Here is a 115,343-nt window from a genome sequence, read left to right as displayed (position 1 = left end):
CGAGCGGTAGAGTTCGCCTCCTCACGAGGTTGCTTACTCCCTTTCGTATAAACGATCAACCGGTTTTTATCCAAGAACTCATCCGCTAACTCTATGGCGATATTCAAATATCCCCCACCATTTCCCTGCAAATCCAGAATCAAGTTCTTCATGCCCTGTTTCCGGAGCTTCTCCAACGCCTCCCTGAATTCATCGGCGGAAGAAGCGGCGAAACGGTTCAACTTAATATAACCGGTATTCTTATCCGCCATATAAGCGGCATCCAGACTATACACGGGAATCTTACCGCGAACGATCTTGAAATCCATCAATTCCGGCGACTTGCCTCGCTTTACTTTCACACGCACCTCGGTACCTTTCGGTCCGCGTAGTTTCTTCATGATATCGGTAGTCTTCATCTTCACGCCGGCGATCAAGGTATCGTCTACTTGGATAATACGGTCGCCCGCCATCAACCCCACCTTCTCAGAGGGACCTCCGGGGATTACCTGAATCACGTAAAGCGTATCCGTCAACATATTGAACTGTATGCCGATACCATCGAAATTGCCTTGTAAAGGCTCGGTCATCTCTTTCGTCTCCTCCGGGTCCATATAATTGGAATGAGGGTCTAGCTTATCCAACATACCGACTATAGCGTCTTCCACCAACTTCGTCTCGCTAGTAGAGTCGACATATAGATTAGAGATGGCGAATAAAGCCAATTGGAGCTTCCGGGCATCCATATTCGCTTTTTGCGCTGTCGCTCCGGTAAACACACCTAGAACGATCAGCAGGGATAAGACGATTCTTTTCATCAGATATATTCGTTTCATAATTTTCAATACAATCTCGTCTCTTTAGGGACGAATTGGGAAATGTCTTTGCCGTAGCGTAACAACTCACGGACAATACTTGAGCTAATATGCGTATGCTCCGGTTCCGTAAACAAGATAAAAGTCTCGATACCCGTCAACTTACGATTCACGTCCGCGATCGTCTTCTCATATTCGAAATCATTGACCGTACGGATTCCTCTTAAGATAAAGCCGGCTCCGACCTCTTTAGCGAAATCCACCGTCAATTGATTATATGACATGACTTTCACCCTTGGATTATCCTTGTATAGATTCCAGATCGCTTCCATCCGCTTCTCCAAGGAGAAATAGGTAAGCTTCTTATCGTTGATACCGATCGAGATCACGATCTCATCCACCAGTTCCAACCCACGCCTTACCAAGGATTGATGCCCGATCGTAAAAGGATCGAAGGTACCGGGAAAAAGCGCAATACGTTTATTTTCAATTGATGACATCTTCTTCAACCACTAAGTTATCGATAATAAAGTTCTGTCGCTCCATGGTATTCTTCCCCATATAGAACTCGAGCATATCTTTCACGAGGTCCTCTTTCTTCATTGTCACCGGATCAAGGCGTATATCCTTGCCGATAAAATGCTTGAACTCATCGGGAGAGATCTCTCCCAGACCTTTGAATCGGGTGATCTCCGGATTCTTCCCGGCAGCGGCTATGGCAGCCAAGCGTTCCTCCTCCGAATAACAATACCACGTCTTCTGCCGGTTACGTACCCGGAATAACGGGGTTTGCAAGATATAAACATGATTACGCTTAATCAAATCGGGGAAGAATTGCAAGAAGAAGGTAATCAACAATAAACGGATATGCATCCCGTCCACATCGGCATCTGTCGCGATAATCACCTTATTATACCGCAAACCTTCCAAGCCATCCTCAATATTCAAGGCCGCTTGAAGCAAGTTAAACTCCTCGTTCTCGTAAACGATCTTCTTTGTCAAGCCATAACTATTCAAAGGCTTACCCCTCAAACTAAATACAGCTTGGTAATTCGGGTTACGGCTCTTCGTGATAGAACCGCTAGCCGAGTCACCCTCCGTGATAAAGATACTGCTTTCCTCTAGCAAATCCCCTTTCGAGTCGGTCAGGTGAATCCGGCAATCCCTTAGTTTCTTATTATGTAAATTCGCTTTCTTCGCACGCTCGCGGGCCAGCTTCGTAACACCGGCGATCGCCTTGCGCTCTTTCTCGGACTCCAAGATCTTCTTCAGCAAAAGCTCCGAAGTCTCCATATTCTTATGCAAATAGTTATCCAGGTCATTCTTGATGAAATCACCGATAAACTTCGCTACCGTAGGGCCGTCCGGTCCTATATCCTTCGAGCCGAGCTTGGTCTTTGTCTGGCTCTCGAATACAGGCTCCTCCACTTTTATGCTGATAGCGGCCACGATACCCGCACGAATATCCGAATACTCGAAATTCTTATTGTAATATTCCTTGATGACACGACCTATAGACTCCTTGAAAGCGGAAAGGTGCGTACCGCCTTGGGTGGTATGCTGGCCGTTCACGAACGAATAATATTCCTCTCCATATTGGTTGCTATGCGTGATAACCACCTCTATATCCTCCCCTTTCAGGTGGATGATCGGGTAAAGAGGCTCGGTGGTCATATTCTCGTTCAACAAATCCACCAGACCATTGCGGGAATAGAAACGTTTGCCGTTGTAAATAATAGAAAGTCCCGAGTTCAAGAAGACATAGTTCTTTAATAGCCCCTCGATAAACTCGTCCTTATAATGATAATCCTTAAAGATCTCCCGATCCGGGACAAAAAACACCTGCGTACCGTTCGCCTCCCCGGTCGGTTGGATATCCGATTCCTCCGTGACGATCGCCTTACTATATTCCACCCGCTTACACTCTCCGTCACGGTAGCTGGTTATCAAGAAATAACTACTCAAGGCATTCACCGCCTTGATACCCACACCATTCAAACCCACGGATTTCTTAAACGCCTTGCTATCGTATTTAGCGCCGGTATTCATCTTGCTAGACACATCCACGACTTTACCCAGAGGGACACCACGGCCATAATCCCGTACGGCTACCGTACCTTCCTCGATAGTCACCTCGATACTTTTGCCGTACCCCATCATGTACTCGTCGATAGAGTTATCCAGCACCTCCTTCAACAACACATAGATACCATCATCGGCATAGCTACCGTCCCCCAGTTTTCCGATATACATACCGGGACGCCGGCGGATATGCTCCATCCAGTCCAGTGTCTTGATGTCATCATCGTTATATTCCGTAGGTTGTTGTATCGTTGAATTCAGCTCATCCATATCTCTTATAACTTTTTAATATACGCTCTTCTTGATTTATGATGCTCTCGCTTGAAATAATCCCATTGCGCTTGTACGGCGCTATTCGTTTCCAGCTCCGGGTTACTCTCGGCGTAAACGGCACCGATACGCTTATAGACCGGAATCAAGTCATTAAATAATAAAGCGTTCACGCCTTTACTTTGATATTCCGGCAAGACTCCTGTCAAATACAGGTCGATTACTTTCGGTTTGCTCTTCAACGCTTTCAGCAAATGAATCCACCCGAAGGGTAACATATGCCCACGAGCCTTTTGTAAGGCTCTCGATAGGTTGGGCAGGGAGATGCCAAAGCCAACCACCGCATTATCCTCTTCCCTTACGATCAGCGTTACCAAATCATAACGCAGCATAGGGATATACATATTGATATAATAATCGATCTGCTTCTCGGTCAATTGCGCGAAACCATACAAGGGAGCGAAAGCCGCATTCAATGTATGGAATACCGGACGGGCGTAAGGCATAATCTCCTTAGCGTTCTTGAACTTCAGCACCTTCAATCCGTATTTCTTCTTCACGATCTCGCCGATACGCAAGTGCTTCTCAGGAACGCCATCCGGTATATAGATCTTAAATTCATGCCAATCTTGATCCTTTCCGTATCCGATACGCTCCACTTGCTTGGGGTAATAGGGATAATTATAAATTGTAGCCATCGTACCGATCTGATCGAAACCCTCGATCAACATACCCTCGTGATCCATATCGGTAAAGCCCATCGGACCGTGGATCTCCTCCATGCCTTGTTCGCGGGCCCATTTCTCGACAGCGCCAAAAAGGGCATCAACCACCTCGTCATCATCAATAAAATCTACGAAACCAAAGCGGGCACGTTTCTGTCCCCAAGCCTCGTTACTCGGGTGATTCACCATACCGGCGATACGGCCTACCACCTTCCCGTCCTTATAAGCAAGGAAGTAAATAGCGTCGCACACCTCGAACGCCGGATTTTTCTTCTTATCCAGCGTCATCATCTCTTCCTCTATTAAACCCGGTACGTGATAGGGATTACCCTTGTATAATTCGATATTGAACTTGACAAACTTCTTAAGCTCCTTCTTACTGGTAACTTCTCTTATCTCTACGCTCATCGGTAATTTTATTTAAGCGGCAAAGTTACATAAATAATCTTTTATCATGGCATTATAAAACAAATTTATACCTTTGTAAACTCAGATTCATAGCATACCATGAAAAAAATAGTTATTAAATTAATATTGGCATTTATCATGTTTGAAGGAACCTCTTGTATAAACGATCCTATTATAATCAGCCCCGATCTGGCGTTTCGGGCGGAAGCTACTACAGGGGAGGGATCGATTTGGCATCCCGATCGCAATACACTTTTCTGGGTAGATATTGAAGGAAAGACGTTATATGAGTATATACCGGACTTGCAAAACTGCCGTTCATGGCAGTTCGACCGCATGGTCTCTACCGTCGTACCGGAAACGGACAGTACGGTAGTCGTCGCTTTACAAAACGAGATCATACGTGTAAACCTAACGGATGGGAACACGGCATCTATCGCCCCAATCCCGGACAATAACGGGAAGATTCGTTGCAACGATGGGAAATGCGACCCGTCCGGACGCTTATGGATCGGCACCATGGGATTTGGCGCGCCTAAAGGGGCTGCCAGCCTTTATTGTGTATGGGCAGACGGAACCGTCGAAACAAAGTTGACAAAAGTCACGATCTCCAATGGGATCGTATGGTCCGCCAACAAGAAATACATGTATTACAACGACACACCTACCCGTAAGATCATACGTTTCCGGTATGACGATAGCTCCGGTGACATATTGTACGATGGCGTAGCCGTAAATATACCCGAGGGCACCGGCTCCCCGGATGGAATGACGATAGATTGCAACGACAACCTTTGGGTGGCTCAATGGGGAGGTGGCGGTGTTTATTGTTACAATCCCTATACCGGCGACCTGTTGACAAAAATTGTCGTACCGGCCCCCCACGTAGCGTCATGCGCTTTTGGAGGGGATAAGCTCGACACGCTTTATATAACGACTGCCCGTGCCGGATTGAGTGAGGAACAGCTTGAGGAATATCCACTAAGCGGTAGCGTATTCTGTTGCAAGCCCGGAGCGAAAGGGGTGCCGGCGAATTGTTTCCATTAAGAATCCGCGAGCTTAATAAATCTAATTAACACAATTGTCAACCAAATATCAATTTAAATTGTTTCCTTTGTAGACATGGCGTGCAAAAGACGAGGCGTGCCCCGTCTCCACAAAAACAAATGCAAATAATTATACAGAATGGCAAAGAATAGACCAGCAAAAAAAGATAACAATAAGGAGAAAAAAGGAAAAAAGGAAAAGGGTGTTGGTAAACGTATGAAAAAAGAAGCGATGATCCAAGCCATCATTTCCGTATTCCAATCCTCTCCCAAGGAACCTTTCAACTATAAACAAATCAGCAAGATCATCGGAGTCGAGAACCAAGTGCAGAAATTGCAGGTGGTAGACATCCTGTATGACTTGTCCGCCGAGGATATCATCACCGAGATCGACCGTGGCCGTTACCGTCTCAACGGATTGGGAACCCTAGCCGTAGGAACTTTCGCACGCCGCAGCAATGGAAAGAATTCTTTCATCCCTGAAGACGGAGGTACGCCGGTATTTATCGCTGAACGTAATTCCGGGCATGCCATGGATGGAGACAAAGTGAAAGTACAGCTTTTCGCCAAACGTAAAGGTGCCGAGCCGGAAGGTGAGGTCGTGGAAATCCTTGAGAGCAAGGAGCGTACTTTCGTAGGTAAACTTCAAGTAGCTAAAGGCTTTGCCTTCTTGATTACGGAAAACAAGACGTTGGCTAACGATATTTTCATCCCTAAGGATAAACTGAAAGGGGGCAAGAACGGCGACAAAGCGATCGTACGTATCGTGGAATGGCCGGATGAAGCCAAGAATCCACTGGGTGAGGTCATCGATATATTAGGTATTGCCGGACAGAATACCGCCGAGATGCACGCGATCCTTGCCGAATTCGGATTGCCTTACAAATATCCTTCCTCGGTAGAAAAAGCGGCGGATAAGATCCCGGAAGCGATCTCTCCGGAGGAAATTGAGAACCGGGAGGATTTCCGGGGGATAACAACCTTCACGATCGACCCGAAGGACGCGAAAGACTTCGACGACGCCCTTTCCGCACGCCGTTTGGATAACGGGAACTGGGAGGTTGGCGTACATATCGCCGACGTAACACATTATGTGAAAACGGATGGTGTCATCGATAAAGAGGCGCAAAGCCGTGCGACTTCCGTTTATCTGGTAGACCGTACGATACCGATGCTTCCTGAGCGACTTTGTAACCAAATATGCTCTTTACGTCCCGACGAGGAAAAATTATGCTTCTCCGCTGTCTTCGAACTAAATAGCGATGCCGTGGTACAAAACTCCCGGATCTGCCGCACGATCATCAAGAGCGACCGCCGCTTTACCTATGAGGAAGCACAAGAGGTGATCGAAACCGGCGAGGGAGATTATAAAGAGGAGATTCTAGCCTTGAACGACCTTGCCAAGAAATTGCGGGAACGTCGTTTCAAGAGTGGCGCTATCAACTTCGACCGCTATGAGGTTAAATTCGAGATCGACGAACAAGGGAAACCAGTCCGTGTTTATTTCAAGGTCTCAAAAGACGCTAATAAGTTAATCGAGGAGTTCATGCTATTGGCAAACCGTACCGTAGCAGAGTTCGTGGGCCGTCCTCCTAAAGGAAAGACTAAGAAGACATTTGTTTATCGTATCCATGAGCTTCCGGACCCAGATAAAATGGAGAATTTCGCCTCTTTTATCCGTCGCTTCGGCTATAAGTTGAAAACAGACGGCACGAAGACGGATGTCTCCAAAGGAATCAACTCCTTATTGGACAATGTACAAGGAAAGCCGGAAGAGAACTTGATCGAGACAGTGGCGATCCGTGCCATGCAAAAGGCCCGTTACTCCACGGAGAATATCGGCCACTATGGCTTGGCTTTCGAATACTATACACATTTCACCTCTCCTATCCGCCGTTATCCGGATATGATGGTACACCGATTGCTGGAACGTTATCTAGCTGGTGGCCGTAGCGTTATACAAAAGAAGTATGAGGATTTATGCGATCATTGTTCCAACATGGAGCAAGTCGCCGCCAACGCAGAGCGTGCATCCATCAAATATAAGCAAGTAGAATTCATGCAGGATAAGCTCGGCATGGTATTCGACGGCGTTATCTCCGGTGTCACCGAATGGGGACTTTACGTAGAACTGAACGAGAATAAATGCGAGGGACTCGTACCTATCCGTGATCTGGATGACGATTACTATGAGTTTGATGAGAAGAATTATTGTTTATTGGGCCGTCGCAAGAAACGTCAATATCGTTTGGGAGACCCTATCACTATCAAAGTAGCGCAAGCGAATCTGGAACGTAAGCAACTCGATTTCCAATTAGCGGAATAAGGCCTTTTTCAAAGTAAGTATAACTTCATCAGACAACGAAGTTATACTTACTTAGGCATTTTGATTATACTTACTAGGACAAGTAAGTATAATTTACTTTTTATCACCAATACATAAGTCCCAGCGCCCCACAAGCGATCAGCCCGATTCCCAACAACGCATAGAAGATACGTGCGCCGCCACGACCGAACCAGTTCACGAAAGTCATCGCCCCGCTGGTTTTAAAGTACCAATCAAAATTACAGATCGCCGCTACGATTGAGAACAATCCCAAAGCGATAAACAAGGATAAGATAAAGTATTCGGAAGGATCCATAGACTTACTTAACCTCTACAGTACGTGAACCGTCCGGATTCTCCGAGATCGTGACATTTACCACATCTCCGGGTAACAACTCATCTATTTTCTCCGGCCATTCAATAAAACATAAAGCTCCGCTATAGAAATAGTCTTCCGTTCCAATATCTTCGGCCTCACTCAATTTATTGATCCGGTAAAAATCAAAATGATAAATCAATTCTCCCGTCGTATCGCTACGGTACTCATTGATAATAGCGAATGTGGGACTGTTGATCACGTCCTCCACACCCAATTCCTCACAGATCGCCTTGATAAAGGTAGTCTTACCGGCCCCCATCGGACCATAGAAGGCAAAGACCGTACGATCATCCATCCCGGCGATAAACTCCTTGGCCGCCTCATGGATCTTATCCAAACTTTCTATTTTTATAGTGCTCATCTTATCTAACTTAACAATTTTCCAATAATGTTTTCACTTCACTTTTTAAGGCCGGCAGATGATTAACGACTATCGCCCAAACCAATGTGTCATCCAAGCTGTCATAAGCATGTATAATCCGATTACGAAAACCAACTATTTGCCGTGTATTGTTTAGCGATATACGTTCCGGTTGTTTGTCATATTGATTTAGAGCCTCACCTATAATGGACAATTGCCTTTCCACCGCACTTTGCGTCTTTAGATCCACTGTATACTCCATATAAGATCTAGTATTTGCGGTAAACGATTCGATCAAGCTTATCGCCCTCATCATGTCAGACAAATACTTCTTTTCTTTTATTGTCATACAATAGAATTTTTGTTTTATCTATATTCTCTAAAAGAAATGGATTTTTTAAACTTTTCTGAGTCAGTAGATCTACTTTTCTTTGAAAGAAATCTTCTAACTTATCCCATAAAGAAAGTAATTTTTCTCCTTTTTCTAAAGGATCCATATCTTCCATTTCTACCAACAAGTCAATATCACTCCTCTGTGGATTGAATTGGTCTGTTACCGAAGATCCAAACGCATACAACGATTTTATCCCATGATTCTTACATATATCAGAGAACAAGGAAAGATTCTTACGTATTTCATTATGGATAAACATATTTCTTTTTTCGCAAAATTAAACAAAACCTACCATCTACGAACAAAAAAACGATATTTATTTCGGTTCCATCGTAATAAACGGCACCAACATCTCCTCCATCGAGATTCCTCCGTGCTGGAATGTATTTTTGTAATAAGAGACGTAATAGTTATAATTATTCGGATAAGCGAAGAAATTCTCTCCACAGGAAAAAATATATTTACTGCTTAGGTTCGGCGAAGGAAGTCCTACTTTTTCCGGATCCCGGATCTCGAATACCTCTTTTGGATTGTAGTTCAAGTTCTTGCCTACCTTATAGCGTAGATTGGTATTCGTGTTCTTATCGCCTATCACCTTGATCGGATTCGTTACCCGGATCGTTCCATGATCGGTCGTAACGATTACCTTAGCTCCCCGCTCAGCGATTCGTTTGAACAACTCAAGCGTAGAAGAGTGCTGGAACCATGATTTAGTCAAGCTGCGATAGGCCGCCTCGCTTTGCGCCAACTCACGGATCATCTTACTCTCCGTACGAGCATGCGAAAGCATATCCACGAAGTTTAGCACAATCACATTCAATTGATTACGAGTAAGAGAAGGGATCGTACCCAACAATTTCTCGCCATATTGAGAATCGTGTACTTTATTATATGAGAAGGTATATTTTTTACGGAACCGATCGATCTGGGTTTGAATCAGTGGAGCCTCATTCAAATTCTTACCTTCCTCGCTCTCCTCATCCACCCACAAATCCGGAAACATCTGCTCTATTTGCGAGGGCATCAAGCCCGAGAATATGGAGTTGCGGGCATATTGCGTGGCGGTTGGCAGTATGCTATAATACAAGCTCTCGTCAAACGTAAAATACTCAGTAAGCAATTCTTTTACCACCCGCCATTGATCCAGCCGGAAATTATCGATCAATATAAAGAAAACCTTCTCGTCATTATCCAACATTGGGAAGACTTTCTTCTTGAACAGGTCGGGGCTCATCAACGGGCGATCGACCGGATTCTGTATCCAGTCCACATAATTCTTCTTCACGAATTTGGCAAAAGCGTTATTGGCCTCTTCCTTCTGCATACGGAGCATATCTGTCATTGCCACTTGGCTGCTTTCCAGTTCCAATTCCCAGTACACTAGTTTCTTATAGACCTCCATCCAGTCGTCTGTGGTCAAGGAATCATTGATTTGCATACCTATACGACCGAATTCCTGCTGATAACCCACCGTGGTCGTCTCGGAGATAATCACGTTCTTATGGACATTCTTCTTGATAGAGAGAAGCAATTGGTTGGGATTTACCGGTTTGATCAAATAATCCGCGATCTTATTTCCGATCGCCTGATTCATGATACTTTCCTCCTCACTTTTAGTCACCATCACGACCGGCACATTCGGAGCGATCTCCTTGATATGCGACAGCGTCTCCAATCCTGTCAAGCCGGGCATATTCTCATCGAGAAAAATAATGTCAAACGATTGTTCCTTACAGCAGTCAATAGCGTCTTGCCCGCTCACCACCGGAACGACCTCATACCCTTTGTCCTGCAAGAACAAGATATGCGGTTTCAACAAATCAATCTCGTCATCAGCCCAAAGTACTCTATCTTTCTTCGCTGCCATAAGCTTACCTAGTTTATTTACAAATATATGGATAATCCTCCATATAACAACGAAAGAAACGGGATGTTTCGTATTTGATCTCGTAATTTTCCCAAATCCAGATAAGCGAATAGCCAATGAGGAGATCTCCTTCATCAACTCACGAACAGTACTCTCTCTTACTGACTAAGGTTCAAAAATATCCAATTTATCTACAACATCTACAACTATCCTTGTAATCATCTATCTTTAGACGGTTTAGCCTATGGTGGTAGATAAAAAACATCTACAATTATCAGGCCCTATCTACCATCATTTACTACTTTTCTATCTCTAAACAGAACGATCTCTCCACACTTGCCGCAATCATCATACGGTCTCTTCCTTATACAGACAAAACATTAACATATAAGCTTATACAGTTTTTATCCATGAAAAACTAAAGTTTTATACCGCTAAAACCTTTGTTTTCCGCTTAGGAAACTTTTGTTTCTATATAGGGAAACTAAGGTTTCTTCGGCACGAAACTTTTGTCTTCTGTAGGAATGAAGAAAATAGTTCCCTAGGAACTATGTTCATGACTATTTAGTGCCAAATGCCTTTTATGTTAAAACTCCAAAAGATAAGGCAAATATATTGATTTCTTTTAGCAAAACACAATCTTTTCTATTCTAAATCAATATTGTCTTATATTTTATTGACATAACTATATGATTTCAGGGCATAAAAGTCCCACCGGTTAGTCTATTTACGCTCTGTAGATACAATATGTGAATTAGGAAGAAGCGTAGTTTGTAAATACCGAATATAGTTCCTAGGGAACTTTGAAGAACTTAGTTTTACTCCAGAAGTCATGTAATCTTATTTTTATTACTCAGCTTATAATGGCAAAAGACAATTTTAACATTATTTACGAACGAAACTATCAACGATCGTTCATGTTCGCTAAATCATACGTACATGATGATATGATAGCAGAAGATATCGTATCCGATTCTCTTGTGAAGTATTGGAGACTAATCTCCACCCAAAAAGGAGAAGCAACAGAAGCTCTTTTACTTTCGATCTTGAGAAATAAAGCTCTCGACTACTTACGCCATAAAGCTGTACATGATGCTGCGATCGAAAATCTAGAAGAAATAAAAAAGCGAGAACTAAGCATCCGCATATCCACTTTAGAGGCTTGCGATCCAGAAGAAATTTTCCGGGAAGAGATACGCACAATCCTTCAGCGCACCCTACAATCATTGCCCGAACAAACTCGCAGGATATTCGAGATGAGTCGTTTCGAAAACAAAACAGTGAAAGAAATCGCTATAGAAACCAACCTCACCGTAAAAGGAGTAGAATACCACATTACCAAGACTTTAAAAGTATTACGTATCAATCTAAAAGATTATCTTCCCTTATTCTATTTTCTTTTTTCTTGACTTTTCTCGTTTTTCCACTAGGGATCTATCTTGCAGCATCGTTTATTATTTATAAAGCGAAATTAATAGATACCATGAAGGAATTACTACAACGATACATAAAAGGAGAGGTTTCAGAGAAAGAAAGACTGAAAATAGCATCATGGTTAGACGAAAGCCCTGAAAACATGCGTGAATTTCTGGTTTTACGCAAATTATATGACATTTCACTTTGGCAAGCCAATACAGATAAGACAAATTCCGTAAAGAAAGTACATTATTCCATACGGAAGATAATGGCCGAGATCTTAAAAATCGCAGCCATCTTTCTAATCGGCTTTTGGGGAAGCAAACAACTGCAGATACAACAATCGAACAAGAAACAAATGCAAACCATTCATGTCCCTGCCGGACAACGGGCAGAGGTCACCTTAGCCGATGGTACGCATGTATGGCTAAACTCTCGCTCAACCCTAAAATTTCCTGAACAATTCAGCGCAAACACCCGAAACGTGGAATTAGACGGCGAAGGTTACTTCTCTGTCCAGCACAATGAAAATAGTCCATTTACCGTACATACCCAAAATCATGATGTTCAAGTATTAGGTACAGAGTTCAATGTAAAAGCTTACCATAACACATCCTTGTTCGAAACCGCCCTTTTAAAGGGTAGTGTAAAAATCAGTTCCCCTAATTTAAGAAATGGATTACAACTCAAGCCTAATGAAATCGTTAGTATAGAGAATAGGATGCTCAAGAAATCTACAATTAATAATAGCGACTATTTTAAATGGAAAGAAGGCCTGTTCTGTTTTGAGAATGAATCAATCCAAGATCTAATAAAGAAACTAGAACTTTATTATGATACTACGATTGAGATCCAACGTCCCTCATTGTTGAAACATCACTATTCCGGCAAATTTCGTATTCAAGATGGAATAGAGCATGTATTAAAAGTACTTCAGTTAAAACATAAATTCACATACATCAAAGATGACGATAAGAATCTAATAATCATAAAGTAAGAACAGAATGTTAACCTTATAAATCATGTATGCCTATGAGATAAAAAATATCAAAAAAGAAACGGTATATAAAAACCGGGAAATGCGGCAACACTCCCCGGAAAGAATCAATACCACATGCACTTAAATCATCAGTATCAAATTCAAGAGTTACAAATGTATGAAAAATCAAACAAAAAGAGTTATGAAGTTAACTTTTATAACACTATTTCTATCAACCACAGGAATGTTTGCATCTGTTAATTCGCAAAATACACGGGTCAATATCCATGTGAACAATGCAAACACTCAAATTGTCTTAAACGAAATCGAAAAACAAACAGACTATCTCTTTGTGTACGACACCAAAGAAATAGATCTAAATCGTAAGGTTTCCGTAGAGGCGCAAAATAAAACCGTAGCAGATGTGTTATCATCTGTCTTTACCCAAACAGACATCTCATATGCGATGGAGGGTAATAACATCATGTTAATGCGAAAAAACACTTCTGTTACACAACAGAGTAACCGGAGAATCACCGGTGTTGTGAAAGACGCAATTGGTGAACCTATCATTGGAGCAAATATCGTGGAGAAGGGAACCACAAACGGTATAATCACCGACATTAACGGAAATTTCAGCCTTATGGTCTCCGAGAACGCCATCTTGCAAATTTCCTATATCGGATATCAGACGCAAGAAATCCCGACCAAAGGGCAGACGAACATCCAAATTACCATGAAGGATGACGCACAAGCATTGGATGATGTCGTTGTTATCGGTTATGGTACGCAACGCAAGAAAGACGTAGCCGGATCTATCTCTTCCATATCTACGAAGGATTTATCTATTCAATCATCCGGGAATATACAGAACCTTCTTCAAGGTAGGTTATCCGGTGTGTCCGTAACAACTTCCGGCGTAGCTGGCGATGCTCCTGCTATCCGTATTCGAGGTGTCGGAACACTGAATAATAACAGCCCGTTGTATGTCATTGATGGTTTTCCTACAAAAAGCGAGATCGCATCCCAAATAAATCCTTCAAGTATAGAGTCTGTACAAGTATTGAAGGATGCTTCCTCCGCCTCTATCTATGGTTCCCAAGCAGCTAACGGGGTTATCTTAATCACGACAAAGCAAGGTAAAGAAGGAAAACCTACCGTTGACGTAAAAGTAAACGTAGGTGTACAACTTCCTACCAACTTGCCGGAAATGCTAAACTCCCAACAATATGGAGAAGTCTTGTGGAATGCGATGAGAAACGCCGGGTTAACACCACAGCATGACCAATATGGCAACGGAGCTACACCCGTCATTCCTGATTATATTCTACCGGCAGGAGCCATGGAAGGCCAGGTAGATCTCAGCACTTATAATACCGCGGAAAATCAATTTATGCGCGCTAATAAGATCGGAACTAATTGGGCTGATGAAGTTTATCGCCCCGCACCGACTACAAACATTGATATCAGCGCACAAGGAGGTGGCAATGGGTCTAAATATTTCTTGAGCGCAAACTATTATAAACAAGAAGCTCTTGTAAAATGGGCGGGCTATGATCGCTTCTCTTTACGAGCCAATTCTCAATTTAAGATTTTGAGCTTCGCCACATTAGGATCAAACCTAAGCGCAACTTACTCTAAATACAAAGGAAGCAAATCAGACCATGAGGCCGTACGTATGGCTCCGCTTATTCCGGTTTACGACGTAGAAGGTAATTGGGCCGGAACAAAAGCTAATGGTTTAGGTGATTCCAAGAATCCGGTAGCCCAACTTTATAATCAAAGAGAGAATTACAATGACAACCTCAACTTGTTAGGTAATTTGTATTTGGATATCAATTTCTTGAAATACTTCCAATTCAAGACAAATGTCGGCGTAAACGTTGAGGATAGCGGCTCCAAAGAGTTCAATCCAAAAACTTATTGGAACAAAGGAGACGCAAATACGCTAGTGAATTCTTTAAAGGAAGCAAGAGGCCGTAAATCAGAATTGGTTTGGAACAATACTTTGACCTTCACGAAAAAATTTCGTGAAACACATAATCTGAATGTTTTGCTAGGTACAGAAGCCATTAATTCTAAAATAGAGAATCTCTCTGCTTATAGAAGTAATTTTATTATCGAGGATCCCGATTATAGATACCTTGACGCTGGCGAATCCAACAAGGACAATACAGGCAACGCAAATGAATACGCTTTGTTCTCTCTGTTCGCACGTGTCAATTATCAATATAAAGACAAATATTATTTAGGGGCTATTATTCGTCGAGATGGGTCCTCACGTTTTGGTGCGAATCATAGATATGGCTACTTCCCAGGGGTAAACGCCGCATGGAGACTTACGGAAGAAAACTTCATGAAAGGGCAAGATATTCTTAGTGATTTGAAAATCAGAGCCAGTTACGGTTTGACAGGAAATCAGGATATCGATAACTACGCATTTGCGTCCATGTATTATACGAATATCTCAACTAGCAGCTATCCTATAGCGGGAGATCCAAACTCTGTCACTCAAGGTATCAGTAAGGAGAGCATTGGTAATCCGGATCTTAAATGGGAGACGACTACACAAACAAACATTGGTATCGACGCAGGTCTTTTTAATAATAAACTGAATTTGTCATTCGATTTCTACCATAAATATACTACCGACATCTTGCAAAGAATTACTTATCCTTCTACCGGAGGAGTGGCAAGTGCCCCATTTATGAATATCGGTGAAATGCAAAATAACGGATATGAATTGAATATCAATTTCCAGAATACGACAGACTATGGTTTCCGGTACGAATTAGGGCTCATTTTGTCCGGATATCGTAATGAGGTAAAGAAATTAGCTTCAAATCAATTCATATCGAACACATATACAAGAACAGAAGTAGGTCATCCGATTTCCTCTTTCTATGGCTATGTGATCGATGGTATTTTCCAAACACAAGGCGAGGTCGACTCGCATGTAGAACAGTCAGACAAAGCAATCGGCCGTTGGAAATATAGAGATGTGAATAATGACGGAAAAATAGACAGCCAAGATAGGGCCTATATCGGTAATCCTCACCCTGATTTCGAGTACTCTTTGAGTTCACGCTTCTATTACAAGAACTTCGATTTGTCTCTTTATATCCAAGGCAGTCAAGGAAATGATATTTGTTTCGCATCGAAAGGCGGTAGGGATGGCCTTGATTTCTGGGGAGATTATTTCAATAAAAGTACTCGTATATTGAATACTTGGACTCCAGAGAACAGAAATGCGGAACTGCCGGAGATCAATATCTTGAATCCAAATGATGAGGCAGGTAAGGTTTCTTCATACTTAATTGAAGATGGTTCTTATATTCGTTTGAAACAATTAGAATTAGGATATACCCTGCCGAAACAAACGCTTTCGAAAATTGGACTCCAGCAATGTCGTGTTTATTTGAATGCGGAAAACTTATTGACATTGACAAAGTATAACAACATTGATCCCGAGGTTAAGAACGGCGATGACAAGAATATGGGTGTCGATTATATGAATAATATGCCACTAGCACGCGTATTCTCCATTGGTTTCAATTTATCATTCTAATACTTAAAATTAAACAAACATGAAAAATCTATTTCATATAGCGAAAAAAACGTTCACATGGGTAACCGTCACGATGGCTGTTAGCCTGTTTAATGGTTGTTCTGATTTTTTGGATAAACAACCATTAGGCAAATTGAATGAGTCTGTATTAACAGATGAAAGTACCGTGAATAAACTCCTTATTGCCTGCTATAGTCCATTAAACGGATTTATCAACGGAGTTTGGGGAATAACAAGTGGGCCGGATAATGTCTTCTATGGAGATATGTGCGCTGGAAATATCCATAAAGGAAGTACTACCGGCGATCAAGGCGAACTGCTACAGATGGAGCGTTATGTCGCTACTGCTGAAAATGGTCGTATCCGGGATAAATGGATACTGGTATATGGAGCTATTGAGCGTTGCAACGACGTACTTCGTATGCTGAATGATAATAAAATTGATGGCTTATCAGAAGAAAGTGAAATGGAAATTAGAGCAGAAGCCCGTTTCCTAAGAGGATATTATCATTTTGAAGCGAAAAAAATCTGGAACATGGTCCCTTATATTGATGAATACGTAGAAGATCCGCAAAGAAGGGTTCCCAATGACAAAGATATTTGGCCTAATATTGAAGAAGACTTCTCTTTTGCTACCGGAATTTTACCGGATAATCAGAGTGAGCCTGGAAGACCTACGAAAAACGCCGCTAAAGCGTTCTTGGCCAAGGCTTATTTATTCCAGCAAAAATACAGCGAGGCAAAAGTTTTATTAGACGAAGTCATCACTAGCGGAAAATATAAGTTACTTGACAATTATTTTGATAACTTCAATGCGGAGCAAAACAATAACGCAGAAGTGGTATGGTCTAACCAGGTAGCGGTAAATGTAGCGGGAGCTGGTTACGATCGTAGCCAACGTGGTTTCGACTTATCTTATCCCAATGCTCCAGATCAACCAAACTTAAGTGGAGCCGGATTCCAACAACCTACTTTCGACTTAGTGAATGCCTATCAAGTAGACGAAAATGGCCTACCCATGATTGACACTTACGCTAACCATGAATTCAAAAACGACCAAGATATCGAATCAAGCGAGGCATGGGAACCAGATATGGAAACCCCTGTAGATCCGAGATTAGACTGGGTCGTTGGTCGTAGAGGCATTCCATATCATGATTGGGGATTGCACCCGGGAAAAGCTTGGATCAGGGATCAAGTCAGCGCAGGTCCTTATAACCAAAAGAAATGGATTATATTAGAAAGCCAACTTGCTACATACGCTTATGACAATACAGCAAAATTTAACGCAATGAATTTCAATATTATTCGATACGCTCAAGTATTATTGTGGGCTGCGGAATGTGAGGTAGAGGTTGGTAACCCTGAGAAAGCAAAAGAATATGTCAATATGATTCGTCAAAGGGCAAAAGACGGATCTTACGTGAGATTAGGAGATGAAGCGCCTTTTGGCAATGGTCCAGTTGCCGCCAATTACAAAGTGAATATCTATAAAGATTCATGGGCAGGACTTAGTAAAGACGTATTACGAAAACGTGTACGATTTGAAGAACGCTTGGAACTTGCGTTAGAAGGTCATTTCTTCTTCGATTTGGTACGTTGGGATATCGCTGAGGATTTTTTAAATAAATATGTCGAAAGAGAAAAAAGACATATCCAATATTTAAATGGAGCCGTTTTTGATAAGAACCATCGCTATTACGCTATTCCTCTAACTGAAATAGATAGAAGCTATGTCGATGGTAAACCAACATTGACACAGAATCCGGGATATTAATTATAGTAAGTGTGAGGGGGTATCATAATATCCCCTCCACTTTTATCTACAAAAGATTTGAATATGACACAATATCTAAAGTCACTTTATCTATGCATTTGTTTACTGGGGGGATTTATATCTTGTCAAACAAATGAAAGTATCACTCAAGATGAGGAGATACAAACAATCATGGAAGGAATCTCGAATCAAGCGGGTCAAGAAAAAAATCCTTATCTGACAGCAGGAGATAAAACCTACATAATAGGTACGCAAGATGGAAACTTCCCTGATCTTGGTGGACATACTCCCGGAGAGATGGGAGGAGTTTGGAATCATTTGATCAAGCTATTAGATGGCTTTTGGGTAAAAATGACAGATAATAAAGGTAATTCTTGTTGGTTGGAAAACGCAATACAATATACGAATTATCCTTTTGGAAGTAAATTTGAGTACGCTCCTTTATTTAATAATAGTATCCGTGTCAATCGTTTCCAATTTTGTCCACAAGGAAAAAATGGTGTTGTTATTACCTATACCATCGAAAATGTATCGGATTCAGAGCAAACAGTCCTTTTTGATTTTGTCGCAAAAACAGATTTGTTGCCTGTATGGTCATCCGGGACAATCGGGTTAAAAGACGCAAATGATGTCGTGAACTGGGATGCCCAAGATGCCATTTTTAAAGCGAAAGATTTAGGTAATAACTGGAACGTGATTTGGGGAGCGGATCAACATACGAGTATTTATCAACTAGATACTCCTACTTATATAAATACGCAAGGAACGGGTAAAAGTGCCTCTTCTACTTATACGATTACACTTCCTAAGAATCAGGAGAAAAAACTTTCTTTTGTCATCGCAGGATCAAAAGACAGTGAGGAGGATGCCCTAAAAAGTTACAAAGACATCTTAGCGAACCATTCCGAAATGTTGGAAGATAAAAAAATGTATTACACCCAACTATTAGAGAGAGGACGGATTAACATTCCAGATAAAAAGTTACAAGAGGTTTATAACTGGTGCAAAATCAATACGGAATGGCTTGCGGCAGATATGGAAGGTGTAGGACGCTTTCTGGGAGCGGGCGCAATTGAATATCCATGGTTATTCGGTTGTGATAATTCTTATTCATTACAAGGCCTTGTCGCTACAGGTGACCAAAAATTAGCAAAAGAGACATTGAGAGTTATCAAAGAGATGTCAGAGAAAGCCAATGGGAATGGCCGTATTTTGCATGAAATGGCATTCAACGCATTCGTCAGCCACAAAGGAAATACTCAAGAGACTGCTCATTTTGTCATCGCTGTATGGAATGTTTATAAATGGACTGGTGATAACAAATTCCTTGCAGATATGTATCCTTATATGCAAAAAGGTCTGAACTTCCTTTTGAAAGATATGGATACAAACAAGAATATGTTCCCCGAAGGGTATGGAATCATGGAAGTTAGAGGATTAAATGCGGAATTGATTGATGTCTCTGTTTATACCCAGCAAGCACTGGAAGTTATGTCGCAGATTGCCTTAATAATGGGAGAAGATGCATTTGCCAGTGAGTGCGCCTCGCAAGCAATCGATTTGAAAGAAAGGATAAACGACCTATTTTGGGATAAGGATTTAGAAATTTATTGTGATTTTTATGGAACGAGAGAGCAAGCCTTAGAAACGACTAAAGGTGCTATCGAACAGGTTCGTAATACAGAATACAGGTGGGATGTTGCCGAGGTTTCCTTACAGGAATATGAGGATAGCAAGAAAAAGCATATCGCAATGTATGAGGATATGTATAAACAATTTGAAGCGTATCCAACTGGTATTATGAAAGGATGGTTAACTAACAAGAATTGGGTAATAAGCACTCCAATAGAAACTCATATTGCCTCAGAAGACAGAGCTATTCGGCAATTGGATAAAGTACGAAAAGAGCATTGCGGCGAATATGGTCCTTATTTATCCGCAGTCGAAAGAGATCGCATGATGACTATCGCAACAGGCGTACAAGCGATGGCCGAATGCGCTTACGGACGTGTAGATGAGGCTTTATGGTATATCAATCGCATCGTCGATACATTTGGCCGTACACTTCCGGGATCAATTAATGAGATGATGCCTGATTATGGCTGCCCTGTTCAAGCATGGACCATCTATGGTATAGCAACACCTTTGATTCGTTATATATATGGCATACAACCAGAAGCCTATAAAAAGACCTTGACCCTAAGTCCTAATTTACCATCAGATTGGGACTTTATTGAAATGAAAGATCTTCCTGTTGGAAATAATAAGATTAATTATAAAGTAAAACAACTGGAAGATGGATTGGAAATCACGTTAGATACAACTGAAAAGGATTGGAGTTACCTATTAAGACCGGTAAAACAACCTATCAAGCGATTTATCGTGAATGGTAAGGAACAACGGATTTAGAGAGAGACGGGGCATGCCCCGTCTCCACATATAGACACCGCCTCATAATGATCTAAAATTAAAACAGATAACCCCAACTATTTTGAGTAAATAGAACTTAGTCTGAATTCCGTATTCAAGACCTCTTTCCACTCTAACCTTTTACTATCAATGCGATAAATGGACAACAATCAATTTCTTTCATCCCATATTATACTTGAGATAACCGGAAAGCGGGGAAAATGAAAGTATGATTACTTTAACTATTTTTCTATCAAAAATTCCTACTTTTACCGCTAAATCTGTATTGAAGATGAAAGGAGACGATTTTAATATCATTTATGAACGGAATTACCGACGGTCATTCCTGTTCACCAAATCATATGTACATGATGACATGGTGGCTGAGGATATCGTAGCTGAATCGCTTGTAAAATATTGGCGACTGGTCTCTGCTGGAGAAAACGAGATAACAGAAGCCTTATTGCTCACGATTTTGAAAAATAAAGCCCTTAACTATTTACGCCATAAAGCCATACATGATGCCGCTATTGAAAATTTAGAGGAAATAAAAAATAGAGAACTAAGCATTAGAATTTCCACACTCGAGGCTTGCGATCCGAAAGAGATCTTCTCTGATGAGGTCAATAGGATCATCCACAAAACTTTAAAAAACTTACCAGAACAAACTCATCGAATATTCGAGATGAGCCGCTTCGAGAATAAAACCGTAAAAGAAATAGCGGATGAGACAAACCTCACCATAAAAGGTGTAGAATACCACATAACCAAGGCTTTAAAAGCTTTGCGTATCAACTTGAAAGACTATCTACCCTTATTTTATTTTCTTTTTTCTTAATTTTTTTCATTTTTCCACTAGGGATTTAGCGCACAGCGTTGTTTTTATAATAGAAAATAAATTAACAGACATTCATGGAGCAATTACTACAACGGTACATAAGAGGTAAGGTTTCCGAAGAAGAGAGACTGAAAGTAGTGTCATGGCTGGACGAAAGTCCTGATAACATGCGTGAATTTCTGGCTTTACGTAAATTATATGATATTTCACTTTGGCATACGGATACAGAGCAAAAAACACTTCATAAAAAATTCATTCCAACAATTCGACGTATCGCAATCGAAACACTAAAAATAGCAGCGATCTTTTTAATTGGAATCTTTGTTACTAAACAATTCGTAGAACAAAAGGTAGAGGATATACAAATACAAACCATCCATGTACCCACAGGTCAGCGAGCTGAGTTAACTTTAGCGGACGGGACACATGTTTGGCTCAACTCTCGCTCGACATTGAAATTTCCTAATAAATTCGGCACAAATAAACGGAACGTAGAACTTAACGGAGAAGGGTATTTTTCTGTACATCATGACAAAAAACGTCCTTTTACCGTACAAACCGAAAAATACGCAATTCATGTATTGGGTACCGAATTTAATGTTAAGGCATATCACAACAGTCCTTTATTTGAGACAGCATTATTAAATGGCAGCGTAGAAATATCTTCCTTAACTATGCCGAAAAGATTACGCCTAAAGCCGAACGAGATGGCGATCGCAAGTCAGGAAGGATTAAATACATCCCATATTCCTGACTACAACTACTTTAAATGGAAAGAGGGATTATTCTGTTTCGAAGACGAGTCGATCCAAAGTTTAATAGAAAAGTTACAGCTTTATTATGATATTAAAATTGATGTTCAACGACCATCCTTACTTCAATACCGTTATTCCGGCAAATTCCGTATCAAAGACGGAATTGACCATGTATTGAAAGTATTACAATTAAAACATAAATTCACTTATACAAAAAATGAAGAGACGAATCTAATCGTGATAAAATAAATATTTAGTCGTTAACCTTTTAAATACAGAATATAGAGAATGAAAACATAACAAACAATTAACAGCACAAATTACACAAAAAGGGAGATGCTGCAACATCCCCCTTCCGTAAGTCAGTACCAGACTTGCGAAAATAAATTCATTTAGTACTAACAAATAAGACATTACAAATGTATGAAAAAAATTTGTAACGGGCATTTTATGTCCCCTTTTAACACAGAAGACAAAACATTTCGAATAATGAGATTAACATTCATTGCATTATTTGTATTCAGTTTCAGCTTACTCGCATCCGTACATTCACAAACGATGCGCATCAATATCAATGCTAATAATGAATCTACGCATTCAATTTTAGAACAGATAGAACAGCAAACTGATTATTTATTCATTTATAATACAAATGAAATCGACTTAAACCGTAAAGCATCCGTACACGCTCAAGACCAAACGGTAATGGATGTTTTGTCACAAATTTTCAGAAACACGAATATTGGATATGCGATTGAAGGCAGTAATATCATGTTGATGAAGAAAGATGAAAAAGCAGAACAACAACAGGATAACAATAAGGTCTCAGGAACAATTACAGATAAATCCGGAGAACCTATTATCGGTGCTAACGTCGTTATAAAAGGAACAACTAACGGAACTATTACAGATATAGATGGTAATTATACGTTAGATGTTCCTGTTTCTGCCATCTTGCAGATTTCCTATATCGGATATTTGACACAAGATGTTCCTGTAAATGGGAAACAACAAATCAATATCCGTTTAGTAGAAGATACGCAACAATTAGACGAGGTGGTAGTGGTTGGCTACGGTACACAGAAAAAAGGGGAATTAACTTCATCTATTTCCAGCATAAAAAGTGAAACATTCATTCAAGGTTCAGTGCAAGACGCAGCCCAGTTGCTTCAAGGAAAGGTTGCGGGACTTGGCATTGTCATGCCAAATGGTGATCCGACGTCTTCATCCCAAATTGTATTGCGTGGTATCGGCTCACTAAAAGGAGACCGGGTGCCATTAGTTATTGTCGATGGAGTTCCGGGTGATATGAGCACTGTTGCACCAGAAGATATCGAAAGCATAGATGTTATAAAAGACGGCTCAGCCGCCGCCATTTATGGAACCAGAGGAAATAATGGTGTTATTTTCATCACCACAAAAAAAGTGAAAGGAGAGATACCTGTAACTATTGATATTCAAGCTTATGTCACTACCCAGCAAATCAAAAAAAGATTAGATATGATGGATGCCAATCAATACCGTCAATTAGTAAAACAAGGGAAACCCGGCGCTATTGATTATGGTTACGACACAGATTGGCTAGACCAGATATTAAGGACTCCTATTTCTTACGTAACTAATGCCAGTCTACGCGGAGGTAATCGCAACTCTAATTATATCGCAAACATAAACTATAAGTCTGGCCAAGGCATTATCAAACGCTCAGACAATAGAGTATTAACCACACGATTGGAAATCAACCACTCTATGTGGGATAACTTATTAAAGTTTAATTTAAACATCATGGGTAAAGAACAAAGATATACAGCCTTAGGAGATGGCAAAAGCTTCAATGGGGAAATTTACCGAAATGCGTTAATCAATATTCCAACTGAACGTCCGAAAGACGATAACGGAAACTGGATTGAACATCCGACAATGAACGGATATATGAATCCGGTAGCTGCGCTATATGAAAGTAATGGCGAGAATAAAAGTACCCAATTACGTACATTCGGAACCGTTACATTGACTCCCATGGATGAATTTTTCGTAAAAGCATTAGTGTCGAGAACCTCTTATAATCAAACCCGCGGATATGCTGAAACTAAAAAACACATATCAACTGTCCGCAATGGCAAAAACGGGTTTGCTTCTCGTGGAACAACAGCTTCTATCGATAATCTGTTAGAGATCACAGCCCAATACAAAAATAATTTTGGTGCTCATAATCTTACTGGTTTAGCGGGTTATTCTTATCAAGACAATACCTATGAAAATTATTGGATGCAAAACTGGGATTTTCCATCCGATCAATATAGCTATAATAATATGGGCGCTGGAGCTGCCTTAAAAAGAGGAGAAGTTGAGGAAAAGTCTGAAAAAAACAAGTCTAAGTTAATCGGTGTATTTGCTCGTATCAACTATAGTTTCAATGATCGTTATTTAGCATCTGTCAGTATCCGTCATGAAGGAGCTACACAATTCGGAGCTAATTATAAATGGGGAAATTTTCCGGCTGTATCCGTAGGTTGGAATATACATAATGAGGAATTCATGAGCTCCTTACGTTTTATCAGTAGCTTGAAAGCTCGTTTAGGTTTTGGTGTAACGGGTTCAATTCCTGAAGATCCATATATGTCATTAAGCCGCTTGACCAGCGATAAGAATCTCTATACTGGTTCTGGCTGGCTTCCTTCATTAAAACCTTCAAGTAACGCAAATCCAAACCTGCGTTGGGAAAAAAAAGAAGAGTGGAACTTAGGAGTAGACTTCGGCGTTCTTGATAACCGTATCAGTGGATCTATAGACCTTTATAAACGCACGACAAAAGATATGCTATGGAACTATCAAGTAGCCACTCCTCCTTATTTATATCAGGAAATCCTCGCAAACGCAGGAACTATGCAAAATAAAGGACTAGAGATACACCTCAGTGCAATCCCAGTACAAACAAAAGAATTCTCATGGACAACTAGCTTTAATTATTCGACCAACAAAAATAAGTTGGTTGCCCTATCAAACGAGGAATTCCAATTAAAATCCGGTTATATAGAAGATGGCTGGACTGGCGAACCTATCCAACAATATACCCATCGAATATTTGAAGGGGGTGAGGTTGGTAATTTCTACGGTTTTAAAACTATTGATATAGATAACGAAGGACGTTGGATTATTGAAGATAAAAACGGTAATCCAAAACCGATCTCAGAGCAACAAGCAGAAGATAAAAAAATTATTGGAAATGGCCTGCCCAAACACCTATTAAGCTGGGATAACAGTTTTACCTTCAAAAATTTCGACTTAGGTATAACTATGCGAGGTGCATTCGACTATGACATCCTCAACTACCCCCGCATGTTTTATGAATGTCCTGTAAACTTGACCCGGGGAAATTTGCTTGCCACAGCTTATGAACCGAAGTACGGAAAGACTGTACTAAACGACCAACAGGAACTTCAATATGTTAGCTATTTCATCGAAAGAGGAAACTTTTGGAAAATTGATAATATCACCATTGGTTATACCTTAAAACTTAAGAATGATTATTTAAAAAGGATACGTATATACGCAACCGGTAATAACCTATTCACATTTACAGAATACAGTGGATTAGACCCTGAGGTTAATACGCAAGGACTTAATCCCGGATGTGATGAATTAGGCCGTTACCCTTCTACACGTTCCTTTACTTTAGGCGCAATGTTTACTTTTTAAAATAAATAAACTCATGAATACAATTAAAAAACATATAAATATTTTATTATTAGGTTGCTGTTCATTGAACTTTATTTCCTGCACAGACCTAACCGAAGAAATCTTCTCTGACATTACTGAAGATAGTTATAAATATGAAGCTGGAGACGCAACTAAAGTGGTTGGTGCCGCTTATACCAATCTTCAAGATTGGGGATATTGCGGTTCCGGACAAGCTCCAATGCTGAGTCAAGAAATATGTACCGATGCCGCAGTGTTCCCCGCTAATGGTTCCGGTTGGGATGATGGAGGTGTATTTCGTAGAATGCATCAACATTCATGGAACTCCGAACAATTACAAGTGAATCGTTTATGGGAAGTTTGCTATTCCGGAATTATCTTGGCAAACCGGGCTATCAGCATTATCAACCAAGATGATTTTCCTTTTGCCGCTAATGAAAACAAGGCTGCCATGATCGCTGAATCTCGAGCATTACGTGCTTTCTATTACTGGTACATCATGGATAATTTTGGAGATGCTCCTTTAGTCACGGAACCCACCTCAGAATTACCTGTAAAAACATCCCGGAAGGATCTTTATGATTTTATAGTCAAAGAACTAAAAGAGTCTTTCAGCGATCTCCCAACAGAGAAAAATGAATCTAATTATGGAAGATTCACATTATGGGGAGCTAAAGCCCTCCTCGCTAACGTATATTTGAACGCAGAAGTATATACAGGTGATCCCCAATGGAATGCTTGTATTCAAGAGTGTGATGATATTATTAATTCCGGAAAATATAGTTTAGACATTAATTATAGCGATCCATTTAAGGCACACAATGAAAACTCATTAGAAAATATATTAGTCATTCCTTATGATGAAATATTTGCCACTGGATTTAACTATCATTTAGCCGCCTTACACGGAGCAAACCAAAAAACGTATGATCTAGTTGGAAGCCCTTGGGGAGCTGGGGCCTATAAAGGAATACCTCAATTCATCGACACCTATGATCCAGATGACGAACGTTTAAATGCGACTTGGCTAGGAGGTCCCCAATACGCATCTGACCGGACACCTCTCACAGGCTCTTATGACTTAATGGGACAACCGCTTATCTTCGTCAACAAAATGCCCAACGGAATTTTCACTGGTGAGGCAGAAGGATATCGCTGGTTAAAATATGAGGTTGAGATGGGAGCCAGAAGTGAACTAAATAATGATTTGGTCTTATTCAGACTTACGCAAGTCCATATGATGAAAGCAGAATGCCTTTTACGTACTGGGAAAGCAGATCAAGCAGCGTCTATTGTAAGTATGGTCAGAAAAAGAGCTTTTAAAGAACATCCTGAAAAAGCAATTGTCTCAGGAGCGCAATTACAAGAAAAATCCTGTTATAAATACGGTACGGTAGAAAACTATGTATTAACTTCGCAAAATCAAGTTTATCCGGAAAAATTCGGACGTTTCTATGATGAACTAGGTTGGGAATTCGCTGGAGAATCTTATCGCCGGAGAGATATGATACGTTTCGGTCATTTCACAAAAGCTAAATGGTTATCTCATGAGCCGAATGGAGATTATAAAACGGTATTTCCCTTACCTCAAAAAGTAGTAGATACCAATCCGAATCTGGAACAAAATCCGAATTATCAATAATAACATAGAGGGTATGTCTCTATATTGACATACCCTCCTTTAATCTCAATTTCTAAAGCTATATGAAGCAATACCTTTTACTCGCTGCGTCTGCCTTTCTTTTGCAAGGGTGCCAGACCTCTAAAGAAGATATAAAGGAACAGCCTTTGAAAATGATCGAGCAGATCGATTTCTCTCATGTGAAAATCAATGATAACTTTTGGTCACCCAGACTCAGTAAACATGTCTCGGCGACCTTGCCTGTCTGTATCGATCAAATAGAGAATCAAACCGGGCGTATCCGTAATTTCGAGAATGCAGCGAAAGGGGAAGGAGAGCATTCCGGCATTTTCTTTGATGATTCCGATGTATATAAAGCGTTAGAAGGTATGGCTTATAGCCTGATCAACAATCCGGATCCCGAGCTGGAGAAGAAGGCGGACGAATGGATTGATAAATTCGCTGCCGCCCAACAACCAGATGGCTACATCAATACCTTCTATACACTCACCGGATTGGATAAACGGTGGACCAATATGGACAAACATGAGATGTACTGTGCCGGACATATGATTGAGGCTGGAGTGGCGTATTATCAAGCTACTGGAAAGCGCAAGTTATTAGACGTATGTATCCGCATGACAGATCATATGATGAGCCAATTCGGTCCGGGAAAAAGACATTGGGTACCGGGACATGAGGAAATAGAACTGGCGCTTGTCAAGCTTTATCAAACCACCCAAGAGCAGAAATATCTGGATTTCGCTTATTGGCTGCTGGAGGAACGTGGACACGGTCACGGCACTATGGGTGATGAAGGTAAATGGGACCCGGTTTACTATCAAGATATCGTTCCCGTCCGGCGACTTACCGATATCTCCGGGCATGCGGTACGATGTATGTATTTGTATTGCGGTATGGCTGATGTGGCTGCCTTGAAGAATGATACGGGATATATAGCCGCCATAGATCGTCTATGGGATGATGTGGTACACCGCAATATGTATATCACCGGGGGAATCGGTTCATCCCGGGATAACGAAGGGTTTACGGAGGATTACGATTTACCGAACCTAGATGCTTATTGCGAGACTTGCGCTTCTGTCGGAATGGTGCTTTGGAACCAACGTATGAACCAACTTACCGGAGACTCTAAATACATCGACGTACTGGAACGTTCTTTATATAACGGTGCGCTTGCCGGTATCTCCTTGGGTGGAGACCGTTTCTTCTATGTCAATCCGCTGGAATCTAAGGGTGATCACCATAGACAAGAATGGTATGGTTGCGCTTGTTGCCCAAGTCAGCTTTCACGCTTCTTGCCTTCTATCGGAAATTATATCTACGCCTCCTCCGATGATGCGTTATGGGTAAATCTATATATCGGAAATACGGGGCAAATACGGATAGGAGAGACTGATATCCTATTAACACAAGAAACGGACTATCCGTGGGATGGATCGGTAAAACTAACAATTTCTACGTCTCAGCCTTTGGAGAAAGAGATACGCCTCCGCATTCCGAATTGGTGCAAAACCTATGATTTAAGTATCAATGGTAAGAGAATAAACGTGTCTGAGGAAAAAGGCTATGCGGTAATCAAGGATTGGAAATCACAAGATGTAATCGCTCTAGATATGGATATGCCCGTGGAAATTGTCGCGGCAGATCCGCATGCCAAGGAAAATTTCGGCAAACGGGCGATTCAACGAGGGCCACTTGTATACTGCATGGAAGAAATAGACAACCCGGTATATTTCGATCAAATACAGCTGAGCCCAAGTACAACATTCCAGACAGCCTTCGCTTCCGATATATTGAATGGGATAAAAACAATTAAAACAAACGGTAGGGCACAATCTGCTACCTTTATTCCCTATTACGCGTGGGATAACCGTAAAGCAGGAAAAATGAGGGTATGGATCCCCTATAACGAATAACTAAAAAAGCATCAAAATGAAGTATTTATTAACGATAACATTATCAAGCCTAATCTCAATTACCTCCTTTTCTGCCACTTTGCCGGGAAATGAAGGTTCTATCAACATTAATTACCCGAACAATCGTTATCCATTAGCCTCTAAGCCTTATATAGAGTTGCCTATTGGGGATGTTAAACCTGCAGGTTGGCTAAAAATCCAAATGGAACGAATGTGTACGGGAATGACCGGCCATCTGGATTCTATCTATACGAAAGTAATGGGACCGCGTAACGGTTGGTTAGGCGGAGATGGAGACGTATGGGAACGAGGCCCATACTGGATAGATGGCTTACTACCTTTGGCTTACATCATGAATGATGAGGCCCTGATCCAAAAAGTAAAGCCTTGGGTTGAATGGACATTGGCCTCTCAAAAGCCTAACGGATATTTCGGGCCAGATACAGACAGAGACTATGAACCCGGCTTACAACGGGATAACGCACAAGATTGGTGGCCCAAAATGGTTATGCTCAAAGTTCTGCAACAATATTATTCCGCTACCAACGATCAAAGAGTTATCTCGTTCCTCACTAATTATTTCAAATACCAGCTTTCTGAACTACCTAAAAGTCCTTTGGGAAAATGGACTTTCTGGGCTGAACAACGAGGAGGGGATAATCTGATGGTCGTATATTGGCTTTATAATATCACGGGTGATCCTTTCCTTCTGGAGTTAGGAGAGTTAATCCATAAGCAAACCTTCAATTGGACCGACGTGTTCTTGAACCAAGATCATTTAGCCCGGCAAAACAGCCTGCATTGTGTAAATCTCGCCCAAGGATTCAAGGAACCTGTCATTTATTACCAACAGAGCCATAATCCTCAAAATCTGGAAGCGGTTAAGGAAGCTGTACGGAAAATGCGCCATACGATTGGTTTTCCTACAGGATTATGGGCGGGAGATGAACTTTTACGTTTCGGTAACCCGACACAAGGATCGGAACTCTGTACCGCTGTCGAGATGATGTTCTCTCTCGAGAAAATGTTAGAGATAACCGGAGATGTCCAGTGGGCTGATCATTTAGAGAAAGTCGCATACAATGTACTGCCAACACAGATCAAGGATGACTTTTCCGCACGACAATATTATCAGCAAGTCAATCAAGTAGCGATCACTTGCGAAGGACGTAACTTTGTCTCACCACACGAGGACACAGACATTGTTTTCGGAGAATTGAGCGGTTATCCTTGTTGTACCTCCAATCTACATCAAGGTTGGCCTAAATTCACACGACATCTATGGTTTGCCACCGCCGATAATGGCATCGCTTCACTTATCTACGCACCATCGGAAGTGACTGTCCAAGTGGGAAACGACATCACGGTTAAAATCGCAGAGAAGACCAATTATCCCTTTGAAGAAAAGATCGATTTCAATTTATCGTTCCCTAGCAAGAAAGACAAGAAAGCCTTTTTCCCTTTTCACTTGCGTATTCCTGTTTGGTGTAATAATCCCGTGATTACGATAAATGGCGAGGCTGTCTCTATCGCAGCTCACTCTGGCGAAATCGTACGAATCAACCGGGAATGGAAAGATGGCGATCATATCCAGCTAGAGCTACCCATGCGTATATCCACAAGCAATTGGTATGACGATGCGGTTGTTATCGAACGAGGCCCATTATTGTATTCCCTAAAGATGGATGAGAAATGGGAACGCAAGGTTGATCAACGCCCGGAGTCTTCACATAAAGGAGAATGGTATTATGAGGTCACCTCTACTTCACCATGGAATTATTCCCTGATTCGCAAATATCTGAAAGAAGAAGAACTAGAGAAAAATTTCGTCGTTAGAAAGGCAGAGAACATCGCCCCTTACCCATGGAACCTAGAGAATGCCCCTATCACGATCAAAACAAAGGGACGGATCTTACCTTCATGGAAAATGTTCAAAGGTTCCGCCGGCCCCGTAAATTTCTTCATGCAAGCCGACGAACCGATGGGTGATGAAGAGACGATCGAGTTAATTCCTTATGGCTGTACCACTTTACGTATAACCGAGTTCCCGGTACGATAAAATAATGTGCCAATGCTTATTCTACACAAAGAGTATTCGCATTGGCACATTATTTCAATTCTTCTTCATCGTATAATCCTTCACCCCCAAGGAATCATACGCCTGCAAAAGCGCCTCATCATTATCGGAAATCATTAACAACTTATCATTCTCCTTTAATTCCGTATTTCCTTTCGGGATAAAATAGCGGCCTTCCCGTTTCACCATTACCGCCAAGGTATGATCGGGTAAAGTCAGCTGCATCAATTTATTTCCATGGGATAATACCGCCGGGGTAATATCGATCTCGCTCATAGCGCTCTTGATCTCCTCGGGAAGCTCGATGCCAAACTCATCCTTTCGTTCCGGCTCATCCACCATATCCAGCCATTTTGCGGCTTGAGTAACCGTGGTTCCTTGAATCAGCAAAGAAAGAATCGTGATAAAGAATACGATATTAAAGAACATACCGGCATGCTCGATCCCGGCGATCATCGGGTAAGTAGCGAAAATAATAGGAACCGCCCCGCGTAATCCCACCCATGAGATATACAGTTTACCTTTGAAGGAGAAATTCTTATAAGGTATCAAGCAAAGGAACACGCTAATCGGACGGGCGATCAAGATCATAAAGACTCCCACCATAACACCTACACCCGTCACCGGTAATAACTCATGCGGGTTCACTAGCAAGCCTAACGTAAGGAACATCACGATCTGCCACAACCAAGCGAAACCGTCAAAGAACGTCCCCATACTTTTCTTGTGAACAATCTTAGCGTTACCAACCACCAAACCAGCGATATAAACCGCTAAATAGCCATTACCCTTACATAAGGTCGTAGCGGCGAAGGTGAAGAAAGCCGTAGCCAATAAAAGGATCGGATACAAAGACTCGTTATCTATATCGATCTTATTGATAATCAACACAGCCAGTCTCCCCAATAAGAAACCGGCGATAGCTCCCACCGATAATTGAATGACCAAGGATAGCCCGGCCTCCCAAATATTCATACCTCCACTTTGTATGTAAGCGATCAGAAGCAAGGTAAGCATATAAGCCATCGGGTCATTACTACCACTCTCCAGTTCCAAGGTAGGACGCAGACGCTCTTTCAAATAAACCCCTTTACTGCGCAAGATGGAGAAAACCGAGGCTGAGTCCGTAGAGGACATGACCGCCGCCAGCAATAAAGATTCCGGGAAAGTCAACGTAACATATTTGCCAAATAAACCAAATAACCAATAGATAAACCCGCCCGTGATAAAAGTCGTGGCCAGCACCCCGAGCGTAGCCAATACCACACCTTGCGAGGCGATAGGTTTGACCTCCGCAACTTTCGTATCCATACCACCCGAGAACAAGATGATACTCAACGCCAACATGCCGATAAACTGGGCCACATTCGGATCGCTGAACTGGATGCCCAGACCATCGCTGCCAAACAACATTCCCACACCAAGGAACAACAACAAAGCGGGTAAGCCGAAACGATAACCGGCCTTACCGGCGAATATACTTAAAAACAGGATCACAGAAGCTATTAATAGCACTTGCTCAGGATTTTGAAACATACGCAAAACGGGTTTTATGATTAGTGATTTGATACTTTGTCACAAAGTTCGTAAACTTTTTGTAATTATAATCACACAAAAAGAAGAAATCCGGTCCCAAATTTACAGGAAGACCAGATTTATTCTTTCTATAGAAAAACAAATCTTTCTTACAAATTGTTCGAGAATTTTTCTATCTCGCATAGAATCATTACTTTTGGCAAACATACATATCCGCTTTATGAACAAAAAACATCTATTTGCGCTGTTGTTCACATTACTCGTATGGACGAGCTGTAACAACCAACAACATTTTATTACCGACGCTGCTTACCGAGCTGAGGTTGAGAACGATTTCCAAGCGAAACAGGCCGCCCTGCCTAACGGAGACCTTTTCGCAGTATTTAACGATCAAATGACTCCCGAAGAGAGGGAGGCGTTAACCTTCATGTACGCCTATATGCCGATTGGAGACATCACGGACTATAGTGGCGATTTCTATTTGAAAAACATCCGTTCCTCTTTCCAAGCACGGAATGAGATGCCTTGGGGCGATAGCATTCCAGAGGATATCTTCCGCCATTTCGTATTGCCGGTACGAATCAACAATGAGAATCTGGATGAAAGCCGCATGGTTTTCTTTGATGAGTTGAAAGACCGGGTGAAGGGTCTCTCGTTGTACGATGCCGTACTGGAAGTGAATCACTGGTGTCATGAGAAGGTTATCTATACCCCTTCCGATGGGCGCACAAGTTCCCCTTTGGCATCCGTAAAGACCGCTTACGGTCGTTGCGGTGAGGAGTCTACCTTCACGGTAGCCGCTTTACGTTCCGTGGGTATTCCCGCGCGTCAGGTATATACGCCTCGCTGGGCGCATACGGATGATAACCACGCATGGGTAGAAGCTTGGGTGAATGGTAAATGGTATTTCCTCGGCGCTTGCGAGCCCGAACCGGTATTGAATCTGGGTTGGTTCAACGGCCCTGCTTACCGGGGTATGTTGATGCATACGAAAGTATTCGGTAAATACAATGGCCCGGAGGATGTCATGGAACGTACCGATGGGTATACCGAGATCAACGTGATCGATAATTACGCGCCTTCGGCTAAAGCTGTTATCACGGTTACGGATGCCAATGGCAAGCCGGTAAAGGACGCTTTGGTAGAATTCAAGATTTATAACTATGCCGAGTTTAACAGTGTAGCCCGCAAGAAGACGGATGCGGATGGCAAATGCTCATTATCCGCCGGAAAAGGGGATATGCTGGTATGGGCCAGCAAAGACGGCAAGTTCGGCTACAGCAAGGTCTCTTTCGGCAAGGACGGAGAGGTTACGATCGCCTTGAATAAGAAACCGGGAGATGTGGAGACGATCGCCCTAGATATCGTACCACCGGTAGACGGCTCTATCCCAGCGGAAGTTACACCGGAGCAAAAGGAAGCGAACGCCAAACGTTTATTGGAGGAAGACGCTATCCGTAATAAATATGTAGCCACTTTCTATACGGAAGAGAAAGCGGAGGCTTTAGCGAAAGAATTGGGTATCGACCCGATGAAGACGGAGGATTTCATGATCGGTAGCCGTGGTAACTGGATGGAGATCGAGAAGTTCTTACGGGAGACTCCCGCCGAGAAGCGTGCGCAGGCGATGGCATTATTGGATGTCGTGTCCGCTAAGGACCTACGTGATACACCAGCGTCTGTCTTCGCGGATCATTTGAATAATACGCCGGCCGTTCAAAGCGAATGGTTCAATGAATATATCATGAATCCTCGTGTGGCCAATGAGTTCCTGACTCCTTATAAGAGTTTCTTCGCTGCAAACATTGAGCCTTCCCTTGCGAAACAAGCCGTAGAGAATCCACAGGCATTGGTGGATTGGGTGAAGAATAACGTCTCCATTAACGACGCACTAAACGCACAACGTATTCCGATCATGCCGATGGGTGTATGGAAATCCCGTATCGCTGATAAGGGCTCCCGTAATATCTTCTTCGTGGCCGTGGCTCGTAGCTTAGGTATTCCGGCACGTATCGAGCCGGTAGCCCGCAAGATCCAGTACTTCAAGGACAACGCTTGGGTAGACGTCGATTTCGAGGCTGCCGTACAGACGACCGCTAAACAAGGCAAGGTAATCGCTTCTTACCAACCAATCAAGGCGCTGCAAGACCCGAAATATTACAGTCACTTCACGATCGCCAAGGTTTTGCCGAACGGTACTTTACAGACCTTGAATTTCGAGAGAGGCGGTAATGTGGATATGGGCTTGGGAGATACTTGGAGCGGATTACTGAAGAAACCGTTATCCATGGATGAAGGTAATTATATGTTAGTGACCGGTACTCGTATGGCAAACGGTAGCGTATTGGCCGAGATCGAGTTTTTCAATGTGGAGGCAGACAAGACCACCCCGATCCAATTGGAGATGCGCGAAAGCAAGGACGAGATACAGGTGATCGGTAATTTCAACTCCGAGAATAAATTCAAACGTGCGGACAACGGCGAGGAAACTAGCTTGCTAGCTACTACCGGACGTGGCTACTATATCGTAGCGCTTCTAGGCTCCCGCCAAGAACCGACAAACCATGCGATGCGTGATATCGCCGCCGTGAAGAAGGAACTAGAAGATTGGGGACGAGGCATCGTGCTTCTCTTCCCTGACGAGAAGGGCTATAAGAACTTCGATCCGAAAGAGTTCGGCGATTTACCGGGCACGATCACATACGGTCTGGATATCGACGGGGCGATCCAAAAGGAGATGGCTACAGCGATGAAATTGCAAAACGCCAATACCTTGCCGATCTTCTTGATCGCCGATACGTTCAACCGTGTCGTATTTGTCTCTCAAGGCTATACAATTGGCTTGGGCGAGCAGTTAATGAAAGTTATACATAAGCTATAACAGATCGTTTCACAAGTGTGATCTGATCTTTTCACCCATGTGAAACGATCGGATCACGGCTGTGAAACGTTCTTTTCACCTATGTGAAAAGATCTATACGACAGGAGACACTCATTTCTTCTACCACAAACCGATCAGACTTCCTCCCTAGATTCGTTTTAATTCCCTTATTTTTCCCGTTCTTCCCAATCAGGGATTCATCTCTCAAAAAAATAATATCTTTGATTAAACCTTTTTACGAAAGGGCAGTCTAAACTTGCGTTTAGTTATATATTTTGGAGTAACGAGTGTAAATTATCAGTAAATACCATACGAGAACATGATGACAAAGAGAGCGAAATGGGGAGTTACGGCGGCTATCTTATTAATGATAGCGGGAATGATTGCTTACCCTCAATTGAAAAACAAGTTCAAGGCATCCCAAGATGCCGCTTCCGTCGTACCCACATCGGGCACGAGCCTACGAAACCAGACACTTAACATCAATGCCGAGGTATTGAAATACCAATCATTAACCGATAAGATCATGAGTACCGGAAGTACCCTTCCGGACGAAGAGGTGGATTTGGCTTTCGAGTCCTCCGGTAAGGTGGTAGCCATCTATTTCACGGAAGGTAGCCACGTAAAGGCGGGCGATCTGTTGGCCAAAATCAATGACAAGCCGCTGCAAGCCCAGCTAAAGAAGCTGGAGGCTCAAGTTCCTTTAGCCAAGGATCGTGTCTATCGCCAACGTACCTTGTTGGAGAAAGACGCCGTCAGCCAAGAGGCCTACGAGCAAGTAGCCACCGAATACGAGAAGCTAATGGCGGATATCGAGCTAGTCAAAGCGAATATCGCCCAGACAGAGCTTCGGGCTCCTTTCGATGGAATCATCGGACTTCGCTCCGTGAGTGAGGGCGCGTACGTTACCTCCTCCTCTTCCGTAATCGCCAAGTTGACCAAGATATCCCCTTTGAAAATCGAGTTCTCCATCCCCGAGAGCTACGCGGCCGAGGTACAAGACGGAACCCCGATCCTGTTCCGCATGGAGAAAGACGGTATGATGCAGAACTATAAGGCGACCGTTTACGCCGTGGAAAGCAAGGTAGATATGGCGACCCGTACCTTGAAAGTACGTGCCACTTACCCGAATCCGGGCGAGAATATCTTACCCGGCCGTTATACCTCCGTCGAGATCAGCAAGCGGGAGATCAAGGACGCTTTAGCCATCCCCAGCGAGGCCGTTATCCCCGAGATGGGAAAAGACATCGTTTACTTATATAAGAACGGCGTGGCCGAGCCTCAAGAGATCACGATCGGTATTCGAACCGAGAGCCGTGTACAGGTATTGCAAGGGTTGAATGTGGGCGATACGCTGATCACGTCCGGCGTGATGCAGTTACGTACCGGCATGAAAGTTTCTATTGACAACTTGACTGAATAAGGAGAAGAACGATGGCAAATATTTCAGAAACCAGTATAAACCGGCCCGTACTCTCGACAGTGATGATGCTGGTCATCCTCCTGTTCGGCTTTATCGGTTACCGGTTCCTTGGCGTCCGGGAGTTCCCGAGCGTAGACCAGCCGATTATCTCGGTCAATGTATCTTATCCCGGAGCGAACGCAGACGTGATCATGAATCAGATCACCGAGCCGTTGGAGCAGAATATCAACGGTATCCCGGGTATCCGTTCATTGAGTAGCGTGAGTAGCCAAGGCAGCAGCCGTATCACGGTAGAGTTTGAGTTGTCCGTGGATATGGAGACGGCGGCGAACGATGTACGTGATAAGGTATCTCGTGCCCAACGCTACCTTCCCCGCGACTGCGACCCACCTACGGTATCGAAAGCGGATGCCGATGCCTCCCCGATCATGCAGATCGCCATCCGAAGCAACAAACGCTCGTTGATGGAGTTGAGCGAGATCGCCGAGCTAACGGTGAAAGAGCGTTTGCAGACCATCGAGAACGTGAGTGGCGTGGATATCTGGGGACAAAAACGGTATTCCATGCGTCTATGGCTGGACCCAATCAAGATGGCGGGTTACGGAGTGACCCCGATGGACGTGAAAAACGCCGTCGATAACGAGAACGTGGAGCTTCCTTCCGGTAGTATCGAGGGAAATACGATCTCCTTATCCATACGTACCTTAGGATTGATGCATACCGCCAAGGAATTCAACGATTTAATTATCAAGGAAGACAACAACAACATCGTGCGCTTCAGTGATATCGGACGTGCGGAGGTAGCTCCCGAGGACTTGCGGAGCTTACTGAAGAAGAACGGCGAGCCAATGGTTATGACCGTTATCATCCCCCAACCGGGAGCCAACCATATCGAGATCGCCGACGAAGCCTACAAGCGTATCGAGCAATTACAAAAAGACCTGCCGGAAGATGTCACGATCGAGATGATGTATGACAACACTCGCTTTATCCGGGCCTCTATCAGTGAAGTACAACAGACGATTTACGAGGCTTTCCTCTTGGTCGTATTGATTATCTTCTTGTTCCTCTGCGACTGGCGGGTCACGCTGGTTCCTGTCGTCGTTATCCCCGTATCGTTGGTAGGAGCTTTCTTTGTGATGTATATCTCCGGATTCTCCGTCAACGTATTGACGATGTTGGCGGTCGTGCTCTCGGTCGGTCTGGTGGTAGACGACGCGATCGTGGTGGCGGAGAATATATATGTACGTATCGAGCAAGGCATGTCACCGAAAGAGGCGGGTATCGAAGGATCGAAAGAGATCTTCTTCGCCGTGGTATCTACCACGATCACCCTGATCTCCGTATTCTTGCCGATCGTGTTTATGGAAGGTATGACGGGGCGCTTATTCAAGGAGTTCAGTATCGTGATCGCCGGTTCGGTCGCTATCTCCTCGTTCGTGGCCCTTACGTTTACACCGATGTTGGCTACCAAGCTATTGAAGAGGAGAGAGAAGAAAAACTGGTTCTATCGGAAGACCGAGCCGTTCTTCGAGGGATTGAACACGATCTACGCCAAGTCGTTGAACGCGTTCTTGAACCATAAGATATGGTCGATCCCTATCGTTATCCTTCTTTTCGGATCGATCGGGTACTTCTGGAAGAACATTCGTTCCGAGTTATCGCCTTTGGAGGACCGTTCCATGATCTCCGTGAATATGCGCGGGCCGGAAGGGGCTACCTTCGAGTTTATCCGCGACTACGCGGACCGTATCGAGCAAATAGCCGACTCCATCGCTCCCGAGAAGCAATCCATCATGACCCGCTCGTGGGAAGGAGGAGGTTCGCTAAACCTCATATTAAGCGATATCAAGGAACGGGAACGCTCGCAGATGGAGATCGCCGAGACCTTGTCGAAAGAAGTCCGCAAAGAGACCTTGGCCCGCGCCTTCGTACAACAGCAATCCACCTTCGGCGGACGCCGGGGCGGTATGCCTATCCAATACGTACTGCAGGCCCCGACCTTGGATAAACTGCAAGAGTTCCTGCCTACGTTTATGCAAAAGGTGAACGAGAGCCCGGTCTTCCAGATGGCGGACGTGAACTTGCGCTTCACCAAGCCGGAGGCACGTATCGAGATCGACCGGGATAAGGCTTCCTTATTGGGCGTCAGCACCCGGAATATCGCCCAGACCTTGCAATATGCGTTGAGCGGACAGCGTATGGGCTACTTCTATATGAATGGTAAGCAATACCAGATATTGGGCGAGATCAACCGCCAGCAACGAAATACCCCTGTCGATTTAAAATCGATCTATGTACGTAGTAACAATGGGGAAATGATCCAGCTGGATAACTTGGTTAAGGTTACGGAAAACGTGGCGCCGCCCCAATTGTATCGCTATAACCGTTTCGTATCAGCGACGGTTTCCAGTGGATTGAATAAAGGATACACGATCGGCGATGGTCTGGACGAGATGGACCGTATCGCCTCGGAGGTGCTGGATGGTAGCTTCCGCACCGCTCTTTCCGGCGAGTCGAAAGAGTTCCGTGAGAGTTCTTCCAGTTTGATGTTCGCCATGATCTTGGCCTTGCTGATGATTTATTTGGTGTTGGCCGCCCAGTTCGAGAGTTTCAAGGACCCGTTGGTAGTGATGTTCACCGTGCCTTTGGCTATCGCCGGTGCGCTGATGTTCATGAGTTATTCGGGTATCACGATGAATATATTCAGCCAGATCGGTATCATTATGTTGATTGGTTTGGTGGCGAAGAACGGTATCTTGATCGTAGAGTTCGCCAATCAGCGGCAAGAGTCGGGACTTAGTTTGCCGGAAGCGATCCGCTCGTCCGCGACCCAGCGTCTGCGCCCGATCTTGATGACTAGCGTATCCACCATCCTCGGTTTGGTGCCATTGGTATACGCTACGGGCGAGGGTGCCCAAGGGCGTATCGCCATGGGTGTAGCGGTAGTAGGCGGAATGTTGGTATCGACCTTCTTGACCCTGTTTATCGTACCGGCCATGTATTCATTTATATCCACCAACCGAAAAAAACAAAACACCAAGTTGTAGATTTATGAAGAAATATGTATATACCTTATTATTTGCCTTCTCTTCCCTCTTTATAGCGGAAGCGCAGCAACTATTCGATCTGAAACGGTGTATCGAAACCGGATTAGAGCAGAACTACTCCATCCGTATCATTCGTAACGAGCAACAGATCAGCGACAATAACGCCACCCCGGGAAACGCCGGTTATCTGCCTACCGTAGATATGAGCGGCGGATTCAGCGGAAATATCAATAACAACCGTAACAGCCTGCAAGACGGATCGATCGAGAAGGCGAATGGTATAAACAGCGAGACGGGCAATGTCGGACTAAACGTTAACTGGACGGTTTTCGACGGTTTCGGTATCCAAGCCGAATACTCTCGCTTGAAAGAATTACAGCGAATGGGGGAATTGAACACCCGCATGACCATCGAGGATTTCGTAGCCAACCTTTCCAGCGAGTACTACAACCTGATCCGGCAGAAAATCCGTTTGCGTAACCTCCGTTCCACCTTGGATCTTTCCAAGGAGCGTTTACGGATCGTGGAAGAACGGTATTATATCGGCTCCATGTCCCGTCTGGACTTGCAACAGGCTCAAGTGGACTTCAACTCGGATAGCTCCAAGGTATTAAACCAATTGGAGGTCGTGCATACCTCCCGTATCCGCCTGAACGAGTTGATGGCATTAAATAATGTGGAGGAGGAAATCCAGATCAAGGACTCCTTGATCTACCCGAACCCGTTCCTCGACGAGGTAGATCTATGGAAGAATACCCTCGAAGCCAACGCCTCACTCCTGATCGCCCAAAAGAACCAGACGTTGTCTGAGCTTGATTATAAAAAGGTAAAAAGCCGCTATTATCCCTATGTCAAGCTAAACGCAGGCTACGGCTACACGGCGAACTGGACGGAAGTGGGCAATTACGACCTCCAACAACGGCTGGGGCTTAATTACGGCGTGACCATCGGTATGAGCCTCTTCGATGGTTTCAACCGGAAACGTGAGCAACGCAACGCCCGCATCCAAATCGAGAACCAGCAATTGCGCATCCAAGAACTGGAACTTGCCCTGCGTGCGGACATGAGCAACTTCTGGATGGCCTATAAAAACAACCTCGACCTATGGAGCCTAGAGAAAGAGAACCTCGTAGCCGCCCAAGAGAACTACCGGATCGCCATCGACCGCTATAAACTTGGCGAGTTGTCTGGTATCGAATTGCGTGAGGCACAAAACAGTCTGCTGGAAGCGGAGGAGCGTCTTTCCGTGGCGGAATACTCCACCAAGATCTGTGAGATCTCGCTGCTTCAATTAAGCGGGCAGATATTAACCTATATCCGCCCAGAACCGGAGAAAGCCAGTTTCTAAGATAAAGCTAGTGCCACGCTGATGGCATGACTGTGCCACTGCGATGGCACGCTGGTGCCACCTTTATGGCACGGCTGTGCCATCCGCATGACACAAGTCATTATAACCCCGTTTAATGACTAGAGGCTTATGCTAATTGCGTTTTTTTATGTAAGTTCGCGGTAAATGGCAAGGTCTCATTGCCCAATGACAAAAAGAAATGCAAATACTACCAAAGGTTAATACATTACGAAAAGGATCGCTCTTGTACCGCAGCATCCGTTACCGTAAAGGATTCGGAGTACATTCGCCTTTCGTTTTTAACCTCATCACGAAGGTCATCGAGGAAAAATGCTCTTATTATAGTTTCTATGATATAGAGCTTTTACGTAAGCAGTTATTATTCAGGGAAGGAGAGATCACCTATCCAGACCGGCAGAACAAAGGGAAACGAAAGACCCGTTCCATCAGCGAGATCGTAAAACGGGAATCCATCCGGCCCAAGCATGGCGCCTTATTATTCCGTTTAACAAACTATTTCAAGTCCAAGAATATCCTCCAGATAGGAACCACGATGGGGCTGTCTACCTTATATCTAACCTCCTATGCCACGGGATTGAAATGTATCGCCTTGGAAAATGTACCGGAATTCGCCACGATTGCCCGTCAAGCATTCGCTAAAGAGGGACGTAATCCCGTCGATTTGCGTATCGGTAATTATAAGGACTTGCTTCCCCAAGCCTTAAATGACATAAATAGCTTAGATTTTGTTTTTTTCAACACTTTATATGAACAACATAACAACCTCTGGCTGTTTAATGAATGTATGAAATACGCGCACAACGATACGGTATTCGTTTTTGAGGGAATCAAGGCGAGCCGTAAGATGCGTGAACTTTGGGAAGAGATCTGCGCATGTCCGGAAGTGACGGTCACCTTAGATCTTTACTCGCTAGGGATTGTCTTATTCAACAAGAAATTGCACAAACGAGATTATATTGTTTATTTTTAGGATTCAAAACAAGTCAGATATGAAGAAGAGTATTATCTATACCAGAACAGGCGATAAAGGAACCACTTCACTGGTAGGTGGACAACGCGTGTCGAAAGCGCACGATCGGATCGAGAGCTATGGCACCGTAGATGAGCTGAACTCCTTTATCGGATTATTAATCACGGCCTTGAATGATGAGAAAGATACTGATTTCTTATCATTCATCCAGCATAAGCTATTCACGATCGGTTCTTACCTAGCCACGGATCAAGCGACCACGGAATTGAAAATCGAGAGCAAGGTAACGCCCGAGAGCATCGAGCGTATCGAGCGGGAGATAGACCGTCTGGATAACGAGCTGCCGAAAATGCATGCGTTCATCCTACCGGGAGGATGCCGCTCGGCCGCCCTCGCACATGTTTGCCGCACCGTTTGCCGTCGTGCCGAGCGACAAATCTATCGCTTGGCCGAGAATTGCCCCGTTGAGGAGCCTGTATTGATATTTATGAACCGTTTATCGGATTATTTCTTCGTTCTGGCACGAAAAGAATGCATAAATAATAACGGTAAAGAAATTATTTGGGATTATACTTGCGTATAATAAATAAAGTCATATTTTCGCGGAAAAATAGAGAACCAAATCGCTTCGGCGGTTATTAATACTTGACAGCTATGTATTGGACATTAGAGTTAGCTTCAAAATTGGAAGACGCACCCTGGCCTGCGACTAAGGATGAACTTATTGACTATGCACAACGTTCTGGTGCGCCATTAGAAGTGATTGAGAATTTGCAGGAAATGGAAGATGAAGGCGAGATTTACGAATGCATGGAAGACATCTGGCCGGATTATCCAAGTAAAGAAGACTTCTTCTTCAACGAGGAAGAATACTAGTTCAATTGAGAATTGGAAATTGAAAATTAAGAAATAGAAGAACGAGGTGGCGGACGATCGAGCTCCCCTGCCTCGTTGTTTTTTTGTGAAAATACAATTTATCCGGATTTGCTGCGTTTGTAGTTACAACGTGAAGTGAATGTTTAAATGAGAAGACGTCTTCTTTCGATCTTGATCCTTTTGTGTACTTGTGCGGGAATCGTACGGGCGCAATATGACGCACGCTTAAGTCAATACTTCATGGCGAAACCGTATTATAACCCGGCCGTGGCCGGAGCTACGGAGGACTTGAATATATTGGCTCTCGCCCGCTTGGAAATGATCGGCGTACATGGGGCACCCAAGTCGTTCTTCATTACCGCGGATATGCCACTCGCTTTAGGCAAGACGAATCATGGTGTCGGATTGGTTGTATTTACCGAGGCGATCGGACTTTTCCAGAATACACATGTAGGGGCGCAATACGCCTATAAGTATAAATTATTCGGGGGAGTCTTGAGCGGAGGTCTGCAAATCGGCTTAGTCAACCAATCGTTCGACGGAACCAAGGTGATAAAGGTTGAGTCCGAATACCATCAAGAGACCGACGCAGCCATCCCCGTAGAGCAGGTCAGCGGCATGGGGTTGGATATGAACTTCGGTATTTACTATACCCATAAACGGTTTTACGCCGGGTTTGGCATGACGCATATCACCCAACCGGAGCTTCAACTGGACGAGAACGCCTATACCTATATAGGTCGTTCACTTAATTTAATGGGTGGATACAATATTCAATTAAAGAATCCGTTGATAGAATTACAGCCCTCGGTGTTCTTGCTGACAGACATGCAAAGTTTTCATGCGGATATTACCGCTAGGCTGGAATATAATAAGATGTTTAATGGTGGTTTTTCCTATCGGGTGAATGAATCGGTGGGCATCATGTTCGGCGTAAAGCTAGGTCGTTTCCATGCGGGTTACGCCTTTGATTTTCCGACCACGGCCTTAGGCCGGGCAAGTAGCGGTAGCCACGAGCTATGTGTCAAGTATGCCTTAAAGCTGAACAAGACGAAGACAGGGAAAAATAGACATAAAAGTGTACGTATATTATAGTATATGAAAAAAGTATTATTAGTACTTGTAACGGTAGCCTTGCTTACCTCCTGCGGTAAATCTCTCCGGAGTGCCGGCGGTGAGGTGACAGGTGTCAGATCGGTAGCGTTCAATGAACCAGCGCCGTATGGAATGGTCTTGGTTAAAAGAGGTTCGTTCGAGATGGGTCCCGCCGACAAGGATTCCTTGTGGGGAATCATGCCGGAGACGAAAGGGGTCTCTTTCGACGCGTTCTGGATGGATCAGACAGAGGTAACGAACGCCAAATATCGCCAGTTCGTTTATTATGTGAGAGACTCTATTATCCGTGAACGCTTGGCGGACCCGGCTTATGGAGGCAACGATCTGTTCAAGATCACGGAAGACCGTTACGGGGAACCTGTCACTCCGCATTTGGACTGGAACCGTCCGATTCCTTGGAGACGGGCGAACGAGGATGAGCAACGTGCGATAGAAAGTGTCTATTACACGAATCCCGTTACCGGAGAGAAAGGTTTGGACCCTAAACAAATGATCTATAAATACGAGTGGTACGACTATACCGCCGCCGCCCTCCGCAAGAATCAGTTGAACCCGGCGGACCGGGTTCGTAATACGGATATTCAGGTAGATCCGAACGAGGTAGTCATGATCTCCAAGGACACCGCTTACATCGATGATGAAGGACGTGTAATCAACGAGACGATCACCCGCCCGTTAAGCAGCGAATGGGATTTCTTGAATACCCGTATCGTCAATATCTACCCAGACGAGAATTGCTGGGTGAACGATTTCAAGAATGCGTACAACGAGCCATATACCCGTATGTATTTCTCTCATCCGGGTTACGATGATTATCCCGTAGTCGGTGTTTCTTGGGAACAAGCGACTGCCTTCTGCGTATGGCGTACGAATTTATACAAAGAATCCTTGAGCTTGCCACCGGGACAATTGGTAGAGCCATTCCGTCTTCCGTCCGAAGGAGAATGGGAATATGCCGCCCGTACAGGTAAGAACGAGAATAAGTACCCTTGGTCTACCGACGAGCTTCAAGACAGCAAAGGCTGTTTCTTAGGTAACTTCAAGCCGGGTAAAGGTAATTATACGGAGGATGGCCATTTGATTACGTCTCGTGTAGGCTCTTTCGCCCCGAATGAGTTCGGGTTATACGATATGGCAGGAAACGTGGCGGAATGGACCTCAACGTCTTACTCCGAGTCTGGCCCGAGCCAAATGAGCGACATGAACCCGGATCTGCGTTACAACGCCGCCAAGAACGATCCCTACGCCATGAAAAAGAAAGTAGTGCGAGGAGGTTCTTGGAAAGATGTCTCACAATTTATCCGTTCGGACATGCGTACTTTCGAGTTCCAGAACGAGAGCCGTTCTTACATCGGTTTCCGTTGCGCACGTACCCAAATAGGATTCTCTCGCTCCAAGGGAAAGAAATAAGCGGGAATTATAAATTTAAAGTTTTGAATCATTTAAGACAATAATACGACGATGGGAAAATATAGAAGATATAAAAACAGACTGGAGATGTTCCTCTCCAGCGAAAGAGGAAAACGAGTATTGAACTTCCTGTATAGTTGGGGTGCGTCCATCGTAATCCTCGGTGCGTTATTTAAGTTATTACATATACCATACGCTAACCAAATCTTGTTCGTGGCGATGATCACCGAGTCTATCGTATTCTTTATCTCGGCGTTCGAGCATCCGAACAAGGAATATCATTGGGAAGATGTTTTCCCCGTATTGAAATCAAAGAACCCGATGGATCGTCCGGATTTCACCGGTACGCCGATCTCAACCATGATCAATTCTACGGATAATGTAGAAGACGATGAGATAGCCGGGGGAATAAATATCGGTTCGGTAGCGTCTAAGGCGAACGCGCAAAGAGGTGGTTCCTTGAATATCGCAGGTAATCTGGACGTGACGGAAGAAGATACCAAGAACTTATCCGAGAGCATCAAGAAATTAAGCGGAGCGGCCGAGCAAATTTCCAAGATGGCGGAATTGACGGAAGCTACCCAAAAATATCTGGAGCAATTATCTGGCATGTCTGAGAACATGGAGCGTTTCAGCCAAGTGACTAATTCGCTTACGAACGTATCCGATACACTGTTGAACTCTTATAAGAGTATCACGGATAATTCCGATGGCATCAACCAAAACTCCCGTGGTTACGTACACCAGATGGAACAATTGAACCGTAACGTATCCGGATTGAATACCATCTATGAGATCCAGTTGAAGAGTATCAGTTCGCAGATCGAATCTATCGAACACATCAATAGTGGCTTGAATCGTATCCGTGAGATGTATGACGGATCGGTGGTAGATAGTTCCGTATTCCGTAACGAGACGGAAAAGATGACTCGCCAACTGGCCGAATTGAACCAAGTATACAGTCGTTTATTGCAAGCGATGACCGTGAATATGGGCTACCAACAACCGGCGCAGCCGCAACAACAACCTCAACAACCGATGTATCAGCAGCCACAACAGCCCGGTTACCAACAGCAATATCAGCAACCCTATGGTTACCAACAGCCACAACAGGCTCCGTATACAAACAACCCAATGAAGTAAAGAAATATGGCAGGAATATCAAATAATCCCAATTCTCCCCGTCAGCGGATGATCAACCTGATGTATCTGGTGTTCATCGCCATGATGGCACTGAATGTGTCGTCGGAGGTGCTGGATGGTTTTGAGTTGGTGGAAGGTAGCTTGCGAACCTCTATCGATAACTCCTCCCGCCGAAACAAGATCGTAGCGGACGAGATGGAAGCTTATTACCAAGAGAATCCCCAGAAAGTGGGTGAGTGGGCATTGAAGGCCCGTGAGGTGAAAAAAGCCTCAGATAGCCTCTATACGTATATACAAGATTTAAAGATCCGTATCGCTAAGGTAGCTGATGGCGAGAATGCCAACGTAAACAGCATCGAGCATAAGGATGATTTGGAAGCCGCTTCCCGTGTAATGCTCTCTCCTGTAAGCGGAGAAGGTAAAAAGCTGAGAGCGGAAATCGATAAGTATCGTATCTGGATGGGCGGCTTTATCGAAGATTCGGCGAAGACTGCCGTATTGGAGGCGAACCTAAGCACGACTCCCCCTCATAAAGCGGGGATCAATACCCGTACTTGGGAAGAGGCCTTGTTCGAGAATATGCCGGTAGCGGCGGCTGTTACCCTGTTAACAAAAATGCAAAGTGACGTTCGCTACGCCGAAGGTGAGGTCTTATCGAACTTATTGAATAGCGTAGACGTTGGCGATTACCGTGTGAACCAGATCACGGCGCAGGTAATCCCGGAAAGCCAGATCGTAATGCGAGGAAGCCAGTACAAGGCGAATATCGTATTATCGGCGGTAGACTCCACGAAACGTCCTACGATCTATGTAAACGGAAAAGAATTACCTTACGAGAATAAAGGAGTCTTCACGGTGAATACCGGAGCTGCCGGGACATTCCCGATCAAAGGTTATATCGAGATGCCGAATAGCGACGGCAGCATCATGCGCCGGGATTTCGAGAGCGAGTATTTCGTGACCGAGCCGACAGCTACCGTGGCCCCGACATTGATGAACGTATTATATGCCGGTATCGCCAACCCGATGCGTATCGCCGTCCCGGGTGTACCGAGCGGTAATGTGACAGCTACCATGACGAACGGCACATTAACCCGCAGCAAGGATGGTTGGGAAGCCCGCCCGTCTAAAGTAGGAACGGAAGCCGTGATCACGGTAAACGCTCGTATGGCGGATGGCCGGAACATAGAGATGGCAAAGACTACCTTCCGCGTGCGTGCCCTCCCCGATCCCCTACCTTATATCGAGTATAAGGATCAAAACGGTAACGTCCGTAAGTTCAAGGGAGGTATGATCGCCAAACGTAGCTTGGTAGAGGCTGACGGTATTCTGGCCGCTATCGACGATGATTTGCTAAATGTAAAATATACGGTATTACGTTTTGAGCTGACTTTCTTCGACTCCATGGGTAACGCTATCCCGGAAGTGGCCGAAGGAACCAACTTCTCGCAACGTCAGAAAAACTATATCCGCAATTTAAGTAAGGGTAAACGTTTTTATATCACCCGTGTAGTCGCGAAAGGTCCGGACGGTATCGAACGTACCATACCGACTATCGAAGTAATCGTAAATTAAGATTCGCAGTATGAAACATCTGTATTACATAGCCGCTTTGGCCGCCACTTTTTTAACAGCGATGCCTCTTCACGCGCAAGAAGAAGCAGAGAACGATGCTACGCAGCAACAACAAACGCGTCGCCGTTCGCCTCAAGCCAGCCGTGGGGAAAGAAACGATAAGAAAGATACCGGTTTACCCGAACTGACCGTACGGGCCCAAGATATGAACGAGCGTTTGACGCAAGAGATCGGGAACGCTCGCTGGATGCGTATTATCTACCGGCAGGTGGACTTGATGAAAGAACAGAACGCTCCGCTTTATTACCCGACCCGCCCGATGAACGGACAGATGAATCTTTTCTCCGTAATCTTCCAGCTTTTAGGTGAGAACAAGATCAAGGCCTATGAGTATCTGGACGGATACGAGGAGTTTGACGAAGCCCATTTGATCAACTTCAAGGATTTGCTGGATCGCTTCTACATCCTTTATGAGGAGATACCGGGGAGAGCGGGTGAGGAACCGACTTTCGTAATCAATGAAAGCGATATACCTGCAGCCGACGTACGGTCTTACTATGTAAAAGAAGCATGGTATTTCGACCAGAATAATTCCGCTTTTGATGTCAAGATATTGGCGATTTGCCCGATCCTTACCTCTACAGGTGATATGGGAGAGACAACCATGCCTATGTTCTGGCTTCCTTACGAGAATATACGTCCGTATATCAGCAATTCATACATCATGACGTCTAATATGAATAACGCCATGACTTTTACGATGGATGACTATTTCCGTCGCCGGATGTTCGAGGGGGATATCATCAAGACCCAAAACTTGATGAATCTGCCATTGCAGGCGTATTGCCCGACACCGGATTCCTTAAAGAACGAGCAAGCTCGTATCGAAGGTCAATTAACCAGCTTTGAGAAATCACTCTGGTATCAACCGGATACGACTCAAGTAGCGGTAGACAGCAAAGCCGCGAAGAAAGCCAGAAAGAGCGCCGCAAGAGGAAAAGGTACTACAACCAAAGAGCCTGCCTCCGAAAAGAAAGCTCCCACTGTCAAGGCTCCGAAAGCAGAAAAATCCGCTCCGGTACGCAGTGTTCGACGCAGAAGATAAAAACGGACTCACGATACGGGTCTGAGCGATAACCGGTGATACACAACATATGAATAAAGAAATCAAGATTAGACAAGAGCAAGAGAACGACTTCCAAGCAGTAAGGGAAGTCGTGGAACTTGCTTTCCGTGACGTGGAGGACAGTGATCAAAGCGAACCGTACCTTGTAGAACGTTTACGAAAAACGGACGCTTATATTCCGGAGCTCTCCTTAGTCGCTGAATTAAACGGCGAAATCATAGGGCATCTCATGATGAGTAAGGTGGAAATCGTATCAGAAGACCAAAGCGTGATCTCTCTTGGGCTAGCACCGGTTTCGGTGGTACCGAAGTACCAAAGGATTGGCGTTGGTAGCGCTTTGATCCGTGAAGCGCATAAGCGAGCTGGAGAGCTAGGCTATAAATCGGCCGTCTTATTAGGACATAAGGATTATTATCCGAGATTCGGATATAAAAGGGCGATTGATTTCGGCATTGAGTTTCCATTCGATGTCCCCAGCGAATATTGCATGGTTGTCGAGTTGGCACCGGAAGGACTCAAGAACGTGCATGGAATGATTAAATATGCCAAACCTTTTATGGAGTGAGTACTGTTTGTAATGAAATGAGACGGGACATACCCCATCTCATTTCACCAGATAATCAGATCCTTATTTAGAACCTACCCACGTCCACTTATGCCAAAGACCTTCCAACGGTCCGTGTTTATGTCTTTCAGCCCACCACTTACAGAAGCGTACTTGCAAGAAGAAAAAGGCGATACCGATGAACATGCTGACCGTATAACCGCAGTAAGGAGCCAGATTCAAGCCGATCGGGAAATAGACCAGCGCACCAGCAAAAGATTGTGTCACATAATTCGTCAAGCTCATCTTTCCATAAGAGCGTAAGATAGAGGTAAAACGCTTAAAGGCCTCGCGCTGATACAGTAACACAAAGGAAGCCACCAATACGAACGTAAAAGCGAATTTCTGCCACATATCAAACACAACACCTGCCGTCTGGCGCACGATAGCGCTGTCCGCCGTATCCATCAACAATACTTTCAGTTGGTATAAAGGACCGAAAGCGATCGCAGTAATGATCAAGGTCTTTATCCAAAAACGGGAATTCTCCTCCGAGGGGATAAATAACTTTTTGCGCCCGATCAACATTCCCAGCATAAATAACCCGCAGGTCTGTACATACCGGCCGGCACCAACAGCCCAGAGCAAACTAGCCTTTTGTCCTAACGTCACGTTCTGCCAGATGAAATTCCATAAATCCCCCCGCTTGGTATGCTCCGCCATCTCTGAGTACATCTCCCCTACTCCTAAATTGGGTAATTGGTAATCCGGATTAAACAGGCTAGCGATATAATGATACCACTCCACCGGCTGCAATAAAAAGATAATAGCCGTTATCAAGACAGCCTTATCGCTCCATTTACGCACGATAAACAAAACAACGCCCACGATCGCATACAGCAGCAAAACATCGCCTGCCGGATAAAAAGCGGCGTTCAACGTAGCGAAGATCGTCAACAGCAGTAATCTCCAAAGGAAGCGGTAACCGAAGTCTTTTCCCTTCGCCTGCTGGTTCGAATACTGTATATAAAAGGTAAAACCAAATAACAAAGCAAAGATAGAATACGATTTCCCGGCAAACAAAGCGAATACCACCGTAAACACGCCTTCATTCAATACGTTCAACCATCCCGGCAGCGTAGCCGGGTCCGGATAGACCGGATAGATAAAATGTTCCACATTATGCACTAATAAGATTGCCAAGACAGCGAATCCACGTAGCGCATCCACCACCTCTACACGAGGTGACTTAGAGATTGTTGTTTGTTGCATACTATTTATTTGCTACTTGTTGTTTCTGTTAACCATGCTACCTTTTGATTGGACTCATGCGGTTGGCCTATAATATCCGCATAAAGTTCCGGACGACGGGCATTTCGGTAACGATATCCTCCAGCCTGTCTCAATTTCTCAGGGATAGCCGTAGCGATCATGAAATCATCACCCAGTTTACGGCATTCCGCCACGATATCGCCGAAAGGATCCAGAATCATCGAGCAACCGTTCTTGATCTCATTATAATCACGCCCGATCGGATTGGAGAATACCACATATACCGCATTGTCGTACGCCCTAGCGGGAAGCCATTTCATAAGCCAAGCACGTCCCTTCAGGCCATCGAACTCCTGTCGCAAGGAAGTCGGATCGTTTGCCCGGTTCTCCCACAACACAGGATCTATCAAACCAGCCCCGGGGCGAGGGGAAGGGGTACACATTGTCACGTGAGGCATGAAAATGATATCCGCCCCTAATAAGGCCGTGGCACGGACATTCTCTATGATATTATTATCGTAGCAAATCAATATGCCACATTTCCATCCCTTGATCTCAAAAACCACATATTGATCGCCCGGCAAGATATTCGGATTAATAAACGGATGTAGCTTGCGGTACTTTGCCTTCAAGCCATTGCCATCCACGCAAACTTGCGCTTTATAGATACGATCCCCATCCCGCTCAAAGAATCCGGCCAGTAGCGTGACGCCAAACTCTTTGGCGATGGCGATCAAGGCTTGCGTACTCTCCCCCGTGGGGATCGGTTCGGCAATAGCCAACAATTCCTCGCGAGACAAGTCCTTGGCAAACGTATATCCACAAACCGAGCATTCGTGAAAAGCCACTACATCCGCTCCCTCTACCGACGCTTTCCGGCACATCTCCCGGATGATAGAAAGATTATACACTTTATCGTTATCCCGTGTCTCGAACTGCACGGTAGCAATTTTTAATGGTTCCATGATATTTTGATTTAATTGGTTTATATATTTTTCGACTAGATTCGCAAAGATAACAATAATATACTACTTTTGCGGGATAACTTTTTCTACCGATCATGAATATCAGACAAACACGACAAGAAGATCTGGCCGAGGTAATGGCTATGTACAATTATGCACGCAGGTTCATGCAAGAGCATGGCAACGGGAATCAATGGATCAACGGATATCCTTCCGAGGAATTGATCTCCAACGAGATCAAGGCCAGCCATAGTTTCGTATGCGAAAATGAGCAGGGCGAGTTAGTGGGGACCTTTTGTTACATCGAGGGAATCGACCCTACTTACCTAAAGATCTATGAAGGCGAATGGCTGAACGATGAACCTTATGCCGTGATCCATCGCATGGCCTCCAACGGTAAGCAAAAGGGGATCTCGACCGAATGTCTAAAATGGGCATTCGCTCATTGCAATAATATCCGTATCGATACACACCGGGATAATATTGTCATGCAAAACTTATTGAAAAAGCATGGCTTCAAGCAATGCGGTATCATTTACATCGCGAATGGTACGGAACGCATCGCTTTCCACAAAATAGTAAACCCAACAAATAAAGAATCATGAAGCATCCTATTGACCTAGAGCATTGGAACCGGAAAGAACATTTCCTGTTTTTCGGTTCTATGGACGACCCTTTCTTTGGACTGACCACCCAGATAGACGTGACCTCCATCTATAAAGAGGCGAAAGCGGATCATGCCTCTTTTTTCCTCTACTCCTTACATAAGATTATGACAGCCGTTAATGAGGTGGAAGAGTTCCGGTACCGGATCATCGACAACATCCCTGTCTGCTTCGACCGAATCCACGTGGGAACAACGATCGGGCGGGAAGACGGTACATTCGGCTTCGGCTTCTTCGAATATACACCGGACAGGCAACTGTTCCTTCAAAACGCACAGAAAGAGATCGAACGTGTGCAAGCTCTCACAGGCCTTTGCAAAGATAGGGAATCAGACCGGCAAGACTTAGTCCGTTTCTCCCCGGTTCCGTGGATCGCCTTCACGGAGATGAAACACGCTTCCTCTTTCCGTACAGGCGATTCCGCTACCCGTATCTCCACCGGAAAGCTGATCGAGCAGAACGGGCATCGGATGCTCCCTATCTCCGTAACGGCTCATCATGGCTTGATGGACGGCAGACATGTGTCTATCCTCTTAGATCGTATAGCGGATAAAGATTGATAAAACAGCGAGCCCCCCCCGACAGTCAGCCCAGTACTCCCGGCGGGAGTACCCCAGTACCACGTAGGAAGTACTTCGGTACTTTCATCAAAGTATTCCAGTACTCCTTACGAAGTACTGGGGCAAGCCTATAGGCTATCCAATCGGGCTTATTTGCGTACCCGCAAGAAACGTTTGGTCAGGTACCTGCGGACAGGCTCGTCGTATATCCTCAAACTGATATAAGCCAGCGCTATACTTCCTAGAACCAAGGCCAATGCTTCCGGCCACGCCTCGGCAAATGTAAGGTTCTCCTTCTTCACCCACCCAAAATACAAGTATATAAGAGGGTAATGTACCATATACAAAGGATAAGAGATATCTCCCAAGAATTTACAGATACGGGCGGAATGCTTATCGGTTGTCTTCCCGGAAGCCCCCAGATAAACAAGCATAGGGAATATCAGGATCGCGCATACGGAATCATAGATACCGTTCATCCATAAGGTCTCACCATTACCGACATAGGGCATGGAGAGTAAAACGACGATCGCCAGGCTACAGATCCAAAAAGTACCTTTGACATGAATGGGTTTAAAGACGCGCGACATCAACAATCCCATCGAGAAAGAAAATAACACTCGTAAAAAGCCACCGATCAAATTGTACTCTTCCATCGTCCACCCCACACCTAGGTGCCCCGCACCGGAAAAATTGAATATAGCGAACGAAGCCAATCCGATTCCCGCCAAGACAATAAGTGCCGTAAGCGCCTTCGTTGACATCCGACGAATAAACAAGGCATACATAATATTCCCGATATACTCGAAGAACAAAGACCAACTAGGGCCATTTAAAGGAAACATCTCACCATTTCCACGGATCTCAGGCCCGGAACCGGGTACAGCCGGTATCAAAAAAAGGTTGATAAGCAAAGCTAGCATCACCATGGATATAGAGACATGCGTACCATCCCACTTCTCACACCCTTGTATACAAAACGCGATAACTCCCAAAACGGCTCCAAGGACAACCATCGGATGCAAACGGATCAATCGACGTTTGATAAAATCCTTTGTCGTCATGGTTTTCCACCGGTCGTCATAAGCATAACCAATCACGAACCCGGACAGGATAAAGAAGAAATCAACGGCTAAATAACCGTGATTAAATTGTTGATCAATGGGACTCGTAGCAAAGGCTTCGAATACATGATAAAATATAACCATTAACGCTGCGACACCTCTCAATCCATCAAGAAGGTCATAATGAGGTTTTGTGTCCGCAAATGCGGCCGCTGAGATTTTTGAGTTTGACATTAATTGTTTGAGCTTATTTTTGATACTACTATTACTTCTAATTTCCGCAAAAATACAAAAAGGCCCCATCTTTCACGTTATTAGACAGTTCTTTTTTCATTAGTTACACATAAATAAGGTCGCAAAATACGAAGTCCCCAGCAAAGCTTACGCCTGCCGGAGACTTGTTTCTTTATCCGTACTCCATCCTCACGGAGGTACTTACGGACCTCTTAATTTATTACTTTAGTATTAATATTAATCCAACTCCCGCCTGTTCATCCGTCACGGATTACTTGGGATCGAAACCCTCACGGGAATTGTTGATTATCTTATTTCATTATTCCTTTATTGAATATCCTTATTTTACAGCTACTTTCACTGTCTCGTTACCTACCGTTACGAATACTACACCAGCAGGAGCGGCGATAGTAGCGTTGTCGGAAGTAAGAACTGTCTCTGCAACTGTCTGGCCTAATACAGTACGAACGTAAGCAGTCTCGCCTGCGGCACCTTGGATAGTTACGACACCGTTACCGGCTACAACTACGATAGAAGATTCTTTTGCGTCGATAGATTCGTTGGCTGTCGGAACCTCTGTGCCAAGCGTGAAGACCATTGCCTTTTCTGGATTTGTTGTTAAACCTAACATACCATTCAAAGCATATACATAAGCTGTCTTATAAACATCACCCTCTTTGACCTTTCTTTGAGAAGAAACGAAATATTCATCATCTCCCTCCGCAAGTGTGATATTAAATTTGAACGCATCCAATCGATCTGTTGATTTCACGCTCTTGTCATCGTTAAGCTCCTTAACAACCTTAACGGTCTCACCTTTCACGGTAGTAGTGATTGTATCAACCCCCGTAAGGATAGCCGGGCGGAAGATAACCTTCGTCTCAGACTTGCCTGAACCTTCCAAATAATATTTCTCGTCCGTATATTGTTGCGCAGAACCTTCAACGAAATAATGCAAAGAATCTGTCGGATTGAACATGAACATTCTCTCAGCCGGTTTTTCCTCACCTTCAGCCACCTCAATACCCTTAGAGATATAGAATGACGGAGTCTTAGCCTTGCTATCCGCTGTATCTAACCAGAAGATCATGCTTTCAGCGGACAAGATGCCCTCGTTGAAGCCATTCTTATTCAACTGATAGTTGATAGAGCCTAACATATTGTCGAAAGAAGCGTGACGAGGTTTAGCGGCCAATGACGGGTTGAACGGATTAGCGTCCAAAACCTCAACGTTAGCGTAAGTCTTATTAATATCATCAGCAGATTGGTAACGATTGGCCGCATAAGTAATAGCCATAGAAGTAGTATTTACGCTAGCCATTTTCGCACTACTACCAGTTGAGCCATCATAGCTAAGCTTACCGTCTGTTACAGCGCTCACCGCAACTAAAGAATAAGCGCCAGCGGCATTCTTAACAACAGCGAACTCTGTAGCGGCATCAGCAGCCTTATCTCTAGATGCGGCAGCGCCAAGATATTTAGCATCATCACCTTTGGCTTCCGTATAGCGTAAAACATAAGTCGGAACAACCAATGTATCGCCATCAGCCTTCATGACAACCTCTCCCTTATCATTCAAATAAGCGAAAGCATTTGTGCTTATCACATAATCCTCAACACCTTGCAGAGATTTAGTAGAATGATCTTTCGCTCCCTTTATTCTTTCCGGATAAAGAACGATTAAATTCTCCTCTTTGGTTGAAGCCTTCATTGTTTTAGTAGCATTGTCATCAATAGCGTAAAGAGCTTTCTCTCCAAATAACGCGTCCTTACCATTGAATGTCATCTTAAAGCCTTCTGCGATCTGAGTATCCGTGAATACCTTATATCCGTCCGTACGAGTCGTAGCGATCGTGTTGAACTTAACGGAAGTATTGTTTGCTAAAGCTAACGCTGTTGTTACACCCTTATTTGCGGCGATTGTTACATCAGTGCCGTTGTACTTAGCGTTAACTACCTTATAGCCACCTTCAGCACCATTAGGTTGTAAACGTAATACTAAATCATCACCAGTCTCACGGTTTGTCAATGTAAATTCATATTTGCCGTTGAAGCCAGAAACGATCCATTGTGATACCGGCATAGTGAAATCTACGCTATTATAAGCGGCGACACTTAAGCTTGAACCATCAGCAGGATCTATTGTCAAATACTTATGGTACTCAGTTTGTGAATCAGCCTCATCATTCTCACTCTTGGTTGAGCTAGTGAAGTAGATATTAACCACATTCTCAATGTTCTTCTTCAACAATACTGAAGCGTCAAGGTAAGAGTTTTCACCTAGTTGAGGATGGATAGCGGAATATTTCGTTCCTGACATTAGAACAGAAGTAACATAAGTTTTCGTATCAGAAACAGATGGCTTAACAGCAGCTACGTAAACCTTCGTCGCGGCTGTTGTTTGATCTTTTTTCTTATAATCAACAGTCAACGTCAATTTACCATCCTCATTCAATACGTCTTTCGCCGTAATCGTAAAGTTTGCGTTAGAGCAAGAGTCAGCGTTGGCCGTAGCAACCGATCCCTTCATCCAAAACAAAGCATATCCCTCATTGTCTTGCTTACCATTGATGTCATAACGATTAGAGGGATCTAAAGCTAAGAATGTAATTTCTTGAGCCGCTGTCAAGATTGCGTCATTATCTGGAGTCTCTGCATTTACCGCACTAACAAATGCCTTAACTTTCTTCGAATCACCTTTCACGAAATAAGTACCGGCAGCCAACTTATTCTCATCAGAAGGTTGAGTTGCCGCAACCTCATCCGTAAATGATACGGGAACAACCTTATCAAACAAATTTCCAACCAGTTCATTCGTTGTATAATCGAATGACAATGTTGTGCCATTTGAATTATAGTCATTCAAATAAGCGGCATCAATACCCTCTGAGCAAGAGAATGCTTTCAAGCCAGTCTTTACTTCTTTTGTAGGTACAGTTACTGTATACAAACCTGAGAATTTCAACTTGCCCTCTGATACAGCGAACTTAGCATTCAACTCAGAAAGATTCTTGTCGGTAGCGGCAGTCAACGCATTACCGTCTTTATCGGTAACTACCTGATAAGCCACACCACCAACATTAGCCCACAACTCAAAAGAGTTAGATGAATAATTACGGATAGTAAATACGACTCCTGTAGTTGCATTACCATCAGCATCACCAAAAGAAATAACCTTCTTTTTGTCCTTTGTCGTAAGAACATCTGTAACCTTCAACAATGCACTCTCAGACGCACCTAGATAAAAGCTCATTCCATTAGCAAGAGCCGTCTTATTCTCGCTATAGGAAATTACGGTCTTAGCCGTAAGATCAGTAGCGGCATACGCAGCATTAAAAGCAGGTCCACCTAGCAGTAAACCAGCTGTTAACAAGGTAAAAATCCTTTTGTTCATAAATTCAAAATTTAATATTAATAATAGTGTTAATTAAAGTCCATCCCGTCGTTTAGCACCCTTGTTTTACCCGAAAACGACTAGTCTAAACGATCGTTTTAATTAGTCATTTGCAAAGGTACGCGTTTCTTTGACTTCTGCAACCCTTCCGGGCTATTTTTTTCATCCCTTATTCGCTTTCTTATCAATAGGATAGCCTATCCTTTACGAAACAACCGATTCCGTAAACGAACCTCTCGTTTTCCTTCTTTAAAAACGCAAGATCTAAACGATCGTTTAAATCAATCATTTTTATCTTCTATTATTTAATGTACATGCGTACATTAATAAATACACCATCCAATAATCAACAAAAGTAAGATCACCTTTTGCGATAGATCGGAATATTAGTTTCCCTTGTTCTAACAAAATGACACTTTGTAAACAGAACTCCCGGAGATTCGCTTTTTCCAAGCATAAGTACAGTATAAAACGGCTTTTCACACAGAAAAACGCCATTCATAACTATCTTCCATCTGCTAGTTCGAGCACCTCACGAAAACCTCCTGTCACGATATACGGCTTATATCAAGCAAAATATCAATACAACATCTGTTTATATAACATATAGATTCTATAGAATCACACATATTATAACCTCATTATATCCTTCAGAAAACACGTACGTCTTTTTCCAAAAACATGTACGTGTTTCCGGAAAAAGACGTACGTGTTTTTTTAAAAGCAAAACAACCTCTCTCGTACTAAAAATATTTCCTACCTTTATGCACTCATTTCAATATGCACCAGACTATACATTAATATATATGGAACCGTTTATTCATTTACACGTACATACCCAGTATTCCTTGCTGGACGGACAGGCATCCATCGACGCGTTGATCGACAAAGCGTACAAAGACGGAATGCGTGCGATCGCCGTAACAGACCATGGCGTTATGTTCGGTATCAAGGAGTTTTTCAATAAGGTTAGCAAAAAGAACAGTAAACCTCTCGGGATCATCAAGGACTCTGAGAAAGAACTAAAACCGCTGCTGGCCAAGGATGCTCCAACCGATGAGGAACAACAAAGGATAACGGAACTACAAAAACAAATCGCCGAAGCGAAAGCTTCCATCTTCAAGCCGATCATCGGGTGCGAATGTTATTGCGCTCGCAACGGAAGGCATAGCAAGCTGGCCTCGCAAGACGACCGTAGCGGCTGGCACTTGATCGTTCTGGCCAAAAATAAGAACGGATACAAGAACCTGATCAAGATGGTATCCCTCTCATGGACGGAAGGATTCTACGGACGTCCGCGTATTGACAAGGAATTGTTGGAGAAATACCATGAGGATCTGATCATCTGCTCCGCCTGTTTAGGTGGAGAGATCCCGCAGCATATCATGCACGGACGAATCGATAAGGCCGAGGAGTCTATCAAATGGTTCAAAAACTTATTCGGAGAAGACTATTACCTTGAGATGCAACGGCACGAGACACACGACCCCAACGCCGATTGCACGATTTTCCCGCATCAACAAGAGGTGAACAAGGTACTGATCGAACTTGCTCACAAACATAATATCAAGCTAATCGCCACCAACGACGTCCATTTCGTCAATGCCGACGACGCTGAGGCTCACGACCGCCTGATCTGCCTTAGTACCGGCAAAGACTTGGACGACCCCAAGCGTATGCGCTACTCCAAGCAAGAATGGATGAAGACAACCGCCGAGATGAACACCATCTTCGCCGATATCCCCGAAGCTTTGAGTAATACGCTCGAGATAGCCGACAAAATAGAATTCTACTCCATCGACAGCGGTCCTATCATGCCGACTTTCGCCATTCCCGAGGAGTTCGGTACCGAGGAGTCCTACCGTCAGAAATTGACAGAGCATGATTTATTTGAGGAATTCACCCGAGACGAGAACGGTAATGTCGTATTAAGCGAGGAAGAGGCGCACTCCAAAATCAAGAAATTAGGTGGATACGACAAACTATACCGCATCAAGCTGGAAGCCGACTATTTGGCGAAATTGACATACGACGGAGCCAAGGAGCTTTACGGAGACCCCTTGAACGATGAAGTAAAGGAGCGTCTGAACTTCGAGTTACATATCATGAAGACCATGGGTTTCCCCGGCTACTTCTTGATCGTACAAGATTTCATCCGTGCCGCTCGTGAGGAACTCGGTGTATCCGTAGGACCGGGACGTGGTTCGGCCGCCGGATCTGCCGTAGCTTATTGCTTAGGGATCACCAAGATCGATCCGATCAAATATGACCTCCTGTTCGAGCGTTTCTTGAATCCGGACCGTATCTCCCTCCCCGATATCGATACCGACTTCGATGATGATGGCCGTGGCGAGGTCTTACGCTGGGTAACGGAGAAATACGGTGCCGAGCGTGTGGCTCATATCATTACTTATGGTACGATGGCTACCAAGTCTGCTATCAAGGATGTCGCTCGGGTACAGAAATTACCGTTATCCGAATCGAACCGGTTAGCCAAATTGGTTCCGGATAAGATCCCCGACATGAAGAAGTTCAAATTGGGCGACGCCATCAAGTATGTGCCGGAACTAAAAGAGGCGGCTAACGGAAATGACCCGCTGGCACGGGATACCTTGAAATACGCCCAGATGCTGGAAGGCAACGTCCGTAACACGGGTGTACACGCCTGTGGTGTCATTATCGGACGTTATGATATATCGGATGTCGTACCTGTCAGTACGGCGAAAGACAAGGATACCGGCGAGGAGATGCTGGTTACCCAATACGAGGGTTCCGTGATCGAGGAAACCGGATTGATCAAGATGGACTTCTTGGGCTTGAAGACCTTGTCCATCATCAAGGAAGCGATCGAGAACGTGAAACTGACTACCGGACATGATCTGGATATCGACCATATCAGTCTGGAGGACCCCAAGACTTATAAATTGTATTGCGACGGAAAGACAACCGGTACATTCCAGTTCGAGTCCGCCGGTATGCAAAAGTATTTGAAGGAGTTGCAACCTTCTAAATTCGAGGACTTGATCGCCATGAACGCCCTGTATCGCCCGGGCCCAATGGACTACATCCCTTCTTTTATCGCCCGTAAACAGGGTAAGGAAGAGATCAAGTACGACATTCCCGTCATGGAACGCTACCTAAAAGATACGTACGGTATTACGGTCTATCAGGAGCAGGTCATGCTTCTATCCCGTTTGCTCGCTAACTTCACGCGTGGTGAGAGTGATGCCTTACGTAAGGCGATGGGTAAGAAGTTGATCGAGAAGATGAACCATTTGAAGTCTAAATTTATGGCTGGTGGTCAAGCCAACGGCTATAAAGAGGATACTTTAAACAAGATCTGGTCCGACTGGGAGAAGTTTGCCTCATACGCTTTCAACAAGAGTCACGCTACTTGTTATTCATGGGTGGCTTATCAGACCGCTTACTTGAAAGCGAACTTCCCGTCCGAGTATATGGCCGCCGTCTTGAGCCGAAGCTTATCCAATATCACGGATATCACGAAGTTCATGGATGAATGTAAAGCGATGGGTATTCAAGTATTGGGACCGGACGTGAACGAGTCTATCTTGAAGTTCAGCGTAGATAAGAACAAGAACATCCGCTTCGGGCTAGGCGCCGTGAAAGGCGTAGGTGAGTCAGCCGTACAAAATATCATAGAGGAACGCAAGAAGAACGGCCCGTACAAGAGTATCTTCGATTTCGTAGAACGGGTGAACTTGACCGCTTGCAATAAGAAAAACATAGAGTCCATGGCTTTGGCCGGAGCGTTCGATAACTTCGGTATCCAGCGTGAGCAGTTCTTCACCGACAGTGGAAAAGGGGAATTGTTCTTGGATACCTTGGTTCGCTATGGTAACAAATACCAGATGGATAAGAGCACGGCAGTCAACTCTTTATTCGGTGGAGACGCCTTGATCGCCATCGCTAAACCGGAGATCCCGCAATGCGAGCGTTGGAGCGATCTCGAACGCCTAAATAAAGAGAAGGAGTTGGTCGGTATTTACCTATCCGCCCACCCGTTGGATGAATACCGTATCATATTAAAGTATGTATGTAATACCGGCATGGTAGAACTTAACGAGCGGGAAACCTTACAAGGCCGGGAGGTTTTATTAGGTGGTATCGTCACCGGTTTCCGGGAAGGAATGACCAAGAACGGAAAGCCTTACGGAATCTTGAAGATCGAGGATTTTACGGGTAGTGGCGAGATCCCTCTTTTTGGACAGGATTATATCGAATACAGCAAGTATGGTAAAATAGGGATGTATCTCTTGATCACAGCCCGTGTAGAGCCTAGCCGCTGGGACCCCAATAAACTGGACTTCAAGATTGGTACCGTCAACCTTTTGCAAGACGAGAAAGACAAGCTGATCGAGAAAATCAGTATCACGGTCCCGATCCATGATTTGGACGAGCCGACTATCAATGAGCTTTCGGTATTGATCAAGAACAATCCGGGCCATAGCCTGTTATATTTTAAGGTTGTCGATGGGGAACATAATATTTCCCTAAATCTCTTCTCCCAAAATATCCGCTTAAACGTGACCCGTGAGCTGGTAGACTTTTTACAGGAGAACGAGAATATCGATTTTAAAATTAATGGTTAAAGTTGTACGACGCTGAAAGAATTTGTACTTTTGGCGTCATAACAATCATTAGATTATAATTCATAATTAAATAATACGTAATTCAAAATGGCACTACAAATTACAGACGCTAATTTCGAGGAGTTGGTTAACTCCGGAAAGCCCATGGTTCTTGACTTTTGGGCAGAGTGGTGTGGCCCTTGCCGCATGGTTTCTCCTATCATTGATGAGTTGGCAACCGAATACGAAGGTCGTGTGACGATCGGTAAAATGAACGTTGACGAGAATGACGATGTAGTCGGACAATTCGGTATCCGCAACATTCCTACTGTTCTTTTCTTCAAAGACGGTAAGATGGTTGATAAAGTAGTAGGCGCTACGGCTAAGGATAAGTTCGTAGAAAAGATCGAGGCAATACTTTAATAATTGAAAATTGAGAATTGAGAATTGAAAATACCGAGGAATACGCTCTGTAACTTTCAATTCTCAATTTTTAATTCCCCTAAGTATATGTCGCTTGCCCGGAGGACCGGGAAGACGGCTCATCTCAAAACCAGCCGCTTGCATACCTCTGCGTACCTCTCCTTTTGCGCAATAGGTTACGATCACCCCACCCGGTGCGGTATGGGCATACAAACGATTATAGATTTCCTGATTCCACATCTCCGGTTGTTTCTCGGGTGCGAATGCGTCGAAATAGATCAAATCGATATCATCCGGTAGTTCACAGGTGTTACTATTTCCTTCTATTTTATGAAGTGTAAAGCACTCTGAGATTGAAACGGGAGTATTCCACTCCGCCTCATGCAAGGCTAAGAATAACTCTTTTCTCTCCGGCCAGATCAGCTCCCCATAATTCAAGGCACGAATCGTATCTAAAGGAAGCGGGTATAACTCCACTGTACGATAATCAATAGGATGTGCTTGAGACAGCTCGACATCCTTCAATGTCAAGAAGGCGTTCAGCCCTGTACCGAAGCCAACTTCCACGATTCGGATAAAGTCTTTCTCCAGCACATGCAATCCCGCCTCAATAAATATATGTCTCGATTCCTGCAACGCCCCGTTCACGGAATGATAATGTTCATCCATCGCCGGAATATATAGCGTATGGCTTCCATCTGCCGTTATCTGTAATTCTTTCTCCATCATTCTATTGATTATAAATATTGCGCACTTACATGGTTATTTGTTATGTATCGGATCATATAGACTACTCCTCCTTCATCTTGATATTTTGTAAAAAACACATACCACTGTGTCACTTTATTCTTTCGGAAAGTAGCATAGCGCATTCCTTTACCATATCTATTGAAATACGAGGGTGCTAACTTGCTGACTTTTGAAGGTAATGTTGTGCGTATATCATCTAACAACTCATTTACATATCTAACCGCAGTTTCCTCAAAACCGAAATACTCCCTCTCATAAAGTATTGTTGTTAGATCATTAAAATAGTCAAGGACTTCGGGTAAAAATACAATTCTCATTATTTCTGTCGGTAAAGGTTCTTGATATGATTAATCGCCCCTTCCTTAAAAGACTCAAACGAAATTGCTCTCGTAAAATCCTCATCCGGCACCAAATATTCATCTTTTGAAAGAATGGACGCCTTATTCAGTCTTCTCATAAGAACTCCTTGTTCTTCAATAGGTATCTCTAAGCACTTTTTCATAGATCATCTGTTTTTAATTGCACAATTATAGCATACAACAAATTTATCATATTCTTTTCTTACGTACAAACAATCTTGTATATTTCTTTCAATATTAATTCGTACCTTTACCGATGTAAATGATATAAGATATGGATAGACGCCATCTTTACTTCTTACTATTCTTATTATGTACCATACAAGCCGCTATCGGTCAACAGCGCTCCTTCTCTATCAAGGGAGTTGTAAAAGACGCGTCAAGCGGACAGCCGATACCTTTCGCTAACGTAGTGGTATGGAACACGACGCAAGGGGCGGTCACCGATTCCACCGGATTATTCGAGATATCCGGCATATCACCCGGAAGCTATCGTCTCCAATCCTCCTTTCTGGGATATAAGCCCTTCGTTACCGCCGAATTCAGACTAGCGAATAAAGATATATTCTTCCCGATCGAGCTAGAGGAAGCCAGCCAGAATCTGCAAGAGGTTAGCGTAGTAGCCTCTCCGTTCCGTAAAACCGCCGAAAGTCCGCTAGGACTCCGTGTAATCGGTTTCAAGGAGATAGAGAAAAGCGCGGGAGGAAACCGGGACATCTCCCGGGTAGTACAAACCTTTCCCGGAGTAGCGTCCACGGCAGCGTTTCGTAACGACTTGATGGTAAGAGGAGGAGGTCCCTCGGAAAACCGTTTCTTTTTGGATGGCGTAGAGATACCGAATATCAACCATTTCTCTACCCAAGGAGCCTCCGGAGGTCCGGTCGGTATTATCAATCCCGATTTTATCCGGGAGGTCAACTTTTATTCGGCCGCATTCCCCGCATCCAAGGGAAACGCTTTAAGTTCGGTATTGGATTTTAAACTACAAGATGGAAATAAGGAGAAATTCTCATTGCGAGGAGTCCTAGGAGCCTCAGATATCGGTGTGTCCGCTAATGGACCGCTAGGAAAAAAGACCACTTTCCAAGTGTCTGTTCGTCGCTCTTACCTTCAATTCCTTTTCGATATGATCGGCTTGCCGTTCTTACCTACTTTCACGGATGCCCAATTCAAGATTAAGCACTCCTTCAACCCCAAGAATGAGCTTACAGTTCTCGGATTAGGGGCGATCGATGATATGAAGCTGAATACAGGAATGGAAGACATGAGCGAGAAAAACCAATATATCCTCTCTTACTTGCCGGTCGTAAAACAAAAAACGTATACCCTTGGAGCGGTTTATAAACACTACGCCGGTAAAAATCTCTACTCGGTCATTATCAGCCGTAGCCAGACCAACAATAAGAATATTAAATACAAAGACAATGACGAAAGCAAGGAAGAGAATCTCTCCTTAAATTACCGTTCGGATGAGATCGAGAATAAGTTCCGAACGGAAAACACGTTCCGCTTACCATTCATTCAATTGAATGTCGGAGGAAACATCGAATACGCCCAATACACGAATGACACCTATCAAAAGCAATTTACCTCTATCCCCCGTACCATCGTATATCAAACAGACCTTGGCATATGGAAGTGGGGTATCTATGCCACGGCTATTTATGAGAGTTATAACGAGCGGTTTACCGCCTCTTTAGGTGTTCGTGCGGACGCAAACAATTATTCCTCGGATATGAATAATTTGTTAGATCAGTTATCTCCTCGCCTATCCTTATCCTACCGCTTGTCCGATCCGCTTTATATAAACGCGAATATCGGACGCTACTACGAGCTTCCTCCTTATACGACATTGGGATTCAAGGATAATGAAGGTAATTATGTAAACCGGACAAATCATTTAAGCTATATCCGAAGCGACCAAGCCGGATTAGGCTTGGAATACCGTCCTACCTCATACTTGAAATTCACGGCCGAAGGATTCTATAAACATTATGATCGTTATCCGATGTCCATACTCGACAGTATCCCACTCGCGTCGAAAGGTACGGACTATGGTGTCTTGGGAAATGAGGCCGTATCGTCTACCGCTACAGGGCGAGCTTATGGGCTTGAGATCATGGGACGTTGGTATAATTATAAAGGGCTTACTTTCATCGCGTCCTACACTTTGGTAAGAAGCGAATTCAAGGATGGGAGAAATATGGACACTTATCTTCCCTCGGCTTGGGACAATAAGCATCTGTTCACGTTTAGCGGGACTTATTCTTTACCCAAGAACTGGGACGTAGGCGCCAAGTTCCGGGTAGTAGGAGGCGCTCCCTATACGCCTTACGATGTAGAAAAGAGTAGTTATGTAGAAGCTTGGGACGCTAATAACGGGCTATACTATGATTACAGCCGGTTTAACAGCGAACGGCTCAAGCCATTCACGCAGTTAGATATCCGTATCGATAAAACATTTTACTTCAAAAAGATCATGCTTGGAGCCTATATCGACATCCAAAACATATTGAATTCCAAATACAAAGAGCAAGACGTATATATCAAAACGGGTAAAATTATCAACCCGGAAGCTCCCATATATGAACAACGGTACGAATTAAGACCGATAGAACGTCTTACAGGAACGCTTCTCCCAAGTATCGGAGTGATGATCGAGTTATAGATTTTAGGCGTAATAGATTCTTTTTATTTTGAATTTCAGCAATTAATCATAAATCTTTTCTATTTTTGTGGACTGTATGAACAAAAAATAGTACTTTAATCGCAAATAAGCACATGAATAGGTAGGTAAAGAATGACATTATTAAAATACTACATACGATTCGTACTCTTTATCGTGTTAAGTCTGGTCTTTTCTTTCCACTTATACGCTACAGATAATGCAGGCCCTATTTTAATCATTAGCTCCTACAATCCCGATACACGTAATACGACCGCCAATATTTCCGAGTTTATGGAGGAATATAAGCGGGGAGGTGGTATCTCGCCGGTGGTTATCGAGAACATGAACTGTAAGAGCCTCCCGGAAGCCCCCTTATGGGACGGTAAGATGAGAGGTATATTGGATAAATATAAGGAAAATAACACTCCTCAGCTTATCATAATCTTAGGTCAAGAGGCATGGGCTTCTTATATCTCCCAAGAATACAAGCCTGATATACCGGTTTTATGCGGTATGATCAGTAAGAATGCGATCTTATTACCCGACTCGGATTTAAATGTCGCCGAATGGGAACCGAAATACATCGATATCCAAGAGTACGTAGATAAAGGTTTACACCTTGGCGGGTTCTTGTATTCTTATGACGTAAAAGAAAATATCCGGTTAATACGTAAGTTATATCCCCAAACTCAAAATATAGCATTAATCACCGATAATACCTACGGTGGTTTAGCTATGCAGACCTTGGTAAAAAAGGAAATGGAAAATATCAAGGATCTGAACTTGATATTACTGGATGGAAGAAAGAATAATATCTACACCATCGTTGAGCAAATCAAGAACCTGCCGGATCAGACCGTGATATTGATTGGTACATGGCGTGTAGACGTGAACGACGGGTATTATGTTGGAAATGCCACGTATACCATGATGACCGCCAATCCCAGAATCCCGACATTCACATTGGCATCCGTCGGCATAGGGCACTGGGCCATCGGAGGTTTCAGTCCCAAATACAGGCCTATAGGTTCCGATTTAGCGAAAGAGGCTTTAAGTATATTGGAGAAGAAAATCGCCCCTAAAGATATCCATCCACAAATCATTCCCAATGGATATATGTTCGACGCTTCAAAGATCAAGGCTTTTGATATCAGCAGATTGTCATTGCCCCACGACGCTACTATTATCAACGAGGACCCGAGCCTATTCTCCAAATACAGGTTCGAGATCTTGCTAAGCGTAATCACCGTATTGTTTATTTTCCTGATAATGATATTAATCTTCTTTATCCGAACCAATAAACTGAAAGATAAGTTATTGGATCTACAGAAGGATAATATACTAATCATGAATAATATCCAAGCTTCTATCTATTTCATCAAGCCGGATTATACCGTAAAATGGAGAAACGAGGTAGAGTTCCATGACTGTATCCCTGAATTCGGTCCGGCTAATTGCTTCTTGGTCAAGAACGGAGTAAAGCCTTATTGTACCCGTTGCACGGTCGCAAAGGCCATGGAAACCAAAAAGCAGGTCGATATCACGAATGAGTTCGGCGATGGAAAGTATCTTCATATTTTGGCGAACCCTGTATTAGACGAGCACGACAACCTTATCGGGGTTATTTTCAAGAAAGAAGACGTGACAAAACAAAAACAGGCGGAGAACGAACTGAGGAAAGCGAAAGAGAAAGCGGAAGAGTCCGATCGTTTGAAATCCGCGTTCTTGGCGAATATGAGTCATGAGATTCGAACGCCATTGAACGCGATCGTCGGTTTCTCCGGATTATTGGCCGTAACCGAGAAAATGGAGGATAAAGAGGAATATATCAATATCATTAATAGCAACAACGACCTGCTATTGCAATTGATCAATGATATTCTCGATCTGGCCAAGATAGAGGCGGGTACGCTAGAATTCGTGGATTCAGACGTAGATGTCAATCAACTATTCTCCGATATCGAGCAGTCTTCCCGTTTGAAGGCGCAAGATGGTGTGCAGGTATGCTTTGTCGAGAAGATCCCGAATTGTATCTTACGCACCGACCGTAACCGAGTCTCCCAAGTCATTACGAACTTTATCAACAATGCCATCAAGTTCACGACTCAAGGTAGCATCCTGTTTGGCTACCGCCATAGAGATGATGAGTTGTATTTCTATGTAAAAGATACGGGATGCGGTATCGCCAAGGATAAGATCGGTCAAGTTTTCACCCGTTTCGTTAAGTTAAATAGCTTTGTGCAAGGAACGGGGCTGGGATTATCGATTTGCCAGATGATTATCAAGCGTCTGGGTGGAGATATAGGGGTGGAATCAGAGCAAGGGAAAGGTTCTACATTCTGGTTTACGTTGCCCTATTCGATACTAGAGATGCAGGAAGTCCCGCATGAGAAACCAAAGACCGAGAATGTACAGAAGAGCCAGTCATCCAAATCTGCAACCCTATTAATAGCGGAAGATAACGAAAGCAACTATACTTTATTCCAAGCCATGTTGAAAGATTATAACCTTATACACGCATGGAACGGGGAACAAGCGATCGATTTATTCAATAAATATCAACCGGACTTAATCCTAATGGACCTAAAAATGCCGATCGTAGACGGCTATGAGGCTACACGGGTAATTCGGGAAAAGAACCAGTCCATCCCTATCATCGCCGTAACGGCTTTCGCTTTCGCGGAGGATGAGGAACGGGTAAAACAAAGTGGATTCTCCTCTTACATCGCTAAACCGATCAAGCCGGATAAGCTAATCGCATGTATTAATACTTATTTATAGAATCCGTTTGGTAACAATCGGAAAACGCAAGACGAAAGAGGAACCCTTCTCTACTTGAGAGTCGAGACTAATACTTCCTCCATGACGGTTCATGATCTGCCGGCAAAGACTTAATCCGATACCGGAACCTTTAGATTTAGTCGTGAAGAAAGGCACGAAGACCTTGTCGATCGCCTCGGGAACAATTCCGCTACCATTATCAATCACCGAAATAATAACCATGCCGGCTTTTTGGACAGCCTCCACGACTATTTGAGGAGATAAGGACTCTTCACAAGCCTCTATCGCATTTTTCAATAGATTAATTAATACTTGTTCCACCATGATCCGATCCGCATATAAATTTAAATCTTCCGGTTTTACACGAAAGAAGAGGATGTCGGACTTCTCCGGAAATAGAAGCCGGATATCGTCAAAGAGAGCCGAAACCGAGAAGTTTCGTAAAGTAGGTAAAGGCAGACGGGTTAATTGCCGATAATTCTCGACAAAATCCAATAGCCCCTTACTTCTCCGGTGGATCGTTTGCATGGCTTGTACCATGATAGCGTAGTCTCTCTCATTCATGCCATTTATCGTCGCACGCTCGGCTACCGTCTCTGATAAAGAGATTACCGGAGCGATCGAGTTCATGATCTCATGCGTCAATACCCGGATAAGTTTCTGCCATGCCTCGGTTTCCGCCTCAGCGACCACCGAATTATACAATCGACTCCGTAAAGCTTCCAAGGCAGCGTTCATAGAAGAGGCCAAAGCCTTTTCGTCTTCCGTCATTGAATCGGAAGGATAAAACAGGCTCAGATCCCCGTAATGAATACTCTCTATCAGGTATTCCATCCGCTTAACAGTCTTTTGCTGATCCTTATATAAGAAAACCGAAAGCGCAAGAATACAAAATCCGAACAGCGCAGGAATAAACAAAAACCCTTTCAGCATTAAGAATGAGGCAGTAAAAGACAAGACCACGATCCCCAAAATACGAGCGAACAACAAGTAACGTATCATAAGCCAAATTTCTCCAATTTACGATACAAGGTAAAGCGGGTAATCCCTAGAAGCTCGGCGGCACGAGTGATATTCCCCTCGGCACGACGTAAGGCACGTTCGATCGCTTCTTTCTCCAATACCGTCAAATTTAACTCATCGGATGGTTCCTTATCCCTAAGCGGGACAGAACGCAGAATAAAGTCTTCCGGCCTTAGCCAATTACTTTCAGACAAGATAACCGCCCGTTCAATCGCATGTTGCAGTTCACGTACATTACCGGGCCAAGCATAATTATGTAGCTTATTCTTCCCATCCCTGTTAATGCCCTTCAAGTCTTTCTTATATTTACGGGCATACTTCGACAAGAAATGTTCAGCCAATAAGATCACGTCATTTCCTCGTTCCCTCAAGGGAGGAATATGTAACTCGATCGTATTAATACGATATAAAAGATCTTGCCGGAAAGTACCTTCTGCCACAAGATGATGGATATTCACGTTCGTTGCGCAGATCAACCGGATATCAATCGGTATGGGTTGCGTTGCTCCCAAGCGGGTTATCTGTCGTTTTTCCAAAGCGGTCAACAGTTTCGCTTGCATGGAAAGGCTTAAGTTCCCGATCTCATCCAAGAACAAGGTACCACCGGAAGCTACCTCCATTCGTCCCGGCTTTTCCTTACGGGCATCCGTAAAAGCCCCTTTCTCATAGCCGAATAATTCACTCTCGAAAAGTTGTTCCGGAATAGAGCCCACATCGATCCCGACGAAAAGATTCCCCGAACGCGGAGATTGATGATATAAGGCGCGGGCAACTAAATCTTTACCGGTTCCATTCTCCCCCAAGATTAATATATTGGCATCCGTATTCTTTAATTTATCGACCGTAGCGAAAATAGCCTGCATCGGTTCGCTTTCACCGATGATCTCGAAGCCAGCATCCTCGGGTGAACTAAGAATCTCAACTTGTTTCTTTAAATTTCGCACTTCCGCCCTACTCTCCCGAAGTTCCAATGCTGAAGAGAGTGTAGCGAGTAATTTCTCCTTTTCCCAAGGTTTCGGGATAAAGTCGGTAGCTCCTGCCTTAATCGCCCGCACGGCCTTATCCGTATCCGAATAGGCAGTCATAAAAAGAACCACCACGTCCGGGTCTATCTTCTTTATCTTCTCCAGCCAATAGAAACCCTCCTGACCACTAATAGCATCCCGTTTGAAGTTCATATCCAACAAGATAATATCCGGGATAAAAGTCCGCATGAAATGATCGATGCGCTCCGGTTGCGTAGCCACTCTTATTTGTTCCATATAGGGCTCCAGTAATAAGTTAAGGGCAAAAAGGATGTCCTCATTATCATCTATAATTAATAGTTTTCCCTTTTTCATAAGCGCTGAACTAGTTTGTGATGCCTCAAAGGTAGGTATTAAATCAATGGAAGAAGCGTGCGTAATCGAACGATTATCGTGCACAGATGAACTGTTAAATTAATAGTCCGCAAAGAGGGTTAAGATTAAGTAAACGGTAAGACTATTTAAGCGAAAGAAAAAACGAGGAGAAAGAAGGAAGACTATCTTTGAACACAATTAACAATTCAGGCATTCATGAGACCACTATTGATTGGATTTTTCGTCTGTATAAATATACACTTAGGCTATGCGCAATGGACTGAGCAAGATTCGATCTGGCTAAAGGATGTATTAGCAGGCAAAGATTCCATCAAATTGAACCCTGAATTCCAAAAAGCAATCCAAAGCGGTTCTTTCCTCAACCCGGAACCGGGAAAACCGATGGGGAAACCTCAACTGGCCGCTCCCAGCAATATCCCTATCACCAAAGATTTCTCAGAATATATCCAACAAGACGATACGACACACCGAAAAGTAGCATTGAAGGATTTACCGCCATCGGTATTCTGGCGACATAATCCACCGTATAAAAAGATACTGCCTGTCTATCAATCTATCTTAGATGAATTGAAAAGGACTCCGTCCAGTGGTCGTACCTCACTAGCTACCTTCGATTTAGGAAGGATGACCAGCCGGAAAACATATGTCCATAAACGCAACGCAAAACGCAACGGAACTTGGCAAAACTACGGCAACCTCCCTACCCCGGATGTCATCTCTAAAAGGAAGAAATTCGAAAGACAACAGGCAGAGGCCGCAAAAAAGGACTCCTCATTGATGATCCAACCACCAATCGATTAGCTTACGGGCCAAGCTCAACTTACGGGGGATCTCCGGTAGGTTATCTTTGGTATAGAAGGCACCAGAACTTAGTTCCTCATCCTGCAACTTAATTTCCCCACTTACATAATCCGCTACAAAGCCTACCATCAAGCCACTCGGATAAGGCCAGGGTTGGTTTCCGAAATAAGTGATATTATCGACCTCTAAACCCGTTTCCTCACGGACCTCCCGACGCACACACTCTTCCAAGGTCTCGCCAACTTCTAAGAATCCGGCCACTAATCCATGGAAAGTTCCCCGGAAATTACGGGCATGTACCAAAAGAATCGAATCCTCCTTACGGATCAAGACGATCATCGCTGCTGAGATTGTCGGATAAATCTCATGTTTGCAAGAAGGACATTGCTTCATGATCGACGTAGTCTGTACGGTAGGAGTACCACATACCGGGCAGAAACGGCTATGGCTATCCCAATAAAGCAATTGAAAAGCCTTACCCGCCTTCTCGTAACACGCTCTCGAGATATAATCCCAAGAGGCACGCAACCCCATATGTACGTAACGGTCATTCCCCTCCACCGGAGTATCCAATTCTGCCGTACGCGCGGGAAGTCCATCCCGGTAATCAACCTCCAGCGTATGAGAAACCGGAACTGGGGGATTCTCGCCATAAGGGATGGTATACGTATCATTCTCTTTCTGAAGCAACAGTTGGTCTTTATAAAAAAGGAACCAATAACAGAGTTTATTTGAAGTTTCCATGCTGATATTTCCGAATTATCTTTCTATATGTAAAACATCCGCGAACTTACGAATTAAAATCAAATAACGTGCGAAAGCGAACGTGCACCGTGCGAAGGCACACACAATCGTTTCTAAGCATTTTTCTATTATCTTATGATTAGCAGAACGTTACATCGATGGCACATTATTTGCCTCTTTTCTAAAAAATGAATATATTTAAAACCTGTTACAATGAAACTAATGATTCGAAACTTACTTTATCTATTCAAGCGGTTTAAGACCGCCGTCGTGTTAAACCTCTTCGGCTTGACAATCGCTTTCGCCGCCTTCCTCCTGATAGTAATGCAGGTGGATTACGAGATGAATTACGATGCCATGCACAGTAAATCGGGCCGAACCTTCCGGCTAGAGGCAAATCACGGAGAATTCGAGCATAACGCCATCCATTGCCTAATGTTTAGCGATGCTTTTGTTAACTCATCCGCTCATATCACGGATTACTCCTACCGTTATCCATTCTACGGAGGAGAACGGTATTGCCAAATCGACGAGGTAGACGATCAAGGAGAAGCGAAAGTCTTCAAGGAAAACTTCCAGCTTTGTCTACCCAATATCTCAGATGTCTTTGATTTCCACATGAAAGAAGGTTCCGTCGAATGCCTATCCATTCCCGGTTCCGTACTCATTCCGGAGAGTGTCGCCAAAAGGCTGTTCGACAAACAATCCGCTATCGGTAAACGTATCCGGATGTCCGGCAGTAGTGGCTGGCAACCTGTAAGTACCACGATACTTACTATTGGGGGTGTCTATAAGGATTTCCCGGGAAATACTACAGTACAAAACCGTATTTACGTCCCGATGGACCAACTGGATCTATTAAAAAGTTCTTGGCAAATGTATGCCAACGAAATATACGTCACGCTAGACGATCCCCTAAATAAAGAGGAGGTATTGGATCATTTCAACAAGACTTTCGATTTCGCTAAAAGCCAAATGGGTTCAGCGCAAGAGATCGCATTACGTCTAACCCCCTTAAAGGAAGTTTATTACACGCATGATACAACTTTCGACTTTAATCCGAAAGGTCACCGGGAGACAAATTATGTGTTACTGGGTATCGCTTTCCTCATCTTATTCATCGCCGGAATCAATTTTACCAATCTCACAACCTCGTTGATTCCCCTACGATTGAAAACGATCAATACGCACCGGGTATTAGGATGCTCCATCTATAAGTTACGAGCCATCTCACTGATTGAATCGATCGTGATCTGCTTGATATCCTACATTCTCGCCTTATTCATCGTAAACGATTTGTCTTACACACCGATCGCTAATTGGGTAGATGCGGATATACGTCTTAGTCAATACAAAGGCCTGATCCTTCTCACAGCACTGATCGCTATCTTGACGGGTTGCTTGGCGGGACTTTATCCAGCTATACGAAGTACCTCCTATGCGCCGGCCTTGGTACTAAAGGGCTCTTTCGGTCTTAGTCCCAAAGGGAAAAAAGTACGTGTCGCCCTGATCGGTTTCCAATATACGGTATCGATCGCCTTGATTATTGTCACCTTATTCATGGGACTTCAGAACCATTTCATGACCTCTAGCGAGCAACTAGGATTCAATAAAGACCAAGTAGCCATCGTGAACCTGACACCGGAGATCTACGCCAAGCATAAGCCCCAATATATCCAGAAACTTAAAGATTATCCGGGAATAGAGGATGTGGCCTTCTCCGTCTACGAATTATCGAAAGAAGATGACATGATCGATCTCGAATATGCCCGTCATGAAGATAAGGATGTATTCTTCAAGGTATTCTATGCCTCCGAGAATTTCCTTTCCGTCATGGATATCCAAGTAGAGGAAGGAAGGGATTTTACACGGGAGGATTTAAACAAGGCACAAAGTGATTATATCATCAATCCGGCGGCAGAGCGGGATTTCCACTTACATCCCGGAGATCGTTTCAATGATCGTACGGTTCTAGGAGTCAGCAAGGATTTTCGGTTTAACTCTTGCCGGATCGCAAGCTCGCCTTTCGTATTCGCATTGAATAACGATATACCCAATCCTAAATTGGTATCCTATATCCGCTTCAATTCGAAAACGAATTTACAGGAAGCTGTCGCCCACGTCCGGGAAACATTGAAAGAGATCGATCCGACTTTCCCTTTCGAGATCTCTTTCTACAACACCATCTTAAACAATTTATATCAGAAAGAACAAACACTGGGTAAACTCATCTCCCTATTCGGAATAATGGCGATCTTGATCTCTATCGTAGGTGTATTCGGACTCGTGCTATTTGAGACGCAATACCGCCGGAAAGAGATCGGCATCCGCAAGATCAACGGAGCGACTACCGGACAGATTCTTTTGATGTTCAACAAGACTTATATCCGGATCGTCTCCGTTTGCTTCATCATCTCGATCCCAATAGCATGGATGGGAACACAACAGTGGCTAGAGAATTTCGCTTATAAAACACCACTCCATCTTTGGGTCTTCATCGTAGCTTTCCTAATCATTCTCTCGGTTACGATCGGTACCGTTACTTTCCGGAACTGGCAAGCGGCGAATGAGAATCCTGTGAACTCGGTGAAGTCTGAATAAACTCACTCGGAGTGATCCCGTAAATTTCTTTAAAGCAACGGGTAAAATAGTTCGGATCGGAGAAGCCGACCTGAGCAGCTACCTCCCCGATCGAATAAGCGTGCTGCCCCAATAACTCGGCGGCACGCTTTATACGTATATTACGGGTGAATGAGGAAGCGGAGCAACCGGTAGTAGACTTTAATTTCCGAAATAAGCTGGCACGGCTCATCGCCATCTCGGAACAGAAAAGCTCTACATCAAACTCCGGGTCCTGCAAATGAGCCAGAACGACCTTTGTCACTTTCGAAACAAATTCCTTATCCGGATCGGCGATGGTTTGCTCTGGAGTACGCAAGTCGAACCGATCCCTGAAATATAACTTTAGTTGCTCACTACGTTTGAGCAGATTCTTGATCTTCGCTTTTAAGACAGCAAGACTGAACGGTTTAGGCAGATAATCATCCGCTCCGGCTCCATACCCTTCCAATTGTTGACGTTCTTCCGCTAAAGCAGTCAATAGGATAACCGGTATATGGGCCGTCCGTTCATCCGTTTTCAAAGCCTCACAACATTCAATCCCATTCATGACCGGCATCATTACATCCGAGACAATCACGTCCGGTAGGATCTCCAAGGCTTTCTCCAAACCGACCTTTCCGTTTTTCGCTATCACGACCCGGTAATTCGTTTGAAAAGCATTCATCAAATAACGACATAGATCCTCATTATCCTCTACAAACAAAAGCGTTTGTCGTAGATTCTCCGGGACCGGGTTTGTTCCTTCCAATGGAACTGATTCCCGCAAAGATGCCTCTTCCATTTTAGGTTCCGAATACTCCAACCACTCCTCAGGATAAGCCTCTTCCGATATAGGCAAGGCAACCGTAAAAACAGAACCTTTCCCCAATTCACTCTCACATTGAATGGTTGCCTTATGTAACTCCAATAGCTCTTTTGTGTACGCAAGGCCGATCCCCGAACTCTCCGAGCGGCGAAACGCTATCGATTCCCCCTTATAATATTGATCAAAAATATACGGTAACGATTCGGGGGGAATGCCGATTCCACTATCCGTAATTCGTAAAGTCATGACCGCATCGGATGAGCTTTGCTCCAATAAAGCGGAAAAGCTTACCGAACCACCATCCGGCGTATACTTAAATGCGTTCGACAGTAAATTATATAGAACCTGCTCTAGGATATTCTTGTCAAAATAAGCGATTGAGATATCCGGGGCAATCGAATACGTAAACGCAATTTTATAGGAATCGGCCAAAGGAATAAAGGTTTCCGAAATCTCCTTTAAGAATCGACTGAGATCCGCACAAACAATATGCGGGGAAGGAACTCCCCGGGTCAATACCGATAAATCCAGTAATTCATTGACATGCCGAATCAAGCGATTGGTATTCCGGGAGATCGTACGCAAAGTTTCTTTATCTCCACAAGATTCTTCTGAACCGGAATGCCGTTCCAGATCCTCCGTCAATCCCTTGATTATCGTCAGCGGGGTACGAAGCTCATGAGAGACATTCATAAAGAAACGAGTTTTCAACGCATCTTTTTCCTCCAGTTCTTGCTTGGCCTGTTTCAACAGCCGTGTACGTTCTTGTATCTTACGCTCCAACTCGGCTTGGCGAAGCTGATACCAGCGCACCCGGCTCTTATAGGCGATATACAACAGTACGCATACAACCACGAATACCAGCAAAATAAACCACCACGTCCGCCACCAAGGAGGAAAGATCCTGACAGGTTCGGTAATGGGAGCGCTCCAATAGGAACCATTGCCGGAAGTTTCCACCCGAAACACATAGTTCCCCGGTGGTAGGCGGTTATATATAGCCGTACGATCGCTGGCGTCCACCTCCCGCCAATCCGTATCATATCCATCCAGACGATACCGGTATCGGATACTACGGGGATGAGAATAATCGAATGCGATAAAACCCACCTGTAAACCTTGCTTCTCACGTGAGTCTCCGATCGTGAGGTTCGTGATTCGCAAAGACTCAGGTATTTTTCTCAAACCGTCCGTTAACTGAACGGGATCAAAAGAAACGATCCCCTCATTACTGCCAAATACAAGTTCACCCGATTTGCGCTTACAGCAAGCACCACCCATAAACTCATTCGATAATAAACCGTTCGCCGTCGTATAATTAACGATATGCCGGTTTTGTATATCCAAGCGACTCAGCCCTTTATTCGTGCTGACAAACAGGATGCCCGGCTCACCTTCACGGATTCCTCGTACGATATTTCCCGATAAGCCATCCTGTACCGTGAAATGATCAAATCGCCCGGTTCGCTTGTCGTATTGATCCAACCCCGCATTCGTACCGATCCACAAATAACCGGAAGAGTCCACAAACAGACAATGAATATGATTCGACGCAAGGGGATTCATCTCACCCGGTATATATCGATACGTGATAAGCGCTCTCGTCTTCGTATCCCACACCCGAAGCCGCCCCTCATCCGCTCCTCCCCAAAACCAAGACTCTTCGCTCACGCATAAATTACATAACTCCGACAACGAGTTGATCGGATAATCATAAGAGACTTGGTAATCCGGTATAAAAGGGCAGATTCGGAAATCATCCAGATTCAACCGGTCCGGGTTGGCGTCTTGATAACTGATCCATAGGTTCCGCTCCGAATCCTCACGGATAGAACCTATAATCTTTCCGGATAAAGAGGACGGACTTTTTCGGGGTGAGAAGGTAAAACGCATATCTACCCGGGAAGTCTTATGGTTAATCCGATCTAATCCCCTAGAGGTCGCAACCCAAAGATTCAGGTCCGAATCCTCATAAACGGCTAGGATATGAAGAGAAGACAGATTCTCTTTTTCCGTGTATCCCAAGGTATATCGAAACAAGGAAGGTGTTAAATCCGCATGGCTCACCCCATACGTGGAATGCCCCGCCCACAGATGATCCGAGTCATCCAGAAACAAACAGGTAATCTGGTTACTGCTGATAGAATGTGCGTCTTCCGGCACGTTCCTCAACTGTCCCATTTTCCTCTCCTTCGGAGAATAATAAAAAAGACCTTGATTGAAACGGCTATCATCAAACCAGACCGTTCCGTCCTTACTCTCGAAGATGGATCGCACTTGGCATTCTCCCGTAGGTTCCAGATCCTCCGGCCGGTCAAAGAAATGCTCACATCGCAAGGCAAGCCGGTTCATCCGGCTAATCAAGCTTACCCCCTTATTATGTCCGATCCAGAAATCACCATCACCGGTCTCCAAGAATTGATATACCCGAGTATCCTCACGACCGACAGATTGGAAGATCTCTCGCTCTCCCATATCAAGCGAACGAAAAGCCCCTTCACGTCCCGTACCTAACCACATATAATCAAACCGGTCGATATAGATCGCGTTAACGCCATTCAAATTGCCGGCATTGATATCCTCCCGGTCATTTGTCCGTATCGTATAATCTTGAAAGTGGTTTGTTTCTTTGTCATACAAACTAAAACCAGCTAAAGTCCCTACCCAAAACGAATGATCCGGCGCCGAATACAAACAATTCACAGGAGACGACGAGACTACCGAACCCGCCGGCGAAAGGCGTACCAATTTCTTCTCTTTAGCATCATACTCCAACATCCCGTTCTCCGTACCTATAAAGATATGTCCCGGAACGGAGGCCGAGAAACAAGTAGGACTACCATACACACGTAACTGTTGTCGAAGCCATTCTTTCGTGAAATTCAAAAATGTATCCGAACCTCTGTCATAACGGCTAATCCCACCCGAGGAAAAAAAGATCCAGATACCTCCATCTGAATCCTCGAATAATTTATCGATAGAACTGCTTTGTATACTTTCCGGACAATCCGGTACGGGCAAGAATACTTTAAACGTATATCCATCGTAGCGGTTCAAGCCTTCAGTCGTCCCGACCCAGACATACCCGGTACGATCCTTCAAAATAGAGGTCACCGAGGAAGAAGAAAGCCCGCTATCCATTGTTATCCGGTCAAAAATAACGTTGGTAGCTTGCGTTCTCGTTACCATAAGTACAAACAGCAGTAAAAGGTATATTCTCATCCATTCATCCGATTAATGCCCCAAATATAAAGATTAAGTGGGTGAAAATCACAGAAAACAGAAAGATTGAACGATTTGTACGGTATTATGAAACATATGTCCGGCCCGCTCCCTCCCTATTTCCCTAGCTTTGCGGTATCAATTCTAAAACGAATGTAAAATATGAGAAAACTTTTTCTATCGCTAGTATTCCTTAGCGCACTACTATCTATCCATGCGAATCCGGGTATTAAAGGAATCGTAATCGATCAAACCACCCGTAAGGCATTAGACTACGCTCACGTTGTATTATATGATGGAGATCATATCGTCGAAGAAGCTATGACTGAAGCGAACGGTTCTTTTCTAATCCAGCCCGTAAAACCGGGAACGTATTCGATCCGTATCCATTTTCTGGGATATGATGTTTATATGGGAGAGGAGTTTATCCTTACAGAGCAAATCAAAGATCTGGGTATTATCCCGATGCAAATGCTTGAGGTAGGCTTACAGGAAGTGGAGGTCGTAGCCAACAAGAAACAAGTCATCTATAAACTGGATAAAAAGATCATCGAGGCTTCTTCCAACCTGCTTTCCTCGGGAGGAACCGCTGTCGATATCCTAGAGAACACGCCTTCCATCCGGGTGAACGCCGAGGGAGAGGTTACCTTCCGGGGAAGTAGCGGATTCACGGTCTACGTAGATGGAAAGCCCAGTATATTTACCGGGACCCAAGCCTTGGAACAGATCCCGTCCGGACAAATCCAGAATATAGAGATCATCACCACCCCGTCCGCCCAACATGATACAGGGGGTGATGTCGGGATCATCAATGTCATTACCAAGAAGAACTTCGGGGAAGGGCTGAGCGGAGTAATCAACCTAAGCGGGAATACGGTATGGAGCCGGACCTTGGATTTCTTGTTGACCGGACAAAACAAGGCGTCTCAATGGCGTATAGGCGGTTATGTGGGAAACCGACTTCGTAAAAGTCATTTTACCCAAGAGAAAACGACGTTGGTAAACGATACGACAACGACTTCTTATTCCAATGGCCCCCGTGAAAGTAACGGCTACGCATATATTCTCAACGGAGGTTGGAGCTATACGCAAAAACAAACGACTTTTTCTATTAACGCGGAAGGCGGATATGCCGGACTCAAGCGAAAAGGAGATCTGGAATATACGGAAGAACGTTCCGCTAATGGCGAGCAATTCGAGAACGGAGAGTTCAAGAGCCTTGACGACTTTGATATCCATGAGACTTTCGGACTAGGGAATCTGGCCGTGGATCATAAGTTCAATGATAAGGGGCATAACCTTAGCGGTAGCTTCTTCTTGAAATATGGAGGCGACGCTCTGGAATATTTCCAAAGCGATCTGTTCGACAAAAACAACGTACGCCAGCAAGGTCATCGTGCGTGGGAGGCCGAACATCGTTGGACCGTCCGTGCGAAAGCCGATTATGTATTTCCATACAGCAAAACCGGACAAATCAAGGCGGGTTATCAATATTTCTCATACTCGGAAGACGGCGATTATAGTATGCAGTTTTGGAACCCGGATACCAAAGAGTTCTTCTGGCGTGACGATATTTACAACACGTTCTATTTCCAACAAGGGATCAACTCCCTTTATGCGATCGTTGGGGATAGCTACCGGTCTTTTGATTTTCAAGTAGGATTACGGGGAGAACATACGCATCAAGTATTACGTAGCTCCAAAGATTGGGCGAACCGCCTACAAAGGCGTTTTGAGTTGTTCCCATCCGCCCATATCGGTTATAACCTCACACAAAATCAGAAGCTTCTATTCGCTTACAGCCGTCGTACGACCCGACCAGAGCTTTATTTCATGGAGCCATACATCACTTACAAGGATTACTATACAGCCGAGATCGGTAACCCGGATATACGCCCAGAGTACATTCATTCTTTCGAGTTGAATTATTCCTTGACTTCCGGCGACAATGCCTTGTCTGCCTCCCTATTCCACCGAACCCGCAAAGACAAGATCGAACGATTACGGGTTCCTTACCAAGCCGGGGTTACCTTGGATTCCATGGCGAACGTGGGACATGATTATTCCACCGGAATAGAACTATCGGGCAGTTTGCAGGCCACCAGTTGGTGGAATACGCAAATAAACGGTAGCCTTTATCACTACCGGGTAGAGAACGAGTATAAGACGGACGGGAAGAATGAGACCAGTACCAATTACGAGATCGCATGGAACAACGCTTTCACGACCGGGAAATACACAAGGATACAGCTTGACGGCAATTTCGTAGGCCCTTCCGTAACCACCCAAGGAAGAACCCAGTCGTTCTGGTTTGTCAACCTAGCGATACGGCAACAATTCTTCAAACGGAAGTTGACGGCCACCCTCTCTTTCCGGGATGTCTTCAATACGGCCCGTTATGTCAATACGATCACTTCCTCGAACTTGATTTCCAAAACACGAATCCGGCCCGATTACCCGTTGATAGGCTTGACCCTTAGCTATACGTTCAACCAGTTCAAGCTAAAGAATGGCTTATCCAACAATTCAAAGGATTTATTCGAGGGGACGAATCATTAATACCGAATTACCCTACTTTCAAAGTAAGCTAGCTTCGTTGGCAAAGTAAGCTAATTAAAATGCCCAAGTAAGTTAACTTACTTTGCCAACGAGATAAACGTAGTGGTCCTTATATCTTGTTTACCGAGGATAGAATACATCATTGGGTAACTGTAACTTTTTTGAATCCAACTTTGTTACTTTCCAATTTTAAGTTACTTTTGTGAACACTTAGTTAAAAATGAGGTATATTCAATGATTAACAGCATATTACTGACTAATTTCACGGGCTTTGCAAACAATCGTTTCGATTTCACCGAAGGAGTAAATGTCCTCATCGGCAAGAATGGTACCGGCAAGACACACGTGCTTAAATGCTTGGCTGCCACCTTGCAGGCACGTCACGACTTCCTCGGCAAGAACTCTGCTTCCAAAGAGCAGTTTGAGTATATCTTGGCGGAAGATATGATCTATTATTTCAAGCCGGACATCATCGGCAATTTGGTCAGCAAAGGACTACCTTCCGGTAGGGCGAACATTGCGGTTACGATAGATAGCAAGGTATTGCAATATAGCTTTTCCTCTGCAGCCAAGACGACTGTGAAATTGGAAACGGACGAGAAGTGGAACGACCGTCATTTCATCTACATCCCTCCTCGTGAAATGTTCTCTTTGTTCGAGGGTTTTATCGGTTTGAGCAGTAAGCGTGAGATTTCATTCGACCAGACCTACATCAATCTAGCACACGCATTGGCTCTCCCCGTATTGCGTGAGTCTGAAGATAATCCGTTGAGACCGGCTGTTGAGTTGTTGGAACGGGAATTGCAGTTCAAGGTGCTGCAGATGAACGGACGTTTCTATATACAGACGGAAAGTGGTAATATGGAAGCGCATTTGGTGGCAGAAGGTCTTCGCAAGTTGGCCTCTATCTTATACCTCATACTGAATGGGGAAATTAATGCGAACACCATTCTGTTCTGGGATGAGCCGGAAGCCAATTTGAACCCGGCTCTTATCAAAGTGGTGTCGAAGTTCATCCTTGTGCTTCAGGAATGTGGTTTGCAGATTTTCATCGCTACACACGATTATTTGCTTACACATACGCTTTCTCTTTATTCCGAGTATAAAGAACACACCGGTGTATCTGTCAAATTCTTTGGGCTGAAAAAAGAAGGCAAGGGAATCATTGTAGAGGAAAGCGAAACCTTGGCAGGCATACAGAGCAATCCGATTCTGGAGGAATATGCAGCCTTTTACGACTTGGAACAACAATTCATCAGCAAATATGAGTAATTTTCAGGAAAGCGGCATAAACTTCAAGTTTCAATCTCCCAAATGGAACGTTGTCAAGTACGACGAACATTTGGCGCACAAAAAAGTAAGCAATGCCTTGCAGCCTACCAAAGCGGTGGACTTTTTAGGTATTCATGACAACAGACAGTTGTTTTTGGTAGAAGTAAAGAATTACAGAGGGCATACACACGATGCAGAGACTCAGGAAGTGCTTCAGGCAAAAGGCGAGGAATTAATGCGCAGGATTGCTGTCAAAGTTAGGGACACAATCGCCACGGTAACTAATTCTGCTCGTTTTTCGACCAATGATGAGGATTTTTTTACCCGGATTAATCAGTTGCTACTTGATAATCAGAAAAAGATAGTCATTATTGCCTGTATAGAACTAGACATTGCTGGTGAAAAAGAACACAAAGCCCGTATGAGTGTCTGGATGCAAAAATTAAAGCAAAAGTTGGCATGGTTACATGCGGCTAAAATTTCCATCAATCCGATTGAAAATATCTCTGCTGTCTTGCCGGATACGGAAATCTTGTTCGTGTAATCTCCCGGCAAACTTTAGTGACCTTTGTTGCCGGTCTTTTATTAGTCCGTCTTTTTCTCTTCTGTGGATTCCCCAAAAGTAAGCCCCGATCGAATAAACGACCGGGGCTAATTCTTTTCCCGCTTTCCTTCCTCACGGAAGTACTAAGGGATGAACTTTAATTTATTACTTTAGTATTAATATTAATCCATTCCCGCTTGTTCGCCCTCACGGGATACTTGGGCCGAGGCCCTCACGGGAACTTAATATCGTCATTATATTTTTATTTAACTATTGTCTTAACAGCGTTCTCGCCTTCTACGGCTACTGCGATGATTCCAGCAGGAACAGCGATCGTAGCGTTGTCGGAAGCAAGAATAGTCTCGGCTACTACCTTACCTAAGATATTAGAGATAACCACCTTCTTACCGGCTGCGCCTTGGATCTCTACGATACCATTGCCACCTATTACCTTAACACCGGCAGCGCCATCAGCTACAGACTCGTTGGAAGTAGGATCACCAGCAGTGATCGTGAACTTCATGGCGCTATTCTTATCAGTACCCCAAGCCAATTTGTCGTTGAGGCCATATAAGTAACGACCTTTCTCCTTAACGGAACGGATCACATACATACCCTCATCGTCAGCGCATTGGATAATCTGAACCTTGAAGTTATCCAAGCCGCCTAATACGCCTTCGTCGTCAGCATTTTTAGCAACTTTCACTTCCTTACCCTTTACTACCGTAGAGATCGTATCGTTGTTTGCCTCGATAGAAGCAGACTTGAAGATAGCCTTAGTAGCTTTTTCAGCCCATTCATATTTCTTGTCGTACATGCCGTCCGCTACATAATAGTCCACAGAATCCTTCGGATTGAACAAGAACAAGCTTCTATTAGGATCTTCCGTACCCTTAGAGATATAGAAAGAAGGAACGATCGCTTTCGTATCGGTTACGCGCAAATAGAATGAGTATTGCTCATTATTCACTACGATACCCTCTTGGTTCTCGTTCAAGGAGATATAGTTGCCTAACTCGCTTACCAATGAGATATGGCCATTCTTAGCGGGATAGCTGATTTCCGGAGCTTCCTCGATCAAGTAAGTCTTTAATGTCATGTCTTGATTATTACCCGGCAATGCATAAACTACGGATGGAGTTGTATACACATACTCGTCATTGTTATACTTAACAGCTACTACTGATTTCGTAGTCTTGCCAAATACAGTTGTAACATTCGCATTCGTACTTGATACAGGAATCAAATAAACAGAGCCATCAGCAGCTTGTTTAATAACGAACTTAGCCGCATCTGCCGCAGCCATAACGTCTGCACCGTTAACATGGGTACTAGTACCTGTACCTTGCGGGAAATAGGCATTAGTCTCTATACCATCATTGATATAGCGCAATTGATAAGCATAAGCATAGCCTTTATCGCCCTTAGCCTGTACGGTCACGTGGTTACCTCTATTGTAAACGAAGCTACTCTCGATGATCGTCTTCGGAGCCTCGTCTTTGATCAATTGCCATTGAGCGGCATCGGATACGCTGTTGGCGAACTTACCATCAGCATTCAATTTGTAGACATTACTATTATTGTCTTTTGTAACAGCGGTATACCATTTATTGGAAGTCACGTTGTTGTCGCGAGCGAAAGCCATTGTTACCAAAGTCTGGTCATCTACGTTCAAGAAACCTGCGTATGGATCAACTTCTTCTACTTTCGTCAACTCCACTAACAGACGCTTAAACTCTACGGTCTGAGTCGAAGCAGTCTCACGGTAGGTATTCTCATCAACATAGATAGGAGTGATATCCCGAGTTGAAGGAACAGCTGTCTCATATACATTCTCACCCAAATCTGTTTTAGGGAACAATGTCGTAAGGAAATGATCACCTGTCTCACGATTCGTGAAAGTGATCTTATAAGTATCATCCACGCTTGTAATCATCCATTGATAAGCCGGAGTCTCTGTCTGTGACAACACCTTCGCTTTTGCGACAAGCTCAAAACTACCATTATCAACCGCAGAAGTCAAATATTTTCCATATACGCTCTTCACATCCCCTTGCTTACCGCTCAATACACGGATCGTATAAACAGCTGCCTTAGCCTCCTTGTTCAACAACTCGATACCTTTCTTCGTACCGGCAACGCCCAACTTAAAGATGAACTTATCCGTCTTGTCTGAAGTGTTAGAGATCGTAGTCAAGTAGAAATTATCATTATGCTGCAAAATCTCCAACTTGATTTGAGCATCCTTATGATCGGCCTTGCTACCTTGTATTCTGAAACGGAAACGATCCAGATTCAACTCATACGGATAAGATTCCACGTAACTCTTTTGAACACGGAAACAAGCGTTATGGATAGAAATCTCGTCACCTTGTGTCTTCCAAGCCGCACCTGTTCCTACATACAGGTTCAAGTCACCAATTTCCTTCTCTACCAAAGAGAAACCATCACCATTCGCACGTCCGGCGTTCGTTCCCTCCATTGTCTCTGTAGAGCTTGCAACCAAAACCGTAGCGTTCAACCACGCATTATAGTCCCTAACCACTTGGTCACTATTATCTAAAGCTGGAGCATTTTTCGTAAAGAAGTACATACCGGCAGGAATCTGCAAGTCTGAAGAAGATCCTGAATACCCCGGGTATTGTGTAGCATCAATCGTAATTGGGCGAGCCAAATAACGAGCTACCACCATTTTGTCGTTAAACAAGTTACCGATAGGTTCTTCACCTTGATCTTTAAGACGTTTAGAAACGAAAGAGAAACCAGATGTATTGTACAATGCGTTCAATTCCTCTGAATTCGTCAACAACTCAGACTTAACCTCGTAAAAGATCGGAGCCGCAATCGTCGTAGATACTGTTGACACATTACTACCCCAATTCAAGCCGTTGAGAGGAGTAGAAGATGAATAAATATACAAATTGTTATTCGTGCCAGAATATGCACCTCCCGTAAGAGCAGAAACAGAAGATCCATCAAATACGAAATCCTTATTCGTATTCTTATCCTCTACTTTCGTGTTTTTCTCTATAGCCGTAAAGCCGACATTAACCCTTAAAAGCTTTCCTGTCTCAACATTCGTAAAATTGTAAGAGAAGAAGCCTTTCGGAGATTCAGTTATGCCAACAGTCCAAACATACTGTTTAACATCATCATTATCAGCAAGAGGCGTAGATAATCCTATCGTAGACTCTGTAATGGTGCTACCCGATAGCTCATGACCATAAGCCTCATTATTCGTCTGATCATTAACAAATACATACTGGTGTCCAGCCTTCAATTCCGTAGCAGGCGTTGCGGTAAACGTCCCCTGTCCATTCACAAAGCCAGCCAATTGCTGAATAGAACTTTGCGCCCAAGCACTACCGCACAACGAACCCGCCATCAGCAGACCCGCCGTAAACAATGTAGAAATCTTTCTGTTCATAAATCGAAAATTTAAATATTAATAATAGTGTTAATTGAATATCTATCAAATCCTTAATCATCCTTCGTCTATACCGAAACGACTAGTTTAAACGATCGTTTAGACTAGTCGTTTTATGCCCAATTTGAAGGGGCAAAATATTGAAGAGCTTTTAATTAACACTAGTATTAATATTAATTTTAGAATTATGAACAAAAAGTTTTCTACTCTTGTAGCTGGACTTGCAATGATTTCGGCTGTTGCTTCAGCCCAAATCACCAAAACAGACGGTTACACCATGTTGAAGTCCAGTTCTTCTGATTATTTAGCTGTTTATGGAGCTAAATCGGACTCTGTAGTGGTAAAAACATTTAGCAATTTGGCAACTGCTCCTAAAGCTTCTATTGACTCTGCTATGTGGAAGGTTACTGAAGCTGGAGTTGATGCTACAGGAAACAAGCTTTACAGCTTCACTAACAAAAAGACTGGTGCTGTATTGTCTTTCGCTGCAAAAAAAGATGCTAAACCTAATTTAGCGGCAGGTGTTGACAAGTGGTCTGTAACTACTGACGGCAAGATTTCTGCTTATTATTCTGCGAACGGATCTTTAGGATTGGTTGTGTCTGGAGGTAAGTTATCCTTGGGCATTGCTAGTGCCGCTACAGCATTCACTTCGGAAGTAAATTCGGCTTTGAAGGCTCGTACTTTGGCTGCCTCTGACTTAGGCGATGGTTTCACTGTATTCTCTTTGAACTTTGGAGAGGCTTATCAAGAGAACATCTTTGAGGGCAAAGAATTAGTAGCTACTCAGTTGACTGGTGCTGATGCTGATTATGTACAGTTGCAGGAAGTTGGCGCTGATAAGATCGGTGAAAAGGATGCTTACTTCGGTTTGGATACAACTAAGTACACGATCGCTGGGCAAAAGGATGTATTTGGCTATAAATTCGCAAAAGACTCAACTTGGTTGGATAATGGTTATCATACAGTATTGAATGGTGATTTTCAAAAGTTCAAATTTATTCAAGACTTATCAAACGATAAAGTCGCTGTTTATGTAAAGAATGCACCTGTTTATAATACAACTACTAAGAAATTTGAAGCTGCGCTTACAGGTACTGCTGCTGATGTTCAAGTAGTATATGCTCAGGTAACCAATTCAAAGGTATTGACAGTCTCGAAACTTTCTGGTACTCCTTCTACAATCGAGCAAGGTGTCGCTCCTTCCGTAAAATTAGGTAAGGGCACTCCGGCTACATTGCCTACTGGTGATGGTGTTTACTTCATCAAGGTTAAATCTGGTGATGAGTTTAAGTATGTTTATGCTACGGCTAGTGGATTGGAATTGAAGAAGGATGCTCCTAATGCATATAACCCTGCTGGTCAGTTCTATGTAGTTGCTAAGGGTGGTAAATACCAATTCGTTGAACGTAACTTCAACCAAGGTCTTACAACTGCTGCCGCTCAGATCTATAAGGTAACAGGTAAAGACGCTTACAGAGTGGATGCTGTAAATAGCGCTGCTTCTGCAAGTTTAGCGGCTGGTACTGAATTCTATTTCGAATATCAGAAAGATATCAAAGCCGGTGGCAAGGAATACAACTATATGGCTACGAAGTATTTGGACAAGGTAGCTGTTGATAACTTCGCTTATACATTGAACTTGATCTCCGGTACGGAGGGTGTTGATGATTTGTATACAATCGTTGACGGCGTATTGAAGGTTAAGAAAACTACAGCCGAAGACGCTGCTAAATTCAAGGTTGAAGTAATTAAAGATAAAACGGGTAAGGTCTGGACTAGCAATGCTGATGAACACAAAGCTGGTGTAGGTGCTATCGCTTTAGGTGATACTTTAGCTACGGCTACTTATAAACTTTACAAGCAATATACAAAAGAGTATGTTGTAGCTAAGGATAATGAATTTAAGTTGGCAAAAGAAGATAATACAGCTACTCCTGCAGTTGCTGGTTCTGAGTTCACATTCAAAACAGCTAAGGGCAATGGTTATTTATTGTCTACAGGTGATAAGATTGTGGTATTGGATGTTAATACTGGTAAGTTGATCTCTGCTGCAGCTTCAGCTGTAAATAACAACTATTTTGACTTGGTAGTAGAGCCATCTCCGGACTACGCTACATTGAATGCTCCTTCTCACATGTTGGTTAAATCTGCCGAGGCTGATGGTAAAGCTCTTTCCATGAATCCTAAGTCTTTGTTTGCGGAGGTTAAGTTGGCAGGTCAAGAAGAATATATCGACAGCTTGTTTGGTTTGTGGATTGATACTGCTTGTGTAAAAGATGTAACTAGACCTACTTATTACATCACAACAGGTAATGGGTTAGACTCTGCTGCTATCGCTGATGGTTACAGATATTTCTTGGTAAATCCTCAAGATTCTGTTTATTCTGCGGTTAAGGGTGATGATGATAAATATACATCTAAGACAAATGAAGGTAGCGCTTATTGGAATGCTACAGAAGGTTTGGTGAAAGCAGCTTTTGTTAAAGCTATCGTTTATGGTGAGGATTCTTTAGCTATTGTTCGTGAAAAAGCAACTGCTGTTGATACCTTGAAGACTATGTCTGTAAATCCGGCTGCAATGGCATTTGTTACAACTGCAAATAATACATTGAAGATCGAGAATAAGACAACAAAGGAGATTGCAAACGAAGATGATGCAACTAAGACTGATCGTGAAGATGTAACTTCTTATTTGAAAGTTATCAACAACGTATTAGTTTGGACGGATAATCGTGACGAGGCTCATGAGTTCGTTGCTGAGGCTACGACATTACACCCGACATCCAACGATAACGTTGAAGAAGGAGCTTCTGCTATCTCTGTTATCGCTAACGATGGTACTGTAACAATCCAAGGTGCCGCTGGCAAGTCTGTTGTTATCTCTAACATCTTAGGTAAGGTGGTTGCTGAGACAGTTCTTTCATCTGATAACGCTACAATCGCTGTACCGGCAGGTATCGTAGCTGTAGCTGTAGAGGGTGAGGCTGCTGTTAAGGTGGTTGTTAAATAATTATTTTATTCGAAATGATACAGTAGAGGCGGGCACGTCCCGTCTCTATCTAAATATATTTAATTAAATAATTTCCACGCAACAAAGTATCCCGTGATGGGGGAACGTGTGGTTAATACTAAAGTAAAAAAGTTCTTCCGATAGTATTTCCGTGAGGAAGGAAACCGGATAAAAAATTGCTCCCGGCGATATTCGTATCGTCGGGACTTTTTTATGGTTCGGAAAGCTTTTACATAAATAAATGCGTATATTGCGGCAAGCTTATAATTTTAGAGTTTATGGAATATACCTTACTGATACTTCTATTACTGATCATGATTTGGATAAACTTGCGTAATAAGATATCCAAATCACAAGAGAAAACGGAGGAATTGTTGAAAGAGATCGCTGCCTTGCGTAAACGTTTGGAGAATAGTCCGGAAGTTGTGGACGAGATAAAGGAACCGGAGCCTGAGATCTTGAAAGAGCCGGAAGTTTTCGTACAACCTGAACCGGTAAGGGCGATTGTCGAACCTGCTAAAAATCCTCAACCCCAGAAGGTGCGGAAGCCTGTCAATTATGAGAAATATATCGGTGAGAACTTATTCGGTAAAATCGGTATCCTGATACTCGTCTTGGGTATGGGGCTTTTCGTGAAGTATGCGATAGATAAGGAATGGATAAACGAGACCTTGCGTACGATCCTTGGCTTTGGGATGGGTGGATTACTTCTATTCGTGGCTTGGCGTTTGAAGGATTCCTATCGTACCTTTAGCTCTTTGCTGGCGGGAGGCGCTTTCGCGATCTTCTATGTAACGGTGGCGATCGCCTATCATTATTACGGGCTGTTTAGCCAAACGGTCGCTTTTATTCTGCTTGTGCTGTTTACCGGATTTATGTCGTCTTTATCTATACTCTATAATCGTAGGGAACTGGCAATTATCGCTTTGGTGGGTGGATTTATCGCTCCATTCTTAGTGGGTAGCGGAGATGGAAGTTATTGGGTGCTGTTTACCTATGTCATGATCTTGGACCTAGGAATGTTCGGGCTATCTATCTATAAGAAGTGGGGGGAATTGCCTGTAATTTGTTTTGCCTTGACTTGGATCGTCTTTGCGGGTTATACGTATGCTGCGGATCTGGATTTGATGGGAAGTGTCCAATTAACGCATTTACTTATTTTCTCTATCGCCTTCTATTTGATCTTCTTATTATCGGTCGCTTCCATCGTGCGAATCAATATCCGGGGGATCAATCAATATTTATTAGGAGTGATCGGATTGAACAATTTCGTATTCCTGTTCTTTGCCCTTTGTCTCCTGCAGAATATGGAGCTTGAGCGGAATTACAAAGGTCTGGTAACCCTTTTTGTTGCGGCTATTAACTTCGCTCTTTTCTTTTGGATCAAACGGAAAGGGGAACCTTTCACTTTCTTGATGCATACGTTATTGGGTATCGCTCTTACGTTCGTATCGGTGACGATCCCGATCCAACTGGAAGGGACCTTTATTACCTTGTTTTGGGCTTCAGAGGTAATGATTATTCTCTGGTTCTATAGTCGTTTCCGTCTGCGGGTTTACGAGATATTCGCTTGGGTACTTCCGGTCTTGACGCTGGGCTCTTACGGAATGGATGTCTTCCACGGATGTATGGAGGCTCGGTACGGAGATTCTTCCCTATTTATAAATGGCTTGTTCGCTACCGGTATTTTTACGGGGCTATCGTATTGGGTAGACGCTTGGTTGGTACGTCCGACAAGGATATCGACGAAAGGGCCTCTCTTGACGGGATGTGTCGTATTATATATAGCCTTTGTTTTCGATTTCTATTCATATGTAGATCCTTCGATCGTGTCCTTTAGCTATATCGAGACATTTACGGTGGCGGTTTTATTTGCTGCGAATGTTTTATTAGGGAAAAGCTATTTGCCTGTGTCAAGAAATGCGGGGGGATACGGACTACTCTTGGGGCTATCTTTATCCCTGTTCGGAGGAATGTCTTTGTGGGTCGGGTATGATGATCTCTTTATTCCCCGGTTCCTGCTATGGGTTTCCTTGCTTTTAATCGGGGGGCATATTTTTGTCTTGGGGCGGTACTATTATAAGTCATTTGACGCAAGAGAAAAGCGTACGCATGGGATGACCTTATATATTTGTTTGCTGTCTACGATATTACTGGCCGTGGGAACGAATAATTTGTTGAATCAGTTGGGCTTGCCGGATGAATTAAGCGCAGGCTTCTCTATCTCGTTGAGTCTTGCCGGCTTTATGCAAATGGCGGTGGGAATGCGATTGCACCTGAAGGTTGTCCGGATGATTAGTTTGGCCACTTTCTCGATCGTATTGCTAAAGTTGGTGTTGGTAGATCTGTGGCTCTTGCCTACGATCGGGAAAGTGGTCGTCTTTATAATCTTGGGAGTTATCTTATTGGTTCTCTCCTTCTTGTATCAAAAGTTGAAAACTGTCTTGTTCGATGATAGCTTATAGGATATCCACTAGTTTCTCCAGCCCCATGCTATGAGAGCCTTTGATCAAGATATGATAGCCCTTTAACGGCTGCCTCCGAAGCTCCTCCGTCATAGCCTCTGTGGTAGCGAAGGGGGAGAACTCTTTGCCTACCTTGGAGAAATGCTCGCCGCAGAGGAACACCTTGTCGAACTGGCCTTTCTTGATCTGTTCGACAACCTCCGCGTGTAATTCGTCGCTAGTTGGTCCAAGCTCGCGCATATCTCCAAGGATGATGGCTTTAGGCTGTACGGGCATGGTGATGAAATTGTCCAGAGCTACTTTCATGCTACTCGGATTCGCGTTGTAAGCATCGATAATCAATTCGTTATTATCGGTTTTCTTGAACTGAGAACGGTTATTGGTAGGCTCGTAAGCGGCGATAGCACGGCTGATACGCTCTGCCGGGATCTTGAAGAAGCGGCCTACGGCGACGGCGGCCAATACATTATCTAGGTTATAACTACCGATCATATGTGTTTCGACGGTATGCAACTTTCCTTGTTGCTTCCAATTGAACACTAAGAAAGGATCGCAACTGACTACCTGTCCGGACGCGAAAGCATCATCCCCGTTTCCATATGTGATTTGTTCGATGCCTTTGGCGATAGACTGAAGGTACTCGTTCTCTTTCTTGATAAATATCTTGCCTTTGGAGCGACGGATATAATCATATAACTCCCCTTTTGTCCGGATCACACCCTCGAAAGAACCGAAGCCTTCCAGATGGGCACGGCCTACGTTCGTGATGATGCCATAGTTAGGATGGACGATATCCACTAATTCCTTGATGTCTCCCGGATGGCTGGCGCCCATCTCGATAACCGCCATCTCATGGTCATGAGTCAATCGGAGCAAGGTCAAGGGAACGCCAATATGATTATTGAAATTTCCTTCGGTATATAGCAAATTGAATTTCGTTGAGAGTACGGCAGCCAATAACTCTTTGGTCGTGGTCTTGCCATTCGTTCCGGTAATTCCGATGATCGGCAACCCCAGTACCTTGCGGTGATGGTGCGCTAATTGTTGCAAGGTCTTCAGCACGTTATCAACAAGGATCGTGCGTTTGCCTATATAATAATCGGGATTGTCTATGACGGCATAGACACAGCCGGATGCCAAGGCTTTCCCGGCATATTGATTTCCATCGAATTTATCGCCTTTTAAGGCGAAGAAGATAGAACCCTTCGGACAGTTCCGGCTATCTGTCGTTATTTGAGGGTTATGTATAAATAAATCATAGAGGTCGATAATACTCATGACTGTATCGCGTTAAATATTTATTCCTGTCTAATTCGGGGCAAATGTAGCAATTAAATAAAGAATGAAGAATCTAGAAGGAGATTTTAAGAGAGAAACCTGTATCTTTGCTGGAAATAAGGAAAGATCATGTTAGATAAAACGCTCAATATTAGAGGGACACTCACTTCTTTAGCGACGCCGTTGGTGATGGGAATCTTGAATATTACCCCTGATTCTTTTTATGCGGGCAGCCGCAAACAGACCGAGACCGCTATCGAGGACCGTATCCGGGAAATCTTATCGGAGGGAGGAGATTGGATAGATATCGGTGGTTATTCATCCCGTCCGGATGCCGCTGAGGTTACGCCGGAGGAAGAGATGCGCCGTTTGGAGTTTGCCTTACATATATTAAATAAGCATTACCCGGATATCCCGGTGTCCGTAGATACGTTTCGTGCGGGGATTGCGCGTCGTTGCGTAGAGGAATATGGAGCAGCTATCATTAACGATATCTCCGGCGGTGAGTTGGATGCGGATATGTTCCAAACGGTAGCGGATTTGATGGTGCCTTATATCATGATGCATATGCGTGGAACCCCTCAAACTATGCAGAGGCATACTGATTACCCGGATATGATGGAGGAGATCATGCTGTACTTTTCCCGGAAGGTACGCCAGCTTCGGCTTTTAGGGGTGAATGATATCATTCTCGATCCCGGCTTTGGTTTTAGTAAGACGTTGGAGCAGAATTACCAATTGATGAGCCATTTAAAGGAGTTCTCTATTTTTGAGTTGCCTTTATTAGTTGGAGTCTCCCGTAAAAGCATGATTTATAAATTACTGGGTGGAACCCCTGCGGATAGCCTGAACGGAACGACTGTATTGAATACGTACGCTCTCTTGAACGGCGCTAATATCCTTCGTGTACATGACGTGCGGGAAGCAGTGGAAGCCATTCGCGTCATAGGTCAAATGACTAACAACTAATTTTCAATTTTCAACTTTCAATTCTCGATTAACTATGTGGATGCATTTCGGTATAAAAGACTTGATTGACGTATTGCTGGTGGCTTTCTTCCTGTACCAGACCTATAAGTTGATGAAAAGCTCGGGCACATTGGCTATATTCAGTGGGGTCGTATCATTCATCGTCGTATGGATCTTGATCTCGCAGGTATTGGAGATGCGGTTGATGGGGGCCATCTTGGATAAGTTTATTAGCGTAGGTTTCGTGGTTTTGGTAATCCTCTTCCAAGACGAGATCCGCCGTTTCCTGTTGGCGTTAGGTTCGCACCGGGGCTGGAAATTCCTAGGAAAACTTTTTTCCAAACGAGGAGACGACCCGGAGAAAGAAGGGAAGTTTGTCGCTCCTGTTGTCTTGGCCTGTATGAATATGGCCCGGAAAAAGACGGGTGCCTTGATCGTGATCCAGCAAGATATGGACTTGACGATCTATGAGCATACGGGCGAGATGTTCAACGCCGATGTAAATGCCCGCTTGATCGAGAATATATTCTTTAAGAACAGCCCGTTGCATGATGGTGCCATGATCATAGCCGATAACCGGATCAAGGCGGCCGGTTGTATCTTGCCGGTCGCCCAGAACGCCACCCTTCCCAAGGATATGGGATTGCGCCATCGTTCCGGTTTAGGGATGTCATTGGAGACAGATGCGCTGGTTATTATTGTCTCGGAGGAGAGAGGAAAGATCTCCGTGGCCCATAAAGGCAAGCTAAGTGTGAATGTGACAGCGGAAGAACTGCAACAAATACTCTCCGGTGAGCGGGAAGTGACGAATTACTGTTAAAAGATCTGAAACTGGATCTCTACCTGTAATTCTTTTGCCTATTTTGTAAACTCTATATTGCATTATGCCTAATTTTGTAGCCGGATTACGAGTACAATTATTAAATAATATAAAATATCTTCCGCTATGGATTTAATGCAAGACATTATTGCGCGCGCTAAAGCTGACAAGCAGCGTATTGTTCTTCCCGAAGGTACCGAGGAAAGAACTCTTAAAGCTGCCGACCGATTACTGGCCGACGGTGTAGCAGACATTATCTTAATTGGAAACCCCGCTGAGATCAAGGAGTTGGCGGCTGGTTTTGGGTTGAACCACATCGGTGAGGCAACCCTTGTCGATCCGAAAAATCACGAGAAGAAAGCCGCATACGCAGACTTGCTTTTCCAACTTCGCCAAAAGAAGGGTATGACTCCCGAGAAGGCTGCGGTTCTAGTTGAAGATCCTTTGTTCTTGGCTTGTTTGATGATCAAGGCGGGTGACGCTGACGGTGAGATCGCTGGCGCTGAGAATACGACGGGTAATGTATTGCGTCCTGCTTTGCAAATTATCAAGACGGCTCCGGGCATGAAGTGTGTTTCCGGTGCGTTCCTTATGTTCACGCAGACTCCTCAATATGGGGATAATGGTATTTTGGTATTCGCTGATTGCGCGGTTATGCCAAACCCGAACGCGGAAGAGTTAGCTAGCATCGCTGTCGCTACCGCCGCTACGGCTCGTAATATCGTAGGCGTTGAGCCTCGTGTGGCTATGTTGAGCTTCTCTACGAAGGGTAGCGCTTCTCACGAGATGGTGGACAAGGTAGTGGAGGCTACTCGCTTGGCTAAGGAAATGGCTCCGGATTTGAAGATCGACGGAGAGTTGCAGGCCGACGCCGCTTTGGTTGAGGCTGTAGGTAGCAAGAAAGCTCCGGGTAGCGAGATCGCCGGTAAAGCGAATGTTTTGGTATTCCCGACTTTGGAGGTGGGTAATATCGCTTATAAGCTGGTTCAACGTTTGGGTGGCGCTGAGGCTGTCGGTCCTATCCTTCAAGGTATGGCCGCTCCGGTGAACGACTTGTCTCGCGGTTGTTCCGTAGACGATATTTATAAGATGGTAGCGATCGCTTGTAATCAATCCATCGGTTTGAAATCCGCAAAATAATAGATAATCCTAACGACTTAATAATATGAAGATTCTAGTATTGAACTGCGGTAGTAGTTCTATCAAATATAAGTTATTCGATATGACCTCCGGTGAGGTTATGGCTCAAGGTGGTATCGAGAAAATCGGTTTGCCGGGCGCGTTCCTGAAATTGACGGATAAGGAGGGCAAGAAGGTGGTTATCGAGAGAGAGATTCCCGGCCATCAACAAGGTATCGAGTTTATCTTGAGCGTATTGACCGACGCTACTTATGGTTGTATCAAGGACTATAAGGAGATCGACGCTGTTGGTCATCGTTTGGTACATGGTGGCGAGGAGTTCGCTTCTAGCGTATTGATCAATCAGGATGTAATCAATAAGGTAATCGAGTGCTCTGATTTGGCTCCGCTTCATAACCCGGCTAACTTGAAGGGTGTTCGGGCGATGGAGGCTTTGATCCCGGGTATTCCTCAAGTAGCGGTGTTTGATACGGCTTTCCACCAGACCATGCCGGATTATGCGTATATGTACGGTTTGCCTTACGAGATGTACAAGAAATATGGCGTACGTCGTTATGGCTTCCACGGAACCAGTCATCGATATGTATCCCGTCGTGCTTGCGAGATCTTAGGTGTTCCTTATGAGGATCAGAAGATTATCACGGCTCACGTAGGTAACGGTGGTTCTATCACCGCTATCAAGAATGGTAAGAGCGTGGATACTTCCATGGGCTTGACTCCGGTTGAGGGTCTGTTGATGGGTACTCGTTGCGGCGACGTGGATGCGGGTGCTTTGTCTTTCATCATGGATAAGGAAGGCATGGATGGTGTCGGCCTTTCCGACTTGATCAATAAGAGAAGTGGTGTTGCCGGTCTTTCCGGTATCTCTTCCGATATGCGTGAGATCGAGGCTGCCGTAGCTGCCGGAAATCCGCGTGCGATCATGACCTTGAACGTATATAACTACCGCATCAAGAAATATATCGGCGCTTATGCCGCCGCTATGGGTGGTTGTGATATCTTGGTTTGGACCGGTGGTGTCGGCGAGAACCAATGGGCGACCCGTCGTGCGGTTTGTGAGAACATGGAATACATGGGCATGAAGATCGATGTTGAGAAGAACGAGGGTATGCGTGGCGAGGAGATGGTAATCAGCACTCCGGACAGTAAGGTGACTATCATCGTCGTTCCTACGGATGAGGAATTCATGATCGCCGCCGATACCTTGGAGATCTTAGATAAAAAGTAACCAGTAACGTTTCATATAATTTTAGCTAATCCTCGCAGCTTACAAAACACGGGATTAGTGTTTAGGTCGCCCCGACACCGGTTGGGGCGATCTTTTTTATGCGAATATCGGATTATTCGTTACTTTTGCGGAATTACATATTAAATATATACAAAACATGGCTCAATACAAACGTATCTTATTAAAATTAAGCGGGGAGTCGCTGATGGGTGGTAAACAATATGGGATCGATGAGGTTCGCTTGAATGAATATGCGGCACAGATCAAGGAGATCGCCGAGATGGGTGTACAGATCGGTATCGTGATCGGTGGCGGTAATATTTTCCGCGGGTTGAGCGGCGCTTCCAAAGGTTTCGATCGGGTAAAAGGAGACCAGATGGGTATGCTGGCAACGGTGATCAATAGCTTGGCGCTTAGCTCCGCTTTGGTCGCTCAAGGCGTGAAGGCGAAGGTACTGACGGCTATCCGTATGGAACCGATCGGCGAGTTCTATAATAAATGGCGTGCGATCGAGTTGCTGGAACAAGGCAACGTGGTAATCATGTCCGGCGGTACGGGTAATCCGTTCTTTACTACGGATACCGGATCTTCCTTGAGAGGCATCGAGATCGAGGCGGATGTCATGCTGAAAGGTACCCGTGTGGACGGTATTTACACCGCTGATCCGGAGAAAGATCCTACGGCTACCAAGTTCTCCGATATTACGTATGATGAGATCTATACCCGGGGCCTGAAGGTAATGGACTTGACCGCTACCACGATGTGTAAAGAGAACAACCTCCCGATCATCGTATTCGATATGGACACCAACGGCAACTTGAAGAAAGTGATGAGCGGAGAGAATATCGGGACACTGGTGCATAATTAGTGCCATTAACCGATGACATGGCAGTGCCATGCTGATGGCATAGTTGTGCCACTGGTTATGGCACAGCTATGCCATCCGTATGGCACTGTCGTGCCACAGGCATGGCAAGGTTGTGCCAGCCCTGTGGCAAATACGTTAGACCTTTATTCTTGTATATGAAGCATCCCTTTTTACTAGTATGGTTAACCTTGATCGTATTGTGTGGTTGTACGAGCTCGGGGAAACAGAAGAGGCACGTTATTGGCCTCTCCCAATGTATGCTGGACGATGCTTGGCGGGAAGCTATGATTAACGATATGCGTATCGAAGCCTCTAACTATGATGATGTGGAAATTATTATAAAGGACGCGCAAAACAATAACGAGACACAAATACAACAAATACGAGACTTGATCCGCCAAAAGGTGGATGTCTTGATCATCTCCCCCTATCAATCCGAGCCGATCACGGCAGTTGCCGAGGAAGCGTACCGTGCCGGAATCCCGACGATCATTACAGATCGCAAGGTAAATACCGATCAATACACCTCTTTTGTCGGGGCGAACAATTATGAGATCGGACTAGCGGCAGGCAATTACGCCGCCCATTATCTTCCCCCGAACGCTATTATCTTAGAGATATGGGGACTCACGCAAACCTCCCCGGCGCAAGAGCGACATAAAGGTTTTGTCGATGCCTTGCGAGAAAGGGAGGATCTTTCTTTCCGTAAGATAGAAGGACAATGGTTGGTCGATACGGCCCGGATGGAGCTTCGGAAGTTAGAGCATCCCGAGCAGATAGATTTCGTTTACGCCCATAACGACATGATGGCCATAGCCGCCCGGGAATACTTTATAGCATGGGATTCCATCCGAGGACGGGATTTGCGGATTATCGGCGTGGATGCTGTGGCGGGTGCCGGTCTGGAAGCCGTGGAAGATGGACGGATCAACGCCTCTTTCCTCTATCCGACAGGAGGGGAGCAAGTGATTCGCACGGCTATGCGTATCATTCAGGGGGAGCCGGTGGATAAGTTTATCCCTCTTCGTACGGCTCCGGTAGATCATCAGTCTGCCCGCACCTTATTGTTGCAAGCGGACCAACTCCAGAAATATAAGCAACGTATCGAGGCACAGCGTTCCCGCATCGACGGTTTGTCCGACCGGTTTTATTTCCTGCGAAACTCTTTAGGGGTGATCTCCTTATTGATGATCGGTTTTATTGCCCTTTCCATTTACGCCTTTTACATAAACCGGAAGATGAGGCAGGCGAATCGTAAGCTAATCTCCTTGAACGCGGAGATGAAAGAGGTGACGGCGCAGAAACTCCAATTCTTTACGAATGTCTCCCACGAGGTACGTACGCCCTTGACCTTGATTCTCGCCCCTTTGGATCGCTTGATTGTCTCGTTGCGGGAATCTCCTTACGCCTCGGATCTAGGACTGATCCAGAAGAACGCCAACCGTTTGTTGCGTGTGATCAACCAAATATTGGATTTCCGGAAGGTGGAAGGCAAGCAAGAGAAACTAGCGGTACGGGAAATCGATTTGGTTCCTTTCGTTGGCGAGATCAAATCTTATTTTGACAGTATGGCCTCGGTACGTGCGATCTCCTATACGTTCACTTCTTCGATAAAACAATGTACGTTATGGATCGATCCGGACTTATTGGAGAAGGTATTTTTCAATCTTCTCTCGAACGCTTTTAAGTTTACGCCGGAGGGAGGTAGCGTGCGGATAGAGCTGACGGAAGAGGGAGACCGGGTCTTTATACGGGTTGTCGATACGGGAAGTGGTATCCAACCCGGTAACCTTCCGCATTTGTTTGACCGTTTCTATACGGAGGATCGGTCGATGGGAACTGGGATCGGATTGCATTTGGTAAAGGAGTATATACATATGCACGGAGGGGAGATCCGTGTGGAGAGCGAGCCGGGGCAAAGGACTACCTTTACGGTTTGCCTGCGGAAAGGAAAGGCGCATTTCGAGGATAGCGACCTGATGGAAACATCCGTATCCCATCAAGCCTACGAAGCCTCCCGGTTGGACGATTCGGAAACCAAGGCGATGCTTTCCATAACCTATCCTTATACGATACTGATCACCGAGGATGACGATGAGGTCCGCAGCTTTTTGGAACGTGAGTTTAGCCTTCATTTCAAGATCCGGACGGCCGCGAACGGGAAAGATGCCTTGCGGGTATTGGAAGAGGAGGAGATATCATTGGTAGTAAGCGATGTGATGATGCCGGAGATGAATGGTTTCGAACTTTGCCGGACGATCAAGTCGCAACTTCCCTTTAGCCATATCCCGGTGATCTTATTGACCGCCTTGACCGATGAGCGTCAACGGATTTTCGGAATAACCGGCGGGGCGGACGATTATATACAGAAGCCTTTCCATACGGATTACGTGAAGATCAAGATTATCCACCTATTGCAAGAGCGCCAGAAGTTACGGGAACGTTTGTTGGAGAAGCTGCGGGATAATAAGCTCCTTCTGTCCGAGCCGGAAAAGGTGGAGAGTATCGATGATGCCTTCTTGCGTAAGTTCGCGGAACAGATCGAGGCGGTTTACGCGGACCCCGAATATAATGTGGAGAAACTAAGCGAGACCTTGGGATTATCCCGGGGGCACCTTCACCGGAAGATCAAGGAGCTTACCGGAACCGCACCCGTCGAGTTCTTGCGTACCTATCGCTTGAATAAGGCGACCCAGTTGTTGAGGCAGAACGCGTATACGGTGAGTGAGGTCGCTTACCGAACCGGTTTCTCCTCGCCCGCTTACTTCTCTAAATGTTTCAAGGCGGTCTACGGGGTTACGCCTACCGAGTATCAATAACATTTGTACGATCTTTATCACAAATGTCATATCTCCTCATCTTTAGGGGATAAGTGTTTTTCTATCCGGAAGAATCCTATTAATTTTGGCGGAGAATCAAACTGTATTATCCTTTAATCCGTTCGTTTATGAAACAACAAACAAAGAGACTTCTTAAGAGTTTATGTATGGCTGTCGGTGTCGTTTTATTAAGTGCTGTCGATCCGTTGGCCGGATATGCGACAGAACGTACTATAGATATAAAGCATCTGGGCGAAGGACAAAGCATTGTCCGTGTGGATGCGCAAGCCAAGTATTTGTTGCTTCCGGTCGAGGAGTCCTCGCCGGAATCCAAGTTATATATGATTGTCGATAATGACGTGGTACGGACTTTTAATGTTCGTTTGGCGGTGAATATGGTGGATTATTTCGTTCCGGTAGATCTCTCAGGGTATGCGGATAAGCATATCTCCTTCAACTTCCAGCTTGCCCCGGAATCGGCTCTTTGCTGGAAAGAGATGAAGCTATCCGATCAGTTTGATTCGTCTAACCGGGAGAAATTCCGTCCGGCTTATCATTTCTCGCCGGCTTGGGGATGGATGAATGATCCGAACGGCATGGTGTACAAGGATGGTGAGTATCATTTGTTCTATCAATACAATCCGTATGGCTCGATGTGGGGGAATATGCACTGGGGGCATGCGATTAGCAAGGACTTGATTCATTGGGAGCATCAACCGGTGGCGATCGCTCCGGATGCCTTGGGTACGATCTTCAGCGGTAGCTGTGTGGTGGATAAGGATAATACCGCCGGGTTTGGCGCTGGCGCTATCGTGGCTTTCTATACCTCGGCCAGCGACCGGCAAGTGCAGAGTATGGCCTATAGCTTGGACAACGGCCGGACGTTCAAGAAATATGACCGGAATCCGATCCTTACTTCTACGCAACGTGATTTCCGTGACCCGAAAGTTTTCTGGCATAAGGAATCCAATAAATGGATCATGGTACTCGCCGTAGGGCAGGAGATGCAACTCTATTCTTCTCCCAATTTGAAGGACTGGACGTATGAGAGCAGTTTCGGGGAAGGACAAGGAGCGCATGCGGGCGTTTGGGAATGCCCGGACTTGATCGAGCTTCCGGTGAAGGGTACGGAATTGAAGAAGTGGGTCTTGATCTGTAATATCAATCCCGGCGGTCCGTTTGGCGGCTCCGCTACCCAATATTTCGTAGGTACGTTCGATGGGAAACAGTTCGTGAATGAATCTCCGGCCTTGACCAAATGGATGGATTACGGCAAGGATCATTACGCTACGGTAACTTGGAGTAACGCTCCGGAGGACCGGAAGATCGCCTTGGCTTGGATGAGCAATTGGGAGTATGCGAATAACGTGCCGACCTCGCAATACCGGAGCGCGAACTCGGTTCCTCGCGACTTGGTTCTTTATACGAAAAACGGGCAGACGTACTTGAGCAGCACCCCGTCTCCCGAAATGTTGAAATTGAGAGGTAAAGCCCAGAAGAAAGGAGCCTTCAAGGTAGACCGTTCCCATGAGATCAATCCGATTCTTTCCGGCAATGCGGGAACCTATGAGATCGAGATCAAGTTTAAGAATAACGGAGCCGATATCATGAGCTTCCAGTTGTTTAACTCGAAAGGCGAGGAAGTGGAGATGTATTATAATCTTCTGGATAATACGTTCACGATGGATCGCCGTAACAGCGGGGCTACGGATTTTAGCAAGACATTCGCCACGGCTACCTCGGCACCGATCTCCGCCGCTAAGGAATATACCTTGCGTTTGCTGGTAGATAAATCCAGCATAGAGGCTTTCGACGGGAATGGAGAGTTTGTCATGACCAACCTAGTCTTCCCGGAAGAGCCGTATAATCGCATTAGTTTCAATGCGAAGGGAGGAGCGTTTACGGTTACGTCATTAACCATTTATCCCTTCAAATAATTAAAAACAAAATATATCATGGAAAAGAGTAAACCTGTAGTAGTAGGCATTGGTGAATTATTGTGGGATGTTTTCCCGGAAGTGAAGAAAGCCGGTGGAGCGCCGATTAATTTTGTGTATCACGCTACCCAATTAGGAGCGGAAGGTTACGCGATCAGTGCCGTGGGCAACGACGTGTTCGGAACCGAGATTATTCAGGAATTGGATAAGAACGGTATCGATAGTAATTATATCAGTACGGTGGAATATCCGACCGGAAGCGTGATGGTAGAGCTAAAGAACGGCATCCCTTCCTATACGATCATCGAAGGTGTGGCATGGGATCATATCCCTCTTACCCAAGCGTCTATCGACCTGATGAAACGTGCGGACGCCGTATGCTTCGGAACATTGGCGCAACGTGCCGCGGAATCTCGTGAGACGCTTCGTACCTTGCTTTCTTATATGCCTAGTCATGCCTTGCGCTTTTTCGATATCAATATCCGTCAGCATTTCTATTCGAAGGAGCTGATCGAATCGTTGCTCGAATTGGCGAACGTATTCAAGATCAATGATGAGGAATTGGAAATGCTTCGCCCGATGTTTGGTCTGGAAGGCACGATAGAGGATATGTGTCGCTGGTTCATGAAGAAATATGGTTTGCGCTATTTGGTACTTACGGCCGGGGCGGAGTATAGTACGATCTTTTCCGAGGAGGAGGTCTCTACGATTCCCACCCCGAAGGTACAGGTGGTAGATACGGTAGGCGCCGGCGATTCTTTCTCCGGGGCGTTTATTTCATCGATCTTAACCGGAAAACCTTTACGTGAGGCACATGAGAAAGCGGTAAAAGTAGCCGCTTATGTTTGTACGCAGAGTGGCGCATGGCCTGCTTACCCTAAAGACTTATAAGCCATGAGCGAGAAGACTTCATCCTTGAAATTGATTCCCGTGATGTTGGCGTTCTTCGCCATGGGATTCGTGGACTTAGTGGGAATCGCCTCTAATTACCTGAAAGCGGATTTAGGCTTGAGTGATTCGGAGGCGAATATCTTCCCGTCGCTCGTGTTCTTCTGGTTCTTGATCTTCTCCGTCCCGACGGGAATGTTGATGAACCGTATCGGGCGGAAAAAGACCGTGCTATTGAGCTTGATTGTGACCTTCCTTTCGCTAATGATCCCGATCTTCGACGACGCGTATATGGTCATGTTGATATCCTTCTCCCTGTTGGGTATCGGCAACGCTTTGATGCAGACTTCCTTGAACCCGTTATTATCGAATATCGTAAGCGGGGATAAACTAGCTAGTTCTTTGACATTCGGTCAGTTCGTGAAGGCGATCGCCTCCTTCTTGGCGCCTTATATCGCTATGTGGGGGGCTACCCAAGCGATACCGTCGATGGGACTCGGTTGGCGTGTCTTGTTTCCGGTCTATATGGTGATCGCCGTGATCGCTATCCTGCTATTGGGAGCTACCACTATCCATGAGACCAAAGAGGAGGGGCGGCCCTCCACCTTTGGCGAATGTCTGGCTTTGCTGGGCAAGCCTTTTATCCTGCTTTGCTTTATCGGTATCATGTGCCATGTGGGGATCGATGTAGGGACGAATACGACCGCCCCGAAGATCTTGATGGAACGTCTAGGCATGACATTGGCCGACGCAGGCTTCGCCACGAGCCTGTATTTCATCTTCCGTACGGCGGGATGCTTCTCCGGGGCTTTTATCTTGCGAAAAGTCTCTCCGAAAGGATTCTTTGCCTTTAGTGTTTTCTTGATGTTATTGGCGATGATCGGTCTGCTGTTCTTCCATTCGAAAGAGATCATCTATGCTTGTATCGCCTTGATCGGCTTTGGAAACTCGAACGTCTTCTCCATTATTTTCGCCCAAGCCCTGCTTTCTATGCCGAATAAGCAAAATGAGGTGTCCGGCTTGATGATTATGGGACTGTTTGGCGGCACGATCTTCCCGATCTTTATGGGCGTGGCATCCGATATGTTGGCTTCTCAAGTAGGGGCGGTGCTGGTGTTGTGCGTGGGTGTAGCCTACTTACTATTCTTTACGTCTAAGTTAAGTAAACAGTGAAGGTGATAAGCTTTTATACGGTACTATAAATCTTTTGTTAGGGAGTATTTTAATTATATGTTTGCGAAGTTGGAAATCTTTATTACTTTTGTTAATTAAAAGATTCGCAAACAAAAAACGTATATTTATGATAGATACGAAACAATTGATCAAAGCAGGGGAAGAGAAGATGACGTTCGCCATTGAGTATCTGGACGAGCAATTGTCTCACATTCGGGCTGGTAAGGCTAATCCGAAAATCCTCGATTGTGTGAAGGTAATGTATTATGGGGCGCCTGTTCCTCTTACTAACGTGGCTACGGTGACGGTTCCGGACGCACGGACTATCATGATCACTCCGTGGGAGAAGAAGATCATCCGCGATATTGAGAAAGGTATTCTGGATTCTGAGTTAGGTATCACGCCGGAGAATAACGGTGAGGTGATCCGCTTAGGTATTCCTCCGTTGACTGAGGAGCGTCGCCGTCAATTGGTGAAACAATGTAAGCAGGAGGCGGAGAATGCGAAGATCAGCGTTCGTAACGCTCGTCGTGACGCTATCGAGGCTTTGAAGAAAAGCATCAAGTCTGATGGGGTTCCCGAGGACGTAGAGAAAGACGCCGAGGCAGAGGTTCAGAAAATCCATGATAAGTTTATCAAAAAGATCGATGAGCTTTACGCCGCTAAAGAAAAAGAAGTAATGACCGTTTAAATAATTGAAAGTTGAAACTTGAGAATTGAGAATTGAGGAACCCCATTGAGTCCTTATTCCAATTCTCAATTTTCAATTCTCAATTTTCAATTCTCATGAGGGGACTGGTAATAAAAAACACAGGTAGTTGGTATACGGTCCGTACGGAAGACGGGCGAGATATAGAGAGTAAGATCAAGGGTAACTTTCGTCTGAAAGACATAAAGAGTACCAATCCGGTCGCGGTAGGAGACCGTGTCGTAATCGATATTAATAAAGAAGGAACCGCTTTTATTACAGAGATCGAGGAGCGTAAGAATTATATCATCCGTCGTGCCTCTAACTTATCGAAGCAATCGCATATTATCGCCGCGAATTTGGATCAGGCGATGCTGATCGTTACGGTGAATTATCCTATAACAACAACGATATTTATCGATCGCTTCTTGGCGACCGCCGAGGCTTATCGTGTCCCCGTTAAATTAGTTTTCAATAAGATTGATCGTTATAATAATGAGGATCAAAGGGCGTTGGAGTGTTTAATCGAGTTGTATACCTCGATTGGCTATCCCTGTTCGACGCTATGTGCCCGGACCGAGGAAGGTTTGGATGCCTTGAAAGCGGATCTAAAAGATAAGATTACGCTTTTGTCCGGCCATTCGGGTGTCGGAAAATCCACGATTATCAATAAACTGGTGCCGGGGGTGAATCTCCGTACCGGTGATATCTCCGAATATCATAACAAAGGAATGCATACGACCACCTTTTCCGAGATGATTTCTCTTCCCGGGGGAGGCTATTTGATCGATACTCCGGGTATCAAAGGATTTGGAACGATCGAGATGGCGGACGCTGAGATCTCCCATTATTTCCGGGAGTTGTTTAAATACTCGGAAGAATGCCGTTTCAATAACTGCACGCACCGTCATGAACCGGGCTGCGCCGTCATTCAAGCCGTTAACGATGGGCTAATCAGTGAGTCCCGCTATAAAAGCTATCTAAGTATCTTGGATGATCGCATGGAAAGCAAGTACCGGGAAGAATTCTAACACTTTATTACAACATCAAACGGCCGGCAGGCTCATACCGGTGATTTTCCGGTATAGATCGAGCGCATATACATCGGTCATGCCGGAGATATAATCGAGTACGCATTGTATCTTGCCATATGTAGTAGGAGCTTTCGTGTCGTATTGCTCCGGTATCCGTTGTAAGAGCAGCTTGCTGTAAGCATGCTCTTGGTTCATCACGGCCTCGGTCAAGCTGTCGATCAGATGGCTGAAAATATGATAACCGGCTAATTCAATGTCGAGCACTTCTTTTGCCTTATATATTTTCTTGTATGCTGTAGCCGAGCAATTAGCGTAAGCCTGCTTGGCTTGATCGCATATGTTACTGATTAACGGAGTGCTGTAGGTACCATTGAGGATGCTTTCCTCGTTCTCTAAAAAGACACGGGAACATTCATCTACTAATAGCCCGATAATACAAGAACGCAGATAGGCGATTTGCTCATTGGTATCGTCTACCATATGCATGACCTTGCGGATATGCTCCAACCGCTCTCCTTCGAAAAATCCCAATAATAGTTGTATGGCCTCTTCGGTGGTCAGGATATGTAGTTTGCAAGCATCTTCTATATCCATAATTTGATAGCAGATATCGTCTGCCGCCTCTACTAAGTAAACTAACGGGTAACGAAGAAATTTGTCCGGGGCTTCCGGGCTATGTCCGATCCCTAGCTCTTGGGCGATTTGCAGATAGCTTCCCTCCTCCGATTGGAAAAAGCCGAATTTCCCTTTCTTTCCTGAATAGATGGATGCGTAAGGATATTTGATGATAGAGGCTAATGTGCTATATGTTAAGGCAAATCCCCCTTTTCTGCGTCCAATGAACTGATGGGTCAGCAACCGCATGGCGTTTGCGTTACCTTCAAAATGGACGAAGTCTTCCCAGCGTCCCCGTTCCTTCCGTACTTTCTCTTCTAGTTTTCGCCCATTCCCTTCGGAGAAGTAAGCGGAGATCGCTCTCTCTCCGGAATGCCCGAATGGAGGGTTTCCCATATCATGGGCAAGGCAAGCGGCTGATACGATGGAACCTATCTCCGGGAAGTTGATACTGCCATCCGGATATTTTTGCATAAGTCCTTTCGCTACGTTATTACCCAATGAACGTCCTACGCATGATACTTCCAGACTATGTGTAAGTCGGTTATGTACAAAGATACTTCCCGGAAGGGGGAACACCTGTGTCTTGTTTTGTAGTCTTCGAAAAGGGGATGAGAAAATCAAACGGTCATAGTCACGTTGGAAATCAGTTCTCTCATGTTTCCGCTCGTGATACTCTTCCATCCCGAAACGCTTGCCGGATAATAGCTGGGTCCAGTTCATAGTCAATACATTAATATATATATCGCAAATGTAGAGATAATCTGTGCAAATCATTGAATATTTGTGGAAGAAATTAGAGTTAATGGTTAATTTCCTGACTGAGTTGTTTTCGAAGCTTGTAAATAGAGCTGTAATTTTATTCCAAGATGATAGTCAGATAGCGATTGGATGTTATAGGAGGAAGAAGATAATGAAGGAAAATTATGTTAATTGAAATTTGTTGTTAGTTTCATTAGAACTAAATCAAATTAACATATTTAATTTATTGAGGCATGATGAAAATTTGACTATGTGTTATCGCAAACACCTGAAAAAGTGAGGAACATACTGATTTTTGTTACGTTTTAACTTGTATGTATAGTTATTATATATATATTTGTCTGTCAAAATATGAAAAACGACTTAGTTCTAATGATACTACGTTGTTATTATTATTTAAAATAGAACCGTTTGATTTTAAATAGAAAGAGATTTCCGTATGAACATAATAATAACTTTAAACAAAAAAGAGTAAATGCCTATGCACTAAAAAAGAAAGAAAAGAGAGCCCGATCTCTCTAAAAAGAGTATGAAAATTAAAAAAGCACAAATGTAGAATCACTTAAATCAAAAACGATTTTTCATGAGAAAGTCATTTATCTTATTATTGGCGTTTTTTCTGTGTGTTACAGGATATGCACAGAAACTAACGATTAGTGGTGTCGTCATTGACAAGGATCTAAATGAGCCACTAACAGGAGTGAACGTGTTAGTAAAAGGTACGACAACCGGTACCATTACTGACTTTGATGGAAAATATACCTTGGAGGCTGACGCAAACTCTATTTTGGTATTCTCTTATTTAAGTATGAAAACGATTGAGGAGCCTGTAAATGGCCGTACGAAAATCGATGTTACGATGGTTTCAGACGCAGAGGCTTTGGATGAGGTTGTCGTAACGGCGATGGGTATCAAACGTGAATCAAAGACTTTGACTTATTCCGCACAAACGGTAGGCGGTAAGGACTTGAACGAGATTAAGAATGTGAATATGATCAACTCTTTACAAGGAAAGAGCGCTGGTTTGCAGATTACCCCGAACTCTACGGGTGCGGGTGGTTCTTCCAAGATCTTGTTCCGTGGTAATAAATCTATTAGTGGTAATAATCAGCCGTTGATCGTTGTGGATGGTGTTCCTATGATGATGAATGTCTCGGATTCACAGATTGATGGATCTTATGGTGGTGGTCGTGACGGTGGTGATGCCATGTCTACTATCAACCCGGACGATATCGCTCAGATTACCTTGTTGAAAGGTGCTTCCGCCGCTGCTTTGTATGGTGCGGTCGCTGCCAACGGTGCCATTATGGTTACGACTAAGTCGTCTCAGTCTGGAAAAGTCGCTATAAATGTATCTAGCAATACGACGGTTGAGACTCCGATGGTGTTACCGAAGTTCCAGAATTCTTATGGCGTAAGTAACCAAGGAACGTTTAGCTGGGGCGATAAGCTTGCTTCTTCTTCTCCAAATTATGCGAAGGATTATTATAATCTTGGCTATACGACCAACAACTCTATCTCGTTGGCTGGTGGTAATGATAATATCTCATCTTATTTTTCTTATGCGAATGTATCTTCTAATGGTATCGTTCCGGAGAATACATATATGAGCCATAACTTGCTAGCGAAGGTTGGCTTTAACCTATGGACAAAACTTCATGTAGACGTGTCTGCTCGTTATAATAATCAGCATATTGAGAACCAGCCGACTGCCGGTTATGTAGGTAATCCTACTTTGGGCGCTTACTTGTTTCCAAGAGGAGAGGACTGGGATTATTATAAGAGTAACTATGAGGTGTACGATGGTACAAGAAATATAAATGTACACAATTGGACAAATACCGCTCAAGAGCAGTTCTCCAATCCATACTGGATGTTGAATCGCCAAAAACCGGTTTCTTATCGTAATCGCTATGAGTTTGGCGGTAGTGTCAAGTATGACATAATGGAAGGTCTTTCCGTTACAGGTCGCCTGCGTTATGAACGTGGTGATGAGACATGGAACTTGAATGAATATGCGTCTAGTACAGCAGGCCGTAACTTGCTGGGTACGATGAAAGACACACGCGTGAATAGCGAGCAGACTTATGGTGATTTGTTGGCCCAATATAATAAGACTTGGGAGGATACTTATTCTTTGTCTGTAACCGCAGGTGGAAGCTACCAAAAGACAAAAAGTTCTTCTTTAGAATTGATCGGTTGGGGTGATTCTCAGTTCTCTGTTAACGATGCGGGCGTGATTACAAGTGGTGCTTACTATCCTAATATCTTCTCTCCGGCTAACTATTATAAATTACAGACTACAAAGACTTTGGCCGAGAAACGTTTAAATTCAGTGTTTGCTACTGCCCAATTTGGTTATAAGGAAGGTCTATTTATCGATGTTAGTGCCCGTAACGACTGGTCCTCAACATTGGCGTTTACAGATGGTGTTTCATTCTTCTATCCGTCTGTTGGAGCAAGTGTTTTGTTGGATAGATTTATTGATTTCGGCAAGAACGTGGATTTATTCAAGTTACGTGCTTCTTATTCTATTGTAGGTAACGATGTGCCTATCGGTGTGACCAACGAGCGTTATACATTAGGAGATCAAGGAGCGTTGAATCCGCCGGAAAAATCATCTTTCCGTACGTTGAAACCAGAAAAGACAAATTCGTTGGAAGTCGGCTTTGATGGTACATTCTTCCAGAATCGTTTCAACGTAAATTTGACCTATTATAAGACAAATACCAAGAATCAATATTTTGACATCTCCGCTCCATGGGAAACAGGTTTGAAGAGCCGTTATATTAATGCTGGTAATGTACAAAACCAAGGTTTCGAGGTTAGTCTAGGTTGGTATAATCAATTTACAGATAATTTCAGCTGGAGCACGAACTTTAACTTCTCTTACAATAATAACAAGATTATAGAGTTGGCCGACGAGCTTTCCGAGTGGAACCTGACAAGTTATTGTACAGGTGCCAAAGTGCTCTTGAAAGAAGGTGGGCATTTCGGAGACCTTTATGTTCGTGACTTACAACGTGATGATAACGGAAAGCCTATTGTCTCTGATACCGGTGCCCCTGTATTAGCGGGATCCGATAATAAAGATCTTGTTTATGCGGGCGATATGAATGCGAAAGTGAACATGGGTTGGACAAATACCTTCCACTATAAAGATTTCACGTTGTCATTCTTAATCGATGCGAAGGTTGGTGGTAAGGTCTTGTCGATGACTGAGGCTACCATGGATGGTTGGGGCGTTTCCGAACGTTCTGGTTTGGCTCGTGACGCAGGTTTTGTAGAGGTCGATGGAGTACAATTTGATCCGCAATTGTATTATTCAACTACCGGTGGTACAAGCTACAACTCTAATATCTTGACTTCCCAGTACGTATATGACGCAACTAATGTTCGTTTGCGTGAGTTATCATTTGGTTATACCTTCCGCAACTTGTTTGGCGCAGGTAAAAACTTGACCGCTTCTATCATTGGACGTAACTTGTTCTTCTTCTATAAGGATGCTCCGATGGATCCGGATGTAGCTGCTGGAACGGGTAATGGCTGGCAGGGTATCGATATGTTTGCGTTGCCGACAACCCGTAGCTTTGGTTTGAACTTAAAACTTAATTTCTAAATCTTACAGGTATTACTTATGAAACTAAATAGAATTCTAAAATATGCGGCTGTATCAGCTTTAGCTTTTAGCACAGGATTAACAACCGTGAGCTGTACAGACGATTTTGAGACATTGAATACCGATCAGTATGAGGTAGACCCGAACACTCTTCCTTTCTCTGCGCAGTTTAAAGAACCGCTGTCTTATGTATATGCTCCGCAACAGAACTTGTTCCAGTACTGCTTTAGTTTGAACGTAGACTTGTTTAGTGGTTATTTCATGACACCACATAATTTCAATGGTTCCGGTAACGTGGATTATGCGTTGAATCGTAGTTTTTGTGGAGGTATGTACGAGAATGTTTATTTGCACATATTCAATAATACACGTCGTTTGATCGCCTCTTGTGACGAACAAGGATTGACAGACTATGCGGGAATGATGCGTGTTGTTCAGGCTTATGCGGTCCAGATGTTGACGGATGTTTACGGCCCGGTAGCTTATACGTCTTGCATCGAAGATCCGACAAATGGTGCTTCGTTCTCTTATGATACACAGCAGAGCATTTATAACTCCATTTTCGAATTGTTAGATAAAGCGCTTCAAGATTTCCAGAGTCCGAAATCCACATTGGAGGAGAGACAGTCATTCGACTATTGGTGTAATGGCGATTTGGATATGTGGATTCAAGTAGCCAATCAATTAAAGCTACGTGCAGCCTTGCGTATCGTGAAGGCCGACCCGACTTTAGCTAAACAAAAAGCTGAAGAGGCTGCCAAGGGCGCTATCTTAAAGCAGGATGTATTGATCAATAAGAGTTTGAGTAATGAGCAAACTCGTATGTTCGAATGGGGAGATAGTGGCATGAACGCTAACTTAACCACGATACTGGAAGGATTCCAAGATCCTCGCTTACCGCTGTATATGACGAAGAACCAAGCTGATGTTGAATGTGAGGATGGGAAGACGATCGATTCCGGTACTCAATATTTAGGTATTCGCGGCGGCTGTGACTTGCCTGCTAAACCGAATCAATGGGGTAACTTCTCGAAGATCGTTTGTTCTTATACAACAGCTTTACCGGTAATGATGGCAGCCGAAGGTTATTTCTTGCGTGCGGAAGGTGCGTTGCGTGGTTGGAGTAACATGGGAGGTACGGCGAAGGAACTGTATGAACAAGGTATCCGTGTT

The 115,343-nt window shown here is 44.2% G+C and carries 76 protein-coding genes (2 of these 76 only partly in view); 52 read left to right on the top strand and 24 right to left on the bottom strand.

The window, feature by feature from the left end; genetic code table 11:
- The 4 genes in view from DWX33_RS08810 to DWX33_RS08795 are tightly spaced (at most 23 nt apart) and all read right to left on the bottom strand, a layout consistent with a single transcriptional unit that may run on beyond the window.
- A protein-coding gene (locus DWX33_RS08810; protein WP_036630834.1) for a S41 family peptidase crosses the window boundary here: on the bottom strand, nt 1-797 show its 5' portion. Its footprint begins 793 nt before the window's first position; the window shows 797 of its 1,590 coding nt (coding positions 1-797); it begins with the start codon at nt 795-797; its stop codon lies beyond the left edge, outside the window.
- A gap of 23 nt (nt 798-820) precedes the next feature.
- Nucleotides 821-1,294: a pantetheine-phosphate adenylyltransferase gene (gene coaD, locus DWX33_RS08805; protein ID WP_005859804.1), complete on the bottom strand. Its 474-nt coding sequence runs from the start codon at nt 1,292-1,294 to the stop codon at nt 821-823.
- Nucleotides 1,281-3,146 carry a DNA topoisomerase IV subunit B gene (locus DWX33_RS08800; RefSeq protein WP_005859805.1) on the bottom strand — a complete coding sequence of 622 codons (1,866 nt, stop codon included), beginning with the start codon at nt 3,144-3,146 and terminating at the stop codon, nt 1,281-1,283. Before DWX33_RS08800 ends, coaD begins: the two co-directional genes overlap by 14 nt.
- A gap of 5 nt (nt 3,147-3,151) precedes the next feature.
- The gene (locus tag DWX33_RS08795) at nt 3,152-4,279 is read right to left on the bottom strand and encodes a hypothetical protein (RefSeq protein ID WP_121962689.1); all 1,128 of its coding nucleotides are present in this window, start codon (nt 4,277-4,279) and stop codon (nt 3,152-3,154) included.
- A gap of 138 nt (nt 4,280-4,417) precedes the next feature.
- On the opposite strand from DWX33_RS08795, the gene DWX33_RS08790 reads away from it, so the two are divergent.
- The gene (locus tag DWX33_RS08790; protein ID WP_005867329.1) at nt 4,418-5,326 is read left to right on the top strand and encodes an SMP-30/gluconolactonase/LRE family protein; all 909 of its coding nucleotides are present in this window, start codon (nt 4,418-4,420) and stop codon (nt 5,324-5,326) included.
- 138 nt (nt 5,327-5,464) lie between these two features.
- Nucleotides 5,465-7,651, top strand: a complete 2,187-nt coding sequence (rnr, locus tag DWX33_RS08785) for a ribonuclease R (RefSeq protein ID WP_005867327.1) — start codon at nt 5,465-5,467, stop codon at nt 7,649-7,651.
- Between the two features lie 103 nt (nt 7,652-7,754).
- Here rnr and DWX33_RS08780 read toward each other — a convergent pair whose 3' ends face one another.
- The 5 genes from DWX33_RS08780 to DWX33_RS08760 are packed head-to-tail and all read right to left on the bottom strand — an operon-like array spanning nt 7,755 to nt 10,652.
- Nucleotides 7,755-7,967, bottom strand: a complete 213-nt coding sequence (locus tag DWX33_RS08780) for an immunity 17 family protein (protein ID WP_005859813.1) — start codon at nt 7,965-7,967, stop codon at nt 7,755-7,757.
- Between the two features lie 4 nt (nt 7,968-7,971).
- On the bottom strand, nt 7,972-8,391 hold the full coding sequence (gene tsaE, locus DWX33_RS08775) for a tRNA (adenosine(37)-N6)-threonylcarbamoyltransferase complex ATPase subunit type 1 TsaE (RefSeq protein ID WP_048927062.1): 420 nt from the start codon (nt 8,389-8,391) through the stop codon (nt 7,972-7,974).
- Nucleotides 8,392-8,401: 10 nt separating this feature from the next.
- Nucleotides 8,402-8,740 carry a DUF86 domain-containing protein gene (locus DWX33_RS08770; protein ID WP_122380220.1) on the bottom strand — a complete coding sequence of 113 codons (339 nt, stop codon included), beginning with the start codon at nt 8,738-8,740 and terminating at the stop codon, nt 8,402-8,404.
- Entirely contained in the window at nt 8,709-9,044 is a 336-nt protein-coding gene (locus tag DWX33_RS08765) for a nucleotidyltransferase family protein (protein ID WP_009016777.1), read from the bottom strand. Before DWX33_RS08765 ends, DWX33_RS08770 begins: the two co-directional genes overlap by 32 nt.
- Before the next feature lie 57 nt (nt 9,045-9,101).
- Nucleotides 9,102-10,652, bottom strand: coding sequence for a PglZ domain-containing protein (locus DWX33_RS08760; RefSeq protein WP_122380219.1), 1,551 nt, complete (start codon nt 10,650-10,652; stop codon nt 9,102-9,104).
- An 863-nt stretch (nt 10,653-11,515) separates the two neighbouring features.
- Here DWX33_RS08760 and DWX33_RS08755 point away from each other — a divergent pair.
- From DWX33_RS08755 to DWX33_RS08705, 11 genes are all read left to right on the top strand, one after another.
- Nucleotides 11,516-12,061: an RNA polymerase sigma-70 factor gene (locus tag DWX33_RS08755; RefSeq protein ID WP_009016548.1), complete on the top strand. Its 546-nt coding sequence runs from the start codon at nt 11,516-11,518 to the stop codon at nt 12,059-12,061.
- A gap of 74 nt (nt 12,062-12,135) precedes the next feature.
- Nucleotides 12,136-13,065 (top strand): FecR family protein, encoded by a 930-nt coding sequence (locus DWX33_RS08750; RefSeq protein ID WP_009275289.1) that lies wholly within the window; start codon nt 12,136-12,138, stop codon nt 13,063-13,065.
- A gap of 334 nt (nt 13,066-13,399) precedes the next feature.
- The gene (locus tag DWX33_RS08745) at nt 13,400-16,615 is read left to right on the top strand and encodes a TonB-dependent receptor (protein WP_233570146.1); all 3,216 of its coding nucleotides are present in this window, start codon (nt 13,400-13,402) and stop codon (nt 16,613-16,615) included.
- Between the two features lie 19 nt (nt 16,616-16,634).
- A complete protein-coding gene (locus DWX33_RS08740) occupies nt 16,635-18,392 on the top strand; it encodes a RagB/SusD family nutrient uptake outer membrane protein (protein ID WP_122380218.1) in 1,758 nt (585 codons plus the stop codon).
- A 63-nt stretch (nt 18,393-18,455) separates the two neighbouring features.
- The gene (locus tag DWX33_RS08735) at nt 18,456-20,801 is read left to right on the top strand and encodes an amylo-alpha-1,6-glucosidase (RefSeq protein WP_122380217.1); all 2,346 of its coding nucleotides are present in this window, start codon (nt 18,456-18,458) and stop codon (nt 20,799-20,801) included.
- Nucleotides 20,802-21,093: 292 nt separating this feature from the next.
- Entirely contained in the window at nt 21,094-21,639 is a 546-nt protein-coding gene (locus tag DWX33_RS08730) for an RNA polymerase sigma-70 factor (protein WP_005867296.1), read from the top strand.
- A 74-nt stretch (nt 21,640-21,713) separates the two neighbouring features.
- Nucleotides 21,714-22,643 (top strand): FecR family protein, encoded by a 930-nt coding sequence (locus tag DWX33_RS08725; RefSeq protein ID WP_008772924.1) that lies wholly within the window; start codon nt 21,714-21,716, stop codon nt 22,641-22,643.
- 240 nt (nt 22,644-22,883) lie between these two features.
- Nucleotides 22,884-26,093 (top strand): TonB-dependent receptor, encoded by a 3,210-nt coding sequence (locus tag DWX33_RS08720; RefSeq protein WP_057326166.1) that lies wholly within the window; start codon nt 22,884-22,886, stop codon nt 26,091-26,093.
- A 13-nt stretch (nt 26,094-26,106) separates the two neighbouring features.
- Nucleotides 26,107-27,735 carry a RagB/SusD family nutrient uptake outer membrane protein gene (locus tag DWX33_RS08715; protein ID WP_005863235.1) on the top strand — a complete coding sequence of 543 codons (1,629 nt, stop codon included), beginning with the start codon at nt 26,107-26,109 and terminating at the stop codon, nt 27,733-27,735.
- 62 nt (nt 27,736-27,797) lie between these two features.
- Entirely contained in the window at nt 27,798-29,654 is a 1,857-nt protein-coding gene (locus tag DWX33_RS08710; RefSeq protein WP_122380216.1) for a glycoside hydrolase family 127 protein, read from the top strand.
- A 16-nt stretch (nt 29,655-29,670) separates the two neighbouring features.
- Complete coding sequence (locus DWX33_RS08705) at nt 29,671-31,713, top strand: beta-L-arabinofuranosidase domain-containing protein (protein WP_122380215.1); 2,043 nt, start codon at nt 29,671-29,673, stop codon at nt 31,711-31,713.
- A gap of 54 nt (nt 31,714-31,767) precedes the next feature.
- Here the strand turns inward: DWX33_RS08705 and DWX33_RS08700 are convergent, their stop codons facing one another.
- Nucleotides 31,768-33,267, bottom strand: a complete 1,500-nt coding sequence (locus DWX33_RS08700) for a potassium/proton antiporter (RefSeq protein WP_005863241.1) — start codon at nt 33,265-33,267, stop codon at nt 31,768-31,770.
- A 220-nt stretch (nt 33,268-33,487) separates the two neighbouring features.
- Here DWX33_RS08700 and DWX33_RS08695 point away from each other — a divergent pair, with 220 nt between their 5' ends.
- The 13 genes from DWX33_RS08695 to DWX33_RS08635 all read left to right on the top strand — a co-directional run bounded on the left by DWX33_RS08695 (nt 33,488) and on the right by DWX33_RS08635 (nt 50,771).
- Nucleotides 33,488-36,148 carry a transglutaminase domain-containing protein gene (locus tag DWX33_RS08695; RefSeq protein ID WP_233570145.1) on the top strand — a complete coding sequence of 887 codons (2,661 nt, stop codon included), beginning with the start codon at nt 33,488-33,490 and terminating at the stop codon, nt 36,146-36,148.
- Between the two features lie 322 nt (nt 36,149-36,470).
- The gene (locus DWX33_RS08690) at nt 36,471-37,571 is read left to right on the top strand and encodes an efflux RND transporter periplasmic adaptor subunit (protein WP_029257153.1); all 1,101 of its coding nucleotides are present in this window, start codon (nt 36,471-36,473) and stop codon (nt 37,569-37,571) included.
- Nucleotides 37,572-37,582: 11 nt separating this feature from the next.
- Nucleotides 37,583-40,621, top strand: coding sequence for an efflux RND transporter permease subunit (locus DWX33_RS08685; RefSeq protein WP_122380213.1), 3,039 nt, complete (start codon nt 37,583-37,585; stop codon nt 40,619-40,621).
- A gap of 4 nt (nt 40,622-40,625) precedes the next feature.
- Nucleotides 40,626-41,969, top strand: coding sequence for a TolC family protein (locus DWX33_RS08680; RefSeq protein WP_022191996.1), 1,344 nt, complete (start codon nt 40,626-40,628; stop codon nt 41,967-41,969).
- A gap of 199 nt (nt 41,970-42,168) precedes the next feature.
- Nucleotides 42,169-42,960, top strand: a complete 792-nt coding sequence (locus DWX33_RS08675) for an O-methyltransferase (RefSeq protein ID WP_005863261.1) — start codon at nt 42,169-42,171, stop codon at nt 42,958-42,960.
- A 19-nt stretch (nt 42,961-42,979) separates the two neighbouring features.
- A complete protein-coding gene (locus DWX33_RS08670; RefSeq protein ID WP_005859850.1) occupies nt 42,980-43,543 on the top strand; it encodes a cob(I)yrinic acid a,c-diamide adenosyltransferase in 564 nt (187 codons plus the stop codon).
- A 71-nt stretch (nt 43,544-43,614) separates the two neighbouring features.
- A complete protein-coding gene (locus tag DWX33_RS08665) occupies nt 43,615-43,836 on the top strand; it encodes a DUF2795 domain-containing protein (RefSeq protein WP_005633363.1) in 222 nt (73 codons plus the stop codon).
- Between the two features lie 147 nt (nt 43,837-43,983).
- Nucleotides 43,984-44,931, top strand: coding sequence for a type IX secretion system membrane protein PorP/SprF (locus DWX33_RS08660; RefSeq protein WP_008777736.1), 948 nt, complete (start codon nt 43,984-43,986; stop codon nt 44,929-44,931).
- A 3-nt stretch (nt 44,932-44,934) separates the two neighbouring features.
- On the top strand, nt 44,935-46,362 hold the full coding sequence (locus DWX33_RS08655; RefSeq protein ID WP_005859855.1) for an SUMF1/EgtB/PvdO family nonheme iron enzyme: 1,428 nt from the start codon (nt 44,935-44,937) through the stop codon (nt 46,360-46,362).
- A gap of 51 nt (nt 46,363-46,413) precedes the next feature.
- Nucleotides 46,414-47,505, top strand: coding sequence for a gliding motility protein GldL (gene gldL / locus DWX33_RS08650; RefSeq protein WP_227211229.1), 1,092 nt, complete (start codon nt 46,414-46,416; stop codon nt 47,503-47,505).
- Nucleotides 47,506-47,511: 6 nt separating this feature from the next.
- A complete protein-coding gene (gldM, locus tag DWX33_RS08645) occupies nt 47,512-49,080 on the top strand; it encodes a gliding motility protein GldM (protein WP_009016568.1) in 1,569 nt (522 codons plus the stop codon).
- Nucleotides 49,081-49,090: 10 nt separating this feature from the next.
- A complete protein-coding gene (gene gldN, locus DWX33_RS08640; RefSeq protein WP_005863269.1) occupies nt 49,091-50,185 on the top strand; it encodes a gliding motility protein GldN in 1,095 nt (364 codons plus the stop codon).
- A 49-nt stretch (nt 50,186-50,234) separates the two neighbouring features.
- Nucleotides 50,235-50,771, top strand: coding sequence for a GNAT family N-acetyltransferase (locus tag DWX33_RS08635; protein ID WP_005863271.1), 537 nt, complete (start codon nt 50,235-50,237; stop codon nt 50,769-50,771).
- 63 nt (nt 50,772-50,834) lie between these two features.
- Here the strand turns inward: DWX33_RS08635 and DWX33_RS08630 are convergent, their stop codons facing one another.
- Nucleotides 50,835-52,022, bottom strand: a complete 1,188-nt coding sequence (locus DWX33_RS08630; protein ID WP_122380212.1) for a DUF418 domain-containing protein — start codon at nt 52,020-52,022, stop codon at nt 50,835-50,837.
- A 5-nt stretch (nt 52,023-52,027) separates the two neighbouring features.
- Complete coding sequence (locus DWX33_RS08625) at nt 52,028-52,987, bottom strand: nitrilase family protein (RefSeq protein ID WP_122380211.1); 960 nt, start codon at nt 52,985-52,987, stop codon at nt 52,028-52,030.
- Between the two features lie 95 nt (nt 52,988-53,082).
- On the opposite strand from DWX33_RS08625, the gene DWX33_RS08620 reads away from it, so the two are divergent.
- Complete coding sequence (locus DWX33_RS08620) at nt 53,083-53,592, top strand: GNAT family N-acetyltransferase (RefSeq protein WP_122380210.1); 510 nt, start codon at nt 53,083-53,085, stop codon at nt 53,590-53,592.
- Nucleotides 53,589-54,212, top strand: coding sequence for a chloramphenicol acetyltransferase (locus DWX33_RS08615; RefSeq protein ID WP_036618767.1), 624 nt, complete (start codon nt 53,589-53,591; stop codon nt 54,210-54,212). The genes DWX33_RS08620 and DWX33_RS08615 overlap by 4 nt, the downstream gene beginning before the upstream one ends.
- Nucleotides 54,213-54,361: 149 nt before the next feature.
- Here DWX33_RS08615 and DWX33_RS08610 read toward each other — a convergent pair whose 3' ends face one another.
- Together DWX33_RS08610 and DWX33_RS23105 are read right to left on the bottom strand one after the other, a co-directional pair.
- A complete protein-coding gene (locus tag DWX33_RS08610; protein ID WP_122380209.1) occupies nt 54,362-55,510 on the bottom strand; it encodes an acyltransferase in 1,149 nt (382 codons plus the stop codon).
- Nucleotides 55,511-55,850: 340 nt separating this feature from the next.
- Entirely contained in the window at nt 55,851-58,904 is a 3,054-nt protein-coding gene (locus DWX33_RS23105; protein ID WP_122380208.1) for a DUF6383 domain-containing protein, read from the bottom strand.
- 806 nt (nt 58,905-59,710) lie between these two features.
- On the opposite strand from DWX33_RS23105, the gene dnaE reads away from it, so the two are divergent.
- Both dnaE and trxA read left to right on the top strand, forming a co-directional pair.
- Nucleotides 59,711-63,514, top strand: coding sequence for a DNA polymerase III subunit alpha (gene dnaE, locus DWX33_RS08600; RefSeq protein WP_122380225.1), 3,804 nt, complete (start codon nt 59,711-59,713; stop codon nt 63,512-63,514).
- 87 nt (nt 63,515-63,601) lie between these two features.
- The gene (gene trxA / locus DWX33_RS08595; protein WP_122380207.1) at nt 63,602-63,916 is read left to right on the top strand and encodes a thioredoxin; all 315 of its coding nucleotides are present in this window, start codon (nt 63,602-63,604) and stop codon (nt 63,914-63,916) included.
- Between the two features lie 63 nt (nt 63,917-63,979).
- On the opposite strand, the gene mnmD is transcribed toward trxA, so the two are convergent.
- Genes mnmD through DWX33_RS08580 form a run of 3 tightly spaced genes read right to left on the bottom strand, consistent with a single transcriptional unit; the run spans nt 63,980 to nt 65,168 of the window.
- Nucleotides 63,980-64,642 (bottom strand): tRNA (5-methylaminomethyl-2-thiouridine)(34)-methyltransferase MnmD, encoded by a 663-nt coding sequence (gene mnmD, locus DWX33_RS08590; protein WP_122380224.1) that lies wholly within the window; start codon nt 64,640-64,642, stop codon nt 63,980-63,982.
- Nucleotides 64,643-64,653: 11 nt separating this feature from the next.
- The gene (locus DWX33_RS08585; protein ID WP_122380206.1) at nt 64,654-64,983 is read right to left on the bottom strand and encodes a hypothetical protein; all 330 of its coding nucleotides are present in this window, start codon (nt 64,981-64,983) and stop codon (nt 64,654-64,656) included.
- Nucleotides 64,983-65,168 carry a type II toxin-antitoxin system Phd/YefM family antitoxin gene (locus DWX33_RS08580; protein WP_122380205.1) on the bottom strand — a complete coding sequence of 62 codons (186 nt, stop codon included), beginning with the start codon at nt 65,166-65,168 and terminating at the stop codon, nt 64,983-64,985. The genes DWX33_RS08585 and DWX33_RS08580 overlap by 1 nt, the downstream gene beginning before the upstream one ends.
- 131 nt (nt 65,169-65,299) lie before the next feature.
- Here DWX33_RS08580 and DWX33_RS08575 point away from each other — a divergent pair, with 131 nt between their 5' ends.
- Both DWX33_RS08575 and DWX33_RS08570 read left to right on the top strand, forming a co-directional pair.
- Nucleotides 65,300-67,693 (top strand): TonB-dependent receptor, encoded by a 2,394-nt coding sequence (locus tag DWX33_RS08575; RefSeq protein WP_122380204.1) that lies wholly within the window; start codon nt 65,300-65,302, stop codon nt 67,691-67,693.
- 132 nt (nt 67,694-67,825) lie between these two features.
- Nucleotides 67,826-70,474, top strand: a complete 2,649-nt coding sequence (locus DWX33_RS08570) for an ATP-binding protein (protein ID WP_048927133.1) — start codon at nt 67,826-67,828, stop codon at nt 70,472-70,474.
- Here DWX33_RS08570 and DWX33_RS08565 read toward each other — a convergent pair.
- Together DWX33_RS08565 and DWX33_RS08560 are read right to left on the bottom strand one after the other, a co-directional pair.
- Nucleotides 70,469-71,476, bottom strand: coding sequence for a PAS domain-containing sensor histidine kinase (locus DWX33_RS08565; protein ID WP_008779195.1), 1,008 nt, complete (start codon nt 71,474-71,476; stop codon nt 70,469-70,471). The genes DWX33_RS08570 and DWX33_RS08565 overlap by 6 nt on opposite strands.
- Nucleotides 71,473-72,837 carry a sigma-54 dependent transcriptional regulator gene (locus tag DWX33_RS08560; RefSeq protein WP_009275379.1) on the bottom strand — a complete coding sequence of 455 codons (1,365 nt, stop codon included), beginning with the start codon at nt 72,835-72,837 and terminating at the stop codon, nt 71,473-71,475. Before DWX33_RS08560 ends, DWX33_RS08565 begins: the two co-directional genes overlap by 4 nt.
- A gap of 216 nt (nt 72,838-73,053) precedes the next feature.
- On the opposite strand from DWX33_RS08560, the gene DWX33_RS08555 reads away from it, so the two are divergent.
- The gene (locus tag DWX33_RS08555; protein WP_008772812.1) at nt 73,054-73,659 is read left to right on the top strand and encodes a DUF4858 domain-containing protein; all 606 of its coding nucleotides are present in this window, start codon (nt 73,054-73,056) and stop codon (nt 73,657-73,659) included.
- On the opposite strand, the gene nudC is transcribed toward DWX33_RS08555, so the two are convergent.
- Nucleotides 73,630-74,403 (bottom strand): NAD(+) diphosphatase, encoded by a 774-nt coding sequence (gene nudC, locus DWX33_RS08550; protein ID WP_009016882.1) that lies wholly within the window; start codon nt 74,401-74,403, stop codon nt 73,630-73,632. The two genes, DWX33_RS08555 and nudC, sit on opposite strands and share 30 nt — an antisense overlap.
- Before the next feature lie 213 nt (nt 74,404-74,616).
- Here nudC and DWX33_RS08545 point away from each other — a divergent pair, with 213 nt between their 5' ends.
- Nucleotides 74,617-77,004, top strand: coding sequence for an ABC transporter permease (locus tag DWX33_RS08545; RefSeq protein ID WP_122380203.1), 2,388 nt, complete (start codon nt 74,617-74,619; stop codon nt 77,002-77,004).
- Here DWX33_RS08545 and DWX33_RS08540 read toward each other — a convergent pair.
- On the bottom strand, nt 76,943-81,052 hold the full coding sequence (locus tag DWX33_RS08540; RefSeq protein ID WP_122380202.1) for a hybrid sensor histidine kinase/response regulator transcription factor: 4,110 nt from the start codon (nt 81,050-81,052) through the stop codon (nt 76,943-76,945). The genes DWX33_RS08545 and DWX33_RS08540 overlap by 62 nt on opposite strands.
- Nucleotides 81,053-81,214: 162 nt before the next feature.
- Here DWX33_RS08540 and DWX33_RS08535 point away from each other — a divergent pair, with 162 nt between their 5' ends.
- The 3 genes from DWX33_RS08535 to DWX33_RS08525 all read left to right on the top strand — a co-directional run bounded on the left by DWX33_RS08535 (nt 81,215) and on the right by DWX33_RS08525 (nt 85,427).
- Nucleotides 81,215-83,611 carry a TonB-dependent receptor gene (locus tag DWX33_RS08535; protein WP_048927128.1) on the top strand — a complete coding sequence of 799 codons (2,397 nt, stop codon included), beginning with the start codon at nt 81,215-81,217 and terminating at the stop codon, nt 83,609-83,611.
- A gap of 234 nt (nt 83,612-83,845) precedes the next feature.
- The gene (locus tag DWX33_RS08530) at nt 83,846-84,883 is read left to right on the top strand and encodes an ATP/GTP-binding protein (protein ID WP_005867516.1); all 1,038 of its coding nucleotides are present in this window, start codon (nt 83,846-83,848) and stop codon (nt 84,881-84,883) included.
- Nucleotides 84,876-85,427 (top strand): hypothetical protein, encoded by a 552-nt coding sequence (locus DWX33_RS08525; protein ID WP_005867515.1) that lies wholly within the window; start codon nt 84,876-84,878, stop codon nt 85,425-85,427. Before DWX33_RS08530 ends, DWX33_RS08525 begins: the two co-directional genes overlap by 8 nt.
- 262 nt (nt 85,428-85,689) lie before the next feature.
- On the opposite strand, the gene DWX33_RS08520 is transcribed toward DWX33_RS08525, so the two are convergent.
- The gene (locus DWX33_RS08520) at nt 85,690-88,854 is read right to left on the bottom strand and encodes a DUF6383 domain-containing protein (RefSeq protein WP_009016878.1); all 3,165 of its coding nucleotides are present in this window, start codon (nt 88,852-88,854) and stop codon (nt 85,690-85,692) included.
- A gap of 115 nt (nt 88,855-88,969) precedes the next feature.
- Here DWX33_RS08520 and DWX33_RS08515 point away from each other — a divergent pair, with 115 nt between their 5' ends.
- Both DWX33_RS08515 and DWX33_RS08510 read left to right on the top strand, forming a co-directional pair.
- Nucleotides 88,970-91,867: a DUF6383 domain-containing protein gene (locus DWX33_RS08515; RefSeq protein ID WP_229040455.1), complete on the top strand. Its 2,898-nt coding sequence runs from the start codon at nt 88,970-88,972 to the stop codon at nt 91,865-91,867.
- Nucleotides 91,868-92,145: 278 nt separating this feature from the next.
- Nucleotides 92,146-94,332 carry a DUF2339 domain-containing protein gene (locus DWX33_RS08510; protein ID WP_048927222.1) on the top strand — a complete coding sequence of 729 codons (2,187 nt, stop codon included), beginning with the start codon at nt 92,146-92,148 and terminating at the stop codon, nt 94,330-94,332.
- On the opposite strand, the gene murF is transcribed toward DWX33_RS08510, so the two are convergent.
- Nucleotides 94,327-95,610 (bottom strand): UDP-N-acetylmuramoyl-tripeptide--D-alanyl-D-alanine ligase, encoded by a 1,284-nt coding sequence (gene murF, locus DWX33_RS08505; protein ID WP_122380201.1) that lies wholly within the window; start codon nt 95,608-95,610, stop codon nt 94,327-94,329. The genes DWX33_RS08510 and murF overlap by 6 nt on opposite strands.
- A 129-nt stretch (nt 95,611-95,739) precedes the next feature.
- On the opposite strand from murF, the gene folP reads away from it, so the two are divergent.
- The 11 genes from folP to rsgA all read left to right on the top strand — a co-directional run bounded on the left by folP (nt 95,740) and on the right by rsgA (nt 109,171).
- On the top strand, nt 95,740-96,579 hold the full coding sequence (gene folP, locus DWX33_RS08500) for a dihydropteroate synthase (RefSeq protein ID WP_122380200.1): 840 nt from the start codon (nt 95,740-95,742) through the stop codon (nt 96,577-96,579).
- A 34-nt stretch (nt 96,580-96,613) separates the two neighbouring features.
- Complete coding sequence (gene cdaA / locus DWX33_RS08495) at nt 96,614-97,399, top strand: diadenylate cyclase CdaA (protein WP_008779131.1); 786 nt, start codon at nt 96,614-96,616, stop codon at nt 97,397-97,399.
- A gap of 126 nt (nt 97,400-97,525) precedes the next feature.
- Nucleotides 97,526-98,539: a phosphate acetyltransferase gene (pta, locus tag DWX33_RS08490; RefSeq protein WP_005867355.1), complete on the top strand. Its 1,014-nt coding sequence runs from the start codon at nt 97,526-97,528 to the stop codon at nt 98,537-98,539.
- Between the two features lie 25 nt (nt 98,540-98,564).
- Nucleotides 98,565-99,767 (top strand): acetate/propionate family kinase, encoded by a 1,203-nt coding sequence (locus DWX33_RS08485; protein ID WP_122380199.1) that lies wholly within the window; start codon nt 98,565-98,567, stop codon nt 99,765-99,767.
- Nucleotides 99,768-99,924: 157 nt separating this feature from the next.
- Nucleotides 99,925-100,635: a UMP kinase gene (gene pyrH / locus DWX33_RS08480; protein WP_005867363.1), complete on the top strand. Its 711-nt coding sequence runs from the start codon at nt 99,925-99,927 to the stop codon at nt 100,633-100,635.
- Between the two features lie 155 nt (nt 100,636-100,790).
- Nucleotides 100,791-103,454: a substrate-binding domain-containing protein gene (locus tag DWX33_RS08475; RefSeq protein ID WP_122380198.1), complete on the top strand. Its 2,664-nt coding sequence runs from the start codon at nt 100,791-100,793 to the stop codon at nt 103,452-103,454.
- Between the two features lie 128 nt (nt 103,455-103,582).
- Nucleotides 103,583-105,391, top strand: a complete 1,809-nt coding sequence (locus DWX33_RS08470; RefSeq protein WP_122380197.1) for a DUF4980 domain-containing protein — start codon at nt 103,583-103,585, stop codon at nt 105,389-105,391.
- 18 nt (nt 105,392-105,409) lie between these two features.
- Nucleotides 105,410-106,282: a carbohydrate kinase gene (locus tag DWX33_RS08465; RefSeq protein ID WP_005867368.1), complete on the top strand. Its 873-nt coding sequence runs from the start codon at nt 105,410-105,412 to the stop codon at nt 106,280-106,282.
- A gap of 3 nt (nt 106,283-106,285) precedes the next feature.
- A complete protein-coding gene (locus DWX33_RS08460; protein ID WP_044545430.1) occupies nt 106,286-107,452 on the top strand; it encodes an MFS transporter in 1,167 nt (388 codons plus the stop codon).
- Between the two features lie 127 nt (nt 107,453-107,579).
- Complete coding sequence (gene frr / locus DWX33_RS08455) at nt 107,580-108,143, top strand: ribosome recycling factor (protein WP_005859749.1); 564 nt, start codon at nt 107,580-107,582, stop codon at nt 108,141-108,143.
- 95 nt (nt 108,144-108,238) lie between these two features.
- Nucleotides 108,239-109,171: a ribosome small subunit-dependent GTPase A gene (gene rsgA, locus DWX33_RS08450; RefSeq protein ID WP_048927091.1), complete on the top strand. Its 933-nt coding sequence runs from the start codon at nt 108,239-108,241 to the stop codon at nt 109,169-109,171.
- Nucleotides 109,172-109,186: 15 nt separating this feature from the next.
- Here rsgA and dgt read toward each other — a convergent pair whose 3' ends face one another.
- The gene (gene dgt, locus DWX33_RS08445; protein WP_048927223.1) at nt 109,187-110,512 is read right to left on the bottom strand and encodes a dGTP triphosphohydrolase; all 1,326 of its coding nucleotides are present in this window, start codon (nt 110,510-110,512) and stop codon (nt 109,187-109,189) included.
- Between the two features lie 622 nt (nt 110,513-111,134).
- Between dgt and DWX33_RS08440 the strand changes: the two genes are divergently transcribed.
- A complete protein-coding gene (locus tag DWX33_RS08440; RefSeq protein WP_005867376.1) occupies nt 111,135-114,170 on the top strand; it encodes a SusC/RagA family TonB-linked outer membrane protein in 3,036 nt (1,011 codons plus the stop codon).
- 18 nt (nt 114,171-114,188) lie between these two features.
- A protein-coding gene (locus DWX33_RS08435) for a SusD/RagB family nutrient-binding outer membrane lipoprotein (protein WP_121961582.1) crosses the window boundary here: on the top strand, nt 114,189-115,343 show its 5' portion. It continues 498 nt past the right edge of the window; 1,155 of the gene's 1,653 nt are visible here — the first part of the coding sequence; its start codon is at nt 114,189-114,191; the stop codon falls past the right edge of the window.

The sequence above is a fragment of the Parabacteroides sp. AF19-14 genome, assembly GCF_003635485.1.
GTDB lineage: Bacteria > Bacteroidota > Bacteroidia > Bacteroidales > Tannerellaceae > Parabacteroides > Parabacteroides distasonis.
The sequence above is the reverse complement of the archived record's forward strand: the minus strand, read 5'-3'. Positions and strand labels throughout refer to the sequence as shown.

What these genes read in the sequence shown, in the direction of transcription:
- coaD (WP_005859804.1), bottom strand. Translation starts at nt 1,294, where the DNA reads ATGTCATCAATTGAAAATAAACGTATTGCGCTTTTTCCCGGTACCTTC.
- DWX33_RS08800 (WP_005859805.1), bottom strand. Translation starts at nt 3,146, where the DNA reads ATGGATGAGCTGAATTCAACGATACAACAACCTACGGAATATAACGAT.
- DWX33_RS08795 (WP_121962689.1), bottom strand. Translation starts at nt 4,279, where the DNA reads ATGAGCGTAGAGATAAGAGAAGTTACCAGTAAGAAGGAGCTTAAGAAG.
- DWX33_RS08790 (WP_005867329.1), top strand. Translation starts at nt 4,418, where the DNA reads ATGTTTGAAGGAACCTCTTGTATAAACGATCCTATTATAATCAGCCCC.
- rnr (WP_005867327.1), top strand. Translation starts at nt 5,465, where the DNA reads ATGGCAAAGAATAGACCAGCAAAAAAAGATAACAATAAGGAGAAAAAA.
- DWX33_RS08780 (WP_005859813.1), bottom strand. Translation starts at nt 7,967, where the DNA reads ATGGATCCTTCCGAATACTTTATCTTATCCTTGTTTATCGCTTTGGGA.
- tsaE (WP_048927062.1), bottom strand. Translation starts at nt 8,391, where the DNA reads ATGAGCACTATAAAAATAGAAAGTTTGGATAAGATCCATGAGGCGGCC.
- DWX33_RS08770 (WP_122380220.1), bottom strand. Translation starts at nt 8,740, where the DNA reads ATGACAATAAAAGAAAAGAAGTATTTGTCTGACATGATGAGGGCGATA.
- DWX33_RS08765 (WP_009016777.1), bottom strand. Translation starts at nt 9,044, where the DNA reads ATGTTTATCCATAATGAAATACGTAAGAATCTTTCCTTGTTCTCTGAT.
- DWX33_RS08760 (WP_122380219.1), bottom strand. Translation starts at nt 10,652, where the DNA reads ATGGCAGCGAAGAAAGATAGAGTACTTTGGGCTGATGACGAGATTGAT.
- DWX33_RS08755 (WP_009016548.1), top strand. Translation starts at nt 11,516, where the DNA reads ATGGCAAAAGACAATTTTAACATTATTTACGAACGAAACTATCAACGA.
- DWX33_RS08750 (WP_009275289.1), top strand. Translation starts at nt 12,136, where the DNA reads ATGAAGGAATTACTACAACGATACATAAAAGGAGAGGTTTCAGAGAAA.
- DWX33_RS08740 (WP_122380218.1), top strand. Translation starts at nt 16,635, where the DNA reads ATGAAAAATCTATTTCATATAGCGAAAAAAACGTTCACATGGGTAACC.
- DWX33_RS08735 (WP_122380217.1), top strand. Translation starts at nt 18,456, where the DNA reads ATGACACAATATCTAAAGTCACTTTATCTATGCATTTGTTTACTGGGG.
- DWX33_RS08730 (WP_005867296.1), top strand. Translation starts at nt 21,094, where the DNA reads ATGAAAGGAGACGATTTTAATATCATTTATGAACGGAATTACCGACGG.
- DWX33_RS08725 (WP_008772924.1), top strand. Translation starts at nt 21,714, where the DNA reads ATGGAGCAATTACTACAACGGTACATAAGAGGTAAGGTTTCCGAAGAA.
- DWX33_RS08720 (WP_057326166.1), top strand. Translation starts at nt 22,884, where the DNA reads ATGAGATTAACATTCATTGCATTATTTGTATTCAGTTTCAGCTTACTC.
- DWX33_RS08715 (WP_005863235.1), top strand. Translation starts at nt 26,107, where the DNA reads ATGAATACAATTAAAAAACATATAAATATTTTATTATTAGGTTGCTGT.
- DWX33_RS08710 (WP_122380216.1), top strand. Translation starts at nt 27,798, where the DNA reads ATGAAGCAATACCTTTTACTCGCTGCGTCTGCCTTTCTTTTGCAAGGG.
- DWX33_RS08705 (WP_122380215.1), top strand. Translation starts at nt 29,671, where the DNA reads ATGAAGTATTTATTAACGATAACATTATCAAGCCTAATCTCAATTACC.
- DWX33_RS08700 (WP_005863241.1), bottom strand. Translation starts at nt 33,267, where the DNA reads ATGTTTCAAAATCCTGAGCAAGTGCTATTAATAGCTTCTGTGATCCTG.
- DWX33_RS08695 (WP_233570145.1), top strand. Translation starts at nt 33,488, where the DNA reads ATGAACAAAAAACATCTATTTGCGCTGTTGTTCACATTACTCGTATGG.
- DWX33_RS08690 (WP_029257153.1), top strand. Translation starts at nt 36,471, where the DNA reads ATGACAAAGAGAGCGAAATGGGGAGTTACGGCGGCTATCTTATTAATG.
- DWX33_RS08685 (WP_122380213.1), top strand. Translation starts at nt 37,583, where the DNA reads ATGGCAAATATTTCAGAAACCAGTATAAACCGGCCCGTACTCTCGACA.
- DWX33_RS08680 (WP_022191996.1), top strand. Translation starts at nt 40,626, where the DNA reads ATGAAGAAATATGTATATACCTTATTATTTGCCTTCTCTTCCCTCTTT.
- DWX33_RS08675 (WP_005863261.1), top strand. Translation starts at nt 42,169, where the DNA reads ATGCAAATACTACCAAAGGTTAATACATTACGAAAAGGATCGCTCTTG.
- DWX33_RS08670 (WP_005859850.1), top strand. Translation starts at nt 42,980, where the DNA reads ATGAAGAAGAGTATTATCTATACCAGAACAGGCGATAAAGGAACCACT.
- DWX33_RS08665 (WP_005633363.1), top strand. Translation starts at nt 43,615, where the DNA reads ATGTATTGGACATTAGAGTTAGCTTCAAAATTGGAAGACGCACCCTGG.
- DWX33_RS08660 (WP_008777736.1), top strand. Translation starts at nt 43,984, where the DNA reads ATGAGAAGACGTCTTCTTTCGATCTTGATCCTTTTGTGTACTTGTGCG.
- DWX33_RS08655 (WP_005859855.1), top strand. Translation starts at nt 44,935, where the DNA reads ATGAAAAAAGTATTATTAGTACTTGTAACGGTAGCCTTGCTTACCTCC.
- gldL (WP_227211229.1), top strand. Translation starts at nt 46,414, where the DNA reads ATGGGAAAATATAGAAGATATAAAAACAGACTGGAGATGTTCCTCTCC.
- gldM (WP_009016568.1), top strand. Translation starts at nt 47,512, where the DNA reads ATGGCAGGAATATCAAATAATCCCAATTCTCCCCGTCAGCGGATGATC.
- gldN (WP_005863269.1), top strand. Translation starts at nt 49,091, where the DNA reads ATGAAACATCTGTATTACATAGCCGCTTTGGCCGCCACTTTTTTAACA.
- DWX33_RS08635 (WP_005863271.1), top strand. Translation starts at nt 50,235, where the DNA reads ATGAATAAAGAAATCAAGATTAGACAAGAGCAAGAGAACGACTTCCAA.
- DWX33_RS08630 (WP_122380212.1), bottom strand. Translation starts at nt 52,022, where the DNA reads ATGCAACAAACAACAATCTCTAAGTCACCTCGTGTAGAGGTGGTGGAT.
- DWX33_RS08625 (WP_122380211.1), bottom strand. Translation starts at nt 52,987, where the DNA reads ATGGAACCATTAAAAATTGCTACCGTGCAGTTCGAGACACGGGATAAC.
- DWX33_RS08620 (WP_122380210.1), top strand. Translation starts at nt 53,083, where the DNA reads ATGAATATCAGACAAACACGACAAGAAGATCTGGCCGAGGTAATGGCT.
- DWX33_RS08615 (WP_036618767.1), top strand. Translation starts at nt 53,589, where the DNA reads ATGAAGCATCCTATTGACCTAGAGCATTGGAACCGGAAAGAACATTTC.
- DWX33_RS08610 (WP_122380209.1), bottom strand. Translation starts at nt 55,510, where the DNA reads ATGTCAAACTCAAAAATCTCAGCGGCCGCATTTGCGGACACAAAACCT.
- DWX33_RS23105 (WP_122380208.1), bottom strand. Translation starts at nt 58,904, where the DNA reads ATGAACAAAAGGATTTTTACCTTGTTAACAGCTGGTTTACTGCTAGGT.
- dnaE (WP_122380225.1), top strand. Translation starts at nt 59,711, where the DNA reads ATGGAACCGTTTATTCATTTACACGTACATACCCAGTATTCCTTGCTG.
- trxA (WP_122380207.1), top strand. Translation starts at nt 63,602, where the DNA reads ATGGCACTACAAATTACAGACGCTAATTTCGAGGAGTTGGTTAACTCC.
- mnmD (WP_122380224.1), bottom strand. Translation starts at nt 64,642, where the DNA reads ATGGAGAAAGAATTACAGATAACGGCAGATGGAAGCCATACGCTATAT.
- DWX33_RS08585 (WP_122380206.1), bottom strand. Translation starts at nt 64,983, where the DNA reads ATGAGAATTGTATTTTTACCCGAAGTCCTTGACTATTTTAATGATCTA.
- DWX33_RS08580 (WP_122380205.1), bottom strand. Translation starts at nt 65,168, where the DNA reads ATGAAAAAGTGCTTAGAGATACCTATTGAAGAACAAGGAGTTCTTATG.
- DWX33_RS08575 (WP_122380204.1), top strand. Translation starts at nt 65,300, where the DNA reads ATGGATAGACGCCATCTTTACTTCTTACTATTCTTATTATGTACCATA.
- DWX33_RS08570 (WP_048927133.1), top strand. Translation starts at nt 67,826, where the DNA reads ATGACATTATTAAAATACTACATACGATTCGTACTCTTTATCGTGTTA.
- DWX33_RS08565 (WP_008779195.1), bottom strand. Translation starts at nt 71,476, where the DNA reads ATGATACGTTACTTGTTGTTCGCTCGTATTTTGGGGATCGTGGTCTTG.
- DWX33_RS08560 (WP_009275379.1), bottom strand. Translation starts at nt 72,837, where the DNA reads ATGAAAAAGGGAAAACTATTAATTATAGATGATAATGAGGACATCCTT.
- DWX33_RS08555 (WP_008772812.1), top strand. Translation starts at nt 73,054, where the DNA reads ATGAGACCACTATTGATTGGATTTTTCGTCTGTATAAATATACACTTA.
- nudC (WP_009016882.1), bottom strand. Translation starts at nt 74,403, where the DNA reads ATGGAAACTTCAAATAAACTCTGTTATTGGTTCCTTTTTTATAAAGAC.
- DWX33_RS08545 (WP_122380203.1), top strand. Translation starts at nt 74,617, where the DNA reads ATGAAACTAATGATTCGAAACTTACTTTATCTATTCAAGCGGTTTAAG.
- DWX33_RS08540 (WP_122380202.1), bottom strand. Translation starts at nt 81,052, where the DNA reads ATGAGAATATACCTTTTACTGCTGTTTGTACTTATGGTAACGAGAACG.
- DWX33_RS08535 (WP_048927128.1), top strand. Translation starts at nt 81,215, where the DNA reads ATGAGAAAACTTTTTCTATCGCTAGTATTCCTTAGCGCACTACTATCT.
- DWX33_RS08530 (WP_005867516.1), top strand. Translation starts at nt 83,846, where the DNA reads ATGATTAACAGCATATTACTGACTAATTTCACGGGCTTTGCAAACAAT.
- DWX33_RS08525 (WP_005867515.1), top strand. Translation starts at nt 84,876, where the DNA reads ATGAGTAATTTTCAGGAAAGCGGCATAAACTTCAAGTTTCAATCTCCC.
- DWX33_RS08520 (WP_009016878.1), bottom strand. Translation starts at nt 88,854, where the DNA reads ATGAACAGAAAGATTTCTACATTGTTTACGGCGGGTCTGCTGATGGCG.
- DWX33_RS08515 (WP_229040455.1), top strand. Translation starts at nt 88,970, where the DNA reads ATGCCCAATTTGAAGGGGCAAAATATTGAAGAGCTTTTAATTAACACT.
- DWX33_RS08510 (WP_048927222.1), top strand. Translation starts at nt 92,146, where the DNA reads ATGGAATATACCTTACTGATACTTCTATTACTGATCATGATTTGGATA.
- murF (WP_122380201.1), bottom strand. Translation starts at nt 95,610, where the DNA reads ATGAGTATTATCGACCTCTATGATTTATTTATACATAACCCTCAAATA.
- folP (WP_122380200.1), top strand. Translation starts at nt 95,740, where the DNA reads ATGTTAGATAAAACGCTCAATATTAGAGGGACACTCACTTCTTTAGCG.
- cdaA (WP_008779131.1), top strand. Translation starts at nt 96,614, where the DNA reads ATGTGGATGCATTTCGGTATAAAAGACTTGATTGACGTATTGCTGGTG.
- pta (WP_005867355.1), top strand. Translation starts at nt 97,526, where the DNA reads ATGGATTTAATGCAAGACATTATTGCGCGCGCTAAAGCTGACAAGCAG.
- DWX33_RS08485 (WP_122380199.1), top strand. Translation starts at nt 98,565, where the DNA reads ATGAAGATTCTAGTATTGAACTGCGGTAGTAGTTCTATCAAATATAAG.
- pyrH (WP_005867363.1), top strand. Translation starts at nt 99,925, where the DNA reads ATGGCTCAATACAAACGTATCTTATTAAAATTAAGCGGGGAGTCGCTG.
- DWX33_RS08475 (WP_122380198.1), top strand. Translation starts at nt 100,791, where the DNA reads ATGAAGCATCCCTTTTTACTAGTATGGTTAACCTTGATCGTATTGTGT.
- DWX33_RS08470 (WP_122380197.1), top strand. Translation starts at nt 103,583, where the DNA reads ATGAAACAACAAACAAAGAGACTTCTTAAGAGTTTATGTATGGCTGTC.
- DWX33_RS08465 (WP_005867368.1), top strand. Translation starts at nt 105,410, where the DNA reads ATGGAAAAGAGTAAACCTGTAGTAGTAGGCATTGGTGAATTATTGTGG.
- DWX33_RS08460 (WP_044545430.1), top strand. Translation starts at nt 106,286, where the DNA reads ATGAGCGAGAAGACTTCATCCTTGAAATTGATTCCCGTGATGTTGGCG.
- frr (WP_005859749.1), top strand. Translation starts at nt 107,580, where the DNA reads ATGATAGATACGAAACAATTGATCAAAGCAGGGGAAGAGAAGATGACG.
- rsgA (WP_048927091.1), top strand. Translation starts at nt 108,239, where the DNA reads ATGAGGGGACTGGTAATAAAAAACACAGGTAGTTGGTATACGGTCCGT.
- dgt (WP_048927223.1), bottom strand. Translation starts at nt 110,512, where the DNA reads ATGAACTGGACCCAGCTATTATCCGGCAAGCGTTTCGGGATGGAAGAG.
- DWX33_RS08440 (WP_005867376.1), top strand. Translation starts at nt 111,135, where the DNA reads ATGAGAAAGTCATTTATCTTATTATTGGCGTTTTTTCTGTGTGTTACA.